The 115,343-nt window shown below is 51.8% G+C and carries 96 protein-coding genes and 1 tRNA gene (2 of these 97 cut by a window edge); 53 read left to right on the plus strand and 44 right to left on the minus strand.

The window, feature by feature from the left end; all coding sequences use genetic code 11:
• The 4 genes from QGH09_05735 to QGH09_05750 form a co-directional block, all read left to right on the plus strand.
• Positions 1 to 53 carry the end of a potassium channel family protein gene (locus tag QGH09_05735; protein ID HJO17680.1) on the plus strand. It extends 658 nt beyond the left edge of the window, so 53 of the gene's 711 nt are visible here — the last part of the coding sequence; its start codon lies beyond the left edge, outside the window; it ends in the stop codon at positions 51 to 53.
• A 34-nt stretch (positions 54 to 87) separates the two neighbouring features.
• Positions 88 to 372: an acylphosphatase gene (locus QGH09_05740; protein ID HJO17681.1), complete on the plus strand. Its 285-nt coding sequence runs from the start codon at positions 88 to 90 to the stop codon at positions 370 to 372.
• Between the two features lie 76 nt (positions 373 to 448).
• Positions 449 to 525, plus strand: a tRNA-Arg gene (locus tag QGH09_05745).
• Positions 526 to 616: 91 nt separating this feature from the next.
• A complete protein-coding gene (locus QGH09_05750) occupies positions 617 to 1,384 on the plus strand; it encodes a hypothetical protein (GenBank protein ID HJO17682.1) in 768 nt (255 codons plus the stop codon).
• On the opposite strand, the gene speB is transcribed toward QGH09_05750, so the two are convergent.
• Genes speB through mutS form a run of 3 tightly spaced genes read right to left on the minus strand, consistent with a single transcriptional unit; the run spans position 1,381 to position 6,004 of the window.
• Complete coding sequence (gene speB, locus QGH09_05755) at positions 1,381 to 2,271, minus strand: agmatinase (protein ID HJO17683.1); 891 nt, start codon at positions 2,269 to 2,271, stop codon at positions 1,381 to 1,383. The genes QGH09_05750 and speB overlap by 4 nt on opposite strands.
• Entirely contained in the window at positions 2,268 to 3,341 is a 1,074-nt protein-coding gene (locus QGH09_05760) for a deoxyhypusine synthase family protein (GenBank protein ID HJO17684.1), read from the minus strand. Before QGH09_05760 ends, speB begins: the two co-directional genes overlap by 4 nt.
• 44 nt (positions 3,342 to 3,385) lie before the next feature.
• On the minus strand, positions 3,386 to 6,004 hold the full coding sequence (gene mutS / locus QGH09_05765) for a DNA mismatch repair protein MutS (protein HJO17685.1): 2,619 nt from the start codon (positions 6,002 to 6,004) through the stop codon (positions 3,386 to 3,388).
• A gap of 180 nt (positions 6,005 to 6,184) precedes the next feature.
• Between mutS and tsaB the strand changes: the two genes are divergently transcribed.
• From tsaB to pssA, 5 genes are all read left to right on the plus strand, one after another.
• Positions 6,185 to 6,967, plus strand: coding sequence for a tRNA (adenosine(37)-N6)-threonylcarbamoyltransferase complex dimerization subunit type 1 TsaB (tsaB, locus tag QGH09_05770; GenBank protein ID HJO17686.1), 783 nt, complete (start codon positions 6,185 to 6,187; stop codon positions 6,965 to 6,967).
• Between the two features lie 12 nt (positions 6,968 to 6,979).
• Positions 6,980 to 7,441: a ribosomal protein S18-alanine N-acetyltransferase gene (gene rimI / locus QGH09_05775; GenBank protein ID HJO17687.1), complete on the plus strand. Its 462-nt coding sequence runs from the start codon at positions 6,980 to 6,982 to the stop codon at positions 7,439 to 7,441.
• A 121-nt stretch (positions 7,442 to 7,562) separates the two neighbouring features.
• Complete coding sequence (locus QGH09_05780; GenBank protein HJO17688.1) at positions 7,563 to 7,829, plus strand: YdcH family protein; 267 nt, start codon at positions 7,563 to 7,565, stop codon at positions 7,827 to 7,829.
• Positions 7,830 to 7,861: 32 nt separating this feature from the next.
• Positions 7,862 to 8,515 (plus strand): phosphatidylserine decarboxylase, encoded by a 654-nt coding sequence (locus QGH09_05785; GenBank protein ID HJO17689.1) that lies wholly within the window; start codon positions 7,862 to 7,864, stop codon positions 8,513 to 8,515.
• Between the two features lie 2 nt (positions 8,516 to 8,517).
• Positions 8,518 to 9,333, plus strand: coding sequence for a CDP-diacylglycerol--serine O-phosphatidyltransferase (gene pssA, locus QGH09_05790; GenBank protein ID HJO17690.1), 816 nt, complete (start codon positions 8,518 to 8,520; stop codon positions 9,331 to 9,333).
• Between the two features lie 19 nt (positions 9,334 to 9,352).
• Here pssA and QGH09_05795 read toward each other — a convergent pair whose 3' ends face one another.
• Positions 9,353 to 10,984, minus strand: coding sequence for a PQQ-binding-like beta-propeller repeat protein (locus tag QGH09_05795; GenBank protein ID HJO17691.1), 1,632 nt, complete (start codon positions 10,982 to 10,984; stop codon positions 9,353 to 9,355).
• A gap of 144 nt (positions 10,985 to 11,128) precedes the next feature.
• On the opposite strand from QGH09_05795, the gene guaA reads away from it, so the two are divergent.
• From guaA to QGH09_05855, 12 genes are all read left to right on the plus strand, one after another.
• A complete protein-coding gene (gene guaA / locus QGH09_05800) occupies positions 11,129 to 12,667 on the plus strand; it encodes a glutamine-hydrolyzing GMP synthase (GenBank protein ID HJO17692.1) in 1,539 nt (512 codons plus the stop codon).
• Positions 12,668 to 12,718: 51 nt separating this feature from the next.
• On the plus strand, positions 12,719 to 13,570 hold the full coding sequence (locus QGH09_05805) for a hypothetical protein (protein HJO17693.1): 852 nt from the start codon (positions 12,719 to 12,721) through the stop codon (positions 13,568 to 13,570).
• A gap of 64 nt (positions 13,571 to 13,634) precedes the next feature.
• Complete coding sequence (locus QGH09_05810) at positions 13,635 to 15,371, plus strand: thiamine pyrophosphate-binding protein (GenBank protein ID HJO17694.1); 1,737 nt, start codon at positions 13,635 to 13,637, stop codon at positions 15,369 to 15,371.
• A 33-nt stretch (positions 15,372 to 15,404) separates the two neighbouring features.
• Positions 15,405 to 16,265 carry a hypothetical protein gene (locus QGH09_05815; protein HJO17695.1) on the plus strand — a complete coding sequence of 287 codons (861 nt, stop codon included), beginning with the start codon at positions 15,405 to 15,407 and terminating at the stop codon, positions 16,263 to 16,265.
• 366 nt (positions 16,266 to 16,631) lie between these two features.
• Complete coding sequence (locus QGH09_05820) at positions 16,632 to 20,114, plus strand: DNA polymerase III subunit alpha (protein ID HJO17696.1); 3,483 nt, start codon at positions 16,632 to 16,634, stop codon at positions 20,112 to 20,114.
• A gap of 7 nt (positions 20,115 to 20,121) precedes the next feature.
• Entirely contained in the window at positions 20,122 to 21,135 is a 1,014-nt protein-coding gene (locus tag QGH09_05825) for an acetyl-CoA carboxylase carboxyltransferase subunit alpha (GenBank protein ID HJO17697.1), read from the plus strand.
• Positions 21,136 to 21,137: 2 nt separating this feature from the next.
• Positions 21,138 to 22,871, plus strand: a complete 1,734-nt coding sequence (gene recJ / locus QGH09_05830) for a single-stranded-DNA-specific exonuclease RecJ (protein ID HJO17698.1) — start codon at positions 21,138 to 21,140, stop codon at positions 22,869 to 22,871.
• A gap of 26 nt (positions 22,872 to 22,897) precedes the next feature.
• Complete coding sequence (gene lptC, locus QGH09_05835) at positions 22,898 to 25,051, plus strand: LPS export ABC transporter periplasmic protein LptC (protein ID HJO17699.1); 2,154 nt, start codon at positions 22,898 to 22,900, stop codon at positions 25,049 to 25,051.
• Positions 25,052 to 25,777, plus strand: a complete 726-nt coding sequence (lptB, locus tag QGH09_05840) for an LPS export ABC transporter ATP-binding protein (protein ID HJO17700.1) — start codon at positions 25,052 to 25,054, stop codon at positions 25,775 to 25,777.
• Positions 25,778 to 25,820: 43 nt separating this feature from the next.
• On the plus strand, positions 25,821 to 27,308 hold the full coding sequence (gene rpoN / locus QGH09_05845) for an RNA polymerase factor sigma-54 (GenBank protein ID HJO17701.1): 1,488 nt from the start codon (positions 25,821 to 25,823) through the stop codon (positions 27,306 to 27,308).
• A gap of 139 nt (positions 27,309 to 27,447) precedes the next feature.
• On the plus strand, positions 27,448 to 28,335 hold the full coding sequence (gene rapZ, locus QGH09_05850) for an RNase adapter RapZ (GenBank protein HJO17702.1): 888 nt from the start codon (positions 27,448 to 27,450) through the stop codon (positions 28,333 to 28,335).
• 58 nt (positions 28,336 to 28,393) lie between these two features.
• A complete protein-coding gene (locus tag QGH09_05855) occupies positions 28,394 to 28,765 on the plus strand; it encodes a cupin domain-containing protein (GenBank protein HJO17703.1) in 372 nt (123 codons plus the stop codon).
• A 26-nt stretch (positions 28,766 to 28,791) separates the two neighbouring features.
• Here QGH09_05855 and QGH09_05860 read toward each other — a convergent pair whose 3' ends face one another.
• The 7 genes from QGH09_05860 to QGH09_05890 all read right to left on the minus strand — a co-directional run bounded on the left by QGH09_05860 (position 28,792) and on the right by QGH09_05890 (position 34,219).
• Positions 28,792 to 29,238, minus strand: a complete 447-nt coding sequence (locus QGH09_05860; protein HJO17704.1) for a single-stranded DNA-binding protein — start codon at positions 29,236 to 29,238, stop codon at positions 28,792 to 28,794.
• 66 nt (positions 29,239 to 29,304) lie between these two features.
• A complete protein-coding gene (ybgF, locus tag QGH09_05865; GenBank protein HJO17705.1) occupies positions 29,305 to 30,141 on the minus strand; it encodes a tol-pal system protein YbgF in 837 nt (278 codons plus the stop codon).
• A 15-nt stretch (positions 30,142 to 30,156) separates the two neighbouring features.
• Positions 30,157 to 30,741, minus strand: a complete 585-nt coding sequence (locus QGH09_05870) for an OmpA family protein (GenBank protein ID HJO17706.1) — start codon at positions 30,739 to 30,741, stop codon at positions 30,157 to 30,159.
• A gap of 55 nt (positions 30,742 to 30,796) precedes the next feature.
• Positions 30,797 to 32,185, minus strand: coding sequence for a Tol-Pal system beta propeller repeat protein TolB (tolB, locus tag QGH09_05875; protein HJO17707.1), 1,389 nt, complete (start codon positions 32,183 to 32,185; stop codon positions 30,797 to 30,799).
• On the minus strand, positions 32,185 to 32,979 hold the full coding sequence (locus QGH09_05880) for a TonB family protein (protein ID HJO17708.1): 795 nt from the start codon (positions 32,977 to 32,979) through the stop codon (positions 32,185 to 32,187). Before QGH09_05880 ends, tolB begins: the two co-directional genes overlap by 1 nt.
• Before the next feature lie 15 nt (positions 32,980 to 32,994).
• Positions 32,995 to 33,396, minus strand: a complete 402-nt coding sequence (locus QGH09_05885; protein HJO17709.1) for a biopolymer transporter ExbD — start codon at positions 33,394 to 33,396, stop codon at positions 32,995 to 32,997.
• 70 nt (positions 33,397 to 33,466) lie between these two features.
• Entirely contained in the window at positions 33,467 to 34,219 is a 753-nt protein-coding gene (locus QGH09_05890; protein ID HJO17710.1) for a MotA/TolQ/ExbB proton channel family protein, read from the minus strand.
• 151 nt (positions 34,220 to 34,370) lie between these two features.
• Between QGH09_05890 and recN the strand changes: the two genes are divergently transcribed.
• The 7 genes from recN (at position 34,371) to lptF (ending at position 42,542) form a co-directional block, all read left to right on the plus strand.
• Positions 34,371 to 35,999, plus strand: coding sequence for a DNA repair protein RecN (recN, locus tag QGH09_05895; protein HJO17711.1), 1,629 nt, complete (start codon positions 34,371 to 34,373; stop codon positions 35,997 to 35,999).
• A 21-nt stretch (positions 36,000 to 36,020) separates the two neighbouring features.
• The gene (gene miaB, locus QGH09_05900) at positions 36,021 to 37,406 is read left to right on the plus strand and encodes a tRNA (N6-isopentenyl adenosine(37)-C2)-methylthiotransferase MiaB (protein ID HJO17712.1); all 1,386 of its coding nucleotides are present in this window, start codon (positions 36,021 to 36,023) and stop codon (positions 37,404 to 37,406) included.
• Positions 37,396 to 37,881: a bifunctional nuclease family protein gene (locus QGH09_05905; protein HJO17713.1), complete on the plus strand. Its 486-nt coding sequence runs from the start codon at positions 37,396 to 37,398 to the stop codon at positions 37,879 to 37,881. The genes miaB and QGH09_05905 overlap by 11 nt, the downstream gene beginning before the upstream one ends.
• A 125-nt stretch (positions 37,882 to 38,006) precedes the next feature.
• The gene (locus tag QGH09_05910) at positions 38,007 to 38,771 is read left to right on the plus strand and encodes a ParA family protein (protein HJO17714.1); all 765 of its coding nucleotides are present in this window, start codon (positions 38,007 to 38,009) and stop codon (positions 38,769 to 38,771) included.
• Entirely contained in the window at positions 38,764 to 39,594 is an 831-nt protein-coding gene (locus QGH09_05915; protein HJO17715.1) for a ParB/RepB/Spo0J family partition protein, read from the plus strand. Before QGH09_05910 ends, QGH09_05915 begins: the two co-directional genes overlap by 8 nt.
• A gap of 87 nt (positions 39,595 to 39,681) precedes the next feature.
• On the plus strand, positions 39,682 to 39,960 hold the full coding sequence (locus tag QGH09_05920; GenBank protein HJO17716.1) for a hypothetical protein: 279 nt from the start codon (positions 39,682 to 39,684) through the stop codon (positions 39,958 to 39,960).
• 257 nt (positions 39,961 to 40,217) lie between these two features.
• Complete coding sequence (gene lptF, locus QGH09_05925; protein HJO17717.1) at positions 40,218 to 42,542, plus strand: LPS export ABC transporter permease LptF; 2,325 nt, start codon at positions 40,218 to 40,220, stop codon at positions 42,540 to 42,542.
• Here lptF and QGH09_05930 read toward each other — a convergent pair.
• From QGH09_05930 to xerD, 3 genes are all read right to left on the minus strand, one after another.
• On the minus strand, positions 42,539 to 44,224 hold the full coding sequence (locus QGH09_05930) for a CehA/McbA family metallohydrolase (GenBank protein HJO17718.1): 1,686 nt from the start codon (positions 44,222 to 44,224) through the stop codon (positions 42,539 to 42,541). The two genes, lptF and QGH09_05930, sit on opposite strands and share 4 nt — an antisense overlap.
• 57 nt (positions 44,225 to 44,281) lie before the next feature.
• Positions 44,282 to 45,433 carry a methionine adenosyltransferase gene (gene metK, locus QGH09_05935; GenBank protein ID HJO17719.1) on the minus strand — a complete coding sequence of 384 codons (1,152 nt, stop codon included), beginning with the start codon at positions 45,431 to 45,433 and terminating at the stop codon, positions 44,282 to 44,284.
• A gap of 175 nt (positions 45,434 to 45,608) precedes the next feature.
• Positions 45,609 to 46,568 carry a site-specific tyrosine recombinase XerD gene (xerD, locus tag QGH09_05940; protein ID HJO17720.1) on the minus strand — a complete coding sequence of 320 codons (960 nt, stop codon included), beginning with the start codon at positions 46,566 to 46,568 and terminating at the stop codon, positions 45,609 to 45,611.
• Positions 46,569 to 46,615: 47 nt separating this feature from the next.
• Here xerD and QGH09_05945 point away from each other — a divergent pair, with 47 nt between their 5' ends.
• The 5 genes from QGH09_05945 to QGH09_05965 all read left to right on the plus strand — a co-directional run bounded on the left by QGH09_05945 (position 46,616) and on the right by QGH09_05965 (position 52,980).
• Positions 46,616 to 47,746, plus strand: coding sequence for a hypothetical protein (locus QGH09_05945; protein ID HJO17721.1), 1,131 nt, complete (start codon positions 46,616 to 46,618; stop codon positions 47,744 to 47,746).
• A gap of 58 nt (positions 47,747 to 47,804) precedes the next feature.
• Entirely contained in the window at positions 47,805 to 49,136 is a 1,332-nt protein-coding gene (locus tag QGH09_05950; protein ID HJO17722.1) for an aspartate aminotransferase family protein, read from the plus strand.
• Positions 49,120 to 49,914 (plus strand): glucose 1-dehydrogenase, encoded by a 795-nt coding sequence (locus tag QGH09_05955; protein ID HJO17723.1) that lies wholly within the window; start codon positions 49,120 to 49,122, stop codon positions 49,912 to 49,914. Before QGH09_05950 ends, QGH09_05955 begins: the two co-directional genes overlap by 17 nt.
• Positions 49,911 to 50,663 (plus strand): SDR family oxidoreductase, encoded by a 753-nt coding sequence (locus tag QGH09_05960; protein HJO17724.1) that lies wholly within the window; start codon positions 49,911 to 49,913, stop codon positions 50,661 to 50,663. Before QGH09_05955 ends, QGH09_05960 begins: the two co-directional genes overlap by 4 nt.
• 88 nt (positions 50,664 to 50,751) lie before the next feature.
• On the plus strand, positions 50,752 to 52,980 hold the full coding sequence (locus tag QGH09_05965) for a carbohydrate binding family 9 domain-containing protein (GenBank protein HJO17725.1): 2,229 nt from the start codon (positions 50,752 to 50,754) through the stop codon (positions 52,978 to 52,980).
• Positions 52,981 to 52,988: 8 nt separating this feature from the next.
• On the opposite strand, the gene QGH09_05970 is transcribed toward QGH09_05965, so the two are convergent.
• The 4 genes from QGH09_05970 to QGH09_05985 all read right to left on the minus strand — a co-directional run bounded on the left by QGH09_05970 (position 52,989) and on the right by QGH09_05985 (position 57,241).
• Positions 52,989 to 53,399, minus strand: coding sequence for a cupin domain-containing protein (locus QGH09_05970; protein ID HJO17726.1), 411 nt, complete (start codon positions 53,397 to 53,399; stop codon positions 52,989 to 52,991).
• Positions 53,400 to 53,488: 89 nt separating this feature from the next.
• On the minus strand, positions 53,489 to 54,616 hold the full coding sequence (locus QGH09_05975) for a N(4)-(beta-N-acetylglucosaminyl)-L-asparaginase (GenBank protein HJO17727.1): 1,128 nt from the start codon (positions 54,614 to 54,616) through the stop codon (positions 53,489 to 53,491).
• 123 nt (positions 54,617 to 54,739) lie between these two features.
• Positions 54,740 to 55,861, minus strand: coding sequence for a N(4)-(beta-N-acetylglucosaminyl)-L-asparaginase (locus tag QGH09_05980; GenBank protein HJO17728.1), 1,122 nt, complete (start codon positions 55,859 to 55,861; stop codon positions 54,740 to 54,742).
• A gap of 339 nt (positions 55,862 to 56,200) precedes the next feature.
• Entirely contained in the window at positions 56,201 to 57,241 is a 1,041-nt protein-coding gene (locus tag QGH09_05985) for a phosphotransferase (GenBank protein ID HJO17729.1), read from the minus strand.
• Positions 57,242 to 57,427: 186 nt separating this feature from the next.
• On the opposite strand from QGH09_05985, the gene thrC (QGH09_05990) reads away from it, so the two are divergent.
• Positions 57,428 to 58,762 (plus strand): threonine synthase, encoded by a 1,335-nt coding sequence (thrC, locus tag QGH09_05990; protein ID HJO17730.1) that lies wholly within the window; start codon positions 57,428 to 57,430, stop codon positions 58,760 to 58,762.
• Between the two features lie 27 nt (positions 58,763 to 58,789).
• On the opposite strand, the gene ilvA is transcribed toward thrC (QGH09_05990), so the two are convergent.
• Positions 58,790 to 60,319 carry a threonine ammonia-lyase, biosynthetic gene (gene ilvA, locus QGH09_05995; protein HJO17731.1) on the minus strand — a complete coding sequence of 510 codons (1,530 nt, stop codon included), beginning with the start codon at positions 60,317 to 60,319 and terminating at the stop codon, positions 58,790 to 58,792.
• A gap of 10 nt (positions 60,320 to 60,329) precedes the next feature.
• Positions 60,330 to 60,497, minus strand: a complete 168-nt coding sequence (locus QGH09_06000; protein ID HJO17732.1) for a hypothetical protein — start codon at positions 60,495 to 60,497, stop codon at positions 60,330 to 60,332.
• Between QGH09_06000 and QGH09_06005 the strand changes: the two genes are divergently transcribed.
• From QGH09_06005 to QGH09_06025, 5 genes are all read left to right on the plus strand, one after another.
• On the plus strand, positions 60,496 to 61,662 hold the full coding sequence (locus QGH09_06005) for an FAD-binding oxidoreductase (GenBank protein ID HJO17733.1): 1,167 nt from the start codon (positions 60,496 to 60,498) through the stop codon (positions 61,660 to 61,662). The two genes, QGH09_06000 and QGH09_06005, sit on opposite strands and share 2 nt — an antisense overlap.
• Positions 61,663 to 62,041: 379 nt before the next feature.
• Positions 62,042 to 63,529: a sulfatase-like hydrolase/transferase gene (locus QGH09_06010; GenBank protein HJO17734.1), complete on the plus strand. Its 1,488-nt coding sequence runs from the start codon at positions 62,042 to 62,044 to the stop codon at positions 63,527 to 63,529.
• A gap of 87 nt (positions 63,530 to 63,616) precedes the next feature.
• Complete coding sequence (locus tag QGH09_06015; protein HJO17735.1) at positions 63,617 to 64,711, plus strand: N(4)-(beta-N-acetylglucosaminyl)-L-asparaginase; 1,095 nt, start codon at positions 63,617 to 63,619, stop codon at positions 64,709 to 64,711.
• A 50-nt stretch (positions 64,712 to 64,761) separates the two neighbouring features.
• Positions 64,762 to 66,453 (plus strand): GMC family oxidoreductase, encoded by a 1,692-nt coding sequence (locus QGH09_06020; GenBank protein ID HJO17736.1) that lies wholly within the window; start codon positions 64,762 to 64,764, stop codon positions 66,451 to 66,453.
• An 11-nt stretch (positions 66,454 to 66,464) separates the two neighbouring features.
• A complete protein-coding gene (locus QGH09_06025; protein ID HJO17737.1) occupies positions 66,465 to 67,076 on the plus strand; it encodes a gluconate 2-dehydrogenase subunit 3 family protein in 612 nt (203 codons plus the stop codon).
• A 32-nt stretch (positions 67,077 to 67,108) separates the two neighbouring features.
• Here QGH09_06025 and QGH09_06030 read toward each other — a convergent pair whose 3' ends face one another.
• The 5 genes from QGH09_06030 to QGH09_06050 form a co-directional block, all read right to left on the minus strand.
• Positions 67,109 to 68,581 carry a sodium:solute symporter family protein gene (locus QGH09_06030; GenBank protein ID HJO17738.1) on the minus strand — a complete coding sequence of 491 codons (1,473 nt, stop codon included), beginning with the start codon at positions 68,579 to 68,581 and terminating at the stop codon, positions 67,109 to 67,111.
• A 22-nt stretch (positions 68,582 to 68,603) separates the two neighbouring features.
• Complete coding sequence (locus QGH09_06035) at positions 68,604 to 69,836, minus strand: nucleoside permease (protein HJO17739.1); 1,233 nt, start codon at positions 69,834 to 69,836, stop codon at positions 68,604 to 68,606.
• 30 nt (positions 69,837 to 69,866) lie between these two features.
• Positions 69,867 to 70,700, minus strand: a complete 834-nt coding sequence (locus tag QGH09_06040) for a DUF1080 domain-containing protein (protein ID HJO17740.1) — start codon at positions 70,698 to 70,700, stop codon at positions 69,867 to 69,869.
• 31 nt (positions 70,701 to 70,731) lie between these two features.
• A complete protein-coding gene (locus QGH09_06045) occupies positions 70,732 to 71,487 on the minus strand; it encodes a ThuA domain-containing protein (GenBank protein ID HJO17741.1) in 756 nt (251 codons plus the stop codon).
• An 86-nt stretch (positions 71,488 to 71,573) separates the two neighbouring features.
• On the minus strand, positions 71,574 to 72,953 hold the full coding sequence (locus QGH09_06050; GenBank protein HJO17742.1) for a Gfo/Idh/MocA family oxidoreductase: 1,380 nt from the start codon (positions 72,951 to 72,953) through the stop codon (positions 71,574 to 71,576).
• 145 nt (positions 72,954 to 73,098) lie between these two features.
• Here QGH09_06050 and QGH09_06055 point away from each other — a divergent pair, with 145 nt between their 5' ends.
• Both QGH09_06055 and QGH09_06060 read left to right on the plus strand, forming a co-directional pair.
• On the plus strand, positions 73,099 to 73,689 hold the full coding sequence (locus tag QGH09_06055) for a gluconate 2-dehydrogenase subunit 3 family protein (protein ID HJO17743.1): 591 nt from the start codon (positions 73,099 to 73,101) through the stop codon (positions 73,687 to 73,689).
• Positions 73,690 to 73,699: 10 nt separating this feature from the next.
• Positions 73,700 to 75,388 carry a GMC family oxidoreductase gene (locus QGH09_06060; protein HJO17744.1) on the plus strand — a complete coding sequence of 563 codons (1,689 nt, stop codon included), beginning with the start codon at positions 73,700 to 73,702 and terminating at the stop codon, positions 75,386 to 75,388.
• 36 nt (positions 75,389 to 75,424) lie between these two features.
• On the opposite strand, the gene QGH09_06065 is transcribed toward QGH09_06060, so the two are convergent.
• The 6 genes from QGH09_06065 to QGH09_06090 all read right to left on the minus strand — a co-directional run bounded on the left by QGH09_06065 (position 75,425) and on the right by QGH09_06090 (position 81,927).
• Positions 75,425 to 76,387 carry a sugar phosphate isomerase/epimerase gene (locus tag QGH09_06065; GenBank protein HJO17745.1) on the minus strand — a complete coding sequence of 321 codons (963 nt, stop codon included), beginning with the start codon at positions 76,385 to 76,387 and terminating at the stop codon, positions 75,425 to 75,427.
• A gap of 48 nt (positions 76,388 to 76,435) precedes the next feature.
• Positions 76,436 to 77,590: a Gfo/Idh/MocA family oxidoreductase gene (locus QGH09_06070; GenBank protein ID HJO17746.1), complete on the minus strand. Its 1,155-nt coding sequence runs from the start codon at positions 77,588 to 77,590 to the stop codon at positions 76,436 to 76,438.
• Positions 77,591 to 77,599: 9 nt separating this feature from the next.
• Positions 77,600 to 78,721 carry a N(4)-(beta-N-acetylglucosaminyl)-L-asparaginase gene (locus tag QGH09_06075; protein ID HJO17747.1) on the minus strand — a complete coding sequence of 374 codons (1,122 nt, stop codon included), beginning with the start codon at positions 78,719 to 78,721 and terminating at the stop codon, positions 77,600 to 77,602.
• A gap of 118 nt (positions 78,722 to 78,839) precedes the next feature.
• Positions 78,840 to 79,772 (minus strand): hexose kinase, encoded by a 933-nt coding sequence (locus QGH09_06080; protein ID HJO17748.1) that lies wholly within the window; start codon positions 79,770 to 79,772, stop codon positions 78,840 to 78,842.
• A complete protein-coding gene (locus QGH09_06085) occupies positions 79,769 to 80,707 on the minus strand; it encodes a carbohydrate kinase family protein (GenBank protein HJO17749.1) in 939 nt (312 codons plus the stop codon). Before QGH09_06085 ends, QGH09_06080 begins: the two co-directional genes overlap by 4 nt.
• Before the next feature lie 26 nt (positions 80,708 to 80,733).
• Entirely contained in the window at positions 80,734 to 81,927 is a 1,194-nt protein-coding gene (locus QGH09_06090; GenBank protein ID HJO17750.1) for a hypothetical protein, read from the minus strand.
• A gap of 97 nt (positions 81,928 to 82,024) precedes the next feature.
• Here QGH09_06090 and QGH09_06095 point away from each other — a divergent pair, with 97 nt between their 5' ends.
• Positions 82,025 to 82,912, plus strand: a complete 888-nt coding sequence (locus tag QGH09_06095; GenBank protein HJO17751.1) for a DMT family transporter — start codon at positions 82,025 to 82,027, stop codon at positions 82,910 to 82,912.
• 96 nt (positions 82,913 to 83,008) lie between these two features.
• Positions 83,009 to 83,611, plus strand: coding sequence for a peptidylprolyl isomerase (locus QGH09_06100; protein ID HJO17752.1), 603 nt, complete (start codon positions 83,009 to 83,011; stop codon positions 83,609 to 83,611).
• A gap of 47 nt (positions 83,612 to 83,658) precedes the next feature.
• Here the strand turns inward: QGH09_06100 and asd are convergent, their stop codons facing one another.
• From asd to QGH09_06125, 5 genes are read right to left on the minus strand one after another with little or no spacing between them, the layout of a single operon-like run.
• Complete coding sequence (gene asd, locus QGH09_06105) at positions 83,659 to 84,711, minus strand: aspartate-semialdehyde dehydrogenase (GenBank protein ID HJO17753.1); 1,053 nt, start codon at positions 84,709 to 84,711, stop codon at positions 83,659 to 83,661.
• A gap of 16 nt (positions 84,712 to 84,727) precedes the next feature.
• Positions 84,728 to 85,966: an aspartate kinase gene (locus QGH09_06110; protein HJO17754.1), complete on the minus strand. Its 1,239-nt coding sequence runs from the start codon at positions 85,964 to 85,966 to the stop codon at positions 84,728 to 84,730.
• 14 nt (positions 85,967 to 85,980) lie between these two features.
• Positions 85,981 to 87,243, minus strand: coding sequence for a TIGR00300 family protein (locus QGH09_06115; GenBank protein HJO17755.1), 1,263 nt, complete (start codon positions 87,241 to 87,243; stop codon positions 85,981 to 85,983).
• 8 nt (positions 87,244 to 87,251) lie between these two features.
• Complete coding sequence (gene thrC, locus QGH09_06120) at positions 87,252 to 88,523, minus strand: threonine synthase (GenBank protein HJO17756.1); 1,272 nt, start codon at positions 88,521 to 88,523, stop codon at positions 87,252 to 87,254.
• Between the two features lie 15 nt (positions 88,524 to 88,538).
• Positions 88,539 to 89,762, minus strand: coding sequence for a homoserine dehydrogenase (locus tag QGH09_06125; protein HJO17757.1), 1,224 nt, complete (start codon positions 89,760 to 89,762; stop codon positions 88,539 to 88,541).
• 363 nt (positions 89,763 to 90,125) lie between these two features.
• Here QGH09_06125 and QGH09_06130 point away from each other — a divergent pair, with 363 nt between their 5' ends.
• Complete coding sequence (locus tag QGH09_06130; protein ID HJO17758.1) at positions 90,126 to 91,052, plus strand: NAD(P)-dependent oxidoreductase; 927 nt, start codon at positions 90,126 to 90,128, stop codon at positions 91,050 to 91,052.
• Positions 91,053 to 91,128: 76 nt separating this feature from the next.
• On the opposite strand, the gene QGH09_06135 is transcribed toward QGH09_06130, so the two are convergent.
• Positions 91,129 to 93,609: an alkaline phosphatase D family protein gene (locus QGH09_06135; GenBank protein HJO17759.1), complete on the minus strand. Its 2,481-nt coding sequence runs from the start codon at positions 93,607 to 93,609 to the stop codon at positions 91,129 to 91,131.
• 406 nt (positions 93,610 to 94,015) lie between these two features.
• On the opposite strand from QGH09_06135, the gene murQ reads away from it, so the two are divergent.
• The 5 genes from murQ to QGH09_06160 all read left to right on the plus strand — a co-directional run bounded on the left by murQ (position 94,016) and on the right by QGH09_06160 (position 100,659).
• A complete protein-coding gene (murQ, locus tag QGH09_06140) occupies positions 94,016 to 94,951 on the plus strand; it encodes an N-acetylmuramic acid 6-phosphate etherase (GenBank protein ID HJO17760.1) in 936 nt (311 codons plus the stop codon).
• 75 nt (positions 94,952 to 95,026) lie between these two features.
• Entirely contained in the window at positions 95,027 to 96,265 is a 1,239-nt protein-coding gene (locus tag QGH09_06145; GenBank protein ID HJO17761.1) for a family 10 glycosylhydrolase, read from the plus strand.
• 55 nt (positions 96,266 to 96,320) lie between these two features.
• Positions 96,321 to 97,871 (plus strand): sodium:solute symporter, encoded by a 1,551-nt coding sequence (locus tag QGH09_06150; GenBank protein HJO17762.1) that lies wholly within the window; start codon positions 96,321 to 96,323, stop codon positions 97,869 to 97,871.
• Positions 97,858 to 98,913: a serine hydrolase domain-containing protein gene (locus QGH09_06155; GenBank protein HJO17763.1), complete on the plus strand. Its 1,056-nt coding sequence runs from the start codon at positions 97,858 to 97,860 to the stop codon at positions 98,911 to 98,913. Before QGH09_06150 ends, QGH09_06155 begins: the two co-directional genes overlap by 14 nt.
• A gap of 6 nt (positions 98,914 to 98,919) precedes the next feature.
• Entirely contained in the window at positions 98,920 to 100,659 is a 1,740-nt protein-coding gene (locus QGH09_06160) for a sodium:solute symporter family protein (protein HJO17764.1), read from the plus strand.
• 16 nt (positions 100,660 to 100,675) lie between these two features.
• Here QGH09_06160 and QGH09_06165 read toward each other — a convergent pair whose 3' ends face one another.
• On the minus strand, positions 100,676 to 101,548 hold the full coding sequence (locus QGH09_06165; protein ID HJO17765.1) for a hypothetical protein: 873 nt from the start codon (positions 101,546 to 101,548) through the stop codon (positions 100,676 to 100,678).
• A 395-nt stretch (positions 101,549 to 101,943) separates the two neighbouring features.
• Here QGH09_06165 and QGH09_06170 point away from each other — a divergent pair, with 395 nt between their 5' ends.
• The 3 genes from QGH09_06170 to guaB all read left to right on the plus strand — a co-directional run bounded on the left by QGH09_06170 (position 101,944) and on the right by guaB (position 107,438).
• Positions 101,944 to 102,873 carry a M23 family metallopeptidase gene (locus QGH09_06170; protein ID HJO17766.1) on the plus strand — a complete coding sequence of 310 codons (930 nt, stop codon included), beginning with the start codon at positions 101,944 to 101,946 and terminating at the stop codon, positions 102,871 to 102,873.
• Between the two features lie 132 nt (positions 102,874 to 103,005).
• Complete coding sequence (gene secA / locus QGH09_06175) at positions 103,006 to 105,894, plus strand: preprotein translocase subunit SecA (protein HJO17767.1); 2,889 nt, start codon at positions 103,006 to 103,008, stop codon at positions 105,892 to 105,894.
• Between the two features lie 14 nt (positions 105,895 to 105,908).
• The gene (gene guaB / locus QGH09_06180; GenBank protein HJO17768.1) at positions 105,909 to 107,438 is read left to right on the plus strand and encodes an IMP dehydrogenase; all 1,530 of its coding nucleotides are present in this window, start codon (positions 105,909 to 105,911) and stop codon (positions 107,436 to 107,438) included.
• A gap of 1 nt (position 107,439) precedes the next feature.
• On the opposite strand, the gene tsaE is transcribed toward guaB, so the two are convergent.
• A complete protein-coding gene (tsaE, locus tag QGH09_06185) occupies positions 107,440 to 107,874 on the minus strand; it encodes a tRNA (adenosine(37)-N6)-threonylcarbamoyltransferase complex ATPase subunit type 1 TsaE (protein ID HJO17769.1) in 435 nt (144 codons plus the stop codon).
• Between the two features lie 23 nt (positions 107,875 to 107,897).
• Positions 107,898 to 109,472 carry an NAD(P)H-hydrate dehydratase gene (locus QGH09_06190; GenBank protein HJO17770.1) on the minus strand — a complete coding sequence of 525 codons (1,575 nt, stop codon included), beginning with the start codon at positions 109,470 to 109,472 and terminating at the stop codon, positions 107,898 to 107,900.
• 123 nt (positions 109,473 to 109,595) lie between these two features.
• On the opposite strand from QGH09_06190, the gene QGH09_06195 reads away from it, so the two are divergent.
• A complete protein-coding gene (locus QGH09_06195; GenBank protein HJO17771.1) occupies positions 109,596 to 110,468 on the plus strand; it encodes an aminotransferase class IV in 873 nt (290 codons plus the stop codon).
• Positions 110,469 to 110,483: 15 nt separating this feature from the next.
• On the opposite strand, the gene gcvP is transcribed toward QGH09_06195, so the two are convergent.
• The 4 genes from gcvP to metF all read right to left on the minus strand — a co-directional run.
• Positions 110,484 to 113,360: an aminomethyl-transferring glycine dehydrogenase gene (gene gcvP, locus QGH09_06200; protein ID HJO17772.1), complete on the minus strand. Its 2,877-nt coding sequence runs from the start codon at positions 113,358 to 113,360 to the stop codon at positions 110,484 to 110,486.
• Between the two features lie 18 nt (positions 113,361 to 113,378).
• Entirely contained in the window at positions 113,379 to 113,750 is a 372-nt protein-coding gene (gcvH, locus tag QGH09_06205) for a glycine cleavage system protein GcvH (protein HJO17773.1), read from the minus strand.
• A gap of 5 nt (positions 113,751 to 113,755) precedes the next feature.
• Positions 113,756 to 114,871: a glycine cleavage system aminomethyltransferase GcvT gene (gene gcvT, locus QGH09_06210; protein ID HJO17774.1), complete on the minus strand. Its 1,116-nt coding sequence runs from the start codon at positions 114,869 to 114,871 to the stop codon at positions 113,756 to 113,758.
• A gap of 226 nt (positions 114,872 to 115,097) precedes the next feature.
• Positions 115,098 to 115,343: the final stretch of a methylenetetrahydrofolate reductase [NAD(P)H] gene (gene metF, locus QGH09_06215; protein ID HJO17775.1), read on the minus strand. The gene runs 675 nt beyond the window's last position; the window shows 246 of its 921 coding nt (coding positions 676–921); the start codon falls outside the window, past its right edge; the stop codon is at positions 115,098 to 115,100.

A 115,343-nucleotide genomic window follows, 5' to 3' on the forward strand; every position in this document is an offset into this window, starting at 1 on the left:
AATTAGATCGTTTAATGGTGGAGATTGCTAAGAATAATTCTAGACAGCCTTGAGCTGTAGAATTTTGTCATCTGAAATGCAGCGGTCATGAAGTCAACGCTTGTGTCGCGGCGATATGTAATTCGTGGAAGGGTCCAAGGTGTCGGATTCCGTATCTTTGTACAAAAGGCTGCACGGAAAGAGGGTTTGGATGGGCAGGTGTTGAACCGAGTCGATGGAAGCGTTGAGGCCGTGGCCGTCGGCGGGGTCGAAGCCATCAAGAGGTTCGAGCAGGCCCTCCGCGAGGGGCCACCAAATGCAAGGATTGAGGGTGTCGGGATAACAGACTGCGCACCGACAGGGCTTGGTTCGGGGTTCTCGATTCTGCCATGACACGCATAGAGGGATGCCTACACGTTCCAATGAAGCCCTCCAACTGTCTCTGCTAGACTAATCAAGCCTGGGGAATGCGCGTGTAGCTCAGATGGATAGAGCAACCGCCTCCTAAGCGGTAGGTCCCCGGTTCGAATCCGGGCACGCGCGCCAATTGTTATTACAGTGCTGGCCGATGATTCATCACCATGGCTAGGTATAATAGTTGGAGGTAGATTTACGTTCATCCGAGGGACAGAAATCCATGAAGCGATCTGAGCGACATCATCTAAAAGAGAACGCGTTGGCGGCGAAGATCGCGAGTTTTCAAATGGTCCTTGAAAACCGTAAGCGAGAAATAGCGATCCTTGCATCTCTCGTAATCCTTTTCGCTATTGGTGGTGGTATTTATGTTTCCTATCAACGGGCGGAGCAGGCCAAGGGAACGGATCTACTTGCGGATGCGTTAACTACTGCTTCAGCGCCAGTAATTCCACCGCCTCCACCGCCGGATCCTTCTGATCCAACTTCGATTCCTCCTGCGGCAGCCTTTCAGCCGGGAAGCTTTACTTCTGAGAATCGAAGAGCTGAAGCGGCTTTGGAGAAGTTCATGCTAACAGCTGAAACCTATCCCGAAAGTTTGGCTGGGATAACAGCTAGTTATCACGCAGCAAGCCTTCTTGTCGATTTTGGGCGACGAGATGAAGCGGAGCTGCAATATCAGAGGGTGGTTGATGTTGCGGGAGCAAGTATATACGGACGGATGGCACGTCTTGGTCTGGCCGAAACGAAAATGTATTCGGGCAATGTAGAGGCAGCCATTCAACTGTTCGAGGAAGAGGTCACTTCGGTGGACTCTCAGATGCCCCTAGACGGCCTATTAATGCAATTAGGCCGCGCCTACCTTCTTGCTAACCGTTCCATGGAAGCCAAGGAAAGTTTTGCGCGTATCGTTGACGAGTTTCCGGGGTCTAGCTATGGATTGGTTGCCCAGGCTGAATTGGATAGGTTTGAAATATCTGAAGAAAGTTAGGGTGCGCCGAGGCGATAAGTGAGCAATTTGTAGACGAGTTTTGCGCAGAGAACATTTGGATGCGCAAGTCCAGATATTGGGCACAGTTCCACGACATCGCAAGCGATAACCTCCCGCTCACGAAAAGTTAACCGTAAAATTTGAATTAGTTCGGTCCAAGATAAGCCACCAGGCTCGGGTGTGCCCACGGCAGGCATCACTGCTGGATTGAGTCCATCGCAATCAATGGTGATGTAAACCCTCCGTCGAAGTGTGCTGACGATATCTTCGACCCAGTTGGCTTGATCTCGCATTTTCACGTCGTAGAAGAGCGTTGTGGGAAGGGAATCGGCAATCATAGCCTCTTCAGTTGAAAGGCTGCGAATACCAACTTGGGTGCCGGATGCGTAATCTAGCGATCGGCGCATCGCGCAAGCATGGCTATTTGGGTTACCAAGATACGAGTCTCGCAAATCAGCATGGGCGTCTATCTGAAGAATCGATAGGTCGTCGTAATGGGCGGCGGCGGCAGCGACCAGCGGAGGGGTAATTGAATGCTCGCCTCCGAGGGTTACCAGGAACTTATTGAGACTGATGATGGTCGTGGCGACCCGTTGGATTTCAGCCAGGGCTTCGACTTGATCGGAATAAGGCAGTTCCATCTCTGGAAGGGTGCAGATGCCTTGTGTGTGCACATCGATTCCAAGTTCTTCGTCCCATAATTCCAGCTGGGATGAAGCGCGAAGAATTTCACTCGGCCCTAGTCGCGTTCCGGAAAGATAAGAGACGGTTCGTTCCAAGGGGGCTGGGAGGACCACGGTAGGAGCGTCCGCAAATGTCGCTTGGGGACAGTCGTCACCACCGAATGGCAAGTTATCACCATGCGGATACTCGAATGGCCAACTCACCTCTGTTCCTCGAAGCGGTTACTAGGAAGGAGGTCGCCATCCACTGAGATTCGTGGGCCGTTGAGAGTAAAGACCGAGAATCGGCGGTGTTTTAGAACGTCCGGCATACTCGTGGAGAGGGCAGTCGCAAGGAGTGGCAAAGCGATGGTGGCGTCTGCGTTGACGGTAACTTGGTCGGCGTCGGCAGCGACCTTGCCCCAACTACGGGCCTCATCAAGGGTGGACCCTGAAGCTCCGCCAAAGTGTGGAACGTCAGCAACAATCTGGAGAGCATAGCAGTGACCACCTATTCCGGCACTGTAGAACTCGGCCTGCACACTGGCCTGATTAATAAAGTTCTTTGGGGTACCTCCGCCAAGTACTATCGATGCTGTTCGACGTTTGCGAATAACGAGATTTGCCGATTCGATTATGTCGCCGATCACATCGATTTGAGCCGTCCCTGCTGTTGAGTGTCTACCTTGCGACAAGCCCATGCCGATGGAAGAATCAGCAATTGCGGGACAGAAGATGGGGACGTTCGCTCGATAGGCCGAAGTAAGAATTCCATCCCGCTTGGTTTCGTTCCATAAGTGTTCACCAAGCCTGTAAAGAAGCTCCCTGCTGGTATATGGACGATTATCTAGACCTTCGGAAAAGGCTGCGATCCAGTTATCGTTGTCAATAAATTCGTCCTCGTCCATTAGGGTGTCGTAAACACGATCAATATGCGCGGCCTGTAGGGCTCGATCGTCCGTCTGAGGGGATCCTTGAAAGTGTTGGCGGCCCCGACACTCATGTAAGTCATGATAAAGATTGGCTCCTGTTGAGACGACGCAGTCAACATATCGGTGTGCAATAAGATGGGCCAGAATCATTCTTAGGCCACCGGCGCTGAGTGCACCCGCAACTCCAAGAAAGACCAAGCAATCGTCGGCGAGCATCTTTCTCCAGACCCTGTAAGCTGTGGCTAAATTTCTACCTTGAAAGGAAATTCCAGCCATACGGTCGAGGATTTCCTCACCGGTTAGGTTAGGCTCAACCAAAAAGGGTTCGATTGGGGGACCGAATAAGTCACGTTTATTAGACATACGGCTTCATTCTAGGTTGCCAAGGTTGGGTCGGTCGAGCGCTACTATTCCTCTGACATGTCCCTCTTCAGTTCGGCTAACCAATCAAGAGCTTTTAAAGGAGTTATTTGATCCAGGTCGAGCGTACGTAAACGTTGCCGAATTTGATCATCTGGTCCAGTGCCCTGAAAGAGACCGGGTTGTTCTTGGCTGGGAGCGTTGCTTCCGCTCATTGCGGGTCTGCCGGCGCGAGTTAACTCGTCCCGTTCCAATCCATCCAAGATCTCTCGAGCTCTACGAACAACCTTTTGAGGTAATCCCGCCAAACGGGCCACTTGAATGCCGTAGCTGCGGTCTGAGCGACCTGGAACCACCTTGCGGAGAAAGACGAGGTTGTCGTTGTGCTCCCGAGCGACAACGTGGAAATTTATGACCCCAGGTAAAGCTTCTGCAAGATCAGTCAACTCATGATAGTGAGTCGCGAATAAAGTATGGGGCCGTGCTGACTGATTGGTCGCTAAGTGTTCGGCGACCGCCCAGGCTATGCTGAGTCCGTCGAAGGTTGCCGTTCCGCGGCCGATCTCGTCTAGAAGGACCAAGCTTCGAGGGGTTGCCGTATGTAGGATATGTGCTGTTTCCTCCATTTCAACCATAAAGGTGGAGTGTCCACGAGCAATATTGTCGGACGCGCCAACTCGGGCGAAGACCCGATCAACCAAGGGCAGTTTCGCTTGGCGGGCAGGCACAAACGAACCTGTCTGAGCCAAGATCGTAAGCAACGCAGCTTGGCGGAGGTAGGTTGACTTACCACCCATATTTGGTCCGGTTAGGATTATGAGTTGGTGGCTCAACTTATTTAGCAAGAGATCGTTTGGTACAAACCTTTCCGGGGTATACCGTTCGACAACGGGATGACGAACATCGTAAGCCTCGAATTCATCTCCATTATGAATTTGTGGTTTTGTATATTCGTGGGTGACGGCAACTTCCGCAAGAGCGGATAGGGTATCAAGACCGGAAACCGCCCTTGCTGTGTCTTGAATGCGAGGAATTTCCTCTGCTATTTGTTTCCGAAGAGCCTCGAATAAGGCTATCTCTTGCTCCAGGATTCGCTCATCTGCGCCAAGAATAGAGTCTTCGTATTCCTTAAGACTAGGAGTGACGAAACGTTCGCCTCCTGCGACTGTCTGTTTGCGATGGTAATCATCCGGTACGGACTGTAAATGCGCCTTGGAGATCTCTATGTAGTAACCAAATATTCGATTGAATCGAATTTTCAAACTGGAAATTCCGGTGCGGGTCCGTTCTGCTGCCTCCATTTCTGAGATTAATTGACGGCCGCTGTTACTTATGGAGCGCAGCTCATCTAATTTAGAATTACTGCCTTCACGAATGCAGCCTCCATCCCGAGCTTGAGCAGGGGCATCTTCAGAGATAGTCTTCTCAATGAGGCTTCTTAAATCGCTCAGATCGTCGAGTTCGCCCAATAGGCTAAGGGTAAGAGGTGCGTGCAGGTCTCCCAGAATGCCTCGAATTCTGGGAAGTAAAACAGCGGACTGGTGGAGTGCGAGTAAATCACGAGGTCCAGCGGTCGCTAACGACACTCGTGCCACGAGACGCTCAAGGTCGACCACGCCTTTAAGGACCTCTCGAAGTTTGCCACGGGTCACGGTATCAAAGGCGAATTCCTCAACCGCATCAAGACGATCTTGGATTCGTTCAATTGACAAGAGTGGCCTGACCAGCCAGGACCTGAGCTGGCGTCCTCCCATTGCTGTTACAGTCTGATCGATGGTTGAGAGTAAGCACCTTTCCGAAGACCCATCCGATGCAGCGATGATTTCCAGATGTTGGAACGTCGTTGGATCAATGCTCAAATATTGGGAGTGTTCTCGAAGACTAAGTTCTCGAAGGTGTGACAGGTCGCACTTCTGAGTGTCCCTCAAATAGCTTATGAGGCCCCCGGCCGCCGCCGTCGCGGCCAACCGTTCTTTGAGTCCGAATCCTTCGAGGTCCTGAACATGTAATTGAGAACACAATGTGTCGCGTGCACGCTCAAGATTGAAGGTCCACGAGTCAATACGTGTAATTGGTGTTTCACCGATGTGTTTAAGGAGTGCGGAGTCTTCCATGTCATCAGGAATTACCAATTCCCGAGGCTGAAGTACAGATATTTCATCGAGAACCTGTTGATGAGCCGTAGCACCCTGATATTCAGCCACCTGAAACTCACCCGTTGAGAGGTCTACGAGGGCGACACCGTATTGAGCGGAGGTCTTTGTGGGTTCTTTCTTACTATTTTCCTTCGGAACGATGGCCATTAAGAAGGCCGGTTTTCGTGAGTTTAGCTCATCACTATCAATGAGAGTCCCAGGAGATACCACGCGTACGATTTCCCTCTTAACGAGACCTTTTCCCTTCTTTGCGCTGTTCATCTGCTCGCAGATAGCCACCCGAAATCCTTTGGTGACGAGACGTGCGATGTAACCTTCGGCAGAGTGAAACGGAACGCCACACATCGGAATGGCCGCTCCATCCCCGTCTTTCGACCTGGAGGTCAGAGTCAGGTCCAAGGCCCGCGCAGCCGTAAGTGCGTCTTCGTAAAACATTTCGTAAAAATCGCCCATTCGAAAAAACAGTACCGCATCGGAATACTGTTGCTTGGTATCTAAGTACTGTCGCATTACGGGCGTTACAGCCGATTTAGTAGGGTGGGAAGGCAAGGGCGGGTCTCGAATAATGAGTGCATCCGACACTTTAAGGATGCAAGGTGGCCACAGTATAGGTAGGGGTCAATCGGCAGTCAAGATGTTGAAGACATTGACTTTCTGGTGGCTGCGCACTCTACTAGAATCGTTTTGCTAATGGAGAGAAGAAGTGGGTTCCAGGGCATCGTATTAGCTCTGGAGACAGCGACTCGACCAGGCGGCATCGCGGTGCTCCATCACGGGAAGATTGTTGCTAGTAAATCTGGCTCCGCTGACCGAACTCATGGTGAGCGGCTACCGAGAGATATTATTGACCTCTTAGGAACCCTCGATCTTACTGTTGATGACGTCGAACGCTATGCAGTAGCCGTGGGCCCAGGATCGTTTACCGGACTTAGGGTTGGAATCTCTACGATACAAGGACTGTCATTGGTTAAGGCTGTTCCAATCGTTGGGGTGTCGACTCTTGCAGCGCTGGTTGATGGGGTTCGTGATTCGATACTTGTTGGGGCTTGGCTCGACGGACAACGAAATCAGGTCTTTAGTGCGGGCTACCTTCGACTTGAGGAAGTGGGTAGCCCGCCAACAAGTGCGAGTAGTGGGGGACTGCCCACGATTATTACGGTGCCCGAAGGGTTCTTAGAAATCGAACCGCATTCCGTTGGTACGCCACAAGAGGTGTCAACCTGTTGGCAGGAGAGGCTGGAAGAGAAGCCCTTGACTCTCGTGGGCGATGGTGCCCACCGATATATGAGTGAAGCCAAGGATCTCCTGGGTTCAACGGTTCGAGTGTTACCAATTCCGGGGAACCTGGCGGAAAACGTTGGCCGATTGGCACTGGCTGCTTCTGAGGGTCAATTATTAGGACCACATGCTCTACGGCCCTTGTATGTCCGAAGGCCGGATGCTGAGTTAGCACGAAATCGGCGTCGAGGCTGACAGGATGCATTGATGGAAGCCAGCATTGAGAGGGCGAGTCTAAGTCGCGATATTGACGGACTTGTTGAGTTGGAGGCATTGAGCTTTCAGACGCCTTGGACCCGTCAAATGCTTATCGATGAATTGAGCAGGGTAAGTGTTTCCGAGGCTTTCGTGGTTCGGTTCAACCAAGAATCCTTAGTGGGATACTGTTCTTGGCGACTAATTGAGGGAGAGTTGCACCTCAACAATTTAGCGATTCATCCTGATTATCGTCGACAGGGCTTGGCCCGTCTTCTTTTGAGTCATCTGGCACAGGATGCGTGCAGTCGCGGGGCAAGCTCCATTCTGTTGGAGGTGCGTTCATCAAACACCGCTGCCCTTGGGTTGTATGGGCGAATGGGTTTTAAGCGCATGGATAGGCGGCCGGATTACTATAGAAATCCAGTTGAGGACGCAGTGCTCCTATCTAAAAGTTTGACGCAAAACTGCTGAGTTTTTGGACATCAAGGCCTAATCTGCCGTAGAGACTCTTGAACCCCTGGAAGCCTTATGGTACCGTGCGCCCGTCCGTGGTTCCACCAACTAGGGCTCTTTGTTCTGAAAGGAGGGGAGGATGTCGACAGAGACTGAAATCAGAGAGCGGCTGCTCTTGAACAATGAGGAATTTCAGGAGTTGGCCGCCAATCACGACATGCTCGACACCCGTTTGGCAAAGCTCGGTAGCCAACACTATCTAACCGATAACGAACAGGTTGAGGAAACCACCCTCAAGAAGCAAAAACTGCATATCAAGGATCGAATGGAGCATATTCTCCGATGTAGCCTCCGTCCGCCCCCGCAAGTGGTAGAAAGTTCCAGTAAATCCACAGCAGGTGGGTAGCTCCTACTCGACCTAAGCCTAGAATATATCTCGTGCCCATCGATCGATCGGGCGTACCGTTTGTTGCTGCGACAGCTATTCCCGCAGTTGTCCTGGTCTTGCTGGATCTTTTGTGGTGGGCCATTCCTTTTGTCATAGTCGGTGGATTCTTCCTGTTCTTTTTTCGGGATCCACGACGGCGTCCACCAGGAACTAAGGGGGCGGTACTTGCCCCTGCGGATGGTCGGGTTTTGGTGGCGGGAGAGGTGGTCTCGGCAGATCCACCAAAGGGATCTTGGTGGCAGGTGAGCATTTTTTTGTCGCTGGCCGATGTGCACATGAATCGAGTTCCTGTTGAAGGCGAGGTAATTCACATTCTCCGCCAATCAGGCCAGTTTTTTGCGGCGTATAGAGGCGAAGCTAGTTCTAGTAACGCGCGAACCGAAGTGGCTTTTCGGCATAGCGACGGGGTGATAGTGTGTAGACAGATTGTTGGGGTGCTTGCTCGCAGGATCGTATGTCGTGTTAGGGTGGGACAGAAGGTGCAGGCTGGAGATCGTTTCGGTATTATGAAGTTTGGCTCACGTATTGATTTGTTCATACCAAGAACGGCCACCATTGCCGTCGTGCCCGGCCAGCGGGTGCGTGGAGGGGAGAGCGTCGTTGCTAGATTAGTGGGCGAAGAGAAGCCCAAGACCGGGTTCTAGGCATGGTAGTTCTGAGAGGCTTTCAAAGCGATCAACGTGCTCGGCGGGGCATGTTCCTACTGCCTAGCATGCTCACGGTTGCCAATCTCTTCTGTGGATACGCTTGTCTGATTTATACCCTCAGAGGGGAGTTTGGCACGGCCGCTCCGTTCATTGGCATTGCGCTTGTTCTTGACACTCTGGATGGGCGAATCGCTCGGCTAATGAAAGCCACTAGTGCGTTTGGGGTCGAATTTGACTCGTTGGCAGACATTGTCTCCTTTGGTTTGGCCCCGGCGGTCTTAGTGTGTGCTTGGGGCCTAACGCCTTTTGGACAATTAGGCTGGGCTGCAGGCTTTTTGTATCTTGTGGCGGCGGGAACTCGATTGGCGCGTTTTAATATTCAGAGGGGAACGTTAGATAAGCGTTATTTTGTTGGAATGCCAAGCCCGGCAGCTGCCTGTGTGCTTGCGGCGACGGTGTTTGCTTTTCCGACTCCTTCGGTTGGTGCAATTGAGGCATTACCGATCTTCCTGGTAATACTAGTTCCTGCCTCTTTGATGATCACGACCTTGAGATTTCGTAGTTTTAAAGAGGTTAATCTCGGCCATCGGCGTTCGTACGTGCCGCTCATCGCCATTGCGGGTGTAATCGCGGTAATTAACGCGCACCCCCCATTCGTCTTAGCAGGGATGGCATACATCTATCTTGCCTCCGGACCGGTTGAAGAACTCCTTAGTCGAGTTGAAGTGCGTAGAAAATCTGCAGCCGACGAAGCTGACGATAATAGTAGGAATACTGCGACGGGTGATACTGCTAATCGCCCTCATTTTCATTAAGAGCAGGCGAACGAGCCTTTTACGAGGATTTGTTCGGAACGCCTAGTAGTTGACCGGGCGTCTTCGTTAGTGGCGTAAGAAGTACTTCGTCGTTTACAGACCCAACAACAATCCAACCATCATCCCAAAAGATCTCTAAACCTCGCGTGAGATCTTCGACTGACATCTGAATTCCGGGTAATAGGTTGAACGGTGCAAGTTGGCGTTCGGCCGGACCTCCACGCCCGGGGAGCGCGGCCAAGCCAGTTGTCAGTGGTGGTGTAAAGCGTAATCCTGGAGGATGATCTAGGGATTCAAGATCCTTAGTGATCTCGAACATGCCTGGTAAGTTTGTCAAATCGACTGTTCCATTGCGGAGGGGCTTAATTAACCACTCGGGGACTTCATGATTGGCTTCTGTTAATGACGAGGTAGGGTGCATTCCTGGTATGTATGGCTGCGGCGTAAGTGGTAAAGCCTTTGCCGAGATGTAACTATGCAACTCCCCAGCGCCCGTGAGAAGCACGAACTCTGCTTTTGAAGCTCCTTCGGCTTGTAGAATGATCGGAGGGGCGGCAAGTTCAGTCGATATTTCCAACGCCTCGCCCAACTCAACAGCATTCAACTCATCAGAATCCTCAGACTCCGTCTCTTCCGCATTCTCCGCAGTCGAGGCGCTTTCCTCTGATTCCTCGGCCATTAAAAGATCGGTCTCTCCAGGCTGAAGTGGTTCCAGCATCGGGGCGCTTGAAAAGTCTCCAGCAGTTTCGCCAGTCTGAGAATAAATGAGATGGAGCGGAAGCGTTCGGCCTGAAATCATGAGTGCATCGCCAAACTGGACGAGGCCTCCCACTGGCCTAGTGGGAAGATCCTGCTTCCATAATTGAACGCCCGATTTTCGTGCAAGAGCGCGTAATTGATTATCTAGTGAAACAAAGTAAATGGTCTCCGAATCAACTACTGGCGCGCCAACTATGTCTCCACCCGTTCTCCAACGCCAACGGATTCGCCCGTCGGATTGATCCATCGCATACAGAAAATTATCAGTGGTGCCTACGTAGAGTTGATCATAGGCAACGGTAATGGGTCCGGGAGCGCCCCCGAGTTGTCGCTCCCAGAGCACGGTTCCGCTCGAAAGTTCTAAGGCCGCAATGGCGCCATTGTCTTGGGGGACATACAGATGATTGTCATCAACGGTGGGAGGAAGGACCGCGGCTGAGAGTTCCTGAGTCCAGATCGGTCGTCCTGTGGATCGTGCATGTGCTGAGACGAACCCGGTAACGAGTCCGATGATCAGCCAGTCTGGATTCGAATATACCTCTGTAGAGGCAGGATCCGGGAGGTCGACATGCCACTTTTCGGCACCGGACACCGCCCATAGTGCGCGGACCTTCTTGTCATTGACGACGAAGACGGTGTCTCCAGAGGGAGTGGGACGGAAATCAACTTGCTGTTCCACTGTCCATTGGACGATTCCGTCGAACCGGGACACGGCTACGAATTGATCGTTCCGCAACGGGATATAGAGAAAGGTCTCGTCGCCCGCAGGAAGACCGGCAGGGGCCGCCGGTAGGGTAGTCTGCCAGTTGTAGCCGACTGGAAAGATGGATGGGGCAAGAATCTCTTCAGGGGATGAATCCTGACCTATAGCTGAGGCCGCGAGAACAGCCATCAAGAGCGTGCTCACAGTAAATAACAGCCGATGCCTTAACGGGCGGCTCTTGGACGAGTGCGATGACCTCAACAAAATCTGAAGCACCCCGTTATAATATCCTCGAATCGGTCGAAGAGTGCCCCAAGCTGGTTGTTTAATCGCGTGACACACCAAACACTGGTCGTCCTTGATTTCGGCTCTCAGTACACGCAGTTGATCGCACGTCGGCTGCGTGAATTATCGGTGTATGCCGAGATTGTTCCATTCAACATATCCATAAACGATTTAGCTGCGCGTAATCCCGTCGGAATAATTTTGTCGGGCGGGCCTAAATCGATTTCTGACCGAGACGCTCCTAAGTGCGATCCGGAACTGTTTAAGATGACCGTACCGACCCTGGGTATTTGCTATGGCATGCAGGCGATGACGGACGCTCTCGGTGGCGCGGTTCTTCCTGCACCGCAGCGAGAATACGGTAGCGCGGTGGTTCGGCCGGAGAATGAAAGGGTGATGTTTCGTGGCCTTCCGGACTCCTTTAAGGTCTGGGCAAGTCACGGAGACTTGGTAGCAACGGCACCCCCAGGATTCTCTATCACGGCTACTAGTAAGAATGCTCCGGTCGCCGCTATGGAGCACGCCGACCGTGGATTGTACGGTTTGCTGTTTCACCCTGAGGTCGTTCATACGGAACATGGTAGCGACATACTTGAAAACTTTGCGAGGGAGATTTGCGGTTGTGTAGGGGACTGGACCATGACCTCATTTGTCCAAGAAACCGTCGAGCATATTCAAGAGCAGGTAGGGGAGTCACGGGTCTTGTGTGCGCTCAGTGGAGGCGTGGATTCTACGGTCGTAGCCCTATTACTTCATCGTGCCATCGGTGACCGACTTACTTGCATATTTGTGGACAATGGCGTGTTACGCGCCGATGAAGCTGCCGAGGTTCGTCAGCGCTTTTCTGAGAAATTGGGTTTACCAGTTGCGTTTGCAGATGCATCACAGTTGTTTTTGGAACGGCTCAAAGGCGTGACTGATCCTGAAGAGAAGCGGATGATCATTGGCAAGGCGTTCATTGAGGTGTTTGAAACAAAAGCTGGCGAACTCGGACCGTTTAAGTTTTTAGCGCAGGGCACGCTCTACCCAGACGTAATCGAAAGCGTATCGGTTGTTGGGCCCTCAGTCCCAATTAAGAGCCACCACAACGTTGGGGGGCTACCAATAGAGATGCAATTCTCCTTGATCGAACCAGTGCGTCAGCTTTTTAAGGATGAGGTTAGACAGGTGGGCATTGAATTGGGTGTTGACGAAGCATTTGTGTGGAGGCAGCCCTTTCCCGGTCCCGGTTTGGCGGTGCGAATACTCGGCGAGGTAACCCCAGACCGATTAAGATTGTTACGCGAGGCAGACGCTATCGTTACGAAAGAGATTAGGGAGGCTGGATGGTATCGGAAGGTGTGGCAGTCGTTTCCGGTGCTCCTGCCGATTCGAAGTGTTGGGGTAATGGGCGACGAGCGGACTTACGAATATACCGTGGCGATCCGAGTAGTTCAGAGCCTTGACGGCATGACAGCGGACTGGGTGCCCTTACCCGCTGAGTTGTTGTCTAGAATGTCATCTCGAATTGTGAACGAGGTGAAGGGAATCAATCGGGTAGTCTACGACATTACCTCAAAGCCGCCATCAACGATTGAGTGGGAATGAGGGTATGCTCTGAAACCCTATAGTACTTGGATACCAGGGAGAATTATATTCATGAAAAACACTATCAAGCACCTGTTACTTTGGACATCAATATTGCTTGTCACCGCCTGTGGTGAGCCGCAGACAATGCAGGCTGATAGTGCTGAGATAGCGGAAGTTAACTATCATAATTCAACGCTAATCGTCGATGAACACCCCGGATTGGCTACAGGTGGTACCCAGAACTTTCCTCCGGGTCGAATTGTGCACTATGCGGAAAATGGCGAAGTTATTATTGAATCCAATATGTTGAAAATGCCACATGATGCATGGAGTATGCAGGACGGTACTTATTGGGTCAGCTTGATACGTGAAAATGCACTATGGCACATTAATACCAATAGTGAGGTTTTAGGAGTTTTGCCTATCGGTGTTTATCCAACTTCTTTTTCGGTACTTGAAAATGGCAATATCTTGGTATCAGGGTGGGATGATGATCATCCAGGTCTCGTACGCGAATATGATCCTACTGGCGATATTGTCTGGCGAGTAGAGGATTTAGTATGGCCATGGAAAGCGCAGCGCCTTGCAAATGGTAATACTATGATTGCAGATGCTGGATCCAACCGAGTCTTTGAAGTTGCCCCGGATGGCACAATAGTGTGGGAGTTTAGTGGGCTTGCTCCAGAGAAAAACGAACTTTTTGAGCACCTCGGCCCCACTTATGTTGATCGAATTGATAATGGAAATACTTTAATTTCTGGACGTGGTGTGGACAGGATTATAGAAGTGGATCAAGCCGGAGACATTATTTGGGAGGTAGGTGCACCACTTATCGATGCTCAGTTTCGAAAACGCGATAAAATATGGGAGGAAAGGACACCTCCAGAAACCCTTATAAACACAGGGTTTCTTCAGAAATAACTACAACAAACTAACAACAAACATCTACCTTAGATGCTTGTTTTTCTCGGTCTATAATATTCAAGTGACCGGTGCTGAATACATCGCAGCCTTCTTGGAAAAGCAGAACTGTAAGAACATTTTCTTAGTTACAGGCGGTGCTTGCGCTTTTATCGTAGATGCAATTTCAAGGAATCCTTCATTAAGATATATCCCAATGCAACATGAGCAGGCAGCTGCTATGGCGGCTGATGTTGCATGGAAAATAAATAGATCAGTAGGGGTTACAGTTGCAACTAGCGGACCAGGTGCAACTAACTTAATCACAGGAATAGCTTGTTCCTATTTTGATTCGATTCCAACTATTCATATAACTGGTCAAGTTAATCAAAAGGAAAAGTTCCCTTTTAAGGGTGCCAAAGTGAGACAGGCAGGCTTTCAAGAAACTAATATAGTTGACCTGGTTAAACCTATTACTAAATATTCGGTCCAAGTTAATAATGCGGAAGAGCTAAAATTGGAACTTGCTAAGGCCTATTCGATAGCCTTAGAAGATAGAAAGGGTCCAGTTTTAATAGATGTCCCTATGGATGTTCAGCAAGAAGAAGTTAACGATGAAGTGCTGATACCAGAGTTAGCACTAGAACACTTTGATTTAGATGTCTGTAGGACAACAATAGAAGACTTTTTTAAAGATTCAAATCAACCACTCGTTTTATTAGGAGCAGGGCCGGGGCTGTCAGATCAATCTGAAGAGGTTGTAGAATGGCTGGCTTTAAACTCAATCCCATTTGTATCAAGTTGGAATGGAATGTGTTTTATTAAGTCTGATAATAAAAATTATTATGGAAACATTGGAGTCTATGGAAATCGAGGAGCTAATTTTATCCTTCAGAGTTGTGACAAGCTTTTAGTCTTAGGAAGTAGGTTAGATAACAGGCAAAGAGGAAGTGATGTGGATACGTTTGCCCCTCGAGCAGATGTTCTAGTAATAGATGTAGACGAAGAAGAGCTAAAAAAGCATTTAAATGAACCCAGATATAGAATTCAAAAGTTTAATTTTAAGTTTTCTAAAGATCTTTTTAGGAATTGTTCTGTTCGTTTTTCTAAAGATAATATTCAATGGAAAAAGTTTTGCAACGATATCAAAACAAAGTATTTTGGGAAATGTCCAAGCACCTCTTCTATAGAATATAAGAGCACCGATCCCTATGAAGTGGTTAAAAGAATCAATGGGCTTATAAAATCAGATTCAATAGTTACCGTAGATGATGGGGCCAATTTATGCTGGGTTTTCCAAGCTTTTGAAAGATCAGACCAAACTATATTTACAGCTGGTGGAAATTCACCAATGGGGTATTCTTTTCCTGCAGCGATAGGCTCAGCTATTCAATCTTCTGATAGACAAATAATATGCTTTACAGGTGACGGTAGTATGCAAATGAATATTCAAGAGCTTCAAACAATGTCTCATCATAGATTACCAATTAAATTATTTATCTTAAATAATTTTGGATATGGAATCATCAAGCAATTTCAAGATACTTGGTTTGAAGGAAGGCATGAAGCTTCCGGTAAAGGGTATAGTCAACCAGATTTTGAAAAAATAGCTGATGCTTACAATATCTCTTATAGAAAAATATCTAATCCTGAAGATATTATTAAAGAAGATTTAGATTCAAAAGAAGGGATTATCTTCGACGTAATTTTGCATCCAAATACATTGATAGAACCAAAAATAGATAGTGGGAATCCGTTACATAACATGTCTCCTTATTTGGATCTAGATTCAGATTCTTTAGAGAAAAAGTATTTAAAATAAGTTTTAAGATCAATTTGAAGTTAATAGGGTCATATGCAGGAAGAGTTTTCTAAATTAAATCAAAGCCATCTTTCCACTTTAAAAGAGGAAGGAGTACTTGTGCTTCCAGATTTAATTTCCGAGCAGACCATAGATCTGATCAATAAAGAGACATCGCCGTGGTTAGAAAAGATAGGTTTTAACCATAGAACATCTTCCCTGATTATGGGAAACAATCAATGGATAGAACACCTTGGGATATGCAGTTTGGCTGCTCTCAAATTCGCGCTTGATGAGCAATTTATCAATTTTTTAGAGGATTATTTCGGAACAAGTGTAACCTTAAAATCGTTTAGTCTACAAAGAAAGATTTTTCCTGAGAAAGGTATAAGGTTCCATAGAGAGATAGGAGAGGGCCTGAACGTTTTTCTTTTTTTAACGAATCCAAGTGAGAAAACAGGTGTTACTGAATTTCTTAAAAAATCCCAGAACACAGAAATAGAAGAGAGTTATTTATTAAGAAATGAAGTTGATGATGCAATATATATGGATGTAGAAAAATCACCATTTAAATCGAAACCTCTTTTTCAACCAACCGGAGGTAAAGGTACACTGGTGATTTTTCATCGCGGAATCTGGCATCGATTGCCAAAATTTCAAGCACCTGGTCGAACAGTGCTCATTATGCAATATTTCCAAAAAGATTCTCCTGCTAAAGATCATTTGGTAAGAAATAGTTTTTTGCAATCTTTGTCTGATCGGCAAAGGGAAGTTTATTTGTCTAACTGCTCTTCCGCTTCTTTGCCTAGTTTAGTTGAGCTTGGGTCTGATCCAGGCCATATGGGAGTCTACAATATAGCTACTTGGAAGAAATTAGCATATTTTCTTAGGTATAAATTGCTTTCAAAAGTTTAAATATCTTTTTAGGGTTAGCCATTGAATGATTCGGAAAAACTTTGGATAGTAAAAAAGTACCAAAATAACTTGTCACAAGTACCCGCACAACGTCTCTAACAACATTTCCTATTAAATACATACATAGACATTAGTAAATATTAGTGTTTGTGTATGACTTTCTGTGGCAAATAGACACAACTAAGACAAATACACAAAAGTATCGGTGCCATGGATCATTTATGGCACCGTTTTTTCTAGTTAGTTTAAACTCTTACTCTGTTGAACTTGGAACGCGTGTCTCTCGCTTTCAAAAGAGTGTTTAAGTGATTTCATTGAAGGTGTTTACTGGGCAGTTGAGAGGAAATAGCTAGATTATTGATTGCCATGGCTGAGTTTGTTCATCTTCATCTTCACACTGAATTTTCCTTGCTCGACGGCGCCTGTCGAATTCCTGAATTGATGGATGAGGCGGCTAGAAGCAAAGTGCCGGCTCTTGCAGTAACAGAGCATGGAAACATGTTCTCCGCGGTCAGTTTTCATGACGAGGCGAGAAGAAGGGATATTAAACCAATTCTAGGGTGTGAGGTGTATGTTGCACCGGGAAGCAGGCTGACTAAAAGTGGATCGACTGGCGAAACTGCGAACCATCTAGTGCTATTGGCTGAGAACCTAGAGGGCTACCATAACCTCATTAAGCTCGTATCTTCAGGATACACGGACGGTTTCTACTATCGTCCAAGAATAGATAAGGATCTGCTCTCCACCCATGCCTCAGGACTGATAGGACTGAGCAGTTGTTTAAAGGGTGAGGTTGCAACAGGTCTCCGTAAGGAACAGCAAAAAAAGGCCCTAGCTGCCGCCGCAACTTACCGGGACATTCTTGGTTCGGAAAATTTCTTTTTGGAAATGCAGTATCAAGGCATCGAAGACCAACTAACCGTTAATAAGGGCCTCCTGCCCATCGCTCGAGATCTTGAGTTGCCCCTTGTGTGCACTAATGACGTGCACTACCTAAAACCAGGGGACCATGTCCCACACGATGTTTTGCTGTGTATAGGAACAGGTAAGACCGTACAGCAAGAAGACCGACTCAAGTATCACGGTGACCAGTTTTATCTAAAAAGTCCTGCTGAAATGGCTGAACGGTTCGGTGATCACCCGGACGCTCTCCTTAACACCGTGAAAATTGCGGAGCGATGCAATGTTCAGTTGGCAAGTAAGGGGAATCACCTTCCAAACTTTTCGGTTCCCTCATCGTATACGCTGGAAAGCTATTTTGAGCATGAGGTGCGTGAGGGTTACAAGCGACGACTACCAAGATTGAAGCAACGGTTAGGAGACGGGTTATTAAAACACTCATTAGAGGCCTATGAGGCTCGTCTGCAATACGAGATCAGCACTATTGTGGGCATGAACTACTCAGGCTACTTCCTAATTGTCTGGGATTTCATCCGGCATGCTCGAGAGCGCAACATTCCCGTCGGCCCTGGCCGAGGATCGGCCGCTGGAAGTTTAGTTGCCTACTGCTTACAGATCACCGACGTGGACCCGCTTGAGTTCGACTTAATCTTCGAACGATTCCTCAATCCTGAACGTGTCTCTCTTCCCGATATCGACATTGACTTCTGTGAGCGCCGACGGGCAGAAGTTATTGATTATGTGACCACAAAATATGGGCGAGAGAACGTTGCGCAAATAATCACCTTTGGAACAATGAAAGCCCGGGCAGCAGTTCGAGATGTTGGTCGGGCCCTTGATATCTCCTACTCCGACGTCGACAGGGTGGCTAAACAGATTCCCCAGACGCTTGACATGACGCTCGATCAAGCCCAAGAAGAGAATTCTGAGTTGAGAGCGCTTAGAGGGAGAGATCCTCGAGTGAAGGAATTGCTAGACGTTGCCCGTCGGCTTGAAGGGATGCATCGCCATGCCTCGGTGCATGCTGCCGGTGTTGTTATTGCGCCGAGCGCACTCACCGACTTTGTGCCGCTCTATAAGAGTCAGCGCGATGAAATTACTACTCAGTGGGCGATGAAGGACATAGAGCGAATCGGCTTACTTAAGATGGACTTTTTAGGGTTGAGCACTTTGACCCTTCTCGATGATTGCGTGAAAGCAATTCGAAGTTACGAGAGTGATAGTTTTACGCTTGACACGATTCCGCTTAACGATGAAAAGACTTTTAGGTTATTTTCTGAAGGGCAAACGCTCGGCATCTTTCAATTTGAAAGTTCCGGCATGCGAGACACCTTGCGCAAGGCCCAACCGCAGCGTTTTGAAGATCTCATTGCTCTGAACGCACTTTATCGTCCAGGGCCTCTGCGTGGTGGCGTTATTGACGATTTTATTGCTAGAAGGCATGGCAAAGTGCCGATCAAGTACGAGGTTCCTGAGCTCGAACCAATACTGCACAGCACCTACGGTGTCATCGCTTATCAGGAGCAGGTAATGCTCATCGCCAGAGACCTTGCTGGATTCTCAATGGGCGAAGCTGATCTTCTTCGGAAGGCAATGGGCAAGAAGGATGCAAAGGTTATGGAGGGGCAGCGGGATCGGTTCATGAAAGGGGCGGTCGAGCGGGGAATCAGTAATACCAAGGCAACCAAGTTATTCAATCTGATCGAATACTTCGCTGGTTACGGGTTTAACAAATCCCATTCCACGGCTTACGCTCTTCTTGCCTATCAAACAGCGTATCTTAAGGCTAATTATTCTTGGTACTTCATGGCCGCGTTGCTAACTATCGAATCCGAAAACCCAGATAAGCTGGCTGTGTATTTACGCGAATGTCGAGACCTAGGCGTGCCAATCCTTTCTCCGGATATTTCGACATGTGATATCCGATTTACCGTGACTCCTGAGGGAGTCCGATATGGCCTGGCTGCGGTAAGGAATGTTGGTGAGCACGCAATAGAGTCGATTTTGTCTGCTCGGAATGAGGGGAAGGGAATTCGCTCATTATTCTCACTTTGCGAGATGGTAGATCTGCGCCTTGTCAATCAACGAGTTCTTGAGAGCCTCGTCAAAGCTGGAGCCTTTGACTTTTTCGAAAAAACGTCACATGGGGACTCTAAGAAGTTTAGGGCTCGGTTGGCTGCCGTTATTGATAAGGCTCTCGACCATGGTAATCGGACCCAACGTGATTTCAAGCAAGGCCAATCCCAACTGTTTGGGGATGCAGACCTTAGCGATGAATCAAGTGGCACTCGATTGCCAGATGTCAGTGCCTGGTCGGAATCTGAGAAATTAGCGTTCGAAAAGGAAGCTTTGGGCTTGTATCTGTCAGGTCATCCGCTGGATCGACTTGCGGGCGATCTAAAGCGAGTAAACGCTGATGCATCGATCGATCTTACAGAATCCAAGAAAGAAGTACTGGTTGGGGGAATAGTGACCGAAAGTCGCTTATTGAAGACACGGCGCGGTAAACGCATGGCCGTATTTAACTTAGACGACTCGGTTGGATCAATTGAAGTGGTTGTGTTTCCCGAACCATTTGAGAAGCATGGTGCTCTCATCGAGAATGATCGAGTGGTGTTGGTTCGAGGGAAGTTCGAACATACCGATGATACGAAAAGGATTCTTGCGTCGGAAGTGCTACCGATTGAGGCGTTACACAATGAGCTGGTGAATCGGCTAAAGGTTTGCCTGACCTCGCCTCCTCACGATCGCGATACCTTTAAGCGACTAGCGGAGTTATTTAACCGGTATCGCGGAGATCGACCTGTCGAAGTGGTTTTAGAAGTGCAATTAAATGACGGGCCGCAGCGTGTGCGACTGGATCTTAGTGCGGTGCGGATCAAGCCATCCCGCGATCTGATTGATGGTGTTGAGGAGATTTGCGGTCCTGGGACCGTGACGCTGAGGTAAATTCGTTATGGTCAAGGCGAAGGCGGTGACTTCCGAGTCTGTTGAATTTGAGGGGCCGATTAGAGTTCTTTTGCATGAGATCGAAGGTCTCATGCAACATCCTCAAACAAAAAAGCGAACTGAGGCCATTGGCGAACTCCGCAAGCGCCTTGAAACAGTCACCTCCGAAGTGTATGCAGACTTAACTGCGTGGCAGCGTGTGCAGGTGGCACGTCATCCAAATCGGCCAAATACGTTGGATTACGTGTCTCGGCTATTCAGTAATTTTTCTGAATTACATGGCGATCGAGCCTTCGCCGATGATCATGCAATTATCTGTGGTCTAGCTGATTACCGTGGCGAGTCGATTGTCGTGGTCGGGCACCAAAAGGGCGGCGCGGATACTACGGAGAAGATTTTTAGAAATTTTGGCTATGCCAAGCCGGAAGGATATCGGAAAGCGATTCGGGTAATGAAGTTTGCGGAGAAGTTTAGCCGACCAATAATCGTGATGGTAGATACGCCAGCCGCATATCCTGGTATTGAGTCTGAGGAACGAGGGGTGGCTCAGGCCATTGCCTACAATCTTCGGGAAATGGCGCAGCTGAGCGTACCGATTATTGTTGTAATAACGGGAGAAGGTGGGAGCGGTGGCGCCCTGGGTCTTGCGATCGGCGATCGAATCCTGATGCAAGAGTATGCGATTTATAGCGTGATCCCGCCAGAGGGTTGCGCGGCCATTCTGTGGCGCGATGCAAATCAGAAGGCAGCAGCAGCTGAAGCGCTAAAGATTAGTGCTAAACAACTGCTTGAGTTCGGGGTCATCGATGAGATTGTGCCAGAACCAAAGGGTGCCGCACATGCTGACCCAGCAGCTGCGGCCGAAATACTCGATGAGGTTCTTGGTCGGGAGTTTGACAAGTTAATCAGGGATGACCCAGAGTCTCGTCTGGACAAACGTTATGAGAAGTTTCGGCGCATGGGTAATTTTGGATTGGAGGGTCTTGATGTTGAATCCGGTCCGACTGCCGAGGATAGGTAGGAGTGCCCTTCAAGGGTTGGCGGGAGCAACAGTATGATGCGCAGCTTGCCAAGTCTCTCAGCGATTCCCTAAAAATCTCACTGCTCCTCAGCAGACTATTGGTGCAGCGAGGGGTAACGGATCACTCTACCGCTCATAGGTTCCTCCATCCTAGCGTAGAGCAGTTGCACGACCCATTCCAACTCCCCGATTTTTCCAAGAGCATTGATCGTTTGGTGACAGCTGTACAGAAAAAGCAGCCCATTGTCATTCATGGCGACTATGACGCTGACGGTGTGACGTCAACGGTCATGGTTAGTCGATTACTTGAGCTTCTTGGTGCAAGGGTTTCTTATTACATACCCAATCGCTTCTCAGATGGTTACGGTCTAAGTCCAGAATCCGTCAAGAAACATAGCGATGCTGGTGCGAAGGTAATCGTTTCGGTCGACTGCGGTATTCGGAGCGTTTCCGCAGCAGTCACAGCCGAAGAATTAAACGTAGACTTAATCATTACAGATCATCACGAACCATTCATCACGGCGCAGGGCAATGTCGAGCTTCCCAAGGCTTTTTCTGTAATTAATCCGAGCCTTATATCCTCTTCCTATCCCGAAAGGAATTTATCTGGAGCGGGCGTGGCATTCAAGCTTGTGCAGGGTCTTTGTCAGCAGACGGGGCATCAAAACTGGTTACCGGCCTTCACCAAGTTGGCAGCCATTGGAACGGTGGCTGACGTAGTGCCATTACAAGGTGAAAATCGTGTAATTGTTAGCCTCGGCCTGGATCAGTTGTCATCGGGCCCTAACAATGTTGGCCTAGATGCTTTAGTCGAGGTGGCTGGATTGGCTGGTAAGAGAATTGATAGTGAAAATTTAGCATTCCGTGTAATTCCGCGCCTAAATGCGGCCGGTCGTATGGGGTCGGCTGATTTAGCTGCACGGTTACTGCTAACCAACGATCCTTCCAGTGAACGCGAAGCTAATGGCCTGGCTCGGGAGCTTGATGAGCTCAATACGCAACGTCGGCTGGAGCAGAGTAATGTGTTCACGAAAGCAAAGGAGAGAATAGACGCAGATTCTGAGATTGGTTCGCACAGAGTCATCGTTATTGGAGGGGAGGGATGGCATCGTGGCGTTATTGGAATTGTCGCTTCTAAGCTCGTTGAAACGTATGAGAGACCCTCCATCGTCTTATCCATCAAGGGAGAGATGGCTTACGGTTCGGCGAGAAACACGGCACACTTTGACTTACTTGGTGGGCTCACTCAATGTGCTGAGTTGTTCACTCAATTCGGCGGTCATCGAATGGCTGCCGGTGTGACACTTGAGACCGCCAACCTTGCGACACTCCAGCTAAGAATGAATCAGTATGCAGAGATGAGGGCAAGCGATGAAGAGGACAAGTTTCAGCTGGAGATTGACGCGCCTTTGGAACTTAAAGAGTTGAATGTAGAGGTAGTCGCCGGGATTAATCAACTGAAACCATTTGGTCAAGGTAATCCCGAACCCGTCTTTCAGGCGAGTGGCGTGAGAATAATGGAGGGCCCAACGGTACTTAAGGATCAACACTTGGTCATGACGTTAAATCAGGAGGGGCATGTTTTCCGCGCAATCGCTTGGCAGTCGGCTCATAGGCGGGAATTCTTTCTAGGGCTCGGAGGCGTGATTGATGTTGCTTACTCCATAATGGAAAATCATTTTCGAGGCGAATATAGCGTCCAGTTATCTGTTGCTGATGTAAGGGAAGCCCGGTAAAGTGGTTTTAGAATCAGAATTGCGCCATGACTACTTGGCAACGCAGAACACGGACTCTTATTGGGCTCATAGGATTATGTCTGGGCGCAGTAGTCCTTTTAACGCTTAAGGATCGGCCGTCCATTCAGGACCCTAATGAATCGTTGGGTCTAACTCCTGACTTGAGTTTTCACAGTGTAAACAGTGTGGTGACCCAGGTCACAGGTGAGAGGCGCAATCTAAGAGTAGAGGCTGATCAGCATTTTGCATATTCAGATGGTAGTAGTCGCATTGATGGCGTGAGGGTCATCGTGGAAGATGAAAACGGCGACCAGATCTTAATCACGAGTCGTAAGGGTCAAGTTGGTCAGTCAGAACATCAGATAGAGGTGACTGGCGACGTAATTCTTGAGGCTAGTGATGGATTCTCCGTCCACACTGAACAGGCCTCGTATGATAACAGGGTGGGGTCCGTCAGCATTTCCGGCCCTCTTGCATTCTCTCGTGGTCAATTGGTTGGTTCGGCAGTCGGCGCTCTATATGACGATCAAACCGATCAGCTTCGACTGTTTTCTGAATCCCAAGTTACCTTAGGGCGGCTAGAGTTCACCAGCGACGCGGCCGTTCTTGCGGATACCTCATTATCGTTCTCGCGGGATGTTCTGATCGAGGAGGGCAGTTGGAGCACAGTTACTCAAGCAGCATATGTTCAGTACGATCAGGCAGAGACTCACGTAGAGTTAGTTCAGTTACGAGAACAGGCTCGAATGGAAAGTCTTTCCGCTACTCCAGGGTCAGTGGTGATGATGGAGGCGAGAGAGATCGACCTTGAGTACGATAAGGAAAGCGGGTTATTGAACAACGTGAACTTGCTGGGCAACTCAGAAATCAGACTGGCCGGGTCCACGCCAACTGCTGGAGAGCGCATCGTAGCGGATTCAATAGACGTTTCATTGGGCGCTGATGGAAGCTCCGTTACCTTCTTAGAGGCTAGAGAAGGCGTAGAAATCGATTTGACTGATGGAAACTCGGAATCGCTTCAACAGATTCGCGCCGGAATGATGATCAGTGATGGTGATGGGACTCGCGGGTTGACGATGATGGAGTTTATGGAAGATGTTGAGTTTCGATCACTAGATTTTGACGGCGCTAATCAACGGGAATTAGCAACCGAAGCAGATCGGCTGGAGGCATCTTTAGCAGGCAGTCTAGGCGAAATGGAGAGTGCTCGTTTTACGGGGAATGTCAGATTTTCACATGGTGATACGAACGGCGTGGCTAGATTGTTGTTCTATGACATCAACGCTGGCGTCGTGAGACTCCGATCGTATGGTGGCGAGGGGGAGACTCCCCACATCATGGACCCGAACGTAGAAATTGAAGCCGAAGAAATTGATTTAGCGCTTGATGGCACATCCATAAGGGCTCAGGGAGATGTTCGGAGCGTTCTCTCGTTTTCAGGAATTTTTTCATCGAGCACCCCTTCCTATGCGAGGGCTGGTCAACTGGCATATGACTCGAAGGATCGTCGAACGACGTATTCTGGCGGGGCAAGACTTTGGCAGGGTAACACTGCAATACAAGGGGAGATAATCGAAATTCATCAAGACACGGCCGATGTAAGGGCTAGTGGAGATGTGAGGTCGACCTTCAACCTTGAGGAAATCGATGATGTCACTAGTGAGGTCAGGCAAGTACAAACCATTGGGGTCGCTAACTCTATGCGCTATGAAGGAGTGGCCCGTCGGGCAACTTACACTGAGGAAGCACACGTTAACGGCCCGCAGGGTGATTTATCAGGAGATGAAGTTGAGCTCTATTTCGGGCGGTCTCACCTAGAGTTGGAGCGAGTTGAATCACGAAATCGAGTTAAGTTACTGCTGACGGGGGTTACAGCAACCGGGCTTGAGTTGACGTACTTCACGACTGATGGTCGCTACATAATGCGAGGCTCGCCGGTGCAAATTCTTGAAGAACTGCCTGGAGAGTGCCGCGAGACGCAAGGAAAATCCCTAACGTTCTTCCGTGCGAGCGAGACGGTGTCTGTCGATGGCAATGAAGAGGTTCGGACGATTACTAGAACGACTTCGATTGAATCTTCAGAAGATGCACTTACGGAAGCCTCCTTGAATCTTGCCAATGATGGAGCAGAACTGGTGGCGACACTTTCTGAAAATTGCCCTCAGCCTCAATTTAATTGAATGGCTACGCTGCTTGCGAACAACCTAACGAAAAGATACGGAGGGCGGACTGTTGTGCGCGAGGTCACCCTCAAGGTTGAATCCGGAGAAGTGGTGGGCCTCCTTGGGCCAAATGGTGCTGGAAAGACTACAACTTTTTATTTAGTACTCGGCCTGACGGCACCAGAAACCGGCCAGGTTTCTTTAGACGGCGAGGATATTACGCATGACCCCATGTACGTTCGGGCTCGCAAAGGGTTGGGTTACCTTCCGCAAGAGCCATCTATTTTCCAAGGGCTCACAGTGGAGGAAAACATCCTTGCTATCTTGGAAACGCTTAATATCTCGAAGGGTGAGCAAAGAGACAGAACTCGTGAGTTATTGGCTGAACTTGATTTGACTGGTCTAGCAAAAGCTCCCGCTTACACACTGTCTGGTGGTGAACGGAGGAGGGTTGAGATTACCCGGGCGCTTGTCGTGTCACCGTCTTTCTTGCTCCTAGATGAACCGTTCGCCGGGATAGATCCAATTGCCGTTACCGACATTCAGGATATTATTTTTCACCTAAGAGAGCGAGGTATCGGCGTATTGATCACTGACCATAATGTTCGAGAGACTCTCAAGATTACCGACAGAGCCTACATTGTGAACGAAGGAGAAATCTTTCGTAGCGGCACCCCTTCTGAACTGGCCGCTGACGAAGAAGTGAAGCGAATATATCTCGGCACAGACTTCCGATTGGATTAAGATGCGAGAATCGAGCGGCTTAGGTCGTTCGCGCCTTTGATTAATGCCTCTTCAGCAAAAGCTACAGGTCAAGCTTTCTCAGAAGCTAATCTTGACGCCCTCTCTTCTGCAGGAGCTCAAGATGCTTCCGATGTCAACGGTCGAGTTGGCAGAGATGCTGAATCAGGAGATGGTTGAGAATCCTTTGCTGGATGAGAGGTCAGATGAGGAATCCAACTCAGAAGCCAATACACAGGAGGGTGATAGTCAAATCCCTATAGACGAGGTTAGCCCGGCTGATGAAATACAGCGGACAGATAAGACCGCAGAGTCTTCCTCAGAGTCGAGTGGGACAGAGAACACGTGGGATGACGCCGATATCGCATATTTCTTTGGTGAATATCTGGGCGAGGAATCAAGGTCGACGGCTAATCGAGATTTTGGAACCCTCCCTCCACTCGAAAATACTTTATCCGCAACAACATCTCTGGCTGATCATTTGACCTGGCAACTGTCATCCTCGCAGCATACAGAGATCATTAAGGAGATTTCGACTGCAATTATCGGCAACCTGAATGAAGATGGCCAGCTGGTGGCGTCGACGGAAGAACTGTGTGCCATGGGTCCATGGACGAAGACAGACGTAACTAAGGCACTTGAGGCTGTCCAGCAGTTTGATCCGATCGGAGTCGCTGCCAGAACTCTACAGGAATGCCTGTGGTTACAACTTGAGCACTTAGGCTTTGCCGGTACGATTACGGCGCAGATTGTTGGTGAGCACCTCGACTTGGTTCAAAAGCGGCGGTTGCCCGAGCTTGCAAAAATACTAGGGCTCACGGTGGATGAGACTAAACAGCATATTGAGGTCATCAGTCATCTCGATCCTAAGCCGGGAGCCTGTTATGGCTCCTCGGTGTCGGAGCATGTTATACCCGACGTATTGGTCGTTAAGAGGGAAGGCGTCTTTGTGGCCGTGGTGAACGATGAGGGTCTTCCTAAGTTAAGAATTAGTCCAAGGTATCGACGACTTATCAACAAAGACTCGAAAGCGAGTGTCGAAACTAAATCTTACGTGAGGGAGAAGTATCGTTCCGCTCTTTGGCTTCTTAAGTCTATTGATAAAAGGCAGGCAACTATCCAAAAGGTTGCTGACAGCATCGTAAAGCTTCAGGCCGGGTTTCTTGAAAATGGCATCGGCGAGTTGAAGCCCTTGGTGCTCCGAAACGTAGCGAATGATATTGAGATGCATGAGTCGACGGTAAGTCGGGTGGTTAATAACAAGTACATGCACACGCCTCAAGGTCTATTTGAAATGAAGTATTTCTTTAACAGTGGAATTAGTAATTCCTATGGAGAGAGCATATCCTCCGTTACGATAAAAGAGAAAATACGGAAAATAATCGAAAAGGAAAACCCTGAGGCACCGCTTAGTGACGCTAAGATCGTCACGGCTCTAGGGGAAGAGGGATTAGTTCTAGCGCGAAGGACAATTGCAAAATATCGAGAAGACCTAAGGATCCCGACCTCCACCCAGCGTAGAGTTGCTTATTGAGGCATTTGAATGACGAAGCAGTAGATGTTAAACCTGTGAAGAGGGGACTAGTAGATAGAAAATTGTCCGTGCAAAGGAGACACGGGTTCATAGATCGATTTATTGATAACAGTGCTCGCGAGAGCGCGCAGAGATTGATATGAGCGGTGGAAAATTGTCTCCAGACGGACGTTTTGTGATTTTAACGGGGCTTTCTGGCTCCGGTAAATCCCAGGCAATTCATGCGCTAGAAGATCTCGGATACTTCTGTGTAGACAATCTTCCGTCGACCCTCATTCCGACGCTGGCTAATTTAACCGCTCTTGCCGGGGGCGTTCGGGCAAAAACAGCTGTTGTGGTCGATATTCGCGAGGGTAAGTTTCTGTCCCAGTTTCCAAAGGTGTTTAAAGAGCTACAGGCTGATACAAGTTTAGGCCTCAGGCTAATCTTTCTTGAGGCGACTGATAGCGCTCTGTTACGACGATTTAGCGAGACGAGAAGACCTCATCCGCTGGCTCGCCAACGTTCCCCACGTGAGGGTATTCGGATGGAGCGCAAACGGTTGGCTAAAATTCGACGGCTTGCAGATCAGATTATCGATACTAGTAATATGACGGTGCATGAACTACGGAGATCCTTTCTTGATTTAACCCGGGCTCGCTCTCAAACCAAGCTGGTCATGACATTGCTATCATTTGGGTTCAAATACGGTAATCCAGTCGACGCGGATCTCTTATTGGATGTACGGTTTCTCCCGAATCCCCACTTTGTCCCTTCGTTGCGTGCTAAAACAGGCCGTAGTAAGGCTGTGAGAGAATTTCTGTGCGGTCATCATGAAACCAAAGAGTCTCTTTTAAAACTTGAGGAGTTCTTAAGGTTTCTCATTCCTAAATATGTTGCAGAGGGCAAGAGCCACCTAACTGTTGCAATTGGATGCACTGGAGGGCGGCATCGCTCTGTGACGATAGCTGAGGCTCTAATGAAGCGGCTGAAGTCCATTAAAGAAGTCCGCCTTCGCACTAGACATCGAGACGTTCGAGCGGATTGAGAAAGGTAGTCGTGGTCTATCAATTGCGTTCATTGATAGTTGTCGAGAGGAGAGCGGCTTGAGTGATGGGGTGACGAAGGTCGAGAAGCCCTGGGGCTATGAGTTGCTCTGGGCGATAACCGATCGATATGTTGGGAAGATAATCCATGTAAATGCAGGCCATGCTCTCAGCCTCCAGTATCACGAACGGAAGGATGAAACGATATTGGTATGGTCAGGAAGGGTTGTTCTTGAGGTGAAAGAGGACGGTCAACTGGTTCAGAGGGAAATGGCCTCTGGAAAATCTATCCACCTCGCTCCCGGGACGGTGCATCGGATCACGGCAATCGAAGAAAGCGACCTTGTTGAAGTATCAACGCCAGAACTAGACGATGTTGTTAGGCTAGAAGACAACTACGGACGTGCCGATCCGTTACATCGGTCGAAGTAGCCGTCGCCTAAGAACGAACCCCTTCGTCAAAATGGAATATCGTCGTCGGTGAGTTCACCTGCTTGGTTGGGGCTAGGGGAACTAGGCGCTGATTCACTGTCAGCGCTACTAGATCGTGAACCACCATCACCTCGGCTGCCAAGGAGTACTAGGCGATCGCCAGGCCCCACTCTTACTTCAGTCGTGGATCGCTTTTGGCCTTCTTTGTCTTCCCATTGGCGCGTTTCGAGGCGACCCTCAACAAAAATCTGTTTTCCTTTTAGCAGATACTGGCTCAGATTCTCGGCAGTTTTACCCCATAAGACGATTCGATGCCATTCAGTCTTCTCTTTACGTTCACCAGTATTTTTGTCTTTCCAGGTGTCAGTGGTGGCAATGCTAAAATTTGATACCGCAGCGCCGCTTGGCGTGTATTTCAATTCAGCATCTCTACCAAGATTTCCCACTAGAATCACTCTATTCACGCTACCCATCGCATTCCTCTTTTCGAAATATGTGTAATAACTCGAGCCAGACCATCTGTCGACTCAACACTGAATTTAGGGGCGGTTTAAGCGATTGAGCGCCTGAAGTGCGAGAGCGGCCATGCGACTATCGGGAAAGCTGTCCAGCACAGTCTGAAATGTTTCGCGGGCCTGATCCGTATCGCCAAGGCGATCAAGTGCTAGTCCTTTCTTGTATTGAGCTTCAGGAACAGCATTTCCTTCTGAATGGTTTACGATTACCTCGTCGTATGCGAGTACGGCATCGGCGAATCGTCCATCATTATAGTGAGTTTCCCCAATGTAAAACTGTGCGTCGTCGGCTAGGTCAGACCGGGGAAAGGTCTTAATGTATGTATCAAAACCTGCGATGGCTAAAGACCATTGACCGGTTGAATAATCTGCCCACGCATTATCGTACAAGCGTTGAGGGGAGATCCCTGGATTTGTTGGAAGAGGTGGCTCCGGGCTTGGCGCACTGACTTGTTCGCCTTCGGATTCAGTGGCCTCGGAATCGTCTACAGTTGCCGGGAATCGTGGAATTGACATCCTGAGCGCTTCGATTTCCTGAGAAAACGAAGAAATCCGGACGTTAGTATCATCAACCTTCTCTCTAAGAACACGGATACTGTTTGCAACAGTATCGACGAGTAAGCGGCTGTCGGCAAAGGCCTGGCGATTGATCGCAGCCTGGTCGGTTACCGATAGCGACATGTCGTCCAATGCTTTTGTGAGAATCGCCACCATTAGGGCAAGCTCTTGCGTTTGCATTTGGAGAATCCGAAGGTCGGCCATTATTTGGCGCTCTTCATCACTCTGAGCACTCAAAGGATGACTCAAGGCAAGGCTGAGCATGATCGAGCCTAGTAATGTGAAGAGAACCTTACGTTTCATGATGCGCCTTGCATATTATTGGGCCGTTATAACGAAATGGGCCCGGCGATTCAACTGCCAGGCCTCCTCGTCCTGCCCTGGGGCAAACGGGAACTCTTCTCCGTAACTTATCGTACGTAGTCGGTCTTCAGAGATACCCAAACTTATAAGGTAATCTTGAGCTGCGAGAGCGCGACGCTCGCCAAGAGCTAGATTGTACTCCGCCGTTCCACGTTCGTCGCAATGTCCTTCTATTGTAATCACCCAGCTCGAGTACTGACGCAATGTTGTAGCGTTTCTTTGGAGGTCGAATTGGGTATCGGGACCTATCTCAGAGCTATCGTATGCGAAGAAAACAGGGACCAGTGGTGACTCCCGGTTAAGTTCGTCCAAAGATTGGACTATGAGCGGTTCCTCTTCCAGCACGGGTTCCGGCTGAACGGCCGCTGGGGGTTCAATAGGAGCGGGGGGTGCGATTGGCGCGGGCGGTGGAGCGATAGGCGCCGGTGGGGGAGTAGGCTCTACTTCTGGCGGCGGGTTGCCGCCGCAAGCTCCGGTAGCCAAGGTCGCTGCAATAACACCAGAAAACATAATTTGTTGAATCGTTAGTCGTATCTGCATGGCAATATTAGTCTCAAATGGAGCAAGTCGAGGACTCCCTTAATGTTTGTTTGCTTCAATATGACCAATGGGACATTTCGTTGTTTCCCACTCGGGTAACTCGGTTAAGATTTCGTCCGTCTCTGGCCATTGTGAAAATTTGCTTTTCACCTGAACGTGTTGAGGTAAACGCCAAATGTCGACCATTCGGAGCGTATGCTGGACTTTCGTTGGTACCTAGTCCGAAGGTTAACTGACGGACGACTCCACTCGCCAGTTCAAGAACCTTAATGTCGTGACCCGGGCCCGTTCGTGAAGAATACGCGATCTCGTTAAAGGGCGATGGGGACCATGTTGGGCGATCACAATAGGATTCAAACGTCATTCGCCGTATTCCTGTGCCGTCAACACTGATCACGTAGATCTGAGGCCGTCCTGACCGGTCTGAGGTGAATGCCAGTTGGTTACCAGTTGGCGACCAAGTTGGGCTTGTATCGATTGCTGGGTTATGGGTGAGTCGCGTTAGGTTACTTCCATCGATATCAACGATATAGAGCTCAGGATTACCATCGCGGTTCGAAGTAAAGGCGATCTGTCTACCGTTGGGTGACCAGGCTGGTAACCAATTCTGCTCCTTAGCGTTTCCAGCGGCAGGGGTTTCTAGGCGTCCTTCATAGATAAACGACACGAACACGTCTGAAAACCCGCGACGATACGAGGTGTAGGCAATAGCGCGACCATCCACTGACCACGAAGGTGTGATATTAAGCGACCGATTAACGGTTACTCGTTGAGGATTTCGACCGTCATAATCAGCGATGTACACTTCCTTGATCGTTCGGTTGTCGACCGGACCGATCAGTCTTTCTCCGTTGCGATCAGAAACAAAGGTTAGCTTGGTTCGTGCGACTCCACGCAAACCACGTTGATTCTGATGGATTTCGTCAGCAATCGTGTGTGCGTACAGGCGAGGGTTTCTTGCAGACCCAGTGTACTGGCGACTGAAGACTGATTCCTGACCACGTACGTTAAAGAGGCGAACCTGGACTTGGACCATCTCATTGGTTCTTTGAACTGTTCCAATGACGACTCCATCAGCGCCGATTTCACGCCATCGATCAAAAGGAATGTCGGTCATTGACCGAGCGGCCGGTATCGTGTTGTACGTGTCCCTAGGAATCATGTAGAACTCTCGCTCGAAATCGAGATCGTTCCAGAGCACTTCCGCCAACATTTGAGCAAGTTCCGTGGTTTCCGGATCGTCGGTAAGGATGATGAAGTCTGGAACAGCGAAGCGAGGTTGCGTGCCGATACTTTCCCCGATAATGAGTTCCACCTCAGATGGCTGACGCTGGGCTGCTTCTTGCTGGGACAATGGCAATGTCTGCAGCGGAGAAGCTTGGGTTGTGATCAGGGCAATGCCAAGGAGAATCGAGGCGACGACGAAATGTAATTGGTTGCCCATTAGGGTAGGTATTGGAAAACGAGACGAACAGTTAGTGAGTCTTCCGAATAGGCGCTTGGCAGGGGCGGAAGCTGGGCTGTTAGCAGCACTGCCCGCTGAGAGGCGAGGTCGAGTGCCACATAGCGACTTGTGCGGATAACTCCGACATCGACAAGGCGTCCGTCCCGCTGAATGGTAAAGCGTACTATGGTCTCTCCCGTTACTTGCTGTTGATTGTTCCAGTTGCGTTGTATAAGGTCGGCCATCGTTCTTAAATACTCCGGGCAGCAAAACGAACCAACATCAAGCTCTCCACCGGCACCTCCTCCGCCACCAGTCGATAGTCCGAAGCCGAGGCCCTGAACGCCGGTCTCTGCGAGTGCGCTACCTGGCCTGACTTCATCACCCTCACTTCTCGTAGAACCTCGGGCGCCCTCCGGGGCCGATTCGACTTCTGGTGGATTGGCCACCTCGCGCCGGCGCGATTCGGGGGTGGGTACAGCCATTTCAGGAACCTGACGGGCGGGAACCCGGACTGCCCTGGGACGAGGATCTGGGGGAAGGTCATTGATTTGTTGGACAGGTCTACCACCGAGAGGAGTCTGGCCTCCAGTGTCAGGCCCCTCCGGACCTCCAAGACTGATTGACATCGTCGGACCCACTTCGGTCTCAGCCCGAACGCCCCATTCAGATGGAAGGAGTATAAGCACGAGTAAGGCGACCACATGCACCACTGCTGAGACGCCCAACATTTTCCCGAAACGATCCGGATTGACTGAGCGCGCTAGGAGGACCTCTGTTGCCGATTCCTTCATAGGTTAGTGTGTTCGTTAACGATCTTCTGGTAGGCGGGTGACAAGGCCAACACGTTGAACCCCGCCATCCTTTAGCTTATCCATGACCGCCATCAGTTCCTGCATCGTGACAGCAGAATCGCCGCGAAGAAACACATCATCCTGGTCATTTTCGGATAGGGTCTGACGGACCCGCTCGTCTAGAACGCTGAGCGGCACATCCTCCTCGCCTAGTTGCACAATACCATCTGTGCGGTAGCTAAGCGGAATCGTAACGAATATTCGATCGGCACTAATTGAGGAGGCTCGCCTAGCAACGGGTAGGTTAACGTCCAGTCCTCGTTGCATCAGTGGCGCTGTCACCATAAAAATAATTAGGAGCACGAGCATTACGTCGACCAATGGGATTATGTTTATTTCAGAGAGAGAGCTCGACACTCTTTCCCCTCGTGCTCGTCGAGTGCTTCCAGTCGAGTGAGCCTTGTGAATCCTCAAGGTTGCCTTCCGATCACGAGAAGTTTCGCTCCGCTATATTTAGAAACTCTAAGGAGAAGTCATCCATTTCCGAGACGAATAGTTTTACGCGATGAGTCAGATGATTGTAAAAGTACACGGCCGGAATCGCCGCGAAAAGGCCGGCTGCCGTTGCAATGAGTGCTTCAGCAATTCCAGGCGCGACTACACCAAGACTGCTAGAGCCTGTTGCAGCAATTCCTTGGAATGAGTTCATTATTCCCCATACTGTTCCAAACAGTCCGATGAATGGTGTAATGCTTGCAGTGGTTGCCAAAAACTCTATCCGGCTCTCCATCTTATTCACCTCGACGGCAGCTGCTCGTTGTAGAGCGCGGTCTAAGGCGTCGATGCTCCTGAGTGTGAGACTGGAGTCGGAAGGAGGCGAGTCGTCGTCGTTTGACGCCCGGAGTTGAGAATTGAGTTCCGCATACCCGGTCTGAAAAATTCCAACCAACGGACTTCTATTAAGCGATCCGCAAACTGCTTGAACCTCTGAAAATTTTCGACTACGTCGAAAGACATCTCGAAATCGCTCAGATTCACTTTCGACAAGGCGAAAATGCAGTATCTTGCGAAGGACGATTGCCCAGGAGGCAACTGAAAAGAGAATCAGGATTAGTAAAACGAATCTGGAGAGTAGGCCGGATCGAGCGACGAGGTCTAGGACGCCGCTACCCATCGTGCTATCAGGCATATCACCCTGCACTTGCAAAAGCGCCAGAGTGATGAATCCAAGCGTGCGCAACGAAGCCTCCGAGCAATTCAATGCGCCGCTGGGACAGCGCGACGAGTGAGCGTAGCACGCGGATTAAGGGCTGTCAAACGTATGATAGCATGGGGTTTCCCGTGCCGTGACTAATCTGGCAAGGGGCCCTAATCAAACAGCGGAATGAGCAATGATTCGGTTTCTTCAGATTAAGAACCTCGCGGTAATTGAGGAACTTCAGCTGGAATTGGACGATGGGCTGACTGTCCTTACGGGAGAAACGGGAGCTGGAAAGTCGATCATTGTCGGCGCCATGGGCCTGCTTGTTGGGGACAGAGCATCTTCGGAACTGATACGCACAGGTGAATCCTCTGCAACGGTAGAGGCGATCTTTGAGAAGGCTGACGGCGCTGAGATTTTGGTTCGCCGAGAAATTCATTCAAGTGGAAGAAGTCGGGCCTTCGTTGATGGAACCCTCGTTACAACGTCTCACCTTCGCTCCCTCGGAACTGAATTGCTCGACCTTCATGGTCAACATGCTCACCAACAACTGCTCAATGCGACGTCACACATTGATCTCCTAGATGAGTTTAGTGGCCTCATGGGAGACAGGGGCGAGCTTTTTACGCTCTTTGAGAAACTTCGCACCTGTCGTTTGGCCCTGGATGAGGCCAGTAGTGAAACGAAGGACGTTGGCGATCGGCTTGAGATGCTACGATTTCAGCTTGCCGACATTCAAAAGGTAGACCCTGGCCGCGGTGAGGCTGATCAGCTTAGGGAAAAGAGGAAACGCCTCTTGAACGCGGATTCAATCTATCGTCTGTCAATCGAGGCTTATGAGTCCCTATACGAGTCGGAGGGATCCGTCATTGATTCCTTGGCTGATATTTGGCGTAAGGTTGAGGAGTTATCTGACCTAGACGATTTATTTAAAAACCATCTCCCGTCAAAGGAGTCCGTTCAGTCCCAGCTTGAGGAGCTTGCTCAAGCCTTAAGGACTAGGAGTGAGGAGATCGATGGTGTTCCGGAGCAGCTGCAAGAGGTTGAAGACCGACTCGCGACTCTCGATGACCTTGGTCGTAAATATGGACAAGGCGACGTAGATCGGGTTTTAGATCGCCAAGTAGAACTCGAAGACGAATTGAAAACCCTCAGTAACTATTCAGGCCGGATTAAGGTGTTGACGATTGAGTTAGAAAAGGTCGAGCAGCAGTACCAAAAATGCGCAGAAGAGCTATCAAAAAAACGCCGAGCGATGGCGCCTAAGCTTACCGATCGACTCGAGTCGTTAATGGGTGAGCTAGCGATGGAGAATGCTCGGTGTCAATTTCGATTCGTTCAGAAAGATGGCGAGCTTCCAATTACCGAACGCGGCATTGACCAATGCGAGTTGTATCTTGCCCCGAATGAGGGCGAGGAGCCCCGACCTTTAGCTCGCATAGCGTCGGGTGGGGAGTTGTCCAGAGTCATGCTGGCTCTTAAGACCGCAGCCTGTTCTGATGAAGCAGGGAGGACCCTTGTTTTCGATGAAGTTGATGCAGGGATTGGTGGGCGTGTCGCGGACGTTGTAGGTAGACGGCTAAAAGGCCTCGGCGAACGTTTTCAGGTTCTCTGCGTTACCCATCTTCCACAGATAGCGGTTTACGGTTTGGGTCAGATTGAGATTCGCAAGGTGGTGAATGAGGGGCGGACTTTAACCACTGCGGCGGCGGTGTCGGGATCGGAACGTCTTGATGCGATCGCGGCTATGATGGGAACAGGCAGGCCGACTGCTCAGAGCCGTCGAAATGCAGCTGAGTTGTTAAAAGGGGCTCAATAGGGCAGGGAGAAGAAAACACGAATGTTGAGTAAGAAGTCAACCGTCAAGGTCCCAGGCGATTACGGGCGAACTTACGCGGTAGAGACCTTCGGCTGTCAGATGAACATCCATGACTCAGAGCGAATGGCTGGCCTGCTGGAACAAACAGGCTACGTCAGGGTTGAAGATGCCATTAAGGCTGACGTCGTTATCCTAAATACCTGCAGTGTGCGGGAACGAGCGGAGGATAAACTGTTTAGTCGTCTCGGGCAAATTTCAGCCGACCGAAGGCAGAAGCCCCCGCTAATGGTCGTTACGGGTTGTCTTGCACAACAAGAAGGCACTGATATGTTTGAGAGGGCAAATCAGGTCGACGTTGTTGTGGGAACGCAGGCAGTCCGTCGCCTACCAGAACTTCTTGACCGAGCAAAAACCCTGGGATCGAATCAAATCGATGTCAACCCGTACGAGGATGTCTCATTTCCTCTTGGACTCGCAGTAAGAACTGATCCGGTCAAAGCTTACGTAACAATTGTGGAAGGCTGCAACGACTTCTGTGCGTTTTGCGTGGTTCCTTATACTCGAGGTCACGAACGGATGAGAATTTCGTCCGAGATAGTCAGTGAAGTCAAGGCGGCGGTGAGCTCTGGCCATAGAGAGGTTCACCTTCTCGGGCAAATTGTTAACCACTACCAATGTCCAGTGGACCAAGAGTGTGATTTTGCCGGTTTACTGGAAAAGCTTAACGAGGTGTCAGGTCTGCTACGGATTCGTTTTGCAAGTCCTCATCCGCGACACGTTAACAGCAGAATGATTTCAGCGATGCGCGATCTGCCTACTGTTTGTGGACACCTCCATCTTCCTCTTCAATCAGGATCAACAAGCGTCCTACGAGCGATGCGTCGGCGTCATACGCGGGAGAACTACCTGGACCTAGTTGAGCGAGTTCGCGCGGCAATACCGACGATTGACCTTTCAACCGATATTATTGTTGGGTTTCCAGGAGAGACCGAGGAGGATTTCCAAGAGACCCTCTCATTAGTTAAACAGGTCGGGTACAGCAGCATGTTTTCTTTTAAATATTCTGAACGGCCAGCAACATTGGCATCACGTCGGATCCCAGAAACCGTGAGTGAATCGGAAAAGACTCAGCGAATCGTCGAACTCCAGTTAGTGCAAAGACAGATTCAACTAGATCTGAATAGGCAGTCTATTGGGACTACGGCATCGGTGCTCGCAGACAGCACCTCGCGGCGACACGATGGAGAACTCTCTGGTCGCACTGGCGGAAACCTTGTTGTGAATTTTCCCGGAGACCCCCTATGGGTGGGGCGCTTGGTGAATGTAATAATTAGGAAGGCCGGGCCCCATAGTGTTTGGGGAGAGTCGGTTACTCTCGGAGAGGCGGGGCAGATAAATGCAAATTGAAATGAACATTAAGGGTTTGATGCTGGACCCAACTACCAAGATGCCAATAGTTATTCTTCGAGATAACAAGGGAGATAATGTTCTGCCTATTTGGGTGGGTAGTCCAGAGGCCAATGCCATCGCGCTCCAAATTGAAAACGTGGCAACACCTCGACCAATGACCCACGATCTTCTAAGAAATGTTATTCAGGACTTAAAGGGCGAGGTTCAAAAAATAGTTGTTTGCGACCTGAAGGGAAATACCTTCTATGCCATGATCTACCTCTTGGTAAATGGGGAAGTGGTCGCAATCGATTCTCGTCCAAGCGATGCGATCGCCCTGGCGGTCAGAGTAAAAGCGCCAATCTTCGTCGAGGAAACTGTGATGAGTGAGGCCAAGAAATCCGATCTTGGGCCAGAGAAGGTCGACCAAGAGCAACTCGGTGAATGGCTCGAGAGCCTCGATCCAGAAGAGCTCGGTAAGTATAAAATGTGACCGTTTCCTACTAAAAAACGGTTTCCTTGACACGACAGTGAGCGCTCCCTAGAATACCGCAGCCGCTAACGGAGCTGCGCCTGATCGATTCGGGTTCCTTATTTTGGGCTCTCAGTGCTCACGTCATGTCCATGGTAATCGCGATTGCCAATCAAAAAGGGGGAGTTGGAAAGACAACTACGGCGATTAATCTCTCGGCCGCTCTCGCCATTCGATACGAGCAACCGACCCTCCTGATCGATCTTGACGCCCAGGCGAACGCAACCAAGTCCTTTATCGATATCAATACTGTCGGACAATCCGTCTATGACGCGATGCAGGGTAACAACTGCACCATTGCAGACACAATTGTTAAATCTGAACAGGAGTACCTGTCAGTTGCTCCGGCGAAGATTTCCCTAGCCAAACTTGAACAGAAGCTGGCGGGGGAGATTGACGCGTACCACAGGCTACAGGATCGGCTCAAGCCGATTCGGAGGCAGTACAAGAACATTGTGATCGACTGTCCGCCAGCCCTAGGAATACTTACGGTAAATGCCCTGGTTGCGGCTACGCACCTATTGGTTCCAGTCCAATCGTCGTATTTTGCGCTCGAGGGAACGGACGATCTGATTGAAACGATAAAGCAGGTCCAGGGAAGGCCGAACCCGAAGCTAAAGCTTCTTGGTGTGCTGATAACGATGCACGAGAAGCGGAAAACTCTAGCTAAGGATACTCAGAAAGCGATTAAGAAGGTTTTCGGGAAAAAGGTGTTCAAGACGGTGATCTCTAAGAGCGTTAGGTTGGAGGAGAGCCCGGCATACCGGGAATCGATTTTTACCTTCGCGCCTTCGTCAAAGGGCGCGAGCGAATACTTTGCTTTGTGTGAGGAGGTTATGGACCGTGCCTAAAAGGAGCGGGCTTCCGCCCTCGGTTAAGATGCGACACGACGCACACTACGTCGAAACTCTAATTGCCCCTGGCGGGGAGCCCGTTGGGCGAATTGTCTCAATCGACAAGGTTGACCCAAATCCAAACCAGCCTCGTCAGGTTATGGGCGATTTGTCAGAGCTGAAGAACTCAATTTCTGAGCAGGGAATAATTCAGCCGCTGATTGTTAGGCAGCGAGGCGATCGATTCCAGATTATCGCAGGGGAACGGCGCTACCAGGCTGCGGTCCAGCTTGGACGAGATGAGGTTCCGGTTGTTATTCGCGATACCAAGGATGAAAGGGAAGTTCTAGAGCTAGCCCTGATCGAGAACATTCAACGCAAAGACCTTACTGCTTTTGAGGAGGCCGAGGCCCTAGGCATCCTGGCTGACAAACACGGCTACACACACGAGCAGCTTTCGAAGCGGCTTGGTAAATCGCGGACAACAATTACTGAGTCACTCGCTCTCAATGGAATGTCTGAAGAAGTTAAGAATCGATGTCGGCTGGCCGACATTACCTCTAAGTCCCTATTATTAGAAATAGTTAGGCAGTCAGATAAAGCAAAGATGATCGATGTTCTTGAGCGGATTGCATCTGGGGGAAAGACTACGAGAGAGCTGCTTCGAAGGGAAAAGGAAAAGCCTAAGGCTGGTCGCCCGAAGGCCTACGTGTATCAGTACAAGGACCCGGAGAAGAAGTTTAATGTGAAGCTCAGCTTTGGCAAGGCTCGCGTGAATAAGAGTGAGTTGATATCAGCGCTTGAGGCCATCTTGCGGAACCTTCAGAAGTCTGGCGATTAGGGATGTCGGTTACTTCGCGTAATAGGCTTGGCTTCCGAACATCGGTTGGAGCTGGCTCATCAAGGTTTGATTTTCTAGTTAGGCTGGTTGCTGGATTTATCCAGCAAGGAATTGGACGATGGCGAACCGCTGTATCGTAATACTGGTGATGTGATGTTCTTAGATCACTGGAAAGAGTACCGACCATGGCTGGTGCGGGCACTGAATCAGCAGGGCAAGTTGAAGCTGGTGTTTGCCCACGAGGTAGCTGAACGAGTAGGAGCGGTGGAAACATCGGCTCTCGCGAGTGGGCTATCGCTGGATGCCGCCCATGAATTGGGAAATTTGGAATTGAAGAAGATTTCCAACGTCCTTTTTGGACCATAGTAATAGAGTTTGGCTGGATGCTAGTTTGGCCGCTCATGGGTTGCGGCATCCTCATAGGGTTCTACCACCCTAGGCTTTCTTTTCAGGGTTGTCAGTCGACCTGACCCTCTATATATGTTTACATAATAGACGTTATCAGACACTGGGTATATTCAATAGTAACAGCGCTCAAGTACGCTTCGAGAGCCGGCCTCCTCGGTAACCGCGACCACCCTTACGGAGCCCTTAGACAAATCACGTATGCTAAGGTCATCGTAATGGTCCGAATCATTGATCGATACCTTATACGAGAGATTGCGACACCATTCCTGCTAGCTCTCACGGTGTTCACCTTTCTCCTAATGCTTCCTCCATTGGTTGAGGTCGCAGAAGGGCTAATTGCAAAAGGTGTCCCTCCCCAAACCACAGTCTGGATCATGTTGACCCTGGTGCCCCAAGCACTTGGAGTCACAATCCCCATGGCCTTCCTGGTTGGCCTACTTGTAGCGCTGGGGCGTCTCTCAAGGGACCGAGAGGCTGTTGCCCTTCAAGCCTGCGGAGTGAGCCCTGCAATTCTTTTGCGTCCAATCCTAACGTGCTCGGTGTTAGCTGCCGCGGCCACAATCTTTACCTTGGTATGGCTCCTGCCTAACGCCAACCAATCGTTCAGGGAAACGACTTATTCAATAATTGCTACAAGGGTTCAGGCCGAGGTGAAACCGAGAGTCTTTTACGAGGACTTCCCAGGGGTCATTCTCTATGTTCAAGATTCAACTGCAGACTCCCCCATTTGGAGCAACGTTTTTCTTGCAGACACTCGGAGTCCTGGCCGTCCCGAGATCTTTGTTTCGGAGAAAGGCCAGGTCGCTCTAAATCGCCCAGATCGCCAAGTTGCCATTATTTTGGAGAACGGTGTTCGGCACGATGTCAGCCCAGAGCGACCAGAGGAATACGAGGTTCACGAATTTGAACGGATCGTGATGAGTCTTGACCCGGACACTGTGTTCCCGCGTATGGGTCCACAGCGTGGGTACCCTGAGCTGACGATTGCTGAACTTGAAAACGAAGTCCTTGACATGCGGGCTGCTGGCCTATCCCCACACCGACCTATCATGGAGATCCACCGAAAATTTTCAATACCAGTAGCCTGTTTTGTCTTTGCCTTAATCGGCTTGGCCTTTGGGTTGAGCAATAGGCGAGAAAGAAGGATCTCGAGCTTTGTGGTTGGAATCGGCGTTATTTTTGTCTACTACGTGTGGATGTACGTTGCGGAGGCCGCGGCTAAGGGCGCTCTGGTCTCTCCGCATTTGGCAATGTGGCTTCCGAATCTTGCTCTCGGTCTTCCAGCCCTTCTCTTTGTCTGGAGAAGGGTCTTCACCGTAGATGGGCGTTTGCTTCCGCGATCATGGCGCTCTGGTTTAATTCGAAAGCCTGAGTCCCAATCTAGTCCTGGGAGATCAGTCACGAAAAGCAAGCCTGAGCCTGCTAAGACCAGTGGCAAGCTTCTGAGTCCTCTATTTCCCCGCTTGAACCTTCTCGATCAGTATGTTCTTCGGCACTACTTCAAGGTTGTAGCTTTAGCTTTTGTGGGAATGTTGGGGATCTTCTACATTGCGACGTTTATTGACCTGTCAGACAAGCTATTTAAAGGGGAAACAACGGCTGCTACCCTGTTGGAATATTTCTGGTTTGCAACTCCCCAATACATCTATTACGTACTTCCGATTTCAACTCTGATAGCCACGCTCGTTACGATCGGTCTCATCACGAGAACTTCAGAGCTAGTTGTGATGAAGGCTTGCGGTATCAGCCTTTATCGGGTTGCCGCCCCCCTATTTTGCCTAGGAGTGGTGTGGAGCGGTCTCCTTTTTGGCCTTGGAGAGACAATACTGGCGTCATCTAATAGGCGGGCCGAGGCCATCAGACACGTTGTTCGCGGTGGTTCACCTCAAACCTTTGACGTCCTAAACCGTAAATGGATTGTTGCACCCGACGGCTCGATCTATCACTACGCCTACCTTGATCCCGCACTGCAGGAGCTTCACGGGTTTTCAGTCTACGAGTTCAGCAATTCAACTTGGGCCCTGAGTAGGCGAACTTTCGTGAATAAAGCAACCTTCCAGGACCCATGGGCCGGTGAAGGCGTATGGGTCAGGTCTTTCGATGCGTCTTTAGACGTAATGCCCTACGAGTATGTTGGAGAAGCCGACCTCCCTCTTCAACCCCCAGAGTTCTTCGTTACCGAAGGCCCTGATGCTGAACGAATGAACTTCACGCAGCTCCAGCGCTACATTGGTGAGCTAGAGGCTGGCGGGTTTAATGTTACGGAGTTGCTGGTTGCTCTACAGCGCAAGCTCTCCTTTCCATTCATTACGATTGTTATGACCCTGATTGGCATTCCCTTTGCCGTTATTACCGGTCGTTACGGGGCCATGTATGCAACGGGGGCTGGATTAGCGATTGCGATGGGATACTGGATCACGCTTAGCGTCTTCGCGGCAGTCGGTGCTGCAGGACTCCTGGTACCAGTTCTTGCGGCTTGGGCTCCAAATATTCTTTTCGGTGCGGCCGCAAGCTACCTATTACTTACCGTCCGCACCTAATCCCACTGTTCTATTTGGATATTATCGATCCAGAGCACCCCGGAGGTTGCCGGGGCCGTATTTAGGGTATCAACCACAAACATAAGCGCTACTGGTTCGTCTGCTTGCGGCGGCCAAGGACTGCTCTCCGCAACCGGGCGCATGTCCTGGAGGCGGATCAAGACTTCTCTTGGTTCGGTGTCCACATAGACCGATCTGACCCACCGAACATCCTCTCCTGCCTTCGAGTCCCTCAATTGAACGGATACTCTTTGTGCAGCATCGCCTCGAATCAGAAATCGAATTACGTTAAATCGATTGAAATCTAACGCCCCTTCACGCACTAAGGCTGCGAATGGACTGGTCTCGGAATCAGAAAGCGCGTACCGCAATGCCAACTCTCTTCCGTCAACCGAGGGAGTGCTGTCAATCGCCACCAGTGATGTTTCTTCATGCTCAACCTTCCAAGCTTGGACATCAGATTCATCACTAAATAATGCAAATGTGGTCTCAATAGTCTCACCTACTGGCTGATCCGTTTCTGCCTCCCTAGGTTCGCCTACGTAAATCGGATTACTCAGAATCCATGGAATGGGTAAGGAGTTCGGCATTGGCGAGAGGACGACTTCGGCCCTATATATCGCAGATTGGCTTCCCGTTTGAAATCGTAAACTCGGCTGGGTTGTTTGTGCGATTAAGGTGCCATCTTTAAATAGTCTTAGTTCGCCACCTTGTGGAAGGTCTGCTTCAAGCACCACAGTCCTAGGATCGCCGACCGATACTACCCTTCCAGGCTGCGTAGCGCTTGTCCCGGATTCGACTTCGAAGCGAAATCGTCCTGGTTGTGCAAGGGCATCGATCGCTGTGTACACTCGACCCTGTTTGATCGAACCGAGAAGCAGCGCTGTGTCTTTTTCAGGATCTCCAGAGAAACTAGTTTCAAGTTGAACGCGGATACCGAAGCTTCGAAACACTTGCTCGTAGGACGGAATTGGAAAAGGGCGCACGTGGGCATCCGCCCCGGCCAGTGCAACAACCCGACGTCCTTGGGTCATTGTGTCCCACCGATCGAGGGCCTCAATGGGTCGATCAAAGAGTGAGGCGATCGCCTCGGACGGTCGAAGTGGATAATGGAGAATTCCTAGTGCGAGACGGTGTACCGGCTCGTCCCGCCAGGCGCTATCAGTGTTCAGCCATTCGATCCCGTCTATGGGAGCTGTCCAATCCTTCCACCGTAAAGATTCCTTCGCCGAAAAGGGATGTGCCGCAACGCCGAAGCCTCCCAGGCGAGCAATGTCCTCAACAACATCTCGTGCTTCGCCCCCGAGTGGGTAGGGGGAACCTTGGTGTCCGATCGCAAGATAATGACCCTCGGTCGTGCTCACCTCTACCCCATCCAAGATAAGAGTTCCCCTGTGATAGATGGGGGGATCGGGCGTTCTTGTGCCATCGCCGTGGTCGGTTGTAATAACGAACGCTAATCCGGCACGGGCGGCAGCGCCAGCGATCTCGTCGACAGTTCCCGAACCATCCGATCGAGCAGTGTGAACGTGAAATGCTCCTGTAACGACCGGCGTGGATATCTCGCCAGACGACGCAAACTCCTTCTTATCAATAAGTGGTTGATCAGGAAGGGTAAGTACAGTCGCCAGCGCTACGACGATGATCACCCCACTCGCTGATCGTGCGGCAGAATACAACATGATGAAATCGGCGAGACAGCTTCGACCCCATCCCTAGCCGAGGATCGATATTACTAATCAGAGGCCGGCGTCAGCCTTAAGGGCCTCTGCCTTGTTAGTCCATTCCCAGGTAAAGTCCTGTTCAGTGCGACCGAAGTGTCCAAAAGCAGCAGTTTGCTTGTAGATTGGCCTACGAAGGTTCAAGGTTTCAATGATCCCCTTGGGAGTTAGCGCAAAGTGAGCCCTTATGAGATCGCTAATCTTGTTGTCGTCAACCCGACCAGTGCCGAATGTATCAACCAGAACGGAGACGGGGTCCGCTAGGCCGATTGCGTACGCGAGCTGTACCTGGGTTCGGTCAGCTAGTCCCGCAGCCACGCAATTTTTGGCAATGTAACGGGCCATGTACGACGCTGAACGATCGACCTTTGTAGGGTCCTTTCCTGAGAACGCTCCCCCACCATGAGGAGCGGCACCGCCGTAGGTATCTACAATAATCTTCCTGCCCGTGACCCCAGCATCACCATGGGGTCCGCCAACGACAAACCGACCGGTTGGGTTTACGTGAATGCTCGTGTTTTGATCCAACATCGACTCAGGAATTGTCGGTTTTATGACGTGTTCCTGAACATCCTCAAGCATTTTTGCCTGGTCAACAGTGGCAGCATGTTGACTGGACACTACGACGGTGTCCACGCGAACTGGCGTGTCGCCGTCGTACTCAACCGTGACTTGAGATTTTCCATCTGGCCTAAGGTAATCCAAGATGCCCTCTCGGCGAACCCTTGATAAACCTCGACAGAGTTGATGCGCAAGCTGAATAGGGAGCGGCATCAGTTCGGAGCTCTCTCGACAAGCGTAGCCAAACATCAGACCCTGATCGCCAGCGCCGCCAGGATCAACGCCCATCGCGATATCCGGCGATTGCCCGTGAATTGCCGAGACAACAGCACACGTTTCATGATCAAAGCCAAATTTGGCTCGGGTATACCCAACGTCCCTTATTGTGTCCCTGACGATTCTTTGAAAATCTACATAGCACGTAGTTGTAACCTCCCCGGCCAGAATTGCAAGGCCGGTAGTCACAAGAGTCTCGCATGCAACTCGTCCGTTGGGATCCTCGGCAAGGATCGCGTCAAGGACTGAGTCAGAGATCTGATCGGCTATCTTGTCAGGATGCCCTTCAGTTACGGACTCCGAAGTAAACAGGTGGCGGCCGGTGCGACTCATTTAACGAACTCCTTCGCTTAGGAGCATCGTGCAGCGCCCAGAGAGGCCTGTGAACGGTTTTCTGGCCCATTGGGGCACGTCCTCAGCGTTACACGAAGACCCAAACCGCTTACGTTAACAGACACTTCAAATACTGGTCAACTAATTGAAAACACACCTAGTTTCCTGCCATTCTTCACTTTTTCTTTGTTCCAAAAGGGGTCATTGTTCGGCGGGGATGGTACTTATCGTAAGTCTTCTTTAGCCGAGCTCCATGAATGTAGGTGTAAATTTGCGTTGTTGATAGCTTGGCGTGACCCAGCATTTCTTGAAGGCTTCTTAAATCGGCTCCGCGCTCAAGTAAGTGGGTTGCAAAGGAATGTCTCAGCACATGAGGACTTAGGTCGTGTCCGAGCCCAGCTGCTAATCCGTAACCTCTCAGAATCTTCCAGAATCCCATTCGACTTAAATGGAGGTCATCCTTCTTCTTTATCCCTCTGCCCCCGGCGTTAACAAAGAGCCAACTTGACCGACGATTACCTAACATCTCACCCCGGGCTTTCTCACGATATCGAGTTACCCACGTAACAGCCTGACGTCCGATCGGCACAACCCGCTGCTTTCTCCCTTTTCCCATGCATTGCACATGTCCAACTTGTAAGTTCACATCTTCGAGTCGCAGCGAGACCAACTCTGACACTCGCATGCCGGTTGCATACAACAATTCAAGAAGTGCGCGGTCTCGACATCCCCTGGCAGTGTCGACCGCTGGTTGTTCAAGAAGCTTGTCGATGTCCTTAAGTGAGAGGTATTTCGGGAGCGTGCGTGGCAACTTTCCGGACTCAATGCCCTCTGAAGGGTTCCTCTGAATCTGGCCCTCCTCTGCTAGAAAGCCGTAGAACCCTTTGAGGCCGGCAATCATTCTGGCAACCGACCGAGGTGTTAATCGCTCCCTGTCCTTAAGATCCCGAACATAGGCCTCAATTTGCCGTCGTTCTAACCTGTCGACAGGTAATCGTTCGCGTTTAGCAAACTTTGCGAGACGATTAAGATCGTAGCCATAGCTAGAGACGGTGTTGGCCGAAAGATGGCGCTCTTGCCGGAGATAGGCAAGGTAGTCCTCGATTTGGCAATCCCTGGTCCGACTCAAACTCACCCGTCTTTCCTTTTACCTGGCAGCTCAATGCCTATTAGAATCGTTTAATGACCACGTCGCCAACTATTCTAATTGCTGGCCTCGGCGATCTCGGCTCCGTTGCACTCGAGCTTCTAGCCCGTGAACACTGGCCCGGACGGGTTATCGCTAGTTGCCGCACGCTGGCCCGCGCTGAAGCCTCCGTAAACCTAGCGCGCCTAGGCGGAATCGCCCAAGGGATGCGACCGAATCTAGAAGCCGCCAGTCTAGACCTAGACGACGTGGATCGCACAGCTGAATTTATTCGGCAATTGTCACCGGACGTAATTTTATGCACTGCCACGAGGCAGTCCTGGTTGACCCCCTGCGCCCTCCCAGCCGAACCCCGGGACCGCCTAGCTGCTGCTGGGTTTGGCGCATGGCTTCCCATCCACCTAATCCTGTCACTGAAGTTGATGCGGGCTCTTCGTCTATCCGGTCTTCAAGCGCGTACTCTGATCGCCTCGTTTCCTGATGTTTCAAATTGCGTGCTTTCTCGTGTCGGCCTCGAGCCAACTTGTGGCGTTGGAAACATTGCTGAGATTGTTCCAAAGATTGAAAGCTTAGCTGCAATCAAACTTGGTGTTCCAATTGATGACGTTAGCGTAACCTTTGTAGCTCACCACGCTCTTCAGGATTATGTTTCTGATTCCCCGACTGACGAAGGACCACCTTTTTTTCTTCGCATCATGCATGCTGGCACGAATGTTACTGGTGTCATTGGCGGATTAGACTTTCCTCGCCAAGCGTATCCAATACCGACTGGCCGAAGGACCCACTTTCTCACAGCCAGCTCAATTGTAAGAATAATGGTTGCTCTTGCGAGCAAGGAGGTCCGGCTTCATGCTCCAGGGCCTGAGGGGCTCCCAGGCGGGTATCCTGTATTAGTTGGACCGCGCGGGGTCCGCGTCCCGGCCATCAAAGATCTTTCTCGGCAAGCTGCAATCGAGATTAACGAGGCATCACACAAATTCGATGGGATAGAGACAATTGGCCCGGATGGCACCGTAATCTTTAGTGACCAGACTGTCGAAATCATGTCTACAGAACTCGGATATCACTGTCAGCAATTACCTCCATCAGAGATCGAGGGTCGAGCCGCCGAACTTTTAGAACGTTTTCGTGAATATGCTGGTCGGCATGGGATTTCAACGCGATAAAACTGACTAATCGTTAATCACCTGTTTCGCACAGCGACGTTCCTGTATCCTGATTCACATGGCGTATTCGACCAAGAAATCCCAGAGCCTCTTTGAGCGATCATTACGGGTGCTCGTAGAAGGCGGCAGCTCGCCCTCTAGGGGACCAGCCAACTACGGTGACTACCCTCTCTTTTTGGATCGGAGCGAGGGTGCTTATGTCTTCGATGCTGATAACAACAAATACATTGACTGGATGATGGCTTACGGTGGATTACCACTCGGCCATGCCCATCCCAAGATTGTTCAGGCAGTTGGCGAAGCCATGGCGACCGGCGCACTCCTGCCTGCGGCGACCCAAACAGAGGTTGAGGTTGCCGAACTAATTCAAAAAATGGTGCCGTCCGCAGGTCGTGTACGTTTCGCAAGTACAGGCACCGAGGCTGCGATGGCTGCAATCCGAGTAGCAAGAGGGTTCACTGGGAGACCGAAGTTCATTAAATTTGAGGGTCAATATCATGGGTGGTACGACGACTTCTTAGTGAACGCCCACCCCCACCCCATTAGTTCCCTTGGCCATCGCCGGGATCCTGTGAAAATTGCCGACAGCTCAGGCCTTAATCAACGAGCTCTAGAAGACACCATTGTGGTGCCGTGGAACGACCTTGCAGCGCTTGAACGGGCCCTCGAAAATCATCAAGGCCAAGTCGCCGCGATAATTACCGAAGGCATTATGGCCAATATGGGTGTAATCCCGCCGCTACCGGACTACCTCTCTACCGTGCAAGACCTAGCCCGAACCCATGGAGCTCTCTTCATTCTTGATGAAACAGTTACAGGCTTTCGCATCGCCCCAGGCGGCTGTCAGCAGCATTACCAACTGGAACCCGACCTTTCCATTTTTGGCAAAGCTTTGGGAGCAGGACTCCCCGTTGCAGCCTTCGTCGGGCGGTCGGAGATTATGGAATCGCTCAGTTGGGGTGGCGTCCTACACTACGGTACTCAGAACGCGTCTCGAGTTGGACTTTTTTCAGCTCGGGCTAATTTACAGGTGCTTGGGGATGATAATGCGAACGTTTTTCAGCACACTTGGAGCATTGGCGAGCGGCTCGTGAACGGCCTACAGGAGGCCTTTAAGGAAACGAAGACCTCCGCTATTGTCCAAGGCGTTGGCCCCATGTTTCAGATTCTCTTTACGAAACAGGCGGAGATTCGGGACTATCGAGAATTTTGTGCCTTCGTAGACCGCGATCGGTATCGCCGGTTCGTACATGCACTCTTTCAACATGGGATCTACATGACCCCAGCTTCAGGTTTGCACTCCGTCACTTCGTTAGCCCATAGTCCTGAGGATGTGGACGACACTCTTTTAGCCGTCCGCGAGGTGCTTCTCAATGGCGAGTACGCCTAGAAAAGACCGGGGCCCTGTTTTGTCCAAAAAGGTGGCAATAGTTACCGGAGGGGCTTCGGGTATAGGCCGCGAAACCGCGTTACTGTTTGCTGAAGAAGGGGCGGCCGTGACGATTGTTGACCTAGATGCTCGGAGGGGTGAGGAAACCGCGCAAGAGATCAAGCAGGAAGGGTTTCAGTCTCTTTTTGTTCAATCAGATGTTACTAGCGAGCATGATTGCAAAGAAGCGATCCAGCGCACGGTTTCAGTGTTTGGCCAACTCGATATCTTGTTCAACAATGCCGGAATCATTCAGCGGACTTCGGTACCGAATACTGCAGAGGCCGACTGGGACCGAGTAATGGGAGTTAACGTCAAGGGAGTGTTTTTAATGTCGAAGCATGCCATCCCCGTCATGATTGATGGAGGCGTAATTATCAACAGCGGCTCTGGTTGGGGATTGGTGGGCGGACCTAATGCGGCCTCCTACTGTGCTTCAAAGGGTGCGGTGGTTCAGCTGACACGGGCAATGGCGCTCGACCACGCCAAGCAAGGAATTCGGGTTAATTGCATATGCCCAGGAGACATTGATACTCCTCTGCTTATGAATGAAGCCGACCAACTCATGGTGAATCGCGAAACCTTCAGAACTGCGGCTGCTGACCGCCCCCTTGGTCGCATCGGAACAGCCAAAGACGTTGCGAAGTCGGTCTTATATCTCGCGAGCGAGGCTGCGGGCTTTGTTACAGGCACAACGCTAGTCGTCGATGGTGGCGGCCTGGCCGGGTCGACGTCGTGAAGGGGCTAACCAATAAAAGGGTTCTTGTAACTGGCGGCGCCAAAGGCATTGGCGCAGCTACAGTTGCACGCTTTCTCGCAGAGGGCGCTCAGGTCACAGTGCTCGATTGTGACGCTAAGGGGTGCGCAGACCTAGAGAAGCGACTTCCTTTACTTGGACCGTCGATTCTTGCTGACGTTACTGATCGTGACGCAGTTGATACCGCGTTCAATTCCCTCGATAGTCGATGGCAAGGACTGGACATTCTGATCAACAACGCCGGGATTAGTCAGCCTCATAATTTTACGGAAATCAACATTGATGATTGGCGCAAAATTCTTGAAGTTAATTTGACAGGAGTTTTCCACGTGGCTCAAGAAGCAGCCCGCCGAATGCTTGGTGGCGGCTCAGGGGTGATTCTCAACATGGGGTCGAGTAACGCTTTGATCGGAATGCCCAACTATGCCGCCTATAACGCGTCGAAGGCTGGAGTCATAGCTCTTACCCAAACGATGGCGCTCGAACTTGCACCACAGATCCGGGTGAATGCAGTCTGCCCGGGCTACGTGTTGACTCCGATGCAGCAGACTGAATACACTCCCTCCGAGATGGAGACTCTAAATTCAAAAGTTCCCCTTGGTCGCCATGCCGCGCCTGAGGAGGTTGCCGCACTATTTGCGTTTCTTGCCTCTGAAGAGGCCCCGTTTATGAGCGGTCATGCGATTTTAATAGACGGGGGGGAGCTAGCCGGCGGCCTCGCGAGTCGATGAGCTGAAGCTAAGACTTCCTGCAAGAATTATCGGCCTCATCTCCAAGACCCAGCCAGTATCCGCGCGCACGGTTAATCGCGATCAAGCTATGGATTGCCGCCCAATTTATGTCACCGCCTTTCTTGCGGTCTTAATGGGATCTCCACTGTTTGCACAAACTGCAGATTCTGTTAGTGAGCGACGAACCATGACAGCCGAACGCATGGTGAATGGTGAAGCGATCGAGCTCGATGGACTACTTGATGAGCCGGCCTGGCAAAGAGCCGTACCGGCAACCGACTTTATTCAACAGGATCCGGTGCTTGGTGGAACGCCAACCGAGCGCACCGAAGTTCGAATTATTTACAGTCGGGATCATCTTTACATGGGGGTTCTATGTTTCGATTCCGAACCCGACAAGATGCTCGGCAACACGATGAAACGGGACGAGTATCTTCGAGCCGATGATCGCTTTATGTGGGTCATGGATACTTTTTTGGATCAACAGTCGGGTTATTTCTTTGAAATGAATCCTTCAGGCCTAATGGCTGACTCGCTGATGGGGTCCGGAGGGGCTCAAAGTCGTGAATGGGATGGCATTTGGGATGCCAAGGCTTTGCGTAGCGAGCTTGGCTGGACTCTTGAAATTAAGATTCCTTTTCGCACTCTCAACTTTGACCCAGACGGCACTGCATGGGGGATAAATTTTCAGCGAACGATCCGGCGAAAGAATGAAGAAAATCTTTGGACCGGATACTTGCGTAATCAACAGCTTCGGCAGATGTCGAACGCCGGTTTACTCGAGATTGATATTCAGGGTGGAGGTGTTACCCAGGGCTTAGGACTTGATGTTAAGCCTTACATCACTGGAGGAGGCTCCGATTCCCCTGGTCGTAACCCGCCAGTTCCACTGTCCAGGAGCGCAGATCTTGGAGTGGACCTGTTCTACAACCTGACGCCGAGTCTTCGCGCAAACCTGACCGTCAATACTGATTTTGCGCAAACGGAAGTGGATCAAAGGCTCGTCAATCTCACGCGGTTCCCTCTTTTCTTTCCTGAAAAACGGGATTTCTTTCTTGACGGAGCAACATTCTTCGAGTTTTACGTTCCAAGGCGTCGCCAAAATTCCAATATCGCAGTTCAGCCGTTCTTTAGTCGTCGAATTGGGCTCGATGCGAATGGATTACCTCAAAAGATTGACTTTGGGACAAAACTGACTGGCCAACTCGGCCAACAGGACGTCGGCTTTCTCCATGTGCGCACTGGCGACGAATCCACCCTCGTTGGGGAAGATTTCACGGTGCTACGTCTCAAGCGTCGAGTATTGGCGCAGTCCTACGTGGGCATGTTCTACAGTCGCCGTGCCAGTCGCACAATCGCATCAAGCCCAGAACAGACGGCCGGCCTTGATTTTCGCCTGGCAACTTCAACCTTCAGAGGGTCAAATAATCTTGAGTTTAACGGCTTCCTTCTGTGGAACACCGATACAGCGAAAACAACGCCTGGTGACAACCTTGCCTACGGGGTTAGGCTAGATTATCCGAACGACCGTTGGGAAGCGCGGGTATCCTTCACGGAGGTTCAGCCGGACCATGGTCCCGCCATGGGTTTCACCCGCCGGACTGGTTTTCGCGCCTACCAGCCTCGACTTCGCTTTGCGCCTCGACCCAGTCAGCATCCGTGGCTGCGCCAAATGGCGTTTGGGTTCGATGTAGACCTGCGAACGGACATGAAAAATCAGTTTCTGACACGCCGCTTGGATTTCACGTTGCTCAGACTAGAACTGCACACTCAGGACAATCTTGAAATTAGCTTGGTACCAACCTATGAGCGCCTCGAGAAGGATTTTGAAATAACCAAGGGAGTGGTGCTTCCTGCTCAGAGCTCGTATGACTTTGTCCGATTTCGGGTCGTGACGAATACCGCAAATCGTCGAATTCTCGCCGCCCAGACGCGGTTCGAAATGGGCAGTTTTTTCTCCGGCACAAGAGAAGAAATCGCTGTGTCTCTTGGCATTCGACCGCGACCAGGTGTAACCCTGAGCGTTGAACAGGAGTGGAACAGAATCTCACTTGGTACCGACAATTTTCAAGTTCGCCTTTATCGCCTTGTTGCCGACACGCAGTTCAGTCCCTGGCTGTACTTGGTTAATAACGTGCAATTCGATTCGATGAGTCAAGTGATGGGCTGGCAATCCCGACTACGCTGGATTCTCACTCCCGGAAACGACCTCTTTGTTGTTTACACTCAAAATTGGCTGGACCATGAGCTCTTCGATCGATTTGCCACTCTCGACCGCCGGGCAGCTGCAAAATTCGTCTACACTCACCGCTTCTAGGATCAACCCTAGCTGCCAGCGGAGAATTTCGAACAAGAGGAGTCGTAATCCTCATCAGTGGCCAACTCAAGCCATTCAGTCGTCGCGTTGACGTTGATGGCCAAGTGGGTCATCGGCGTGAGAGGCAGGGCTCCGTGCCAGTGTTTTTCACCAGGCGGAATAACCGCAACACCCCCTGTAGCAATAATCTGAAATCCCTCACTGAGCGTCAGGAGTGCGCACTCCCCTTCAAGGACAACCAGTAACTGCATGCCGCTGTGGATATGCCATGCCGTACGCGCCCCAGCGTCGAACATTACCCGGTAGACGTTCACTTCGGGATTGGTCGCAACACCCAACATGCGCGCTACGCGAGCGCTCCCCGTGAAATGTCTCGGGTCGGCATATTCGTATTCCTGCTCCTTAGGATCAAAGATCATCACGGCCTCTCCAGAAAAAGAGAAACAGATGACGCGCTGGGATGCACGCCACCCGTTCGTTAAGGTCAAGCGGTGACTGCTATCGACCTCTAATCAGAAGCTGAATTCTCAAGCAGTGGCTCCAAGGGCACTAGCTCGCCACCATTTTCCGTGCACACCGCAAAACGACTACGCTCAGTCGCATACATCGAAACGCCAGCATATTCCCCCTTGGCGTTCAGTACGTAAAAACTGATTCCGAACGCTGGCTTGCCCCGACTATTCAATAGTCTGGGCTCGACCGTATTCTCCTGAATCCGCTTAAGTCCTGCCATGCCGGCATCCTTAGGACTCAGGCCGTTGCGAAGGTTCTCAACGATCAGATATGAGGTGAGATTGTAAAGGTTCGCTTCGCCACGCCCAGTTGACCCTGCTGCACCATAGGTGCCATCGACATAGAGTCCGGCTCCCAAGATTGGTGAATCACCGACGCGACCCGGGATCTTCCAGGCCAGGCCACTCGTTGTGGTCACTCCACAGATCTCGCCGCTGGAATTGATGCCATCGCAGTTAATGGTCCCGAAGAAGTCGTGCTCATCGATTCGACCGTCCGCCATCATGCCCAAGCCGGCCTCATACCCGGCCCGTGCTCGTTCACCCGGGTTAAGGTAATGTCCCGGGTCGACGCGACGCTTCCATTCAAGCCAGCGCTCTCGTGAGCGGTCGGTATTCAGGTCGTCATGAATCGTAAATCCCATATTTCGCGCGAAGTCTTGAGCGTCCTGTCCAACCAGCAGGTGGTGATCCGTGTGCTGCATAACCGCGTGAGCGACTAGCGAAGGAGTCTTTACCCCTTCAATGCCAGCAACGCCGCCGGCTCGTCTCTTCGGACCATGCATGCAGCAGGAGTCGAGCTGGACGATTCCATCTGCGTTTGGGGATCCCCCAAAACCAACGCCTCCATCTTCGGGGTCCAATTCATTCAGATTGACACCAGCGATTAGCGATTCGAGTACATCCTCGCCCTCGGTCATCATCCGAAACGCGGCTTCGACGCAGGTTTCAGAGCCTCCATTTCGAATCCGATGTCCATTACCGGAAGCGATGACAACCGGTCTAACTCCGGACGACTGAATCGCCGGCGCACGGCCAAACGTCTTTCGCGAGGATGCGGCCGTGAGGCCAGCAACCACGGTGCCCGTCTGAATAAAATCGCGACGGCTAATCCTGCTACTCATAACATTTCCTCCTGCGAATTAATGTTACCTTGAACCACTTCCCCACTTTCCTTCACGGCTTGATTATATCGCTCTACAATTGACCGACGCTGGTTCAAGCAGTGACTGCCGTCTCAGCGGTAGCTAACCATTTGAGCGCTGGAGCAACCCTTCTAGCGGAGCCAGTTCCGCCCCGTTTTCTGTGCAGACTGCATATCGGCTCCGCTCGCTCTCGTAGAGTGAAACGCCGGCATACTCGCCCTTGGCGTTAACAATGTAAAAGTTAATTCCAAACGAAGGGTTTCCTTCATCGTTTAGGAGGCGAGACTCGACCGTATTCTCCTGAATCCGCTTAAGTCCTGCCATGCCCGCATCCTTAGGACTCAGGCCGTTGCGAAGATTCTCAACAATCAGATATGAGGTGAGATTATAGAGGTTTGCTTCGCCACGACCAGTCGACCCAGCTGCACCGTAGGTTCCATCGACATAGAGTCCGGCTCCCAAGATTGGTGAATCACCGACGCGACCCGGGATCTTCCAGGACAATCCGCTCGTGGTGGTCACTCCACAAATCTCTCCTTGTCCATTAATGCCGTCACAATTGATCGTGCCCCAGTATTCCTCTTCAGGAATAATCCCCTCAGCGACCATATCAAGCCCTGCTTGGATGCCTGCTTCCAGTCGTTCTTCAGGATTAAGATAATGGCCAGGGTCGGTGCGCCGCTTCCATTCCAGGTATTGCCGCCGCGAATTGTCAGTGTTCAGGTCAGCCTCGATATTGAAGCCCATATTTCTGGCGAACTGTTGGGCGCCATCTCCGACTAGAAGGTGATGGTCGGTGTGATCCATCACCGCTTTAGCCACAAGGGAGGGAGCACGCACACCTTCGAGCGCACCGACGCCACCGGCTTGCCGTTTCGGACCATGCATGCAGCAAGAATCGAGCTGCACTACACCATCTGCGTTTGGACGACCCCCATACCCGACGCTTGCGTCATTTGGATCGAGCTCAACGATGTTTACGCCGGCAATTAGCGAATCAAGAACGTCATCGCCGGCAGTCATTTTGCGGAAGGCAACCTCAACACAGGTCTCTCCGTCACTATTTCTGGAACGATGACCGTTTCCAGACGCCACAACCACTGGCTTCACGCCTGCCGTTTGCACGGCCGGGGCCCGGCCAAAGGCCTTACGTGGTCCCACGCCTAATCCCGCCGTCGCCGCACCAGCTAGCACAAATTCTCTACGGTTAATCTTTTTCCGCATGGTTATGCCCTCTTAATAGTTTGGATGTCCAAGACAAGGAAAAAGCTGAACACCTACCACCTTTTATCCTTAAACATCTTGCCGAACTCAAGATTCTGGCCGTGGCCTCTGAAGATGTCAATTCTTTAAAGCACGATTCACCAAATCCCTTAGCAATCTCAGGCCTGGTATACAATTATTTGGGTCCTGGCGCCGTTTGTTCAAGTCAGGCGGCGACCAAACTCGGCGCTCCATTGGATGGCCAGCGACAGCTCGTACAGCGACTGAATTCGTTGCCCCACGAAGATCACAGTCCAAAACATGGCGTCTCCCTCACAAAGGGTACCTTTGAGCCTTCGATTACGAAAACACCAACCGTCGTGATTGGGTCAAGAGCATTTGCTTTCGGCCAAGGTCGGCAGAGAGCGGAAGCTGCGCAACTCCAATCAAACGGCGCATGATCTCTACCCCCGCAAACTGTCGCAGCAGCTTAGTCGACTTTGGGAGATTCGAGCAGGAGGCGGAGTATGCCCGAAGGGCTCGATCGATCAGTTCTGTAGGCTGATTCGACAAATGTAAATGCCCAATCAACACGCCAAAATCGAACTCCGGTGGTCCAAAGAAACAGAATTCTGGGTCAATAATTCGAGGACCGCTCTCTGAATGAAGCCAACTTCCTGGAAAAAAGTCGCCGTGCACCAGAGCGTCTCCACTCTGTAGATATAACTTGCCAAGCTCTGTCACCGCATTTACGTAATCATTGTCGTTACTCAACTCGCCTGCCAATTCTGAAAGACCAGGTGTGATCATATTCAAATCGAGTCCATTCTCCTGCTCTAATGGGATCTGAAAGATGTGTTGATGGTTCAGTTGCCGCATGGCTTGATTATTGAATCGGCCATCCCGATTAGAGCCAAGGAACGAAGCGTGAAGAGTGCCCAGGAAGTTGATGAGCGTCTCTAACTCCTGCGACGTCAATGTCTCACCGGCATACAGGCCCGTGTAATCAGAGCCGGTTCCGATATCCTCAAGCATAAGGAGCCTAGACTGAGAATCGAAACCCAGGAGTCTGGGCATCCGAGCCTGAAGGGCTGGAATATGCTCTATCAAACGGTAGAACAGGCCTTCCACTACCGCACGCTCTGAAGGCGCCGCGATGTCATCATATTTCTCAACCCATGGACGAGCCTGCTTGAGAATCATACGTCTCGTAGAAGTCTTCACCCGCAGGGTGTAGTTCATATTGCCTTCGCCTGGCTTTGAAGCGGATAGGAGGAACTCCTCGCCAGTCAGCCATTTCTTATCTTGCAAATAGAGCCCGAGACCGTCGAGGTCGTGTTCATCCAAAAAAAAGACGCCGGGACAACAGGACTCAAATCTAGCTCGCTTTGTCAGCACCATTGGAATAAGACTCAAAAAATCATGCGCCCGCAGACCGCTCTATCGACAATTCGACTCTTGAGTGGAGCATTATCCTATCTGAAAGTGGACCCCATCATTGCCTAGGAGAGTACAATACCTAGTGTTATGACCGCCCTCATATGGGGATGGGCGGGAGACAAATCCTGGTCGATTACTGAGAGTGCTATGCCATACCGTGCCCAATTTCGCTGCATCGCTGGCTGCGACGGCGAGCATGCCCTCACAGAGCCTATTTATCGTTGCCCAACCTGTAACGACTTACTAGAAGTCGAGCACGATTTGGCGGCCCTAGGCAATCTGCCTCCAAAGAGCTGGAAGCAACTCTTCGACGATCGGTACAAGCGGACAACCTGGCCTTACGGCTCTTCTGTTTGGGGCAAGAAAGAGTGGGTGTGCCCAGACCTTGAGGACGACAATATTGTTTCGATGGATGAGGGAGGAACAAATCTTCTATGGGCGGAGCGGTTCGGTAACGAGATCGGTCTTAAAGACCTGTGGATCAAGCTTTGTGGCAACTCGCACAGCGGGTCCTTTAAGGACCTTGGGATGACTGTTCTCGTCTCGGTGGTGCGGCAAATGATTTCTGAGGGGCGGACGATCCAGGCGATTGCCTGCGCCTCCACCGGAGACACGTCGGCCGCCCTAGCGGCCTACTCCGCTGCAGCCGGTATCCCAGCGATTGTGATTTTGCCACGAGGTAAGGTTTCCAGTGCTCAACTCTTGCAACCACTAGCCAACGGCGCCACGGTGTTTGCACTCGACACAGATTTTGACGGTTGCATGGCCATTGTCCAGCGCCTCGCGGCAGAGAAGAGGATCTATTTAGCCAACTCAATGAACAGTCTTCGTCTCGAAGGCCAAAAGACCGTTGCGATCGAAATCACGCAACAGTTCGACTGGGAAGTGCCCGACGTTCTCATTATTCCCGGGGGCAACCTCGGAAACGTAAGCGCCCTAGGGGCAGGTCTCGATATGATGGAGGCTCTTGGCCTCACGAAAAAACGTCCTAGAATTGTGGTTGCCCAGGCAGCCAAAGCTAATCCCTTATACCGCGCTTACAAGGACCGCTGGAATTTTGAGCCGGTTCATGCAGAGAGCACTCAAGCCTCAGCGATACAAATTGGAAATCCCGTTTCTATCAAAAAAGCGATTACGACGCTTCAGCGATACGAGGGTGTCGTTGAACAGGCGACGGAAGCGGAATTGGCCGATGCCGCAGCTCAGGCAGACCTCACGGGCATGTTCAACTGTCCCCACACTGGTGTTGCTCTCGCAGCGCTTATTAAGCTCCGACGGGGCGGGAAGATTAGTCCGGAGGAACGAGTTGTCGTAATTTCGACAGCCAACGGGCTCAAATTTACAGATTTTAAACGCGCTTACCATAATCAAGAACTGTCTGATATTCAGCCCGCCTACGCCTGCAGCCCGATAGAGCTTCCTGACGATTACGACACCGTTTGCCAGGCAGTGGACGAGGCCTCAGGGCAGACTTCTCACTAGATTGCCTGGTGGCCAGACTTCGATTATTTAGGACAGGAACAACGAGTACGCCTTGTTATTCGGCTCCGGATGATGCGGATAACCTAGGCTGTCCAGGAATGCCGCAAATTCCTCACGTTCACTCTCCGGCACCTCAAAAGCAACCAACACGCGACCAAAGTCAGCACCATGGTTCCGATAATGAAAGAGGCTAATATTCCATCTGCCCCCAAGTCGATCTAGAAACTGCATTAGGGCTCCTGGTCGTTCAGGAAACTCAAACCTGCACAGTGACTCATTCGTCACATCAGGAGCCCGGCCTCCAACCATGTGCCGAACGTGCAATTTCGCAATCTCATTATTCGACAGATCAACAGCTTCGTATCCTTTTTGATTCAACTCCTCCGCCAAATCTTGCGCGTCGGATTTTGATTGAGTCGCTACGCCAACAAAAATGTGAGCCTCCACCCGACTGCTCAGGCGATAATTAAACTCTGTAATTACTCGCCGCCCGATTGAAGCGCAGAACTCTCGAAAGGCTCCAGCACGCTCCGGGATCGTTACTGCGAACACGGCCTCGCGGGCCTCGCCCAGCTCGGCCCTTTCGGCCACAAAACGTAGACGGTCGAAATTCATATTTGCGCCACTGAGTATCGCAACCAAGTGCTCTCCGCGCGGTTCCTCGCGAGCAACGTAGGTCTTCAGACCAGCCACGCTCAAAGCTCCAGCCGGTTCCATGATGCTCCGAGTGTCATCGAAGATATCCTTAAGAGCCGCGCAAATTTCGTCGTTCGACACACGAATGACCTCATCCACGGTCGCCTGAGCTACCGACATCGTGTACTCGCCCACTTCTCGAACTGCTACTCCATCGGCGAAAATTCCTACAGACTCTAGAGAGACCCGCTGTCCAGCCGCCATTGACTGATACATCGCGTCAGCCTCAAAAGGCTCAACTCCGATGATACGAACATTCGGTTGGATGGCCTTGATGTAGGCCCCAATTCCAGCAATGAGACCTCCGCCCCCAATTGGAACAAAGACAGCATGTAGCCTTCCCTTGCTCTGCCGCAGAAGCTCATCACCGATGGTGCCCTGTCCGGCTACAACAAGTGGATCATCGAACGGATGGACAAAGATCAGGCCCGTTTCGATTACCAGAGCATCACACCGCTCCTTGGCCTCTGCAAAGGTGTCCCCCTCAAGAATGACTTCCGCGCCCATCTCGGCCACCGCGTCAACCTTGATGGCCGGGGTAGTCTGCGGCATCACAATTACAGCGCGAATCCCTAAACGCTTTGCCGCAAAAGCCACTCCTTGGGCATGATTGCCCGCACTCGCGGTGACCACCCCTTTTGCTTGTTCCTTGGCAGATAATTGTGCAATCTTGTTGTATGCACCGCGCACCTTGAAACTAAAAATTGGCTGGAGATCTTCTCGCTTGAGGGAGACGAGGTTTTCCAATCGACTGGTCAATTTCGCCGCTGACTCAAGCGGGGTCTCTTTGGCTACGTCATAGACACGACTGGAAAGGATCTCTCGTAGAAGATCGTCTAGCATGGTTGGCTTAACAGGCACAATTCCGCAATCATCTGACCCGAAGGTTGTCATCATTCACGGTCAATGGATTATGCATAAGGGTGAACTCCTGATAATAGAAGGCATGGCAGTGCTGGTCAACTGACAGAAATCCAAAGTGGCCCCGCTGTGCTAATGTGAGAACAGTTGCGGTTCCTTGAGCCTTTGAAGTCATCATGAAGTCAACCTCAGACGTTGTGATTATTGGCGGCGGATGTATGGGTACTAGCACTGCATACCACCTAGCCTGCCTCGGCATTCAGAACGTAGTGTTACTGGAGCGCGAAGCTCAGTTAGCTGTTGGATCTACAGGACGAAATGCCGGCGGCGTCCGCCATCAATTCTCCACTCGTCAAAATATTCAGCTCTCCATGGAATCGATCCGTCTGATGGAGCGGTTTGAGGAGGAGGTTGGATATCCCATGGATTTTCATCAAGACGGGTATCTGTTTCTCCTTTCAACACCTGAGTCAGTCGAAACCTTTCGCAAGAACGTTACGCTCCAACGGAGTCTTGGTGTCGAGGTTGATCTGGTGACTCCCAGTGACGCCGTCCGGCTCGCCCCAGGCTTGAGCGTTGACGGCGTCCTTGCCGCTAGTTACTGCGCGCGAGACGGCATTGCGGATCCGAATGGACTCACCATGGGCTTCGCGCGTGCTGCACAGGCGAAAGGTGTCCAGATCGAACGCAACATAACCGTAACAGGGATTACGGTCGAGAAGCACCGGATTATAGGGGTAACAACGAATAAGGGAAACATCTCCACACCGAGTGTGGTCAATGCAACTGGCCCCCATGCAGCCCGTGTTGCAGCTCTTGCCGGCGTCGAAGTTCCAGTAACTCCACTCAGAAGAAATATCTTTATTGCACAGCCCCCCAGTGAAGCGGCGAGTGGAGTCAATTACCCAGATAGTCACATTATGGTGATCGACTCCAGCACCTCCTTCTACTTCCACCGTGAAGGAGCAAACATTCTGTTCGGAATGGGCGATCCAGACGAAACCCCTGGTTTCGATATGACTGTTCGCTGGGACTTTCTCGACTCGGTTGTCGAGGTTGCGATGTCTCGCCTACCAACGTTGGTCGAAGGAAAAGTCTCGCATGCCTGGGCTGGGCTCTACGCTATGAGTCCAGACGGCAACGCGATCGTCGGCGAGGCGAATACGGTGGCCGGTTTTTATCTCATTAATGGATTCAGTGGTCATGGCTTTCAGCATTCTCCAGCAATCGGCCGATTACTCGCGGCGCAAATCACCGGGCGCGAAACAGACATAGACCCTTCACCGTTTGCGCTGAATCGATTTGGGTCAGGGACTAACTCCCCAGAAGCTAACGTGGTCTAGCGCGTCCGCTCTTTAGTGAGCCATCGGCAGACGCTAGGCCAGTAGGGGTTGAACGTCTCTTTGAAAATTAAGAGAAATCTCTGATGCCTCTTGCGCTTCAACTCCAAGCGCAAAGATGATCACAACGACCATAGCCGATGCGAGTCCACTGCAGAGATTCGCCGAACGACGAGGACCGCATACTTTCCCTAGAGCGAAGCACATTCTCCAGCCATCCTTTTTGCTATTCGGTTCGAGCGATTCGACGTAACCATGCGCTCTAGGAAACACTTGATCTGGCGGCATAGCTAGGTATTATGACTCGTCTCCAGCCTCTAGGTCGCCGGTGTGTTTCGAGTGCAAAAATGGATTATCCCGGGATAAAATCACGCCTACGCTTGTGCCTGCAATTTATACCTTGAATATTCCGGCCACGGTAGCCGTCTCGCTAAAGAGGGCCGGTCTCTTAATCGGCAGCGCGTTTCTTCTATTTACCGCCTGCCGTGCGCCAGAGCCCGCTCGTCCGAACATTCTGTTTCTCTTCGCTGACGATCAACGTGCCGACACCATTGGAGCTTGGGGTAATGCGGACGTCTCTACCCCAAATATCGATCAACTTGCCCGTGAAGGGTTCAGCTTCCTTGCGAACTACAACATGGGAGGGAACAGCGGCGCGGTGTGCATCCCGAGTCGCGCAATGGTTAACAGTGGCAAGGCGTATTTTCGAGTGCAACACGATCTCAGTAACACTGTCCTTTTGCCTGAACTGCTTGGAGCACACGGTTACACAACCTTTGCAACGGGAAAATGGCACAATGGATCGTCGTCTTGGCTTAGAGCCTTTCAACACGGCAAGGCGGTCTTCTTCGGTGGCATGAGCGACCACACTAGGGTCCCTCTCCAGGACCTGGCGCCGGATGGTACGCTAACCAACGACCGTGAGGAGGGCTTCTCGAGCGAGGCATTCGCCGACTCCGTCATTGAGTTTCTTCGCACTTACGATGAGGAGGCGCCCTTTTATGCCTACGTCGCGTTCACGGCCCCACACGATCCTCGGAACCCCCCAATGCCATATCGTGAAATGTATTATGAAAACCTACCTCCGCTACCCTTGAACTTCTTGCCCTACCATCCATTCGAAATCGGTGATATGCAAGTTCGTGACGAGCAACTCGCAGCCTGGCCTAGACCTCCAGAAATCCTCCGAGATCAAATCGCGGAGTACTACGGCCTCATCTCACATCTCGATGCCCAAGTTGGTCGAATCCTTAAAGCCTTAGAGGAAGCTGGGCATGCCGAAAACACTTATGTGATCTACGCTGCGGACCACGGGCTCGCCATCGGTTCGCACGGCCTCCTCGGGAAGCAGTCGGTGTATGAGCATAGCCAACGAAGTCCCTTGATCATCACAGGACCCACGATTCCCCATGGAAGCTCCATCGCCCTCACCTACCTGTTCGACCTCTTTCCGACCATATCGGCGCTTACCAACATTCCTTCGCCTATTGATCTAGACGGGTTGGATTTGTCTGGCCTCTGGACTGGGGAACAAGAAAAGATTCGAGACTCGCTCTTTTTGGCCTACACGGACGTGGCCCGAGCCGTACGGAACAGCCGTTATAAGCTTATTCGCTATCCTCAGGTCAATCGGACGCAACTCTTCGATCTGCAGGATGACCCAGACGAGATCCAGAATCTAGCTAATGAATCGCCTCATTCCGAACTCGTCGAGGAGCTAACGGCTTTACTGGTGGAATGGCAAGAGCGGGTTGGCGACACCCAGAGCCTTTTTACTGAATCGACAGATACCGGAACATTAAACATTGACAACCTGGAGCGAAGCCCCGACCGCTGGCAACCACCTTGGATTGTTCAGAAATATTTTTGATGTACTCAGTAGACCGCTAAATTGATTTTCAACAGGCTACATCCGAGGCCGAAGTCCAACGCTTAGCCGGTGTAGCCAGGAGGACACATGCATTCAATGAAGCTCAGTCGTCGACACTTTCTATCCGGAATGACCGGCGTTGGAACCATTCTTCCTATCACAACTACCGCAGTTGGCTCTCCTCAAGCTGGAAGCCCGGGGCGGCCCCTGGTTGTTACCTCTAAAACTAACCCGCTGGTGCGAGAGGAAATTACGACCGCTGCCTGGGATCTAATGCGGGCAGGTGGTAGCGCTATGGACGCTGCAGAGAAGGCTACCAATATTTCAGAACGGGACCCGAGAGATGCAACAGTGGGCTACGGTGGCGATCCTAACGAGGACGGGTTCTTGCAGTTGGATGCGTGCGTCATGAACGGTGCCGACAACAACAATATCGGCGCAGTCGCCGCCATAGAAAACATAAAGACTCCTTCATCAATCGCCCGGTTGGTCATGGAACGAACCGATCACTGGCTCTTGGTTGGCCGTGGCGCCCTTCGATTCGCCAAAATGCATGGCTTTCCGGAGGAGAACCTGCTGACCGATGAAGCGAGACAACACTGGCTTGAATGGAAGGAAACACTTAGCGATCGTGACTACTATTTCCCACCCCGTGACCCATCCGAGCCGGAAGGCGGAACGATTAATGTCCTGACGTTAGACCAAAATGGCGATCTCGCTGGTGCAACCAGCACGGTGGGGCACCACTTCAAGTTGGTTGGGCGCGTCGGTGACTCACCTATTATCGGAGCCGGTCTTTACGTTGACAACGCAGTCGGAGCTGCCGGTGCCACTGGGCACGGCGAAGAATGTGTGAAGAATTGCGGCAGTTTCTTTGTGGTTGAACGCATGCGAGAAGGCTTGACACCACAAGCGGCCTGCGAAGCATTTTGTCAGCGGGTGTCGGAGCGGAACAACGAGCGTCCAATGTTCAACCTAAAGCTTGTTGCGCTAGACAAACAAAGTCGCTATGGGTGCTGCTCTCTGCGAGGTCGCGAGATACGGGATGGTAGTCAAGCAACTGGTTCCTCGGCTGGTCTTGGCTTCGCTGTGCATGACGAACGGGGACATCGAACAGAGCCAGGAGGGGCTATCCTCCCAGCCTTAACCCAAGCAGAGCTCGACGCTCTCCCGTGGCGGTAGCCATCTCTAGTTAGACTGTTCAGTAAGCTACCACTAGAATAGCGAATCTAATGGCGACAAACCAGGCCACTCTTCCCTACGATGTCTGCGTAGTTGGCTCTGGTGCCGGCGGTGGCATGGTGGCCAAGGTGCTCACAGAGGCCGGAGCCGAAGTCGTGATGTTAGAGGCAGGGGCGCCCTGGGACACGAGGTCCGACTCCCAGATGTTTGCGTGGCCGTATGATTCACCTCGACGTGGAGCCGGCACTGAACGACCTTTCGGAGAATTTGACGCTTGCATTGGCGGATGGGAGTTGGACGGCGAGCCATATACCGTAGCGGCTGGCGAGCGCTTCGACTGGTTCCGCGCGCGCATGCTTGGTGGTCGAACAAATCATTGGGGTCGAATCTCACTCCGGTACGGCCCAAACGATTTCCGCCGTCGCAGTCTCGACGGTCTCGGAGACGACTGGCCGATTAGCTACGAGGAACTTAAGCCCTACTACGATTCACTAGACCGTCTCGTAGGACTTTTTGGTTCAGCCGAAGGGCTCCCCAACGAGCCGGACGGAATTTTTCAGCCTCCACCACGGCCACGGTGCTATGAGCTTCTGATCAAGCAGTCGTGTGATCGTCTTGGTGTCACGTGTATTCCTTCGAGGATGTCGATTCTTACGCAAGGCCACAATGGTCGGTCAGCTTGTCATTACTGTGGCCAGTGTGGACGAGGCTGCCGCACGGCTTCAAACTTTTCGTCACCGACCGTACTTTTACCCCCTGCTCTGGCCACTGGCCGGTTGACGATTATAACCAACGCGATGGGACGCGAGGTAACCATCAACCGCAGTGGCCTTACTACCGGCGTTTCATACGTCAACACAAATAATGGGCAGGAGCGCCACGTCCGGGCGCGTATCGTCGTCCTCGCAGCTAGTGCGTGCGAATCTGCACGACTACTCCTAAATTCCAAGTCAACGCTGTTCCCGGACGGCCTGGCGAACTCGAGCGGGACGGTTGGTCGCTATTTAACTGATTCCACCGGAACCGACGTTGCGGGTTTTATTCCCTCGCTCCTAGACGGCGTGCCACATAACGAAGATGGCGCTGGGGGCATGCACGTCTTTATGCCATGGTGGCTTGAGAACGCCAATCTTGATTTTCCGAGGGGTTATCACATCGAACCCTGGGGTGGCCGTCGAATGCCAAAATTTGGGAGTTTTAGCGGCATTGAACGTTATCCCTCCGGAGGTGGATGGGGCCAGAGCCTGAAGGAGGACTACCGCCGCTACTACGGTGCGGTGGTTGGCCTTTCCGGACGCGGGGAAATGATCCCGAACGCTCATAGCTACTGCGAAATCGACCCGGACACTGTTGACCGCTGGGGAATTCCAGTGTTGCGCTTTAGCTTTCAGTGGAACGACCACGAACGCCTCCAGTCTCGCCACATGCAACAAACCTTTCGGGAACTCATTGATGACATGGGTGGGACTTCCCTCACGCCCGAACCTAACAGAGAAAACGAATTTCGTCTTGAGCCAGGCGGCCGAATTATTCATGAAGCTGGGGTAACTCGGATGGGCCATTCCGCTGACTCCTCGGTATTAAACGCGCACTGCCAAGCCCATGAAGTCAAGAATCTCTTCGTCGCTGACGGAGGCCCGTTCGTGTCGCAAGCAGACAAGAATCTCACCTGGACTATCATGGCCCTTGCCATGCGAACCGGAGAGCACATTGCTGACATGCGGAATCGTGGCGAACTCTAGCAGATATCTCAATGAGTAAAATTCCGAGACGTGACGCTCTCAAGCAACTGATGTCGGCCCCGCTCGCCGCAGGGCTCGCCTGGACTCCTGCTGAAGCCAGAACCGCGCGCGCGCGGGCAGATGCGGCCCGACAAGAAGCCACTAATTCCCAATCTACCTTTACATTGAACTTTCTGACGCAGCATGAATTTGCAACTGTTACCACTTTGACCGAAATGATTCTGCCTGCCGATAGCCGGTCTGGTGGCGCATCCAGCGCAGGGGTTCCAGAATTTATTGATTTTATGATGTTGGACCAGCCCGACCGACAACGCGCGATGCGGAATGGTCTGAGTTGGCTGGATACTGAGTGTCGGCAGCGATTCGACCAATCATTTGTCGACTGTTCGGACGAAGAACGAGCTGGCCTTCTCGATGACATTGCCTGGCCTGGGCGCGCTTCTGAAACCCTCGAGGAAGGCGTGAGGTTCTTCTCGAATATCCGGGACCTCACCGCAACCGGCTTCTGGACGAGTCGAGAGGGAATCGATGATTTGCAATATCTCGGAAATAGATATCTGTCGAACTGGCAAGGATGCCCGCCCGACGCGCTGGCCAAGCTCGGGGTCCGCTACGAAGACTGAAGCCTAGTAATCGGTTCTTAGAGCTTCCCAAACTAGTTAAACTGCTTCGGGGGCCATTTGGCTCCTGTTAGACGAGACACGGCTGAAATTGTAACCAGCCCAGCGAGCATTGCGAAGGTGCGAAACGGAAAAACCGTCACCCCGCTAGTCACCTCCTCGGCTGTATACGGCAAAACTCCTGGAATGCCGAGTAGCGGCTCACCCGCACCCAATCGGAGTGAAAGAGAAACGCAGAACCCCAATAGCACTCCGAAGCGATTCGCTCGGGGGTCATAAAGAACGCAAACTAACTGAGGAAAGAGAATGCAGTAAACGAAATCGCTGGACAAGAACCATAAGGCATAAACACTCTGCACATTGAGTGCGATCATCGTTGCCCCGCAACCCACAATGATAATCGTCCATCGTATCACCCGTCGGAGTGCTTCTGGAGTTGCTGTTGAACCCGCCAGTGGTCGGTAGATATTCCAAGTGGCCATCGACGACGCTGACAAGATGGATGAATCCACCGATGACATTACTGCGGCGGCGAGTCCTCCAAGTCCAAGAATCGCCACCACCGAAGGCGTTAAGTGGTGTAACACCATCGGAAGTATTAGTGCAGAGTCTGGTTCCGAAACGCCCAAGGCTCCCCAGTCAGTGGCTCTACCGATTAAACCGATGGCCAGAGCTGGAACGGCCGCCGTTAGGCTTAACGCGCCAGCCCATAGTGAGAGGCGCCGTGCAATTCCTGGGCTTTCCGTAGCAAGCACCCGCTGGAAATAGACGTGCCAAGGAATACCACCGCAGACAAGAAGTAGCGCCGAGTCCCACCATGGCAACCACGACGATGGCGGCGAACCTGTTCCACTTGCAACATACTCGTGCCAAACGACCGCGACTCCCCCGACGTTCCCCATAGCGAAGAATACCGCTACCGATAAGCTAATAAATACCAATACCATCTGCGCGACATCGGTAAGGACCACTGCCCACAGACCGCTTTGGGCCGTGTAAGACACCGCAACAGCTGCCGACAAGACCACCCCAATGACAAACGGAACCCCAGCGATAACCTCGAAGGTAGCGCCGAGGGCTGAAAGTATCGCCGCTGTCCAGAACAACTCGCCAAGGAGAGCTGGGAGATACAGGCAGGCCGACACATCGGCACCATAGCGCCGCTCGAAGGGGTCCAGCATTGTTGTAAAACCGAGCCGGCGCATGGTCGGCGCAAAACAGAGGCCGCCAAACACAAGGCTCAGGGCATAGCCCCAAGGAGCCTGTGCCCGCCATAGACCACCACTGTAGGTAGCTTCGGCCGTGCCACTGAGGTAACCACCGCCCACCCAGGTGGCTGTCATAGTGATTACCCCAATCCCAAGAGGAAGCCCACGGCCTGCTAAGACCATGCCGGTGAAACCGGTGGCGTTGGCGCGCCGAGAGGCCCGTGAGCCAAGGTAATACAGAAGGAGGTAGAGCGCCGCGATTGCTAAGACCGCGGTCCATCTAGTTTGGGAATATTCCACGATCAGGTGAGGGTTCTAAAGATTACCCGGCAGCAGCGGGTTCTATGCCATCTCCAACTGCTGCGCTCTTGCCATCCTCCTGCCTAAACAGGAATGCAAAAAGGATGAGCACACCGACGGCGCCAACGGCTGGGACGAGCCAAATACTGGCCCAGTCGTGCTGGTTGCTCGTCAAGCTGAAGTTTTCCACCACTACCCCGGAGAACCAGGAACCAATCAGCATCCCAACTCCAAGGGTGACAAACGCAATTAATCCCTGCGCTGCAGCGCGCAAATGTAAAGGAGCCTTGCGGTCAACATAAATCTGTCCGGTGACGAAAAAGAAGTCATAACAAATTCCGTGGAGAAGGATGCCGAGATAAAGCATCCACACCAACGGCCCAGTGTCCCCAAGGGCGAATAGCGCATACCGCACTACCCAGGCGAGCATCCCTAGTAACAACATTCGCTTCACGCCCAGTCGTACAAAGAACCAGGGCATGATTAGCATAAAACCAATTTCCGACATTTGCCCAAGAGTCATCTTGCCGGCCGCATTTTCAAAACCAATTTCATTTAGAAACGGATTGGCAAACGCATAATAAAACTGCAAGGGAATGGAAACGAGAAAGGACCCGAGCACAAACACTGCAAATGACCGATCCTTGAAAAGCTTCAGGGCGTCGAGCCCTAACACATCTCGCGCTCTAATCCGTGTGGCCACCCGCTTCGGTGGCGTATGCGGCAACATCAAGCAAAATAGGCCTAAGCCGATTGAACCTCCAGCCGCAATCTGCATTGGCACAGCGGTGCTTTCTAATCGTAGAAATCCAACGGTGAGCCCAGCAATAATCCATCCTATCGTTCCGAGGACTCGAACCGCTGGAAACTCCTTGCCGGGATCCCGCATCTGATGAAAAGACAAGGAGTTGGTCAGTGCCAAGGTTGGCATATAGAGCAACGTGTAGCCGAGTAGAACGACGTAGAATAATCCGAACGTCTGAATCGTCGAAACCGCAAAGAGCGCAAACCCGCCGCAAAGATGTAGGACGCTGAGGATTCTTTCCGTAGAAAAGTAGCGGTCGGCGACCATCCCAACGAAAAATGGCGAAATCATCGCCGCCACACCTGTTGTTCCGTAGGCTAGACCAATCTGCTGCCCCTGAAACTCGAGACCTTCCGCTAGGTAGGTGCCCATCGTGACGTACCACGCCCCCCAGACAAAATATTGGAGGAACATCATCACGAAGAGTTTCGCGCGAATTCCAATCGGCATTAGGACTATGGCTTGGAAGAACTGTCGGGCCTACCTGGGCAGCCGCCGAACCTTTATGTTGCGATAAAACACTGGGTCGCCATGATTCTGAAGAGCAAAATGACCTTGCCGAGCTTGCCCGAACTCAGGATATACCCCAAACTTACTTTCCTGAACCCGACGTTCCCACTCTTCGCTCCATAGTTCGTACTCAACAATCAGGACACCGTTCAGCCAATATTCAACATGACTACCTTCGACCAGAATGCGAACAGTGTTCCAATCACCAACGGGATTAACGAGATTCACCGACTCGCCATACGTACCCTCGTCAGGACCATCCGATGTCTTAGTTACCTGCCCGTAATCCAGATGACCGCCGTCCGCCAGAATCCGAATAGCGTTCCATTTTTCAGCCCCGTCGACGGTGTCTCTCGAACGACCGAAAAGACCGTAGTCGCTTCCAGCGGAGGTCTTAGTCTCCTGTCCATCGGGGTGGGCGGCATCATCGAGCACTTGCATCTCCGGCGCAGTGTGCCATACGGCCCCAGCGCCTTCCCGAACACGGAAAAAAATGCCGCTATTCCCTCCAGTTTCAATCTTCCAGTCAAGGCGTAGGTCGAAATTCTCAAAAACCGCATCGGTAATGATGTCGCCGCCCTCACCGACGCGAGACAGTAGCCCGTCAACTGCTCCCCACCCTTCAACCTCGCCCTCCTGGCCATAATTACGCCAGCCATCAAGCGCTTGACCATCGAAGAGCAACTCCCAGCCATCAGCTTTCTCGGCTGAGGTTAACGTGTTATGCGATATCTGTTCTGCTTGAGCTTCTGCTCCCAACAAGAGCCCGCTCACGAGCCCAATGACCACCATTAGTAGCTGCATGCACAGTCCTCAAGAAAATAAAGGTCTACTCCTAATCCACAACCCCTGCCGCCCATCGGATCCCGGCAACCAGGTGTTTTCTGAATCGGATATCTCGCCATACATCAGGCTCATGCCCCAGCGCGGTGTAGAAGACGCGGCCGGCTCCATGTTGACGGGTCCAAGCTACAGCAAAGTCCCCATCGCTCCGATTGATGCCATCAGCACCCATGTCAACGGAATCCGTTTCTAGGCTAAGAAGAACAGTCACGTCTTCGCGGGACCAGTTACGAAACTGATAGATCTCATCATATAAACGCATCGAGGTGCCTAGATGCTGCGTCGCGGAATGTTGCTGGTCTTCGACTGTTATAGTCACCTCTTGATGCCACGGATGACCGTCAAAATATCCACCCAACATCTCTCCGTACTCCGGCCACTCATAGAAAGTGTCCGAGGCGCTGTGAACACCAATAAATCCTCCGCCATCTCGAATAAATGCTGCGAGCGCCGATTGCTGGACTTCGTTCATAGGGAGTTCACCCGTTGTAAAAAACATGACGGCATCAAAGTCCCGCAAACGCTCAGCGGAAATTTCCTCAGCCGCTTTAAGCACTGTCACATCGAAGGTGTCGGCCTCCCTCTCCAACTCAAGCATGACTTCCTCGGCAACAGGTAGCACCCCGTGTTCGAACGCTGCCGAATGGGCTAGATAGAGAACGCGTGGAGGCGACTGTGCTCTAACCGCAGCCACGCCGACCACGGCCACCAACAGTGGAACAGACATCCATCTCGAGTAATTCGTCATCACTTCACCACCAACTCCACAACCGAGTATTCATAGTTAAGCCAATCGGATCCGCTAGGGCCTTAGGTTTACCCGCCATCCCCGCATCAACCAGTCACTCGCATGTTCTCCGGATCCCAATGCACCGTCTTCTTATCAAAATAACTAACATTCGAGAGAACCGCTGGACCCGCCGCCCTAAAGCCAAACACAGCATCCTCAATTACCGGCTGCCGACTTCGCACCGACGCAAAGAAGTTGTGAAAGTGGTCGACGGTGTCACTGTAGCCACCGGGCGCACGAAATACTTCATCTGCCCGGGGCGTCAACTCGCGCGCGGCATTCGGATACTGCCGTCTGTAGTCTCTTAGAAACTCGTCCTGCATCGCGTCAGGGAAGGTGTTAATCGAGTACCCTGGGGATGCTTGTCGCGCCCGACGGGTCACTCCGACCGTGCCTCCTACACTCATCACCGCCTCCGACCCAACAAATCTAAACCCTTCGCCCCCCGCTGCACCATCAGCAAAATTGACCCGCAGCGCTAAAGTAAACTCCGGATGCGAATCCGTCGCTGGATAATCATACAAGCCGAGCATCACATCGGGCACATCTCGACCGTCCTTCCAGTACCGTAAACCGCCAGTCGCGTAAATTCGCCGAGGACCAATCGCGCTGACAATAAAGTGCAGGCCAGAAAATAGATGCACAAAAAGGTCCCCCGCCACCCCGGTGCCGTAGTCCTGATAGTTTCGCCACCGAAACATTCGTTTAGCGTCGAACGGTCTCTGTGGGGCCGACCCAAGGAATTGCAGCCAGTCGACGGAGTCAGGCGAAGCGTCAGGGGGAATGGTGTACTGCCAAGCGCCAATGGCAGAATTGCGGTCCCACCAAGCTTCGATCATATTCAACTCGCCAAGCTGGCCACTTTCATAGATTTGCTTAGCGTGCTCGTAGAGAATGGAGCTGACACGCTGGCTTCCCACTTGGAGTATTTGGCCCGTGCGGTTCTGAGCCTCGACTAGAGATGCACCTTCTTCCACCCTTTGGACCATTGGCTTCTCAACATAAACATCCTTTCCAGCTTCCATCGCTTCAATGGCAATTTGACGATGCCAGTGGTCGGGAGTGCCGATAATGACGGCATCGACATCCTCCCTGGCCAAGAGTTCCCTATAGTCTCGAGTAGTTTCAACGTGCGATCCGAACCGTTCCTTTACATGGATAAGCCGCCCGTCATAGACATCAGCGGCTGCCACCAACTCGACACCGGGGGTCCTCAGCGCTGCCTGAGTGTCGCCCTGTCCCTGCCCGCCTGCGCCAATCAACGCAATTTGAATACGGTCGTTCGGGGACATCTGATTTCTCGACCGTCGGACGCTAGGGGCGTCTGACCAAGCTCCGACGACTGCCCCACCGTGGCCCACCGTCGCCCCAGTAATCGCCGCCATTTTCAAAAAATCGCGTCTCGACGCGCGTGTTGTCTTCATTTTTTTGAACCCCCAGCAAGAAATCTAATTTAATAACGTTGGAACGGTATATTACAGTGCCGACCCAGACTTTTGCATGTAGATTCAGTTCTGCCATAAAATCCAACTTCGTGGTCAGACGACCAGCCAGATTGAGGAGAACTACATGGCACCATACGGAATTGATCGCCGCGAAGCCCTCAAAACCTTAACTGCTGCTGGGGTCAGCGCGGCCACCCTGCCACTCTGGGTCACCACCCTAAATGAAGTGGCTCAGGCGCACTCTCACGAGGGCTACACACAATCCGCAGCTAGTGGGTCGGTCTTCACGCAGGCGCAGCACAATTCCGTGGCCGTTCTTAGTGAGCTAATAATTCCCGAGACTGACACCGCAGGAGCTGGCCGAGCGCTCGTGGTCAACTACATTGACACGATTCTAATGGATGCACCGGCCCTCGCACGTAACCGGTTCCTCGGTGGGTTGAAGTGGGTCGACGAACGGTGTGAAGACCTATTCGGTGCAACTTTCGCGGCCGCCTCACCTAAACAGCAGGTCGCACTTCTCACGGTCCTCAGCTCACCCGAGAACGACACCCCTGCTGATCGCATTGGGGTCGAATTCTTTCAAGCGATGAAATCCCTTACCGTCACCGGCTATTACACGTCGAGAGTCGGCATGCTTCAAGAACTCGACGACAACGGCGCTGTAATGTTCACTGATAAGCCCGGCTGTGACCATCCCGAGCACAAAACCTAAGAAAGTCTTTATGAGCGCACAAGACCAGAAGTTCGACGTCGTTATCGTTGGCTCAGGCGCCACTGGGGGCTGGGCCGCCAAGCAGCTCACCGAGGCGGGACTCTCCGTTGCGGTGCTCGAAGCAGGCCGCAAGCTGGACCCAGAAGTGGATTACACCGAGCATAAGCGGCCATTCGAGATGCCTTTTCGGGGTCGCCGGCTTGGCACTGAGGAACGACAGGCCCGGCAGCCTGTGCAGTCCCTTTGTTATCAGTGTGACGAGTATACAAACCACTTATTTATCGACGATACCGAGCATCCCTACACCACGCCAGCTGATCGCCCATTCACCTGGATTCGCGGGCGACACGTGGGCGGTAAGTCAATTATGTGGGCACGGCAAACGTATCGTCTCAGCGACTATGATATGAAGGCTGCTTCGCGGGATGGTTTCGGTATCGACTGGCCAATCGACTACGCTACTCTCGCACCTTATTACGACATTGCTGAACGCTTTATCGGAATATCTGGTCAGGCTGAAGGGCTCCCTCATTTGCCAGACGGCCAATTCTTGCCGCCGATGGCTTTGACCTGCGGCGAAGAAATTTTAAAGAAGGCTATCCATGATTCTTTTGGACGAACACTAACAATTGGTCGGTGTGCGATTCTAACCGATGACCTAAATGGGCGGCCAAAGTGTCATTACTGTGGTCCATGCTCTCGTGGATGCCGTACCGGTTCGTATTACAGCAGTGTCTCCTCAAGTCTGCCGGCGGCTGAAGCCACCGGTCGCCTAACACTGATTCCGAACGCAGTTGCGAGCCACGTTGAGGTTGACGATGCTGGGAAATGCCGCAGTGTCTACTATATCGACCGAGTGACGAGAACTCATCGAGAGGTTTACGGCAAGGCCGTGGTGTTATGTGCCTCGACTCTTGAATCGACTCGGATTATGTTGAACTCAACCTCTCCCCGATATCCAACTGGGATTGCGAATTCCAGTGGAGTCCTCGGGCACTATTTAATGGACCATGTCATGGGCGGTGGCGCCTCAGGAATTCTTCCGGTACTCAAAGGCGTCCCTGACACCCGCGGAAACCGGCCTAATGGAGTCTACATCCCTCGGTTTCGAAATCTGGAGGAGCGACACCCTGACTTTCTACGCGGCTACGGCTACCAAGGCAGCGCAAACATCGTGAAATGGGGTCACGCCATAAACATTCCTGGATTCGGCGCTGATTTTAAGCAACAGATTCGTGATACCCGACCATGGAGCATCTCAATTGGTGGATTCGGCGAACATCTACCCCGTTACGAGAACTTCTGCGAACTCGATAAAATCCATGTCGACGCCTGGGGTATCCCCGTGCTCCACATTAGCGCTGCATACGGTGACAACGAAAAGGCCATGATCAATGACATGGCTGACGCCGCCGAGGAAATGCTCCGCGCTGCCGGCGCTGAAGATATCGAGGTGGAGCGAGAGGTTTCAGCTCCTGGTCTCGCCATTCATGAGGTAGGCACTGCCCGTATGGGCGCCGATCCGACGACGTCTGTTTTAAATAGTTACGAACAGGCCCATGACGTCAGCAATCTCTTCGTGATGGATGGGTCCGGCTATCCATCCTCTTCCTGTCAAAACCCAACAATTACCTTTATGGCCCTGGCCACTCGTGCCTGCGAATACCTAGTTGAAGAATTTAGAGCAAGTAGGATTTAGTAAAAAGCTAATCACGCACCTTAGTTTTTCTGGCTGTTAGGTCCACCAGGCATCAACCGGCGGTTCCCTGAGAATCGCCCTGTTCAAAATATCCACAGCACCCATGAAACCCTCGTCAAGCGAGGCAAGTGCATCTTCGTGCTCGATGCTAATGACGTGGTCGTAGCCGGCTAGGCGTAAGGCACTTACGATCTGTTTCCACACCAGAAGATCGTGTCCCCAACCAACTGTGCGAAAGAGCCAGGCTCGACTGGCCATTTCAGTATAGGGCTTTCCATCAATGACTCCATTCAAAGCAACGTTTTGAGGATCCAGCGCTGAGTCTTTCGCGTGAAAATGGTAGATTGCTGAGCCGAGGGCTCGAATGGCCGACGGAACGTCCACGCCTTGCCAGAAGAAATGACTCGGATCGAAATTAACGCCGATGGCGTCTCCTGTCTCTGCTCGTAGTTTAAGCGCCGTCTCCGCATTGTAAACAAGGAATCCGGGATGAGGTTCAAGGGCGATTTTCACACCGTGGTCACCGGCAAAGGTCGCCGCTTCTTTCCAATAAGGGATCGCCTTTTTTTCCCACTGCCACGACAGCACTTCTTGGAAATCCGGAGGCCACGGGCAAGTCACCCAATTCGGATAGCTAGCGGTGTCAGAATCTCCTGGGCAACCGGAAAAGTTTACCACCACGGAGACTCCCAATCGTTCTGCTAAGCGAATCGTCTTACGAAATACCTCGTCATCATTTATCGCAATCGACGATTTCGGATGCAACGGATTGCCGTGGCACGATAGAGCGCTAATCGTCAAACCGTGATCCTCGATCATCGTCCGATAGACCCTAGCCTTTTCCGCGTCAGCCAATAGCCCATCAAGGTCAACATGACTGTCACCGGGATAGCAACCGGTGCCAATTTCAACTGCCTCCAGACCCGCGGCCTTTACCTTTTTTAGAACTTCATCGAACGGCAACTGACCAAACAGCACTGTGAATACACCAAGTTTCATATCGATATCCCCGTCCTCACACGCTAATCGCGACCTAGTCAACTAAACCTAGACTGGAGACCACACTCCGCCAGCCGCCGAGCTAGCCAAGATCGCATCAACAATCCGGTTAATACGATAACCGTCCTCAAACGTTGCGAAGGCTGGCGGCCGTGGGTCATTCGGGTCCTTCCCACTCGCGATAAAGGTATAAATATCGCGAAGTACATTGTGAAAGGCGGTTGCCCAGCCCTCTTGATGGCCTCCTGGTAGATGGGTATACGCCTGAACCGAGGGAGCAAGGGCGCCTGGGTCCTTCGCTATCTCAATATTGCCGTCGTCCCGACGACCCACCCACAGTTCATTCTGTCGCTCCTGCTTCCAGCGAATCGACCCGCCTAATCCGTTGATCTCAAACACCAAATCATTTTTATGCCCGGCACACACCTGCCCAGCTGAAAACATGCCTTTGCAACCATTCTCAAACCGGACTAGCACAGAACCAAGGTCTTCGACTTCAACGGTGAAGGGTACGCCTTCATTATCGGTCGCAGCAGTAAATGTTTCACGAGCAGCTGCTGGCTTCCTTCGTGTTGGAATGACAGTCGTGAGGTCTGCTAGCACCGCTTCAATTCGTAAACCACTCACATGCTGAACTAAGTCGCACCAATGTGAACCGATGTCCCCCATCGCGGACGAAGGACCTCCCTTTTCTGGCTCAATCCGCCAGGAGAAATCAGTTTCCTTAATCAGCCAGTCCTGTAAGTAATGGCCGTGAATAAAATGCACGGACCCAATTTCGCCGCCAGCAATAAGTGCGCGAGCCTGTTGTACTAACGGATTGCCTCGGTAGTTAAACGTAACAGCATGCACAACGCCGGCTTTATTTACAGCGTCGAGCAACTGCTTAGCCTCCCCTGCGTTCATCGCGAGCGGCTTATCAGAAACGATGTGCTTTCTCCTTTCGATCACCGCCATATTCACCGGTAGGTGAAGATAATTTGGGGTGCAGTTATGAACCACCTGCACGTCGGGATCATCGATGAGCGCTTCGTAGTTTCCATACGCTTTTGGAATACCCATCGCATCAGCCTTCGCCTGCGCTGAGACCTCACTACTTCCGGCCACGGCCACGACGTCCACAAAGCCAAGTCGGCGCACTGCTTCAACGTGCTGAGGACCGACTAAGCCAGCACCGATGAGCCCCATCCCAATCCGCTGCATTAGCAACCTCTATTCAGTAGGCGCTCCATCGAGCAACGGCTCGAGTTGCGCCTCTACTGCACCATTCTCGGTACAGACCCCGTAAATTGTTTCGCCCGCGGAGTACATCGAGACTCCGGCATACTCCCCTTTTGCATTTAACGCAAAGAACCTAATATTGAATGCTGGCTCACCATTCGCCTTTAGTAGCCGAGGTTCGATTGTGTTCTCCTTAATTCGGCGTAACCCTGCGAGGCCGGCGTCCTTTGGATGCATGCCATTTCGCATGTTCTCGACGATCAAAAAAGACGTTAGGTTATACAGATTCGCCTCTCCGCGACCAGTAGAGCCACAGGCTCCAATCGCGCCATCGACATAAAGACCTGCACCTAAGATCGGTGAGTCGCCTGTTCTCCCAGGAATCTTCCACGACAGACCGCTGGTAGACGTCACACCGCAAATATCCCCATTCGGACCAATCGCGTCACAATTCACCGTGCCCCAGAAGTGACTTTCATCCGCAAGACCTTCAGCGAGCATCTCGAGCGCCGCCTCGTAGCCCAGCCTACCTCGCTGTGTTGGATCTAGATAATGATTGGGGTCGATACGTCGTTTCCACTCAAGCCAACGTTCTCGCGAGCGTGGAGTATTCAGATCATCTTCTATGGGAAAACCCATATTCCGCGCGAAGTCTTGAGCCCCTTGGCCAACAAGGAGATGGTGATCGGTGTGATCCATCACAGCTTTAGCAACCAGGGAAGGCTTGCGGACCCCTTCGATTGCGGCGACGCCACCTGCCTGCTTTCGCGGGCCGTGCATACAACAGGAATCAAGTTGAACAACACCATCGGCATTGGGTGTGCCGCCATAACCAACCCCTGACTCCTCTGGATCGTCTTCGACAATATTGATACCACCTAAAATGGAATCGAGAACATCCTCTCCATCTGTAATCAACTCGAACGCTCTTTCGATACAAGTGTGGCTGCCCCCGTTCCGGTAGGCCACTCCACTACGATCAGAGATCACCACCGGTGCAACCGATTGGTTCTTTACCGCCGGGGCCTTACCAAATCCCTTCCGTGGGGTTACTAAGCCAGCGGCCGCTGCGCCACCCAAAACAAACTCTCGACGATTAAGAATTCCCGACATTTTCCACTCTCCCAATCCGCTGACTATCCGTGATCGCTGAGTACCACCCCACCGTCATTTCCAGCGCCCGCAAAGCAGTTGACCTACGGCCTCGCCTAACAAAGATTCCGCCGAGACCTTACTCGTGCCACCTTGTAACTTGAACCATCTCTTTAAATAGGCTTACATCACTCGCATCCAGCATCCCACTTTCTATTCGCCTGGTTTTCGCAGCCCCACAGGCTCCGCCTAGATGGAAAGCTTCTTCTAGAGAGTCTTTTCGCGACAAGGCAGACGCAATCCCGGCAACCAAACAGTCACCAGCCCCTACCGCACTCCGCACCTCAATCTCAGGAACTGCCAATTCCCACGCATCCGAAGAAGTCACCAACACAGCCCCACTCGCTCCAAGCGAAACAACCACTGCGCCAACCCCATGACCAATGAGCGTTTGCGCGAAACCGATCGCCTGCTTCTTACCATCAATCTCTTGTCCGGCGAACTCGCCAGCCTCCTGCGCATTCATTTTAATCAAATCAGGACGACCCTTAATCGCTTCGCGCAGTATGTAACCACTAGAATCAATAATCGTATACGCACCAAGTTCACGTGCCGAAATAATTAATTTCTGGTACGAGAAGGTCGGATAGTCTGGTGGTACGCTACCAGAAAACACCATAATATCTTCGCTCGTCAAACCGGCTAACGCAGCAGAATCAAGCGCCGAGGACTCCTCGCGAGAGAGGGACGGTCCGGGACCGAGCAGCTCAGTTGTTCGCCCACTCTGTTCATGAATCGCAAGGCAATTTCTGAGATCGCCAGCCACCCTGACACCTTCAAAGATTACGCCAGCGTCGTCTAAGCATTTACCCACGTGGGCTTCTTCTGATTTTGAAACAATTCCGACGAGCCGCACTTCTTCACCGAGGATCGCACAGGTTAATGCAACGTGTAATCCTTTCCCCCCGGGAGCGCAGCCTACCTCCCGCACTCGCTGAACCTCTCCAGCACGCAATGTTTTTAAGTTGAGCCACCGATCAATCGACGTATTAAAGCCAGCAACCGTGATCATGGAGCATCCTGAAAATGTGTCGTGCGAAATGAATGCAGTTCCCGTTCGTTCGGCTGTCTGACCGTGCCGCCAAGTCCGCGTGTTGCCAACGCTCCACAACAGACCCCGTCACGCATGCACTCAACCAGTCTTCTTCCGCGTAGCCAGGCAGCCAAAAACCCAGCATTGAACGAGTCGCCGGCCCCTGTCGGATCAACAACGTTGACGGTTGGCGCGGGTACAGACTCGACCCCTTCCTTGGCCACGGTCAAACACCCGAGAGGGCCAAGTTTTGCAACCACGTTGACCCTTTCTGCAAGTGCCTGCAGGTCTGTCAGATTTTCAACTGCGCTCGATCCTGTCCCTATTCCCTCTAATTCGACTTCATTTGGAAAGAAAAGGTCGACTAACGCAATAGCCTCACGCACTCCACTCTGCCACTGGCCGGCTGGGTCCCCGCCGGGGTCGAGTGAGATGGTCATATCCCGCTCCCGAGCTTGGCGGAATAAATCAGGGATCGCTGGTTGTAGACAACGCTGCAAATAGTAGGACGAGATATGAAGATGTCCGATATCCTTCCAAGCTTCATTTGGAATCTCGTCAGCTCTTAACTCAGCGATCGCTCCTGGAAAGGTCACTAGGGCACGATCGGTGGACGATGAGACAGACACCGTGATACCAGTTTGCACCTCCTGAGCACGGGACACTAACGATGTGTCGACGCCAGCTGCTCTCATCTCTTTCAAACACTGGTCGCCCCACGAATCCTGACCAATTTTTCCGACAAATCGAACTGGCACCCCAAGTCTGGACAATCCGACAGCCGTAATTGCGGAGGCACTGCCTAGCGTCATTAGGCACTCATTCACTATCACCTCCCGGCCGAGGGATGGGAAGGCGCTGTAGTCGTGGAGGATTAGATCAAGATTAATCTCTCCTGCGATCAGGACACTCACGGGTGTGGTCACCGACAGCATGACTCTTAAGGCGAATAGGTGGGAAAGGAAGGCACCACGCGGTCAATCACGCCGGTCTCAGATGGTGCATCGGGCTTCAACCGCTCATGCAAACAGCGAAAGAAGCCCAACAGCTGGCCCACCAATACGTCGATCGCCACAAGGTCATCATCTCCCAGCAATGACGAGATCCCGTACTCGACGCTGAGCCTGTCATCGCTATCTCTAATTTCACTTGGTAAGTTGGAACCGCAGTAGACCACACACAGGCCTAACTCCTTTTGCTGCACCTCTTTCAACAAATCCAGCTCATAGGCCCGCCTACGACTGTTAGTTGAAATAAACGCCACGAGAAGAGTTCGGTTCGTGAGGCCAGCCATCGGACCATGACGTAGACCAAGGTAGGACTCAGCATCAGTAGTCACCCGACCTGCGCACATCTCGAGCATTTTCAACTCAGCTTCAAGGGCTGCACCAAACCTGGGGCCAGAACCTAGAAACACCGCATGGTCAAACGATCTACATACAAGTTCGGCCAACCTTTCCGAATGTTCCAACAGAAGCCCTTGAGCCATTTCAGCGAGAGAGGAAGCAATGGCGGGAACTGCAGAATCGCTAGCCCGCACTCCCAACCCCCGACCTGCCAACCACAAACTCGTGAAGCTGCTTGTCATGACCAAGCTTTGGTCGTTCACGGCGGAACCAAGGACGATAGTCCGTATTTGCGGCGCAGACTCGTAAGCTGTTGCTAAACGTCCAACCGGATTACAGGTCACAAAGACCTGCTCACATTGCGGCCAGCGCTTAAAGATCAAATCAGCAACCGCTATGCTCTCTGGGCTATCCCCCGATCTACCAAACGAGACAATCGTCGGACATCGTTCAACATTCACGTATGCTTCAGGAGACAGGAGTATCTCGCCGGCACTCACTGCCCGCACCGGTCGTTTCAAACTGACCTGCAGGGTTGGCGCCAATGCGACACCAATAAAATGAGAACTTCCGGATCCAGCGAGGAGTAACCCGTCAGAAGACTCGATGCTTGGAAATATACAATCAGGCAATCGGCTAGCTATCGCTTGCCAAGCCTCGGGCTGACGGCAAATCTCCTGCAGGGTATGTCCATACCCCCGACTGACCTGGTCAGCCGCAGACACCCCTCGTGTCAAGGCTCCAATGGAAGAGGCCCTGGCAGCCAGAGTCTTGACTAGGTCAGGCATGCCGTTTATGCGAACGTGATCCAGTCCCAATTCTCATCCACTCATTGATCTTCGTCATCGAGCACGCTATAAGCATACGCACACGCAGGTTACTGGAATGCAAAACTACTGGTCAAATAACATGGGTGGCAACCGTCGATGGCTAATGTTTGCCCTCGGCACAACACTTTCGTGGGGTGTGTGGGGAGCCCTGATCGAGATTCCTGAAAAGCTTGGTTTTCCTGCCACCCTTGGATATTCAGTCTGGGCCCTCACGATGGTCCCGTGCGCTGTCCTAGCCTTACGAAGTGACGACTGGCGTCTGGCGCTGCACCGAGAAGCTTGGGTCTTCGGGAGCTTGATTGGATTCCTCGGGGCCGGTGGCCAACTGATCCTCTTTGAAGCACTTCGCTCGGGACCCGCCTTCATCGTGTTTCCAATTGTTTCGTTATACCCAGCGATTACAATCATTCTCTCTCTTTGGCTCCTGAAGGAGCAAGCCTCTACCCGTAATTGGATTGGTATTTGTCTCGCACTTCCAGCCATCGCCTTGCTGTCTTATGTTGCACCTAATGACACCCTAATCAGTGGTTACACCTGGCTCTTTCTCGCCATGGGCGTCTTTCTTATGTGGGGACTCCAAGCTTACTTTATGAAATTGGCCAGCGATCGAATGCCGTCAGAGAGCATGTTCTTCTACATGACGTTGACAGGCGTCCTCCTGATTCCGATCGCCGTAACGATGACCGATTTTAACCAAACGATTAACTGGACCTTTACCGGCCCGTACCTCGCCGGGTTAATCCATATTCTTAATGCTGTGGGTGTTCTCTGCTTCGTTTATGCAGTTAGAGACGGAAAGGCCATTATCGTCGTCCCCATGACGGCCTTGGCGCCTGTGATCACCATTGTGCTGTCCCTGGCCATCTACTCTCGAGTACCCTCTAGCTATCAACTCGTCGGCATGTGCATGGCCACCGCGTCCATCTACCTAATGGCCGAATAGCACTCGCTGATCGACTCACTGATGACCCATCATTGCACATCATCGCATCCACCTCTATTGCCTAGGCTGCCTGCGTGATTAAGGAAAGGTCCATACATGCGTCTGCGAAGACTCGCGGCACTTATCTTGACCGGCTTCTTTCTATGTCCGCTCGCTGGCTCTGGCCAAACCGAAGGTCCTACATTAGTAACCATTGCGACTGGCCTTGGCGACATCGAAATTAGCGTCGACACCGTGAGAGCGCCAAACACAGCTGCGAACTTCCTACGCTATGTCACAGGCCGTCACTACGATGGCGGGGAGTTTTTTCGGAGTGTGACTTTGGATAACCAACCAAACAATGAAGTCAAAATTGAGGTTATTCAGGCTAGAGTAAACCCAGATAGAATAGAAGATCGATTCGAAGCAATCCCACTTGAGCGTACGGATGCGACAGGCATTTATCACATAGACGGTGCAATCTCGATGGCGCGGGGTGCTCCAAACAGCGCAACTTCGAGCTTCTTCATCTGCATCGGCAATCAGCCCTCATTAGATTTTGGTGGAGCCAGGAATCCCGATGGACAAGGTTTCGCGGCCTTTGGCCGTGTGACTAGAGGCAAAGACGTGGTGAGGCTCATTCAACAGCAATCTGCCAGCGGACAGCAACTCGAACCGCCAATACAAATCGAGTCGGTCACAGTAACCAGGCAGGAGTGACTTCGTCTATTATTCTTGACCAGGCACGCCTAGGTGGTGAACTGAAATCAGTCAGCCAAAAGACCCTCAGTGTGCATCATTTCAGCATTGAGAATCGCTGCTCCCGCGGCTCCCCGAATCGTATTGTGCCCTAAGACCACGAACTTATAATCAAGGACCCCACAGGGGCGTAAGCGGCCCACCGAAACCGCCATTCCTCCGTCTCGGTCGGCATCCAACCTCGGCTGCGGACGTAAGGCTTCCTCAAGATAAACTACAGGTCGAGCTGGAGCACTTGGCAACCGCGCATACTGTGGACGACCACGAAATCTGTCAAAGGCAGCTCGAACATCGGCCTCTTCAGGGCAGGCAGTGAATTGCACCGACACCATCTCAGTATGACCGTTGATCACGGGCACACGCGTTGTGGCAGCACTTAGAGCCATATCGTGTGGTTCGATTTTGCCGTTTCTTAGCTGACCAAAAATCTTCTGCGTCTCGGTTTCCATTTTCTGTTCCTCCCCGGGAACTTCGGGGATGATATTTCCAATGATGTCCAAAGACGCGACGCCTGGATACCCAGCACCAGAAACCGCCTGAGCGGTGGTAACAATCACGGATTTCAGTCCAAACTCAAGAAGCGGCGCCAAACCAAGAGCTAAAACCACGGTCGAACAATTAGGGTTTGTGACAATGGCGCCAGACCATTCCTTTGCTTGGCGCTGCTCCGCTAGCAGGGTTAGATGATCGGAATTTATCTCTGGAACCAATAGCGGGACCAGGCTATCCATTCGATAGTTTCTGGCGTTACTAACAATCACTCGACCAGATTCAGCAAAGCTTCGCTCAACTTCACCTGCAACCGCGGCGTCGAGACCAGAAAACACCAACTTCGGGGCTCCGGCCGGAGCACACTCCTCCACTATTCGATCGGCCACCTCGGGGGGCATCGCCCCCGGGAGGCGCCAGGCAGTCGCCTCCTGATACTTCTTACCGGCAGACCTTTCACTGGCACCCAGCCAAACCAGCCTAAACCAAGGGTGGCGGCTTAGTTCTTGGACAAACTGCTGCCCTACCATGCCAGTAGCACCGAGGACGCCAACGTCAATTGGGTTGGTCATTCAGTCAATCCACTAATCAGCCAACGACCACTTCTGGCTTCACCTTAAAAAATTCGGCATGCACCGCCTTCACAGCGCGATCCAAATAAGACGACCCGATGATGCATGCCACCTTCATTTCAGACGAGCTAATGCAATCAATATTTATTCCCTCAGTTGCGAGAGTCTTAAACATTCGCGCAGCCAACCCAGGGGTTGAACCCAGCCTTGAACCCACAATCGAGATCTTCGCTACATCCCCTTCAATCAAGACTTCACTCGTTAACCCCTCAGTTTTCCACCGCTCGAGCACCACGGACGCACCCGGTACAAACTCCTCATCCAGAATGAACGTAATCCTGGCACGATCTTCAGAGCTGGCACTCTGGATAATCAGCCGAATACTGATTGCCTGGTCGGCCAACTCCTCAAATAACTGGGCCGCTGTACCAGGCGCATCTGCCACATTCAAGAGAGTGACCTTGGCGATTCCTTTATCGCTTGTAACACCCACGACTTCTGCCTGCTCCATGGTCGAATCTCCCGCTATTATCCATGTGCCCGAGTCCTCTGAAAAGCTTGACCTTACGTGAATCGGAATTTGATAGGACATACAAATCTCGGCTGCGCGAGGGTGCAGCACCTTGGCTCCGCTCGAGGCTAATTCAATCGCTTCCTCATAGGAGATTTCTGGCAACACGCGAGCATTACCGATTAATTGAGGGTCTGCGGACGACACCCCAGCCACGTCAGTGCAGATTTCGCATACGCTCGCACCAAGGGCAGAGGCTACCGCGGCTGCAGTCACATCGCTTCCACCGCGACCTAGTGTCGTAATTTCCTCTGCTTCATTCACACCTTGAAACCCCGTAATGATTACTACTCGGCCTTCGTCAAGTTCCTTCAAAATTCTTCGCGTGTCGATCGACCGAATCCTGGCCAAGTTAAAGACACCGTTAGTACGGATACCGCACTGACTCGCAGTCAGTGAAATGGCGGGTATCCCACGGTCCTGCAACGCGAGACCCAAAACCGACACCGCCACTTGCTCTCCTGACGCCAGAAGGAGGTCCATCTCTCGACCACTGGGATACCGAGAAACCTTCTGCGCAAGCGCCACCAAGCTATCAGTGGTGTCGCCCATGGCCGAGACCACAACGACGAGTCGGCCGATCTGTTCCAAGCTCGCCTTAATCCGATTCGCAACCCCGACTACCCTGTCGGGATCAGCGATCGAACTTCCGCCATACTTTTGCACAACGATGTCAGGCGTCATGATCTGTAACTGCCCTATGTGGCCGCCTCATCATTGAAGCGAGAAACTGAGTCATGCTCACCAAGTCTCCGAGAAAGCTGCTGAAGAAATAGTCCCACGTCGGTCACGATTCCGGCTGTCTGCGAGGACCCTCGGTCGGCCAACTTCGTAACAACTGCCGGATTAATATCAACACAAACTACCCTCACCCATGCGGGCAGCATGTTTCCGACCCCAATGCTATGTAACATCGAAGCAAGCATCACTACCATCGACACATCTTTAAGTTGTTCCGCATACAACTCTTGGGCAACCGCTAAGTCCATTTCTGTATCTAGAAGCGGTCCGTCATCTCGAATACTCCCCGCCAAGACATAATTAACCTCATGCTTCACGCACTCATACATCACACCTGACATCAACACGCCCTTAGAAACCGCCGACGCCAGGCCGCCCGCCGAATTAATCGCATTAATAGCCCGCATGTGATTACGGTGGCCGTCTTCAACCGTAGCCCCTGATTCAAGGTTCACTCCCAAAGAGGTCCCGAACATGGCAAGTTCTACGTCGTGCACCGCTAACGCGTTTCCTGCCAGCACTGCGTCCACATACCCCAAGCGGATAATTTCACTGAAATAGCCGACGCCGCCAGTGTGGACGGTAAGTGGGCCCGCAACCACAACAATCCGCCCGCCCGCCGCCTTGACTTCGCGCATCATACTTGCGACCCTTCCAGCGCTAACTTCGACCCGCCTTTCGGATGAAATGTCATTTGTCATGAACGCAAAACCAAGTCGGTCACGCTCGCGAAACTCTGGAATCACCCTAATGCCATCCGTGCCACATACAATCTTGTCGCCAGTTTGAACATCCCTCAACTTGCGACACTCAGCCTTATCTCCGGTTACAACAATTACCGCGTCCATCCGTTGCCCAACAACATCGACCCAACGCCCTTCCATTCGAATCCGAGTGCGTAGATTGGTTGTTGAGTAGAAATCGGGTGCGACGCAGCCGTCCGAGGGTGCAGGGCATAGAAGGGCGTCCCGCTCTGGCAACGGATAGCAGCCCAGCGGGACAAAATCTTCAAGGAGCTGCTGCAAGGCTGTCTCGCTGGCTACAGTAACCTTGAGGCGCAGCCTAGACATGTCCTCATTGGTACGGCCGATCGAAAACTTTTGCACCTCAAAGGTGCCAGCCCGCTCGATCACCTTGTCAAAAATGACATTCAGTAGATTCGAATCAATCAGGTGACCCTCGGCTTCAACGATTTCAGAATACTGATGTTGGTCGGTCATAAAGCCTCTTAGGCTCGATTGAGGATTGGAGCCTTCCGCGCCTCTTCGGTTGGCTGTGACGCCAAATACTGTTCGAACTCCTTCAGAGTCCTTCCTAGCTGAACTGGCGTCGTGAGACGGTCAGCCACAGCATCAGCGGTCTTATAGCCGTTACCTGTAATCCCCAAGACTACTGACTCATCGCGAGGAATGGCTCCTTGATCAACGAGAGCAATAGTCGCAGCTAGAGTCGTGCCACCCGCAGGTTCAGTAAAAATTCCTTCTGTGCGAGCCAATAACTTAATTGCATCCACTATCTGCTCATCGCTCACCATCGCGCCCGACCCCCCGGTCTCTCGCACCGTCTCCAGCACCTGAAAACCGTCTGCCGGGTTTCCGATCGCGATTGACTTTGCAATCGTGTCGGGCTTAACCGGTTCTGGGAATTCATCGCCGTTCTTGAGGGCGCGGATCACTGGCGCACATCCAGCGGCCTGAGCAGCATGAATCTTGGGAAGGCTTGCATCCACCAAGCCAATCTGCCTTAACTCCCTGAACCCTCGGCCTATCCGCGGTAAAAGTGTTCCCCCAGCGACGGGTGAAACGACGTGTCTAGGAAAGGCCCAGTTAAGTTGTTCGGCGACCTCAAAGGCAAAGGTCTTGGCCCCTTCAGCGTAATAACTGCGCATGTTGATATTTGCAAAGGCCCAGCCATTTCGATCGGCCATCTGCGTGCATAGGCGATTCACATCATCGTAGGTGCCGTCGATCGCAATGACATGAGCGTTGGCGATCGTTGTTCCCAAAATTTTTCCCGACTCCAAACTGTTCGGAATGAACACGTAGCATTCGAGGCCAAGTTTGGCAGCGTGCGCCGAAACGCTATTACCCAGATTGCCAGTCGATGCACAGGCGAACACGCGGAATCCAAGTTCTACAGCGCGCGTTGCCGCGACGGACACCACTCGATCCTTGTAGGAGAGAGAGGGATAATTAACAGACTCGTCCTTGAGGTAGAGCTCTTTTAGCCCCAGTTCGGAACCCAATCGATCAGCCTTTATCAGCGGAGTAAACCCGGAATTCAAACCCGCCACGGGCTCCCCTTCTATAGGCAATAGTTCTCGATACCGCCAAAGGTTTAGTGGGCGACTCGCGATCAACTCACGAGTCAGGGTTTCTTTAATGAGGTCATAGTCATACGTGGCCTCAAGTGGTCCCAGGCATTGATCGCAAACGAACAGAGCCTCCCCCGGAAACTGCGTCCCACAGAGATGACATTCCAATCCTCTAAAAAAACCCATGGTCCATCCTTACCGCTAATCAATTACTGGCAGCACGACAGCACTTTCCGCCCTATCACCCTGTGTAGTCTCACTAGGCCTCAACGCCGATTCGATTGTTTCGGTTGTGCATCGATCGGTCACGAATTGAACTTGCCCATCTCGGTCCTCCAGGATCCGGGCGGGCACCACGCCAAGGTCTGAAAGAATTCCCGCCACTGATTGCGGTCCCGCTACCCGAACATAGTGCGATCGCTTGCCCATTGCTTCTACCTGGCAACTGGCTCCAACCGATGGAAACAGATTCGGCGCTCTATCTCCCGACGCGATTGCTAGCAAGTCTGACACTATCGCAACTGCAGTGGGGTCGCCTCCGGCTCCTTGACCGATTAAGGTAACCTCGCCACAGTATCTTCCGTCCACAACCACCACGTTTTCGTTGCCGGATACCTGTGCAACCCGAGATCCAAGATTCACCATCGCAGGTCTGACTTCGGCTCGTACAGCATTTCTATCTTCTGTAAGCTCGACCGTCGATACCTGGCGAATCCCGCATCCAAGCAGGGCCGCCGCTTCAAAATCCGTGCGACTGACACCTCGAATCGACCGACAAACAATCTCATGAGGATTAATCGGGCGGCTCAGTCCAACAGCCGAAAGAATCGAGAGCTTCGCTTGAGCATCAAATCCATCTAAATCAGCCGACGGGTCAGCTTCAGCGAAACCTCTCTCCTGAGCATCAGCAAGAACCTCGTCAAACGAGGCATCCGAAGCACCCATCTTTGTTAGTAGAAAGTTACAGGTGCCATTAAGAACACCTCTTACCCTATTCAGGTTATCGGCAGCCAAGCCATTTTTGATGCTGGAAATAATCGGCACGACGCCGGCGACTGCCGCCTCAAATTTCAGACATGCTCCCTTAACAGCCGCCAACTCAGAAAGCCTGGCCCCGTCGTTGGCTATCACCTGCTTGTTGGCCGTAACAACTGGCTTTCCCTCCATCAGCGCTCTCTGTATCCAGGATCCTGCTGGTTCGAGGCCTCCAAGCAGCTCAACGACCACATCAACGTCCGACGTAAACACCTCGTCAATGTTTTCGGTCCAATCAACTGTGTTCGGCATCCATTCAACCTGTTTCCGTTCGACTTTACGATTGAACACGCACGTTAACTCAAGGCCTGTCTTTCCAGAGACAAGTATTCTTGCCACCGATTGACCGACGGTGCCAAATCCAAGAATAGCTACCCGTATCACCTTCATTGAGTCGCCTTCAGCATGTATCGCTTCTCGACCTACAAAAAAAGGCCATCTCCCTCTCCGGGATGATGGCCTTAAGCTTGAGAGGTGCTCTTAAATTCTTGGCTACATCATCCAGCAGAACCGCATCGGCATACGGGTCGTGCTGCCCCTAGTCCAGGCAGTCGGTTCCGCGGTGAGCTCTCCGGGCCACCGAACTAAAATTAGGGCCGATGTGATGAAACGGAAATAGCTCAAAATCATTGGTAAACCCTGATCAACCGAGCCATCAACCAATAGTTTCACCATTGTTTCGCGTGATGCCTCTCAAGTCAAACACCAATACTAAGCTTGACATCGATAAGGCCTTCGACTCTCCTGTAGCGCATGACTACTTCCCCCCACTCCATCCATGGACCAATATCTACGGACTCTTCGATCGGCTGGGTCGGCACTGGTGTAATGGGCCTATCAATGTGCAGCCATGTGTTAGCCAAAGGGCACCCAGTGACAGTGTACTCGCGAACAAAGGAAAAGGCTCAGCCGCTCATTGATTCTGGTGCGACTTGGGCGGGCTCGCCCCAAGAGGTTGCAGAGAAATCAAGCATCGTAGTCACGATCGTGGGCTTTCCTCCAGACGTAGATGCCGTTTACCTTGGAAAAAATGGCCTCCTCGCTGGAGCCCAGGCAAACTCAATCTTCATTGACATGACTACGACGACGCCAAGTCTCGCACAAAGAATTGCAAAGGCGGCTAGTCAGTCTCGAGTCGCTACAGTTGATGCTCCAGTATCAGGTGGTGATGTTGGCGCCAAGAACGCTACCCTGTCAATCATGGTCGGCGGCGAACGGGAAGTGGTAGATGTAGTGATGCCCATCTTCGAAACACTTGGCAAGCATATCGTTTACCAAGGAGGCCCCGGTAGCGGCCAACACGCGAAGATGTGCAACCAAATCGTAATCGCAGGAACAATGATCGGCGTATGCGAAAGCCTTTTATACGGTTACAAGGCTGGTCTCAATCTCGAAACAATGCTTAAGGCTATCGGGAGTGGCGCCGCAGCATGCTGGACGCTTGATAATCTCGCTCCCCGTATGCTCAAGCGTAATTTCGACCCAGGGTTCTACGTTGATCATTTCGTCAAGGATATGGGCATCGCCCTTGGCGAGGCGAAGGCGATGGGCATCACACTGCCCGGCTTGGCACTCGTCCACCAGCTCTACATAGCCGTTCAAGCCCAAGGATACGGCCAACACGGGACCCACGCGCTATTGCTAGCGCTGGAACAAATGTCGTCAACCAATAAGGCCTGAGACACCGTATTGTGCACGGTGAAGCTCGAAGAAAAGGCCCGGGCCCATCGATAACCTTAGCGAACCGCGATAGGTGCTACGCCTCAGCGTCTAGAGCGCGGCCGTCACACTCATCAAACGGAAGCGTAACGGGCCAACCAGGGAACTGCCGAGCCCCTTCCTGCGCGGGATCTACCGCACGTGGCCAGCACTCAATCACATACTCCCGCGCCGCACGGCGCACCCTTACGATCCCATAACCCTCGCTCTTGAGGCGCGCATCACCTAGCCCCTGGCCCCGCCCACCCTTAAATCGCCGATAGTAGGCGAACGTAATCTTCGGATTGGCTATTGCATGCACCCGTAAAGGATTGCCGAACGCGTCGACAAAATCACCGGTGTGGGGCTCTCTGCTCCGATTCGGTAAGTCGCGCGCTGGTTCGAACCAGCGTTGCCAAAACGACACGCCCGCGGGAACCGTGAATTGCATCACGCCGTCTGTATGTGAATCAAGCCCATGCCGAACCACCGACGCTAAATGTTGGTCGCCCCCGAGAACAAGGGCCTCAGCATCACGCAGAAGTGCAATTGCTCGATCGCGCTGCAGTTTCGGATGACCGTTAGCATCCCAGTCAAGCAGCGTTCGCCCCCGTGGGCTCGTCTGAAGACACGCCAAGAGAGTTTGGGTTAGACAGATCCGCCCATCGACCCCTTCGTTGTCCTGGCCCCAGGTCTCAAGAAACGCTTCCTGCCGTGGGCCAAGCAACTGGGCTTCATGTGTGTCCAGGTCCGCGCCCTGAATCGGCGCCGTCTTGAATTTTCGGTCCTCCAGGACTGCAAACCCGATTCCGCCGAATTTAAACGCCCCATAGTAGACCCCGATTCCCTGCTCCACGGAGGTGGAATCGTAAGGGTCCGGATTATGTCCACATTGAGTCCGTTCGACCATATTGACGAACTCAGCACTACAAACGTAGCCACCGCGATTTTGATCTCGCACCCGGACCGCACGGCCGTCAACGTCAACAACTTCCATCGGCGCTTCGCGACCGCTATTGCCCCACAGATTACCCTGATACACGTCGTGGTCGTCGGTCTGCAAAATCGTCGGTGTCGACCGCGTCAGATCACGAAATGCCCAAACCCACAGATACCACTTGTAGAGGTAGTCAAGCGTCGGACTGTCTGAGGCATCAGCAGGTGTCGGATTGTCTTCGTAGATCTGGTCCCCAGCACACACCAGCAACTCAGGTTCGTGACTCGCTATGTGCCCGACTAGTTCAGTATGCGGGAAGTGTAAATTCTTCGACGTGTACCGTCCCAACGGCTCAGCCACTGGGAGCTCGGCTTCTCCGGTGCCCCCATCCAGGCCACGCGCCGTTGGCATCACACAACTCATGTGGGCGAGCGTGAAGCCGGCTTCGTCCTTTGGGTCCTTCTGCACGATGCCGCTATGCTCGTGTTCGAGCCCCTCCCGGTCGCGGTACCGGACCCGATAATCCCAAGCTTGCGAAGCGTCCCAAGCATTAACCCGAAATTGCGCTGTATAGCCAACTCCCCAGGGACTCCGTGCCATCTCACGCCACTGATCTCCGTCAACGCGCACCTCCAACCGAACCGTCCGTGGCTCCATGTCACCAAGCGGCATCAACTGCGCCGACAACTTTAAAATATCCCGATTTAGCGAGTACATCGTCCCGAGAATTGGACCTTCAGCACGCTCACGCCGTACGATTATCTTGTCTCCCCCGCTCAATAGATCCGCAAACCAAAAACGTGCGCGCCCTCCCGGCAGCGGTGAAGAGACCAGCGCCACGCCACCCACAACGTCCTGTTCCCTAAGGCCCTTGCGCACCGCACCAGCTCGAATTTCACCTGTCACGACATCTAATGCCACAAGTCTGACGTCGAACATGCTAGTCCCGCTAGGTTCAATGTCGAGTTGAAGGATGACCTCGTCACTGAGGTTACGAAAACTTGACCTCTCTGTCTCGATCGTTTCAGCTTCAAGTGGCCTGTAACCTAAGGGGTCGAACTCAGCCGTATGGTCCCGAAACCGAATCTGACCATCCGCTTCGTATCCACACCAGAATCCCCCACCCTCACCTGAGGCCTTCTGAGCCAAAGCAGATGCCCGGTAATCTAATAATCCACCACCGACGCCGACGAGATAACCCCCAAAGCCACCACGATCGCTCAATTCGAGGGCTCCACTCCGCACACGAAAATGTGCGGAAGTTCTACCAGGAGAAACCTCGTGGGTAAGAAGCGCCACAGTCCGACCCAAATCATTTGGTCCGCCGGCTAGACACTCAAGTCGACTGTCAGATAAACGCCAATCTTGCAGCCGATTGGCCCATAATCCCGCACCAAGCCAAGGCCTTGCGATCTCTGGCGGGGGCGAAAAAACCGCCTCCCATCCGGCCTCTCGAGCTTGCCAACCGTTAGGGTGATACCTCGACAGTCCCATTAAAGACCGGTCCTCTAACCCAACAGCGGAAACAGCAACTCCGCCAGCCATTCCTTTGAGAAACTTACGCCGGCTGGTCCTTGACGATGAATGGGTACGTTCGGCCACCGGAATACTCCTTACGGCTTTTCGCCAGGAAATGGGAACAACTCTGACGGGTCATGGGAGTGAGACGTTACAGGGGTATTTATTAACCTTTGGCCGTTACGTCCAAGATCGCCGTAACCCAAGTCATCCGCTAGAATGTAAATCAGGTTTGGAGGGTTTGAGTTTGACTGAGGCGATCCAATGCCCGAGCTCTGGCCAACGCAGGAAATGAACAAAGTTGCGACCAGAGAGGCGATCGCAAGGACAGCGCAAGCTTTCGTCGCGGTCAGCATATTGGCGGCACCTCGAAGCATGGTCTCAGCCTAACACGCAGGGCCGTACAACTTAAGATGTCACTTGACCTAACATAATTGACAGCATCTGGAGTTGACGGTAGCATTCGGCGCTTTCGGAACCACTAACTGCAATGAGCTCTAGTTCGAAATGGAAAGACCTGCCGACCGAAGCAATCAACCCAGCTAGTCTGGCCATCGATAAAGCCTCGAGCGCTGACATTGTAGACCTTATGATTGCCGAAGATCGTAAGGTTGTGAGCGCTATTAATCGCGAGCGCGAACGCATTACAATTTCGACAGACCTCATCGCCGAGTCTCTGGCTAAAGGGGGGAGACTGGTGTTCGTCGGTGCCGGCACGAGTGGCCGCCTTGGAGTCCTTGAGGCCGCAGAAATGTTACCGACGTTTGGCACCTCGTCAAACTTGGTGCAGGCCATCATGGCTGGAGGGCGCACTGCTTTCTTTCAATCAAGGGAGGAACTCGATGACCGCTACGAGGGTGGCCTCCGAGCTGTATCGCGAATTCAACCAACTAAGCGTGACGTAATAGTCGGCATTTCAGCAAGCGGGATGACCCCTTTTGTTCGCGGTGGCCTCACGCGAGCTCGTAAAGCAGGAGCGAAAACAATTTTTGTTACCTGCTGGCCCGGCACTGAATTACAGACGTATGTCGACGTTACAATTGCGCCAGCCGTTGGCCCAGAGGTCATTGCTGGGTCGACACGGCTAAAGGCTGCCAGCGCGACGAAAATGGTTCTGAATATGCTTACGACCATCCCAATGGTGAAGCTTGGTAAGACATATGGGAACCTCATGGTGGACGTTCAGGGAACTTCACAAAAGCATCGTGATCGAGCGCGCCGAATTCTAGCATTAGTGACCGATATGGAGTACGACCAAGCAGATGCCCTTCTGGGTCGTGCTCGATGGAACATTAAGGCGGCCATCGTCATGCGAAAAACCGGAGAGTCATATACAAAGGCGATGCGAAGGCTAAAGGGAGCTGGCGGGTCAATACGAAAGGCCATCAATGAGGACCTGGAGGACCGACTGCGTTCTCTCCTCTAGGCAGGTGACGTACTCGTTGACACCCCCGCGGGCCCCTTGCTACAGTCGTTTTCTTTCGCACCGATAAATATTGTAATGAGACTAGGCAGAGCCTATACCGCCCTTGCTGTCGTCCTAACCGTCCTGCTTATCGTGCCGGCGGCAGGATCGCAGTTGCCGGATGAGGTTCGGGCCCTTTGGGTCGTCGACCGTTCGCTCAATTCGGCATCCTCTGTCATAGCGGTGGTCAGCGCGGCACGCAAATATGGATTCAACACTCTGTTGGTCGAGGTGCGTGGACACAGCGAAGCGAATGGAATAGTCGACCAGAGGCTTGGTGTCATAGGACTGCAACCTCAAGCATCACACTTCGATCCCCTTAAGGCGCTAATTACTTCAGCGCACGCTGCAGAACTAAGAGTGCACGCCTCGGTAAATGTCAACCTTGTTGCAGACGCTAATAACCTACCCTCCTCGAGAGACCATATCGTGTATCGCCATCCCGAGTGGTTAATGATTCCTCGAAGCCTGTCTAAAGAATTGGCAAAGCTTGAACCGGAGAATCCCGCCTACCTCGGCACTCTCTCGCGCTGGACCCGAGAGCATTCTGATACGGTTGATGGGCTTTTTCTTTCACCCTTAACCACTGAAGCTGCGAGCTATTCCGCAAAGATGCTGGCTAACCTTGTTAGCCGCTACCAGCTGGATGGCGTTCATCTCGATTCACTTTACTATCCGGACGAGACTTTTGATTACAGTCGAACCGCGATGATGGAGCTTCGCGCAAACGTCAAAGCATCATCCGCTGGAGCTAAACGGCTTAGTGTTGATATTGCCGAACCACTCTATGCCGACCATTATCCAGAACGCTGGGCTTCCCTCCGTCGTTCACGACTAACGTCATTACTGATGCGGCTTCGTACGACCGTCAAGGAACATCTACCGGAAGCAGTGTTCAGTGCGGCCCTGATTCCCGAACAGAACGACGCATTCAATCATCAATTCCAAGATTGGCATACATGGCTAGACTCCGGCTTACTGGACGTAGGTTGCCCAAGAGCCTATACCCAAAACGCAGGCCTATTCGAGAAACAAATTGCTGCGGTTCGAAAAATAGCGACCTCGAGCAAAGTCTGGGCTGGAATCGGCTCCCATCGCCTTTCAGTAGGACAAACTCTTGCCAATATCGAAGCGGCTAGGCGTCAACACGCCGATGGAGTTGCACTCTTTTCATACGAAAGCTTGACCGACCCAGCGCTGCACGAGATGGACTATTTGGAGCAGATCGCCAAGGAAGCCTTCCTCATAAGCGCCCTTACGCCCGGCCCACTATAGAACCCTGCCGCCTTCGGGTTAAACGGTTCTACGAGTATCACGCGGACGACCCTCAATGCGTTCACTGGATTTCATCGTCCTAACGGGTTATATAGTCAGCCTCCTCTTCTTCGGCGCCTACTTCTCACGATCGCAACGCAACATCCGCGACTATTTCATTACTGATCGCCAAATTCCTTGGTGGGCGGTTATGGGATCAATTGTCGCGACAGAAACGAGCACAGTAAGCCTCATCAGTGTGCCTGGTTTCGCATACGGAGCAGACCTATCTTTCCTCCAACTCGTTATCGGCTACCTCTTTGGCCGACTAGCTATCGTACTTTTCTTAATGCCCACATATTTTCGCGCCGAGGTTTTGACTGTCTACCAAATCCTCGGCCTACGCTTTGGTGAGAACGTCAGACGACTAACATCCGCGCTTTTCCTTTTAACCAGAAGCCTCGCCGATGGTTTTCGACTTTTTGCCACAGGCCTTGTACTGGCTGCCTTGCTCTTAAACACCTCCTCCGTGCAAAACTTTTTTCAAGAAACGATACCAGGGCTTGGAGTAGACACGGGACCACTGCTGTTCTCCCTTCTCCTTATTGCCGCCGTGACAGTGGTCTACACCTTCCTAGGAGGCATGGCCGCGGTAATCTGGACAGATGTCATACAACTAGCGATCTATCTAATTGGCGCGGGCTTAATATCAATCGTCTTGCTCAACTTGATTCCCGGGGGATGGACCGAAGTGGCTCAAGTAGCAACTGGCGCTGATAAGTTTAGAGTCTTTGATTTCACCCTTAGCCTTTCAAAGGATTACACCTTCTGGTCCGGTGTCATTGGCGGGGCTTTTCTTACAACCGCCACGCACGGAACTGACCAACTAATGGTCCAGCGTTACCTCTGTAGCCGGACACCCCGCAATGCCAGCACAGCCCTAATGATCAGTGGGCTCTTCGTGTTCCTACAGTTCATCCTCTTTCTGGTTATTGGTGTAATGCTCTGGGTGTATTACACCAACTATGCTCCAGCAGACATTTCCACGTTCACCTTGGAGGGGCAGGTCCAGACCGACCGAATTCTCCCCTACTTCATGGTGACCCATTTACCGGTAGGAATTCTCGGACTTCTTCTTGCCGCAATTTTTGCAGCTGCAATGTCCACATTGTCCTCTTCACTCAACTCTTCGTCTGCAGCCTTCATCGCGGATTTCTACATGCCCTATACTCGCCACGCTCGATCCGAAGAGCACTACCTAAAAGTTTCACGATGGACAACTATTGGTTGGGGAATCGTTCAACTCTCTGTCGCCATTCTTGCAATCGAGCTCTCAACTCGCGTAGTTGACGAAGTGCTCGGCATCGCATCGTTCACAAATGGCGTTCTATTGGGAACATTCTTTCTCGCAACCTTTACCACTAGAATTCAATCGCGTTCAGTGTTTATTGGCATCGTCGCAGGTATAATTTTCATGACGACCTTGCGAACATCCACCGCGCTCAATTTGTTTGTAGTGTCTTGGCAATGGTACGTCCTGATCGGTTCGCTCACCACAATCGGCGCAGCCTGGATCGCGCAGCTAGCGGTCGATGGCCCTGGAGTGTTACGGCGTGAACTTCAATAGCGTAGCTGAGATCATCGAGCGCGCCATTTCTAAAAAAATATTTCCGTGCGCCTGTCTTGAGATTGGCCGAACAGAAGATATCCTCTGGCGAGGCGCCTTTGGACACTTAAGCTATGACCGCAAATCAACTGCTGCGGACCACAACACTATCTTCGACCTAGCCTCTCTCACAAAGGTCATCGCCACAACCACCCTTGCCATGCAACACGTTGATGCTAGGCGATGGGCTTTAAGTGATTACGTCACTCAACATCTGAGAAGCTGGTGCGGCGCCGACCGTGAACTGGTAACAATTGAGGATCTACTGGCACACACATCTGGCCTGCAAGCGTATTTGCCATTGTTTCAAGAGAGGGTCGACCCTCAGCAATATAAGGAGACACTTTGTCGCCTGCCACTTCAATATGCTCCTCGTTCCGAATCCGTGTATAGCGACCTAGGCTTCATCTTGCTCGGATTCTTGATCGAAGGCCTTACCAACATGAGCCTAGATGATCAGTTTCGGAATATGGCCGAATCGTCCGGCATGGATGATTTACAGTTCCTGCCACCTAACCGCTGGAAAAAGCGTACGGCGCCCACGGGCGATAACCCGCTAAGAGGGCGCTGTCTGGTGGGTGAGGTTCACGATAACAATGGATGGACCCTGGGAGGCGTGGCTGGACACACTGGACTCTTTGGCTCAACATCAGCAGTCGGTCGTTTTGCTAGAGTTATCTTAGGTGATTTTCGAGGGGGTCAAACCCTGGTATCTCCTGCAACCCTGCAAACATTTACTCGAAAAACAAATATTCCCAATAGTTCTCGCGCTCTTGGGTGGGACACGATGCTCCCAACCTCATCCTGTGGCAGCCGCTTCTCTAAATCAGCAATTGGTCATACTGGATTCACCGGCACTTCACTTTGGATTGACCCGGAGATTGATCTGTACATTGCGTGCCTAACCAATCGAGTGCATCAAACTGCAGACAGTAACGCAATGCAACGATTCCGACCGGAGCTGCACAATGCCGCAATACGTGCTTTCGGGGTGATTGATTAAAATTTCATGACTCTAACCCTCCTCGATTGGATAGTTATTGCAGGCTATTTTGCCTTCGTGATCGCCATTGGGGTCACCTATTACCACCGCGCCGGCAGTAGTATCGGCCATTACTTCCTCTCAGGACGCTCTCTACCGTGGTGGCTAGCCGGAACATCGATGGTGGCAACGACATTTGCCGCCGACACTCCACTTGTCGTTGCCGGGCTTGTTGCAAACAATGGAATCGCAGGAAATTGGATCTGGTGGAACGCCGCTCTCGGTAGCATGCTGGCAGTGTTTCTATTTTCTCGCCTCTGGCGTCGAGCAGGCATCCTGACCGACGTAGAGTTTGTTGAGTTGAGATACTCTGGTCGACCAGCGGCCTTTCTGCGTGGGTTTCGTGCGCTCTATCTTGGCTTGCCGATTAACCTCCTCATTATGGGTTGGGTGAATTTGGCCATGGCGAAGATTTTGCTCGTCACAATGGGATGGAACCGCTTAACTGCGGTACTCGTTAGCCTAGCCTTCACGGGCGCATATTCCTCAATTTCTGGACTGTGGGGCGTCGTCGTAGGAGACTTCGTACAATTCAGTCTCGCGATGATCGGAACGATCGTATTAGCCTGGTTCGTACTCCACACCCCTACAGTCGGTGGAATCAACGGTCTTCTTGAGGCCCTCCCAGAGTCAACCTTCCAGTTCCTGCCAACGGTTGGTGGAAACGCAGCCGCTAGTGATGCTTTCACTCTTCCATTGACCACCTTCATCGCATTCGTGGGTGTTCAGTGGTGGGCAAGCTGGTACCCTGGTCAAGAAGCGAGTGGGGGCGGGTACATCGCACAACGAATGATGTCGTCTAAAGATGAACGGCATTCGCTACTCGCAACCTTGTGGTTCACAATTGCACATTACTGTGTTCGCCCCTGGCCATGGATTATAGTTGGTCTCGCCTCAGTCGTTCTCTATCCAACGGCAATAGACCGGGAGGCTGCTTATGTAATGGCCCTTCGCGACCACCTTCCGGAAGGCTGGCGAGGGCTTCTATTGGCAGCCTTCTTTGCAGCATACATGTCGACGATTGGCACTCAACTAAATTGGGGGTGCTCCTACATAATAAATGATTTCTATATGCGATTTTTTCGAACCCAAGCAACTCAAGGCCACTACGTAAGAGCATCGCGATTAACCACGCTACTCCTTATGCTTCTAGGGGGAGTCGCCACGTTTTATCTCGAAAGCATCCGACAGGCCTGGGAGTTCATTCTGGAGTCCGGGGCAGGAATTGGCTTAGTGTTGATTCTCCGATGGTATTGGTGGCGGGTAAACGCGTGGTCTGAGATTGCCGCCCTTATCGCCTCGGTTGCAGGATTTGTTTATCTCAAATTATTCACTGAGGTCGCATTTCCATCCACATTGCTCTATCTCGTCTCTTGGACCACAGTGTGCTGGTTGGTAATTACCTTTCTGACGCCAGCGGAACCTTTGGATCACCTCATCAAGTTCTATCGACGAGTAAGACCCGGCGGACCGGGCTGGAGGCGTATAGCTCGCTTGTCCGGGGAGCCACCACCTGAGTCGATCGCAATAGCCCTTGTCGATTGGGTTGCCGGATGTTCACTGGTCTATAGCACGCTCTTCGGCATAGGTGCGCTCCTATTCCGCTCAACGTTTGCCGCTACACCATATGCAGTTTGCGCACTGGCTTCTAGCCTGTTCATTCACTACCGTCTTTCTCGACGCGGATGGACAAGAACCGAAGGATAGAACTGACGAATGGGCACTAGCCATGTGCATCAACGAGGATGTCAAACACGCGAATACCAAGCTCTCTGGTGTCGCCGTTGTCGGCTTCCACCCGCTCAGCGGGAATAAACGCACCGTCAACAACAATGCCGAGCTCAACAATGTTCTGGTCACCTAATTGCTCTTGGGAAATCGGTATTTCCCGTAATTCGGCCTGAGTAGTTTCAATTAAGAACCGTGCAACCTCGCGCCCTTCAATTTCCAAAACCACCCCTTGCGGCCCACCAACGAGATCGGGACGACCGTCGGCTCTTAAATACAAAAGGACGTCACTGCGTGGATTGCGAAACGAGACTGTTGCGTTAGCCATCGTCCATCGCCATTGCATATCATGGTCGTCAGGCATTACTTCTAGATCGTGCCATCCATCTTGAAAAATAAGAAACACATTTTCCGATTGTGGCAAAAGCTCGAGTGTTCCACCCTTGTAAGAAAGAGAACCGTCGTCATCACCAACCAGAGCAACGCGTTCACCGCCACTAGCAGAATACAATCCGACCCTAATAGTCGCCGTGCCGATGTAGGGATACATTGGCAGGAACACTTTTCGGTCATACTCGACTATCTGTCCAGGAATCCAATTCGATGTCGGCTGCGGTGGATTGTGATCGTCGGTCCACATAACTTCACCGTCAGCATCGACGAAGTGCACGAAGACGCGATAATTTTCCGTCAGTCCCACATGCTCTTCTAGTATTGAAAATTGGAAGCTCATTCCAACAACACTACCCAGAACCGCCGCATTGCGGTCCAGCATTACCTTGACGCTGGCAATCGGATCAGGTTGCGGCACCGTACAGGCTGAGACAGCTACGCCTAAAGCCAGTGCCGTCCAGAACAGTCGAACCATCAAGTCCTCTATCTATTAAGAATGGCCAATGTAGGAATCAAACTAAGTTGAGCAGTTTCTTCTAAAAGAATCCTCAAAATAGCCAATCTCACCTACTGTGCCATTAGAGGCTGGCTATCTCGGTATGGTCAAGCGACATTTTCACAGACGCCTGGTCGGCCATTCTATGTCGGTCTCTTTTTGTCCACGCTCCCCCTATAGTAAGGAATATTTAACGACGATATCCTTCAATTAAGCATGTTGGAGCTTGTAAACGGTGATGGCTGGGCTATTTTCAAGAAAACCGGTCAATCCAGACAGGGCTTCCGACTAACCAGCAAATATGGTAGTTTTGTATAGGTCTGCGCAGTGTTGCCTGGGATTTAACGGGCTCGAAAGACCTTTTTGGGCCGAAAATGCTTAAGAATCGCTATACCGTAGTTGTAGCCGACCGCTCTAGTGGCGTAATTCGTCGAATTACGCTAAACCTTCGCTCGGTAATTGGGCTACTCGTGGCAATCCTCGGGACACCAATTCTGCTAGGCCTAGGTTTCAGCTGGCTGGCCTCTACTGAGCTCGATCGTCTCAACACGAACCTAGGCTCACTTGAAGTTGAAAATTCAGGCTATCGAACTGCCTCGACTACGCTTAGAAGCGAAATTGCGGCACTTCAAGCAGTTGTGACAGAGATCGACAAACGGGCAGTTCTAAACCCACGGGCTCTTGAAGCTCTCAATCAACTTCCGGCTGAGCTGAAGGCCAGAGCCATCGGCGGTGGAGCGGGAGCTATAGCCTCTAATCCACTATATACCGTGGCACTCACGTCACCTCTGGCCACCTTCACGATGTTAAAAGACCTGCTTGCAGGTCTTGATAATCGTCTCCAGACCATACGTTACTCCGTGGAAAACCGAAGTGCTTTGGCAAGTGCGACTCCACAGATATGGCCAACGGACCCCCACGGTTACCTCTCGGGCGCCTATGGATACCGGATTGATCCCTTCACCGGGATCCGAACCTTTCATCGGGCTGTCGACATATCAACCCCTCACGGGCAAAAGGTCCTGGCCACCGCAGCTGGTCGCGTAGTGTCTGCAAAGCCAACGGGGAACCTTGGTAAGCTTATTGTCATCGATCACGGCTTTGGCCTGGCCACGCGGTACGGCCACCTCTCAGGCTTTACCGTCGGCGCTGGCGACCAAGTCTCCCAAGGTGACCTAATCGGTTATGTTGGCTCGACGGGCCGCTCCACTGGCTCACACGTGCACTACGAGATTTGGGCAGACGGTCGACCGATTAACCCTTACCGCTTCCTCTCCCCGTCTGAACACCTCGCAACAAACTAGTTAGGTTTTTCCGTTTTTTTTCGATACAGGGCCCACCGTGTTCATCCTTCTTGACGGAATTGGATTCCTCAAATAGAATCGATCGAATATCCGAATCGTGACGGGCCTCTCTGTGCCGGTTCCGAATCGCGCATGTTCGACGCCCTCTTAGCAAAAGTCTTCGGCACAAGAAACGATCGAGAGCTCAAGCGGCTCCGCCCGATCGTCTCTGCAATAAATGAGTCTGAAACCCATGTCCAGAGTCTTAGTAATGACGAACTAAGAAGTAGGACTGCCGAATTTCGAAAACGCCTTAGACAGAACGAAACTCTCGACGATCTTCTTCCAGAGGTCTTTGCGACTGTCCGAGAAGCAAGCCGCAGAATCCTAGAGATGCGGCACTTCGATGTCCAACTAATCGGCGGAATACTTCTCCACCGCGGCACAATTGCGGAAATGAAAACGGGCGAAGGCAAGACCCTAGTCGCCACTTTGCCAGCCTATCTTAACGCCCTCTCTGGCGAAGGGGTGCATGTCGTCACCGTGAACGATTATCTCGCACGGCGAGACTCGGAATGGATGGGTCGAGTTTACCGATTCCTCGGCATGAGCGTTGGGGTGATCCAACACAGCCTAAAGGATTCAGAGCGCCAAGCGGCTTATAAATACGACATCACATACGGAACTAACAACGAGTTCGGATTTGATTATCTTCGCGACAACATGAAGTTTGAGTTGTCACAGTACGTTCAGCGGGGCCACAATTACGCAATTGTAGATGAGGTTGACAGCATTCTCATTGACGAAGCTAGAACCCCGCTCATTATTTCAGGCCCTGCTGAACAATCTACCGAGCTTTATCACGAAGTCGACCGGATCATCCCGAAGCTGAAGCCCGGCGCCGTTACCCAAGGAAACGTCAAGTCGGAAGACCGTGAGGCCCTCGAGGAAACCGGAGACTTTCTCGTCGACGAAAAACATAAAACTGTGACTTTAACGGAGAGTGGAATGGCCAAAGCAGAGAAGCTTTTGGCCCACCGAATGAGTCCTGGAGGACTCTACGACCCAGCCAACATGCCACTTCTGCATCACATTAATCAGTCCCTTCGTGCTCACTCTCTTTTCAAGCGGGACGTTGATTACATGATCAAGGAGGGTCAGGTCGTCATCGTTGATGAATTTACCGGACGTTTAATGCCCGGACGACGGTGGTCAGACGGTCTTCATCAATCCGTAGAGGCTAAAGAAAAGGTCAAAATCGAGCGGGAGAATCAGACTCTTGCGACAGTGACCTTCCAGAATTACTTCCGTAAGTATAAGAAGCTTGCGGGAATGACAGGAACGGCTGATACCGAAGCCACCGAATTTGGAAAGATCTACAAACTTGACGTGGCGGTAATTCCAACCAACCGCACCCTTCTGCGGCGAGAGGAACCCGACACTATTTATCGTACCGAGCACGAGAAGTTTAATGCCATCGTTGAGGACATCATTCAACAACAGGCCGCTGGACGACCGGTGCTGGTTGGAACTGTGTCGATAGAAAAATCTGAAAAGTTATCCTCACTGTTGAAAAGACGTGGCGTGCAACATGTCGTGTTAAACGCGAAATATCATGCCAAGGAGGCTGAAATTGTAGCCCAAGCTGGACGTCCTGGCACCGTCACCATCGCAACCAATATGGCCGGCCGTGGCACTGACATCCTACTAGGCGGAAACCCTGAGTTTATGGCACGTCAACAGTGTTTAGCTGACGATGTGGCTAACCGTCTTCCGAAGGGAGAAGAGGAATTACCCGACAATACCGATTTGATTCACTTTAATCATCTAGACAGCTTCTATCAAGTTCCACGAACACTTTGGGAACCGCGCCTCACCAAATTTCAGGAGCAGACAAAAATTGATCACGCCTCAGTCGTCACAGCTGGAGGACTGCACATCCTCGCCACAGAGCGGCATGAGGCTCGACGTATCGATAATCAGCTGCGAGGTAGAGCGGGGCGCCAAGGCGACCCGGGGTCGTCAAGATTCTATCTTTCTCTAGAAGATGATTTGATGAGAATCTTTGGTTCCGACAGAATTTCAGGGCTAATGCAGAAATTAGGAATGGAGGATGGTGTTCCAATAGAACACAAAATGGTCACCAAGGCAATTGAGCGGGCACAACGCCAGGTAGAGGCGCAACATTTTTCAGTCAGGAAACACTTGCTTGAGTATGACGACGTAATGAACAAGCAACGAGAAAACGTCTACTCACTACGATGCGAGCTCCTAGAAAATAGGATTCACCTTGCTAAAGATGACATCGTTGACACACAACAATACCTTCTCACTTTAGGCGAAGAAGCACTTGACTCCTGCGTAGCCACCTACTGTGGAGATGATATTGACCCAGACGAGTGGGACATTGAAGCACTTAAGCTAAGTACCGGGGAACTGTTCGGCCTCGGCATTGAAGACCTCTCAGCTGTAGATTTCGATAGCTCAGGCGCCGAGGAAATCCATGAGGCGCTCTGGACCTTGGCCAAGTCAAAATACCAAGAAAAGGAATCCGAAGTAGGGTCTGAGGTGTTAAGGCGCATTGAACGAGATGTGATGCTCCAGATTGTGGATTCGCAGTGGAAAGATCACCTATATGGCCTAGATCATCTTAAAGAAGGAATCGGCCTTAGAGGTTACGGCCAACGAAATCCCCTCGTCGAATACAAGCGCGAAAGCTTTGCCCTCTTTCAGGCAATGAAAGAGCGAATTGACGAGGAGACTGTTAAGTATCTTTGGCGCCTTCGTCCAATAATCAGAGACCCAAGTGCCGATGTATCCAGGAAATCGCAAACAAAGCAAACAGCGGACTTAGTCTTCAATAACCCTAGTGAGGGCGCCTCAACATTTACAAATGCGGGGCGGCAACAACCACGCCCAGCCAGAACTGGAGGCGATGACGCCGCCGTCAGTACGATACGCCGTGAAATGCCAAAAGTGGGACGTAACGCTCCATGTCCCTGCGGCAGTGGCAAGAAATATAAGAAATGTCATGGAGCCTAAACTGATGGACTGTAATGACTTTTAAGAAAAGTGAACCAGATATTTCGACTCGCCGTGAGCTTTGCCCTTCGACGGCCTTAACCTTCGATGACGTTCTACTTGTGCCTCAGGAATCGAAAGTGTTGCCTAGTCAGGTAAACATCAGTACGAGGCTAACTCGAAAGATAAAGCTAGAGACTCCAATCGTAAGCGCCGCGATGGACACGGTAACGGAATCCAGCCTAGCGATCAGCATGGCCCAACATGGTGGGATGGGGATAATTCATAAGAATCTATCCATTGAAGAACAGGCGTCAGAGATTGACCGAGTCAAACGTTCAGAAAGTGGAATGATAGTTAATCCGATAACCCTATCACCGGAAAACCTGATCAACGAAGCCCTTCACCTGATGGGAAAATATCGAATCTCGGGCGTTCCTATTACAGAGGACGGAAGCAAAGAGGGCAAACTCGTTGGAATTTTGACAAACCGTGACCTTCGCTTCGAAAGCAACACACAACGATCGATCGCCGAGGTCATGACCCGGGAAAATCTAATTACCGTACCGGTCGGCACCACTCTTGACCAGGCCAAGGACATCCTGCATCTACACAAAGTGGAAAAGCTTCTCGTTGTTGACAAGAACCATATGCTTAGGGGGCTCATTACCGTTAAAGACATTCAAAAGGTCATTAAGTATCCAAGTGCTTGCAAGGATGACCTAGGACGACTACGCGTAGGAGCAGCTATCGGTATTGCGAAAAATACAATGGAACGGGCCGAGGCTCTTGCTGGTGCAAACGCTGACGTGTTAGTAATCGACACAGCTCATGGGCACTCCGCTGGTGTCATGGACATGATTAAACAAGTCCGAAATGCTTTTCCTGCAATCGACCTCATCGCCGGAAATGTTTCAACGGGTGAAGCAACCCAAGCTCTAATTGATCTTGGAGTCGATGCAGTGAAGGTGGGCATCGGATCGGGTTCAATATGCACTACGAGGATAATCGCCGGCGTCGGAGTGCCAATGATTACGTCTATTCAGGACTGCGCCAAGGTCGCTGAACAGCATGGAGTTCCGGTCATTGCAGATGGTGGTATCCGCTACTCAGGTGATATCACAAAAGCCATCGCGGCTGGAGCCAGCGTAGCAATGATTGGAGGCTTATTCGCTGGCACCGATGAAAGCCCCGGGGAGTTAATCTTGTATCAAGGAAGAAGTTTTAAGGAATATCGCGGCATGGGCTCTCTTGGTGCAATGCGGCGTGGCAGTCGCGATCGATATTTTCAAGACGAGTTTGAATTGGAAGGCACGGACGATGAAATTCAGAAACTAGTTCCCGAAGGAATCGAAGGCCGAGTGCCTCACAAAGGCAGCCTAGCCGGCCTCCTTCACCAGTTGGTTGGAGGACTTCGAGCCGGCATGGGGTACTCAGGATGCGAAACAGTGACCGATCTAAAAAACCGTGCACGGCTAGTTCAAATCACATCCGCTGGTGCCAGAGAGAGCCACGTCCACGACGTTGTCATCACTAAAGAGGCGCCTAACTACCGCTCGGAATAGACTAGGAACGTAGCGCCGTATCTTTAGCACCTTCGATGAGAATATCTCGTAGGTCCGCGCCTTGGTCAATAATCGTGACCTTGTGAGCACCAATTAAAGGCCGAACGAGTCGGTCAGCCCACTCAATAACAACAATCGAGCTGTCGGTAGCGAGCTCCTCCAACCCTAAGTCATCGATCTCAGCGCCAGAGAGCCGGTAGAGGTCTACGTGGTTCACGGTAACCCTGCCGCGATATTCCTGAATTAACGTAAAGGTTGGACTGCTTACCTCTAGTGGGTTTACACCTAGCGCCCCGGCTAATCCTCGAACGAACGCAGTCTTGCCAGAACCTAACTCACCGTAGAGCAAGACAGTCGCTCCAGGGATTAAACCTTCAGCAAAACTTGCACCAACTTGCTCCGTCTCAAACTCGGATTCTGTATGTCGCTTGACCATTTCAAAAAGCGCGCCAATAACGTCTACTCTTGGAGCTCACCACCCTGGTCAGCCATCAAGCCCAAGAATGCTGCCCCCAGATATTGCGTAATATCAACTGCGCTCATGGCAGCTTCACCCTCATCATCTTCTGCTAAATCACCAGCCAATCCGTGGAGATAAACGCCTACTTTACAGCCCGCTTCAGCATCAACAAGCTGCGCAGACCAAGCGGCGATCATGCCGGTTAACACGTCTCCGGAGCCGCCTGTAGCCATCCCTGGATTGCCTGTCAAGTTTATGAAGACATTGCTGTTTGGACACGCCACTATGGTTCGATGTCCTTTAAGTACTACGTAGACGGAACGGTCCACCGCCAAAGAACGCGCGGCTTCAATTCGATTCGCCTGGACATCCTCAACTGAGGTTCCTTGAAGCCGAGCCATCTCTCCAGGATGGGGCGTTACGATCACGTCGAGACCATTCTTACCGTGCAATAGATTTTCGTTAGACGCACACACGTTGAGGGCGTCCGCATCGAGCACTAAGGGCACTCTACTGCGTTCTAATAGCCCATCAATCAACTTCGCTACGGAAGGTCCCTGGCCTAGACCCGGACCAACGGCGATAATGTCCGCCGAGAGCTTAAGCACCTGCTCAAGTGCCGATGAATCTATACAGCCGTCAGATGTTTCATGGAGGCCTTCCGTTATGTATTCCGGAGCATAGCCGGCAACCACGGACTGGCAAGAGCGAGGGCTTGCCACAGTAACCAGACCCGCTCCACTCCTAACAGCCCCAATTCCTGCCAATCCAGCAGCGCCATACTTCCCCACCGAACCGGCAACCAGCAAAACGTGACCGAAGTCACCCTTATGAGACTCAGCATTTCTGGAGCCGATCAAGTCACGAACTCCTTTAGGCGTAATTATTCTTATTTGTGGACCAGTAAGGCCATCGATAACCTGTGATGGAATACCTATGTCACCAACAACTACATCACCAGCGTGCAGTTCTGCCGGCGGGAGTACCAGAGGCAGCTTCGGCGCACCCAGTGTTACGGTTAACGTCGCTTCAATAGCCTCACCTGGCACATCGTTCGAATCAGCCGATAAACCACTCGGAAGGTCAACAGAGACCACAGGAATTCCTAGTCCGTTAATATCGGCGGCCAAGGTTTGAAAAAGACCAACGAGCGGAGGTCGGATACCCGTGCCAAGAATTGCATCAATAATAATGTCGAATCCTGAGATTTCTGAGTAGTGCAATTCCCACGACTGTTCATCAGCGATTTCCACAACAGGCATCCCTAGCTGACCAAGAATCTCTAAATTACGTCGTGCATCGCCTTCTATCTCGGAAATCGCGCCAATCACGAACACCGCACTCTCCACACCTCGCTGCTTCAGGGTACGGGCGACAACGAAACCATCCCCACCATTACTGCCACGACCACAAAGCAACGCTACCCGTTGTTCAGTTAGATCAGAAAATTGACCCTCAACTGCGACTACAACCTGCCGGCCAGCATTTTCCATTAAGACCATTGAGGGCACACCGATTTCCTCAATCGTCAACCTGTCAGCCTCGCGCATCTGCGTGGTATTTAGAACTCGCATGGAAGAAAGATCAGCTCCTTCGAAAGAATAAGCTCAACCTAACCGACCTATTTGCACGAAGTGTAGCACAAGAGATACGCTGCCTAATTCATCGGATTGACCCGTTGGCAGGCTGGGGGACAAATGGCGGAACTGGTTAACGTGAATGGAACGATCGTCGAACGGGCAAAGGCATTCGTTTCGGTATTTGACCACGGATTTATGTTCGGAGAAGGAGTCTACGAAACTATCCGTACCTACAATCGCCAACCTTTCCTATTCGATCGACACATGTGTCGCTTACGCGCTTCTGCGAAGCAAATCAATCTCCCCTGCCCTTATACCGACGAAAGTGTGTTATCCAGAATAGTTGCAACGATGGAAGCCGCGGTAAAGAGCGGCGAGGCCTACATCCGCCTGCTGCTTACCCGCGGTGAAGGTGATATCACTTACGACCCGCGAGCATGCACAACCCCATCGCTGATGATTATCGTTAAGCCTCATCTCAGCATCCCTCCCAAGATTGAGGAAAATGGCGTGATGGTCTCTCTATCAACGGTCATGCGCAACCATCCGGACTCAGTAAATCCAGCTATTAAATCCAATAATCTTCTGAATAATGCGCTCGCGATGCAGCAGGCATTTAAGAATGGAGCTTACGAAGCATTGATGTGCAATTACAAGGGTGACCTCGTTGAATGCGCTCAGTCAAACTTCTTCATCGTACAAGATGGCATCGCCGTCACTCCACCCCCGCGGGACGGACTTCTTGAAGGGGTTACGCGAAACTTCATATTCGAGGTTGGAAGCGAGATCGGAGTTCAGGTCCATGAAGCTTCATTAAGGCGAGGGGACCTAAACTCCGCCACCGAGGCGTTCTTATCCAGCACAACGAGAGAAATAGTACCAATCGTGAAAATAGATCAACTCACAATAGGCACTGGCCAGCCTGGCCCCGTAACAATAGCTTTGCTTTTGGGTCTACGGAAGAAGGCTCAAGCTCTCACTCAGCCCTAGTGGCAATAACACACCTTAGTCCGAGTCCACCCACATCTCAATTGGAGGGCAACTGCAGATCAGATTACGATCGCCGTGTGAATTGTCAATTCTCCCAACACTGGGCCAAAATTTATTTGCCCTAACAAACGATTTCGGAAAAGCAGCCTTCTCGCGGGAATAAGAATGCGCCCAGGTATCACTTGCAACCATCACAGCGGTGTGAGGCGCATTCTTCAGCACGTTATCTTCTTGACCTGCAACTCCATCCACGATTTCTTGAATCTCCTTCCGAATTCCAATTAGCGCTTCACAAAAGCGATCAAGTTCTTCAAGTGGCTCGCTTTCAGTCGGCTCAACCATCATTGTCCCAGGCACCGGAAAGGATACTGTTGGAGCGTGAAAGCCATAATCAATCAGACGTTTTGCGACATCCTGTTCATCAATCCCGGCTGATTCACGAAAGGGTCGAAGGTCCAGAATGAGTTCATGAGCCACCCTGCCGTTTGGGAGAGAATACAAGACATCGTATTGTGTCTCGAGTCGCGCCTTGAGGTAGTTGGCGTTTAGAATCGCATAGCGACTCGCATCAGTTAACCCTTCCGCGCCCAGCATCCGAATATAGGCATAAGAAATTGCAAGAATACTCGCACTTCCCCAAGGAGCAGCGGTCACGGATGGAATGGAATCCTTTGATTTGTTCTGAATGAACGAATGTTGAGGCAGGTAGGGTGCCAAATGCTTCGCAACAGCTATTGGCCCCATTCCTGGTCCACCCCCACCGTGTGGGATAGCGAATGTCTTATGCAGATTAAGGTGACACACATCGGCACCGATTGCTGCTGGGCTCGTGAGCCCAACCTGTGCATTCATGTTTGCACCATCCATATAAACCTGGCCACCATGTTCGTGGACAATCTTGCAAATCTCTCGAATTTTCTGTTCAAACACTCCATAGGTCGAAGGATAGGTAATCATCAAGGCACAGAGCGAATCAGAATGTTTCATCGCCTTAGAGCGCAGATCCTCCATGTCCACATTTCCCTGAGAATCACAACCGACTACGACCACTCTCATGCCAGCCATTGCAGCCGAAGCGGGATTCGTTCCATGCGCGGATGAAGGGATTAAAACCACACTGCGGCCCTCTTCACCGCGCCTTCGATGGTAAGCGCGTACAACCATAAGCCCGGCGAACTCGCCCTGTGCTCCAGAGTTGGGCTGCAGTGAAACAGCATCGAGCCCTGTAATAACCCGAAGCGCCGATTCTAATTCAGAGAATATCTGCGTATATCCTTTTGCCTGCTCTATCGGCACAAAGGGGTGAACCCCGCCGATTGATTTCCAACTGACAGGAATCATCGATGCAGCAGCATTCAACTTCATAGTGCAGGAACCAAGCGGAATCATCGAGGTGTCAAGACCGATATCGCGGCGCTCTAGGCGTTTCAAGTAGCGCATCATCTCAGTTTCTGACTGATGTTTGTGAAATACAGGATGGGTCAAGAATGCGGTCCGGCGGGCGATCGCCTCAGAATATCTAGGCATACTTGCCAACTCAACCCTATTCCTACCAACCACTCCTTGGCCAACCGATTCACTGAAAACCGCTACGATGTCATCAACGTCGGCATCAGTAGTCGTTTCATCAAGGGCGATGCCAATATCATCATTTTCGAAGTATCGAAAGTTCAGTTTCGAATTCTGAGCTGCTAGAGCTATCCGATTTGCAATCTTAGGACCCGCCGAACTAATTCTGAGGGTGTCAAAAAACTCAACGTTCTGCTGCTCGCAACCTAAACTCTCGAGGGTAACAGCCAGTCTGTGAGCTAAAGAATGCACTCTTCGTGCAATCTCAATCAGGCCATCTGGACCGTGGTAAACCGCATAAAAGCCAGCAATGTTGGCTAGCAGGGCCTGAGCCGTACAGATATTCGACGTTGCCTTCTCTCGTCGGATGTGTTGCTCGCGAGTTTGGAGGGCCATGCGATAAGCCAGCCCTCCATTCCGATCTACCGAGACACCGATGACTCGACCCGGCATCTGCCGAACGTATTTCTCCCTCGTTGCGAGAAACGCGGCATGGGGCCCTCCGTAACCCTGTGGGACTCCATACCGTTGCGAATTTCCAATGACCACATCGGCGCCCATCTCACCAGGTGGTCTCAATAGGGTTAGAGCTAAAAGGTCGCTCGCCACAGCAACCTTAGCCCCAGCCGCATGAGCCCGGTCGATGACAACATCTAGGCTCATCACAGCCCCGGAATTATCCGGGTACTGTAAGAGTAAGCCGAACACATCCTCGGATATGTCAATCGCTTCAACGTCGACGATTTCAATTTCAATTCCGATCGGTTCTGCCCTGCCACTGATCACGTCTATGGTCTGCGGATAGCAATTCCTTGAGACCAAAAAACGGTTGGCCTGTCGAGTATTCATTCTATGAAGCATGGCCATGGCTTCTGCTCCAGCCGTAGCCTCATCAAGGAGGGAGGCATTTGCAACCTCCATGCCAGTTAGATCGGTTGCCATCGTCTGAAAGTTAAGCAAGGCCTCGAGACGCCCCTGCGCAATTTCAGCCTGGTAGGGAGTATAGGGTGTGTACCAGGAAGGATTCTCAAGTACATTCCGTAGGATAACCGCCGGTGTGACGCATCCGTAATAACCCGTTCCGAGAAACGATCGAAAGTTCTGATTAGTCGCCGCAATCGCTTGAAGACGCGTTAGACATTGGTGTTCATCCTCAGCTTCGGGAAGATCCATTGATTCCGACAGACGAATGCCTGACGGTATCGCTTCGTCGATCAGCCCATCAAGCGAATTCGCGTGAACAGTTGCTAACATCCGATCGAGGTCAACTGATCTCGGACCTATGTGCCGTCGTGCAAATCTACCTGCAGCGTCAATGTGCATAGAAGGATTGCTGACAAATTATTCGATGGACGAACGGTAACTAGCGGCATCGAGAAGGGAATCGACCTGTGATGGATCATCGAGGCTTAGGCAAATCATCCAGGTTTCGTGAGGTGTCGAATTCACCAGTTCTGGATGATCATTAAGGTCAGCATTGACAGCTGTAACCTTGCCAGTTACCGGACAGAACAACTCCGAGACAGCTTTTACCGATTCAATGGTTCCAAAAATCTCACCTTGCTTTAACTGGCGACCAACCTCCGGTAATTCGACGTAGACAACATCACCAAGTTGATCCTGAGCGTAATGCGTTATCCCGACTTTCACCCCACCATCGGTTATAACGATCCACTCGTGATCCTTGCTGTACCTGCGATCATCAGGATACATATCGCTCAACTCCTCTGGCGCTTATAGAACGGCATGGCCATAACACGAGCCCGAGCATTCCGACCTCGAATCTCAACGTCAAATTCAGTGCCTGGCTTTCTGTGCTCAACCGGTAAATAAGCCATACCAATAGACTTCCCTAAAAATGGTGTCTGTGTCCCACTGGTAACAGAGCCAACCTGCTTCCCGGAAAGCAATGCCGGATACCCAGCACGCGCGATTCCACGCTCAACCATCTCGAAGCCAACAAGTTTTCGCTTAACTCCGTCGGCTTTCTGCCTCCGCAGCACATCGTGCCCAATGAAGTCCCTCTTTTCCCACCCGACGGTCCAACCCAAGCCGGCTTCTAAAACCGTAGTACTTTCGTCCATGTCGTTACCATAAAGCCGCATCGACGCCTCAAGACGAAGAGTGTCGCGTGCTCCGAGACCAGCAGGCAACAAGCCAACCGATTTTCCACTGTCAATTATGGCTTGCCACACACTATCCGCTGATTGAGGCGAGAGATATATCTCAACGCCGTCCTCCCCGGTATACCCTGTCCGCGAAATTGTCGCTCGCTGTCCAGCCACTTCGCCAGTCGAAAAGTGGTAATACCGTAACTCGGCCAAGTCCACGCCCGTTAGGTCCTGCACCACCTCCACAGCTGCCGGCCCCTGGGTCGCAAGGAGCGCATTTCGCGCACTCGCGTTAACAACTATCACGTCCCCCAGCGATTTAACCTGCTGGCTGATCCAAGCATGGTCCTTAGCGATGTTCGAAGCATTAACAACCAGCATGAAATGATCGGACGATAGCCGATAAACCAAGACGTCATCTACGACGGTGCCTTTCGGTGTCGTGAGGGCGGAATACTGTACCTGCCCAATCTCCAGCCTGGACGCATCATTGCAACTAATTTGCTGGACCGCTGCCAGAGCATCCACTCCCGCGATCTCAATTTCCCCCATGTGGCTCACATCAAACAAGCCTGCTGCCAATCGCACGGCCATGTGTTCCTTCGTAAGGCCGCTAAACTCAATCGGCATCTCCCATCCACCAAACGGAGCCATCCGCGCCCCTGAGGCCTTGTGACGACCATATAACGCAGTCTTCTTCAACACCTTCGAGGTATCACTCATAGAAATAATGTTAGGACGATAACCAACTCTGGACCGGTCAAGCCCTAGGCCGCGCCGCCAGAGCAGTCACCAATTAGACCAGCATTACCCGCCAAATCGATTAACAGTACTATGCACTTTGAGAGTGGTCAACCAGTTGGGCCCGAAAAGACCACGGTGCTTCAGTCAGCCCTCAGCATAAGAGAATCACTAGACCTTGATTCAATCTCACGATCACACCGAATACCTACGCATCACTCAAATTTAGATTCCGAAGAATCGCACTGACTGAGTGCGCCCTGTTGAGACAGTAGAGATGAAGGCCTGGTACACCCTCACGTACCAGCTCCTCGCACTGCTCCGTAGCCTGTTCAATTCCAAACGCCCTTGCACCATCGTCATCACCGGCTAACGTTTCAAGTTTCGCCTGCACCTTGTCTGGCACTCTTGCCCCGCAGAGCTTTGTGAATCGAGCGATCTGCTTTGCTGACAA

It is taken from the genome of Vicinamibacterales bacterium (assembly GCA_036012125.1).
Taxonomy (GTDB): Bacteria; Acidobacteriota; Vicinamibacteria; order Vicinamibacterales; family UBA823; genus UBA11600.

Excerpts from the sequence above, each read along its gene's own strand:
- QGH09_05740 (HJO17681.1), top strand. The coding sequence starts at position 88 with ATGAAGTCAACGCTTGTGTCGCGGCGATATGTAATTCGTGGAAGGGTC.
- QGH09_05750 (HJO17682.1), top strand. The coding sequence starts at position 617 with ATGAAGCGATCTGAGCGACATCATCTAAAAGAGAACGCGTTGGCGGCG.
- QGH09_05760 (HJO17684.1), bottom strand. The coding sequence starts at position 3,341 with ATGTCTAATAAACGTGACTTATTCGGTCCCCCAATCGAACCCTTTTTG.
- mutS (HJO17685.1), bottom strand. The coding sequence starts at position 6,004 with ATGCGACAGTACTTAGATACCAAGCAACAGTATTCCGATGCGGTACTG.
- tsaB (HJO17686.1), top strand. The coding sequence starts at position 6,185 with ATGGAGAGAAGAAGTGGGTTCCAGGGCATCGTATTAGCTCTGGAGACA.
- rimI (HJO17687.1), top strand. The coding sequence starts at position 6,980 with ATGGAAGCCAGCATTGAGAGGGCGAGTCTAAGTCGCGATATTGACGGA.
- QGH09_05780 (HJO17688.1), top strand. The coding sequence starts at position 7,563 with ATGTCGACAGAGACTGAAATCAGAGAGCGGCTGCTCTTGAACAATGAG.
- pssA (HJO17690.1), top strand. The coding sequence starts at position 8,518 with ATGGTAGTTCTGAGAGGCTTTCAAAGCGATCAACGTGCTCGGCGGGGC.
- QGH09_05795 (HJO17691.1), bottom strand. The coding sequence starts at position 10,984 with ATGGCTGTTCTCGCGGCCTCAGCTATAGGTCAGGATTCATCCCCTGAA.
- QGH09_05805 (HJO17693.1), top strand. The coding sequence starts at position 12,719 with ATGAAAAACACTATCAAGCACCTGTTACTTTGGACATCAATATTGCTT.
- QGH09_05815 (HJO17695.1), top strand. The coding sequence starts at position 15,405 with ATGCAGGAAGAGTTTTCTAAATTAAATCAAAGCCATCTTTCCACTTTA.
- QGH09_05820 (HJO17696.1), top strand. The coding sequence starts at position 16,632 with ATGGCTGAGTTTGTTCATCTTCATCTTCACACTGAATTTTCCTTGCTC.
- QGH09_05825 (HJO17697.1), top strand. The coding sequence starts at position 20,122 with ATGGTCAAGGCGAAGGCGGTGACTTCCGAGTCTGTTGAATTTGAGGGG.
- lptC (HJO17699.1), top strand. The coding sequence starts at position 22,898 with ATGACTACTTGGCAACGCAGAACACGGACTCTTATTGGGCTCATAGGA.
- lptB (HJO17700.1), top strand. The coding sequence starts at position 25,052 with ATGGCTACGCTGCTTGCGAACAACCTAACGAAAAGATACGGAGGGCGG.
- rpoN (HJO17701.1), top strand. The coding sequence starts at position 25,821 with ATGCCTCTTCAGCAAAAGCTACAGGTCAAGCTTTCTCAGAAGCTAATC.
- rapZ (HJO17702.1), top strand. The coding sequence starts at position 27,448 with ATGAGCGGTGGAAAATTGTCTCCAGACGGACGTTTTGTGATTTTAACG.
- QGH09_05860 (HJO17704.1), bottom strand. The coding sequence starts at position 29,238 with ATGGGTAGCGTGAATAGAGTGATTCTAGTGGGAAATCTTGGTAGAGAT.
- ybgF (HJO17705.1), bottom strand. The coding sequence starts at position 30,141 with ATGAAACGTAAGGTTCTCTTCACATTACTAGGCTCGATCATGCTCAGC.
- QGH09_05870 (HJO17706.1), bottom strand. The coding sequence starts at position 30,741 with ATGCAGATACGACTAACGATTCAACAAATTATGTTTTCTGGTGTTATT.
- tolB (HJO17707.1), bottom strand. The coding sequence starts at position 32,185 with ATGGGCAACCAATTACATTTCGTCGTCGCCTCGATTCTCCTTGGCATT.
- QGH09_05880 (HJO17708.1), bottom strand. The coding sequence starts at position 32,979 with ATGAAGGAATCGGCAACAGAGGTCCTCCTAGCGCGCTCAGTCAATCCG.
- recN (HJO17711.1), top strand. The coding sequence starts at position 34,371 with ATGATTCGGTTTCTTCAGATTAAGAACCTCGCGGTAATTGAGGAACTT.
- miaB (HJO17712.1), top strand. The coding sequence starts at position 36,021 with ATGTTGAGTAAGAAGTCAACCGTCAAGGTCCCAGGCGATTACGGGCGA.
- QGH09_05905 (HJO17713.1), top strand. The coding sequence starts at position 37,396 with ATGCAAATTGAAATGAACATTAAGGGTTTGATGCTGGACCCAACTACC.
- QGH09_05910 (HJO17714.1), top strand. The coding sequence starts at position 38,007 with ATGTCCATGGTAATCGCGATTGCCAATCAAAAAGGGGGAGTTGGAAAG.
- lptF (HJO17717.1), top strand. The coding sequence starts at position 40,218 with ATGGTCCGAATCATTGATCGATACCTTATACGAGAGATTGCGACACCA.
- QGH09_05930 (HJO17718.1), bottom strand. The coding sequence starts at position 44,224 with ATGTTGTATTCTGCCGCACGATCAGCGAGTGGGGTGATCATCGTCGTA.
- metK (HJO17719.1), bottom strand. The coding sequence starts at position 45,433 with ATGAGTCGCACCGGCCGCCACCTGTTTACTTCGGAGTCCGTAACTGAA.
- QGH09_05945 (HJO17721.1), top strand. The coding sequence starts at position 46,616 with ATGACCACGTCGCCAACTATTCTAATTGCTGGCCTCGGCGATCTCGGC.
- QGH09_05950 (HJO17722.1), top strand. The coding sequence starts at position 47,805 with ATGGCGTATTCGACCAAGAAATCCCAGAGCCTCTTTGAGCGATCATTA.
- QGH09_05955 (HJO17723.1), top strand. The coding sequence starts at position 49,120 with ATGGCGAGTACGCCTAGAAAAGACCGGGGCCCTGTTTTGTCCAAAAAG.
- QGH09_05965 (HJO17725.1), top strand. The coding sequence starts at position 50,752 with ATGGATTGCCGCCCAATTTATGTCACCGCCTTTCTTGCGGTCTTAATG.
- QGH09_05970 (HJO17726.1), bottom strand. The coding sequence starts at position 53,399 with ATGATCTTTGATCCTAAGGAGCAGGAATACGAATATGCCGACCCGAGA.
- QGH09_05975 (HJO17727.1), bottom strand. The coding sequence starts at position 54,616 with ATGAGTAGCAGGATTAGCCGTCGCGATTTTATTCAGACGGGCACCGTG.
- QGH09_05980 (HJO17728.1), bottom strand. The coding sequence starts at position 55,861 with ATGCGGAAAAAGATTAACCGTAGAGAATTTGTGCTAGCTGGTGCGGCG.
- QGH09_05985 (HJO17729.1), bottom strand. The coding sequence starts at position 57,241 with ATGGTGCTGACAAAGCGAGCTAGATTTGAGTCCTGTTGTCCCGGCGTC.
- thrC (HJO17730.1), top strand. The coding sequence starts at position 57,428 with ATGCCATACCGTGCCCAATTTCGCTGCATCGCTGGCTGCGACGGCGAG.
- QGH09_06005 (HJO17733.1), top strand. The coding sequence starts at position 60,496 with ATGAAGTCAACCTCAGACGTTGTGATTATTGGCGGCGGATGTATGGGT.
- QGH09_06000 (HJO17732.1), bottom strand. The coding sequence starts at position 60,497 with ATGATGACTTCAAAGGCTCAAGGAACCGCAACTGTTCTCACATTAGCA.
- QGH09_06015 (HJO17735.1), top strand. The coding sequence starts at position 63,617 with ATGCATTCAATGAAGCTCAGTCGTCGACACTTTCTATCCGGAATGACC.
- QGH09_06020 (HJO17736.1), top strand. The coding sequence starts at position 64,762 with ATGGCGACAAACCAGGCCACTCTTCCCTACGATGTCTGCGTAGTTGGC.
- QGH09_06025 (HJO17737.1), top strand. The coding sequence starts at position 66,465 with ATGAGTAAAATTCCGAGACGTGACGCTCTCAAGCAACTGATGTCGGCC.
- QGH09_06035 (HJO17739.1), bottom strand. The coding sequence starts at position 69,836 with ATGCCGATTGGAATTCGCGCGAAACTCTTCGTGATGATGTTCCTCCAA.
- QGH09_06040 (HJO17740.1), bottom strand. The coding sequence starts at position 70,700 with ATGCAGCTACTAATGGTGGTCATTGGGCTCGTGAGCGGGCTCTTGTTG.
- QGH09_06045 (HJO17741.1), bottom strand. The coding sequence starts at position 71,487 with ATGACGAATTACTCGAGATGGATGTCTGTTCCACTGTTGGTGGCCGTG.
- QGH09_06050 (HJO17742.1), bottom strand. The coding sequence starts at position 72,953 with ATGAAGACAACACGCGCGTCGAGACGCGATTTTTTGAAAATGGCGGCG.
- QGH09_06055 (HJO17743.1), top strand. The coding sequence starts at position 73,099 with ATGGCACCATACGGAATTGATCGCCGCGAAGCCCTCAAAACCTTAACT.
- QGH09_06060 (HJO17744.1), top strand. The coding sequence starts at position 73,700 with ATGAGCGCACAAGACCAGAAGTTCGACGTCGTTATCGTTGGCTCAGGC.
- QGH09_06065 (HJO17745.1), bottom strand. The coding sequence starts at position 76,387 with ATGAAACTTGGTGTATTCACAGTGCTGTTTGGTCAGTTGCCGTTCGAT.
- QGH09_06070 (HJO17746.1), bottom strand. The coding sequence starts at position 77,590 with ATGCAGCGGATTGGGATGGGGCTCATCGGTGCTGGCTTAGTCGGTCCT.
- QGH09_06075 (HJO17747.1), bottom strand. The coding sequence starts at position 78,721 with ATGTCGGGAATTCTTAATCGTCGAGAGTTTGTTTTGGGTGGCGCAGCG.
- QGH09_06080 (HJO17748.1), bottom strand. The coding sequence starts at position 79,772 with ATGATCACGGTTGCTGGCTTTAATACGTCGATTGATCGGTGGCTCAAC.
- QGH09_06090 (HJO17750.1), bottom strand. The coding sequence starts at position 81,927 with ATGCCTGACCTAGTCAAGACTCTGGCTGCCAGGGCCTCTTCCATTGGA.
- QGH09_06095 (HJO17751.1), top strand. The coding sequence starts at position 82,025 with ATGCAAAACTACTGGTCAAATAACATGGGTGGCAACCGTCGATGGCTA.
- QGH09_06100 (HJO17752.1), top strand. The coding sequence starts at position 83,009 with ATGCGTCTGCGAAGACTCGCGGCACTTATCTTGACCGGCTTCTTTCTA.
- asd (HJO17753.1), bottom strand. The coding sequence starts at position 84,711 with ATGACCAACCCAATTGACGTTGGCGTCCTCGGTGCTACTGGCATGGTA.
- QGH09_06110 (HJO17754.1), bottom strand. The coding sequence starts at position 85,966 with ATGACGCCTGACATCGTTGTGCAAAAGTATGGCGGAAGTTCGATCGCT.
- QGH09_06115 (HJO17755.1), bottom strand. The coding sequence starts at position 87,243 with ATGACCGACCAACATCAGTATTCTGAAATCGTTGAAGCCGAGGGTCAC.
- thrC (HJO17756.1), bottom strand. The coding sequence starts at position 88,523 with ATGGGTTTTTTTAGAGGATTGGAATGTCATCTCTGTGGGACGCAGTTT.
- QGH09_06125 (HJO17757.1), bottom strand. The coding sequence starts at position 89,762 with ATGAAGGTGATACGGGTAGCTATTCTTGGATTTGGCACCGTCGGTCAA.
- QGH09_06130 (HJO17758.1), top strand. The coding sequence starts at position 90,126 with ATGACTACTTCCCCCCACTCCATCCATGGACCAATATCTACGGACTCT.
- murQ (HJO17760.1), top strand. The coding sequence starts at position 94,016 with ATGAGCTCTAGTTCGAAATGGAAAGACCTGCCGACCGAAGCAATCAAC.
- QGH09_06145 (HJO17761.1), top strand. The coding sequence starts at position 95,027 with ATGAGACTAGGCAGAGCCTATACCGCCCTTGCTGTCGTCCTAACCGTC.
- QGH09_06150 (HJO17762.1), top strand. The coding sequence starts at position 96,321 with ATGCGTTCACTGGATTTCATCGTCCTAACGGGTTATATAGTCAGCCTC.
- QGH09_06160 (HJO17764.1), top strand. The coding sequence starts at position 98,920 with ATGACTCTAACCCTCCTCGATTGGATAGTTATTGCAGGCTATTTTGCC.
- QGH09_06165 (HJO17765.1), bottom strand. The coding sequence starts at position 101,548 with ATGGTTCGACTGTTCTGGACGGCACTGGCTTTAGGCGTAGCTGTCTCA.
- QGH09_06170 (HJO17766.1), top strand. The coding sequence starts at position 101,944 with ATGCTTAAGAATCGCTATACCGTAGTTGTAGCCGACCGCTCTAGTGGC.
- secA (HJO17767.1), top strand. The coding sequence starts at position 103,006 with ATGTTCGACGCCCTCTTAGCAAAAGTCTTCGGCACAAGAAACGATCGA.
- guaB (HJO17768.1), top strand. The coding sequence starts at position 105,909 with ATGACTTTTAAGAAAAGTGAACCAGATATTTCGACTCGCCGTGAGCTT.
- tsaE (HJO17769.1), bottom strand. The coding sequence starts at position 107,874 with ATGGTCAAGCGACATACAGAATCCGAGTTTGAGACGGAGCAAGTTGGT.
- QGH09_06190 (HJO17770.1), bottom strand. The coding sequence starts at position 109,472 with ATGCGAGTTCTAAATACCACGCAGATGCGCGAGGCTGACAGGTTGACG.
- QGH09_06195 (HJO17771.1), top strand. The coding sequence starts at position 109,596 with ATGGCGGAACTGGTTAACGTGAATGGAACGATCGTCGAACGGGCAAAG.
- gcvP (HJO17772.1), bottom strand. The coding sequence starts at position 113,360 with ATGCACATTGACGCTGCAGGTAGATTTGCACGACGGCACATAGGTCCG.
- gcvH (HJO17773.1), bottom strand. The coding sequence starts at position 113,750 with ATGTATCCTGATGATCGCAGGTACAGCAAGGATCACGAGTGGATCGTT.
- gcvT (HJO17774.1), bottom strand. The coding sequence starts at position 114,871 with ATGAGTGATACCTCGAAGGTGTTGAAGAAGACTGCGTTATATGGTCGT.